Annotated in this window: 88 protein-coding genes, 4 pseudogenes and 2 riboswitches (2 of these 94 only partly in view); of the genes and pseudogenes, 74 read left to right on the forward strand and 18 right to left on the reverse strand. The window is 46.8% G+C overall.

Going from position 1 to position 115343, the window contains the following annotated elements; all coding sequences use genetic code 11:
- The 3 genes from queA to yajC form a co-directional block, all read left to right on the forward strand.
- Positions 1–595, forward strand: the 3' portion of a protein-coding gene (gene queA / locus QF041_RS27350; protein ID WP_091027605.1) for a tRNA preQ1(34) S-adenosylmethionine ribosyltransferase-isomerase QueA. 434 nt of this gene lie to the left of the window's left edge; 595 of the gene's 1029 nt are visible here — the last part of the coding sequence; its start codon lies off the left edge, out of view; the stop codon is at positions 593–595.
- A gap of 43 nt (positions 596–638) precedes the next feature.
- Positions 639–1775, forward strand: coding sequence for a tRNA guanosine(34) transglycosylase Tgt (tgt, locus tag QF041_RS27355; RefSeq protein WP_036616872.1), 1137 nt, complete (start codon positions 639–641; stop codon positions 1773–1775).
- 67 nt (positions 1776–1842) lie between these two features.
- The gene (gene yajC, locus QF041_RS27360) at positions 1843–2154 is read left to right on the forward strand and encodes a preprotein translocase subunit YajC (protein WP_036616875.1); all 312 of its coding nucleotides are present in this window, start codon (positions 1843–1845) and stop codon (positions 2152–2154) included.
- 125 nt (positions 2155–2279) lie between these two features.
- Here the strand turns inward: yajC and QF041_RS27365 are convergent, their stop codons facing one another.
- Entirely contained in the window at positions 2280–2672 is a 393-nt protein-coding gene (locus QF041_RS27365; protein WP_105407174.1) for a TIGR04086 family membrane protein, read from the reverse strand.
- Between the two features lie 228 nt (positions 2673–2900).
- Here QF041_RS27365 and QF041_RS27370 point away from each other — a divergent pair, with 228 nt between their 5' ends.
- Complete coding sequence (locus QF041_RS27370; RefSeq protein WP_483874700.1) at positions 2901–3629, forward strand: YetF domain-containing protein; 729 nt, start codon at positions 2901–2903, stop codon at positions 3627–3629.
- 3 nt (positions 3630–3632) lie between these two features.
- Here QF041_RS27370 and spoVB read toward each other — a convergent pair whose 3' ends face one another.
- Entirely contained in the window at positions 3633–5267 is a 1635-nt protein-coding gene (gene spoVB / locus QF041_RS27375; protein WP_091027613.1) for a stage V sporulation protein B, read from the reverse strand.
- Between the two features lie 227 nt (positions 5268–5494).
- Between spoVB and QF041_RS27380 the strand changes: the two genes are divergently transcribed.
- The 6 genes from QF041_RS27380 to QF041_RS27405 all read left to right on the forward strand — a co-directional run bounded on the left by QF041_RS27380 (position 5495) and on the right by QF041_RS27405 (position 12009).
- Positions 5495–5734: a post-transcriptional regulator gene (locus tag QF041_RS27380; RefSeq protein WP_036617497.1), complete on the forward strand. Its 240-nt coding sequence runs from the start codon at positions 5495–5497 to the stop codon at positions 5732–5734.
- 91 nt (positions 5735–5825) lie between these two features.
- The gene (secD, locus tag QF041_RS27385) at positions 5826–7076 is read left to right on the forward strand and encodes a protein translocase subunit SecD (protein ID WP_307416353.1); all 1251 of its coding nucleotides are present in this window, start codon (positions 5826–5828) and stop codon (positions 7074–7076) included.
- The gene (gene secF, locus QF041_RS27390; RefSeq protein ID WP_074096230.1) at positions 7066–7974 is read left to right on the forward strand and encodes a protein translocase subunit SecF; all 909 of its coding nucleotides are present in this window, start codon (positions 7066–7068) and stop codon (positions 7972–7974) included. Before secD ends, secF begins: the two co-directional genes overlap by 11 nt.
- A 73-nt stretch (positions 7975–8047) precedes the next feature.
- A complete protein-coding gene (locus tag QF041_RS27395; protein WP_307416354.1) occupies positions 8048–9007 on the forward strand; it encodes a cation diffusion facilitator family transporter in 960 nt (319 codons plus the stop codon).
- A gap of 40 nt (positions 9008–9047) precedes the next feature.
- The gene (gene recJ, locus QF041_RS27400; RefSeq protein ID WP_307416355.1) at positions 9048–11456 is read left to right on the forward strand and encodes a single-stranded-DNA-specific exonuclease RecJ; all 2409 of its coding nucleotides are present in this window, start codon (positions 9048–9050) and stop codon (positions 11454–11456) included.
- Positions 11457–11493: 37 nt separating this feature from the next.
- The gene (locus tag QF041_RS27405; protein ID WP_091020472.1) at positions 11494–12009 is read left to right on the forward strand and encodes an adenine phosphoribosyltransferase; all 516 of its coding nucleotides are present in this window, start codon (positions 11494–11496) and stop codon (positions 12007–12009) included.
- A gap of 158 nt (positions 12010–12167) precedes the next feature.
- Here QF041_RS27405 and uraA read toward each other — a convergent pair whose 3' ends face one another.
- On the reverse strand, positions 12168–13484 hold the full coding sequence (gene uraA / locus QF041_RS27410; protein WP_307416356.1) for a uracil permease: 1317 nt from the start codon (positions 13482–13484) through the stop codon (positions 12168–12170).
- 374 nt (positions 13485–13858) lie between these two features.
- On the opposite strand from uraA, the gene QF041_RS27415 reads away from it, so the two are divergent.
- The 12 genes and pseudogenes from QF041_RS27415 (at position 13859) to QF041_RS27470 (ending at position 30816) form a co-directional block, all read left to right on the forward strand.
- Positions 13859–16036: a RelA/SpoT family protein gene (locus tag QF041_RS27415; RefSeq protein WP_036616894.1), complete on the forward strand. Its 2178-nt coding sequence runs from the start codon at positions 13859–13861 to the stop codon at positions 16034–16036.
- A 12-nt stretch (positions 16037–16048) separates the two neighbouring features.
- Entirely contained in the window at positions 16049–16510 is a 462-nt protein-coding gene (dtd, locus tag QF041_RS27420; protein ID WP_307416357.1) for a D-aminoacyl-tRNA deacylase, read from the forward strand.
- A gap of 76 nt (positions 16511–16586) precedes the next feature.
- Positions 16587–16754, forward strand: a complete 168-nt coding sequence (locus tag QF041_RS27425) for a hypothetical protein (RefSeq protein ID WP_017686784.1) — start codon at positions 16587–16589, stop codon at positions 16752–16754.
- 267 nt (positions 16755–17021) lie between these two features.
- Positions 17022–17528, forward strand: a complete 507-nt coding sequence (locus QF041_RS27430) for a type 1 glutamine amidotransferase domain-containing protein (protein WP_105601829.1) — start codon at positions 17022–17024, stop codon at positions 17526–17528.
- Positions 17529–17632: 104 nt separating this feature from the next.
- Entirely contained in the window at positions 17633–18079 is a 447-nt protein-coding gene (locus tag QF041_RS27435) for a hypothetical protein (protein WP_307416358.1), read from the forward strand.
- A gap of 631 nt (positions 18080–18710) precedes the next feature.
- Positions 18711–19979: a tetratricopeptide repeat protein gene (locus tag QF041_RS27440; RefSeq protein ID WP_307416359.1), complete on the forward strand. Its 1269-nt coding sequence runs from the start codon at positions 18711–18713 to the stop codon at positions 19977–19979.
- Between the two features lie 820 nt (positions 19980–20799).
- Positions 20800–22053: a histidine--tRNA ligase gene (gene hisS, locus QF041_RS27445; protein WP_017686789.1), complete on the forward strand. Its 1254-nt coding sequence runs from the start codon at positions 20800–20802 to the stop codon at positions 22051–22053.
- A 211-nt stretch (positions 22054–22264) separates the two neighbouring features.
- A pseudogene (gene aspS / locus QF041_RS27450) lies at positions 22265–24044 on the forward strand (aspartate--tRNA ligase).
- Between the two features lie 18 nt (positions 24045–24062).
- On the forward strand, positions 24063–24821 hold the full coding sequence (locus tag QF041_RS27455; protein WP_091020457.1) for a tRNA threonylcarbamoyladenosine dehydratase: 759 nt from the start codon (positions 24063–24065) through the stop codon (positions 24819–24821).
- Positions 24822–25259: 438 nt separating this feature from the next.
- Positions 25260–26558 (forward strand): NCS2 family permease, encoded by a 1299-nt coding sequence (locus tag QF041_RS27460; protein ID WP_036616916.1) that lies wholly within the window; start codon positions 25260–25262, stop codon positions 26556–26558.
- 73 nt (positions 26559–26631) lie between these two features.
- Entirely contained in the window at positions 26632–28410 is a 1779-nt protein-coding gene (locus tag QF041_RS27465) for an ABC transporter ATP-binding protein (RefSeq protein WP_307416361.1), read from the forward strand.
- A 225-nt stretch (positions 28411–28635) separates the two neighbouring features.
- A complete protein-coding gene (locus QF041_RS27470; RefSeq protein ID WP_307416362.1) occupies positions 28636–30816 on the forward strand; it encodes a HelD family protein in 2181 nt (726 codons plus the stop codon).
- 124 nt (positions 30817–30940) lie between these two features.
- On the opposite strand, the gene QF041_RS27475 is transcribed toward QF041_RS27470, so the two are convergent.
- The gene (locus QF041_RS27475) at positions 30941–31843 is read right to left on the reverse strand and encodes a DMT family transporter (protein WP_307416363.1); all 903 of its coding nucleotides are present in this window, start codon (positions 31841–31843) and stop codon (positions 30941–30943) included.
- Entirely contained in the window at positions 31840–32583 is a 744-nt protein-coding gene (locus QF041_RS27480) for an SDR family NAD(P)-dependent oxidoreductase (protein WP_307416364.1), read from the reverse strand. Before QF041_RS27480 ends, QF041_RS27475 begins: the two co-directional genes overlap by 4 nt.
- A gap of 136 nt (positions 32584–32719) precedes the next feature.
- On the opposite strand from QF041_RS27480, the gene QF041_RS27485 reads away from it, so the two are divergent.
- Genes QF041_RS27485 through crcB (QF041_RS27500) form a run of 4 tightly spaced genes read left to right on the forward strand, consistent with a single transcriptional unit; the run spans position 32720 to position 35751 of the window.
- Entirely contained in the window at positions 32720–33610 is an 891-nt protein-coding gene (locus tag QF041_RS27485) for a LysR family transcriptional regulator (protein ID WP_307416365.1), read from the forward strand.
- A 42-nt stretch (positions 33611–33652) separates the two neighbouring features.
- Positions 33653–34960, forward strand: coding sequence for a replication-associated recombination protein A (locus QF041_RS27490; protein ID WP_307416366.1), 1308 nt, complete (start codon positions 33653–33655; stop codon positions 34958–34960).
- A 33-nt stretch (positions 34961–34993) separates the two neighbouring features.
- Positions 34994–35395, forward strand: a complete 402-nt coding sequence (gene crcB, locus QF041_RS27495; RefSeq protein WP_307416367.1) for a fluoride efflux transporter CrcB — start codon at positions 34994–34996, stop codon at positions 35393–35395.
- Positions 35392–35751, forward strand: coding sequence for a fluoride efflux transporter CrcB (gene crcB, locus QF041_RS27500; protein WP_307416368.1), 360 nt, complete (start codon positions 35392–35394; stop codon positions 35749–35751). Before crcB (QF041_RS27495) ends, crcB (QF041_RS27500) begins: the two co-directional genes overlap by 4 nt.
- Before the next feature lie 131 nt (positions 35752–35882).
- On the opposite strand, the gene mnmA is transcribed toward crcB (QF041_RS27500), so the two are convergent.
- On the reverse strand, positions 35883–37007 hold the full coding sequence (gene mnmA / locus QF041_RS27505) for a tRNA 2-thiouridine(34) synthase MnmA (RefSeq protein WP_036616942.1): 1125 nt from the start codon (positions 37005–37007) through the stop codon (positions 35883–35885).
- 321 nt (positions 37008–37328) lie between these two features.
- Between mnmA and cymR the strand changes: the two genes are divergently transcribed.
- On the forward strand, positions 37329–37748 hold the full coding sequence (gene cymR / locus QF041_RS27510; protein WP_307416369.1) for a cysteine metabolism transcriptional regulator CymR: 420 nt from the start codon (positions 37329–37331) through the stop codon (positions 37746–37748).
- Positions 37749–37930: 182 nt separating this feature from the next.
- Here the strand turns inward: cymR and QF041_RS27515 are convergent, their stop codons facing one another.
- Entirely contained in the window at positions 37931–38305 is a 375-nt protein-coding gene (locus QF041_RS27515) for a hypothetical protein (RefSeq protein WP_307416370.1), read from the reverse strand.
- 132 nt (positions 38306–38437) lie between these two features.
- Between QF041_RS27515 and QF041_RS27520 the strand changes: the two genes are divergently transcribed.
- From QF041_RS27520 to QF041_RS27585, 14 genes are all read left to right on the forward strand, one after another.
- Positions 38438–39589: a cysteine desulfurase family protein gene (locus QF041_RS27520; protein ID WP_307416371.1), complete on the forward strand. Its 1152-nt coding sequence runs from the start codon at positions 38438–38440 to the stop codon at positions 39587–39589.
- Positions 39590–39753: 164 nt separating this feature from the next.
- Complete coding sequence (locus QF041_RS27525; RefSeq protein WP_017686814.1) at positions 39754–40275, forward strand: PRC-barrel domain-containing protein; 522 nt, start codon at positions 39754–39756, stop codon at positions 40273–40275.
- Positions 40276–40285: 10 nt separating this feature from the next.
- Complete coding sequence (locus tag QF041_RS27530) at positions 40286–40495, forward strand: hypothetical protein (RefSeq protein ID WP_017686815.1); 210 nt, start codon at positions 40286–40288, stop codon at positions 40493–40495.
- A 295-nt stretch (positions 40496–40790) separates the two neighbouring features.
- Positions 40791–41858, forward strand: a complete 1068-nt coding sequence (locus QF041_RS27535; RefSeq protein ID WP_307416372.1) for an AI-2E family transporter — start codon at positions 40791–40793, stop codon at positions 41856–41858.
- Positions 41859–42293: 435 nt separating this feature from the next.
- Positions 42294–44924, forward strand: coding sequence for an alanine--tRNA ligase (gene alaS, locus QF041_RS27540; RefSeq protein ID WP_307416373.1), 2631 nt, complete (start codon positions 42294–42296; stop codon positions 44922–44924).
- A gap of 242 nt (positions 44925–45166) precedes the next feature.
- Positions 45167–45427 carry an IreB family regulatory phosphoprotein gene (locus tag QF041_RS27545; protein ID WP_036616950.1) on the forward strand — a complete coding sequence of 87 codons (261 nt, stop codon included), beginning with the start codon at positions 45167–45169 and terminating at the stop codon, positions 45425–45427.
- Positions 45428–45555: 128 nt separating this feature from the next.
- Positions 45556–45972 (forward strand): Holliday junction resolvase RuvX, encoded by a 417-nt coding sequence (ruvX, locus tag QF041_RS27550; protein WP_062835871.1) that lies wholly within the window; start codon positions 45556–45558, stop codon positions 45970–45972.
- Positions 45973–45984: 12 nt separating this feature from the next.
- On the forward strand, positions 45985–46284 hold the full coding sequence (locus QF041_RS27555; protein WP_017686820.1) for a DUF1292 domain-containing protein: 300 nt from the start codon (positions 45985–45987) through the stop codon (positions 46282–46284).
- Complete coding sequence (locus QF041_RS27560) at positions 46285–46599, forward strand: DUF1292 domain-containing protein (protein WP_307416374.1); 315 nt, start codon at positions 46285–46287, stop codon at positions 46597–46599.
- Positions 46600–46675: 76 nt separating this feature from the next.
- The gene (gene mltG / locus QF041_RS27565) at positions 46676–47716 is read left to right on the forward strand and encodes an endolytic transglycosylase MltG (RefSeq protein WP_307416375.1); all 1041 of its coding nucleotides are present in this window, start codon (positions 46676–46678) and stop codon (positions 47714–47716) included.
- 14 nt (positions 47717–47730) lie between these two features.
- Complete coding sequence (locus QF041_RS27570; protein ID WP_307416376.1) at positions 47731–48660, forward strand: peptidase U32 family protein; 930 nt, start codon at positions 47731–47733, stop codon at positions 48658–48660.
- Positions 48661–48677: 17 nt separating this feature from the next.
- Positions 48678–50006 carry a peptidase U32 family protein gene (locus QF041_RS27575; RefSeq protein WP_307416377.1) on the forward strand — a complete coding sequence of 443 codons (1329 nt, stop codon included), beginning with the start codon at positions 48678–48680 and terminating at the stop codon, positions 50004–50006.
- A 234-nt stretch (positions 50007–50240) separates the two neighbouring features.
- A complete protein-coding gene (locus QF041_RS27580; protein WP_307416378.1) occupies positions 50241–52529 on the forward strand; it encodes a methyl-accepting chemotaxis protein in 2289 nt (762 codons plus the stop codon).
- A 195-nt stretch (positions 52530–52724) separates the two neighbouring features.
- Positions 52725–54464, forward strand: a complete 1740-nt coding sequence (locus tag QF041_RS27585; RefSeq protein WP_307416379.1) for a peptidoglycan D,D-transpeptidase FtsI family protein — start codon at positions 52725–52727, stop codon at positions 54462–54464.
- Here QF041_RS27585 and QF041_RS27590 read toward each other — a convergent pair.
- Positions 54443–55639 carry an AI-2E family transporter gene (locus QF041_RS27590; protein ID WP_307416380.1) on the reverse strand — a complete coding sequence of 399 codons (1197 nt, stop codon included), beginning with the start codon at positions 55637–55639 and terminating at the stop codon, positions 54443–54445. The genes QF041_RS27585 and QF041_RS27590 overlap by 22 nt on opposite strands.
- Positions 55640–55813: 174 nt before the next feature.
- On the opposite strand from QF041_RS27590, the gene QF041_RS27595 reads away from it, so the two are divergent.
- Positions 55814–57217 (forward strand): polysaccharide deacetylase family protein, encoded by a 1404-nt coding sequence (locus QF041_RS27595; RefSeq protein WP_307416381.1) that lies wholly within the window; start codon positions 55814–55816, stop codon positions 57215–57217.
- A gap of 85 nt (positions 57218–57302) precedes the next feature.
- Here the strand turns inward: QF041_RS27595 and ilvD are convergent, their stop codons facing one another.
- The 3 genes and pseudogenes from ilvD to QF041_RS27610 all read right to left on the reverse strand — a co-directional run bounded on the left by ilvD (position 57303) and on the right by QF041_RS27610 (position 60713).
- Entirely contained in the window at positions 57303–58988 is a 1686-nt protein-coding gene (ilvD, locus tag QF041_RS27600; RefSeq protein WP_074096200.1) for a dihydroxy-acid dehydratase, read from the reverse strand.
- A gap of 318 nt (positions 58989–59306) precedes the next feature.
- A pseudogene (locus tag QF041_RS27605) lies at positions 59307–59549 on the reverse strand (KGG domain-containing protein); the annotation flags it as partial.
- A gap of 123 nt (positions 59550–59672) precedes the next feature.
- A complete protein-coding gene (locus tag QF041_RS27610; RefSeq protein ID WP_307416384.1) occupies positions 59673–60713 on the reverse strand; it encodes an acyltransferase family protein in 1041 nt (346 codons plus the stop codon).
- 222 nt (positions 60714–60935) lie between these two features.
- Here QF041_RS27610 and QF041_RS27615 point away from each other — a divergent pair, with 222 nt between their 5' ends.
- From QF041_RS27615 to mgrA, 6 genes are all read left to right on the forward strand, one after another.
- On the forward strand, positions 60936–61901 hold the full coding sequence (locus QF041_RS27615) for a sugar kinase (protein ID WP_307416385.1): 966 nt from the start codon (positions 60936–60938) through the stop codon (positions 61899–61901).
- An 88-nt stretch (positions 61902–61989) separates the two neighbouring features.
- Positions 61990–62655, forward strand: coding sequence for a bifunctional 2-keto-4-hydroxyglutarate aldolase/2-keto-3-deoxy-6-phosphogluconate aldolase (locus QF041_RS27620; RefSeq protein ID WP_017686833.1), 666 nt, complete (start codon positions 61990–61992; stop codon positions 62653–62655).
- A 94-nt stretch (positions 62656–62749) separates the two neighbouring features.
- Complete coding sequence (locus QF041_RS27625; protein ID WP_307416386.1) at positions 62750–63514, forward strand: alpha/beta fold hydrolase; 765 nt, start codon at positions 62750–62752, stop codon at positions 63512–63514.
- Positions 63515–63578: 64 nt separating this feature from the next.
- Entirely contained in the window at positions 63579–64346 is a 768-nt protein-coding gene (locus tag QF041_RS27630) for an HAD family hydrolase (protein ID WP_307416387.1), read from the forward strand.
- Between the two features lie 236 nt (positions 64347–64582).
- Positions 64583–65323, forward strand: coding sequence for an NAD-dependent protein deacylase (locus QF041_RS27635; protein ID WP_249911901.1), 741 nt, complete (start codon positions 64583–64585; stop codon positions 65321–65323).
- Between the two features lie 78 nt (positions 65324–65401).
- Positions 65402–66409: an L-glyceraldehyde 3-phosphate reductase gene (mgrA, locus tag QF041_RS27640; protein ID WP_307416388.1), complete on the forward strand. Its 1008-nt coding sequence runs from the start codon at positions 65402–65404 to the stop codon at positions 66407–66409.
- Between the two features lie 84 nt (positions 66410–66493).
- Here mgrA and QF041_RS27645 read toward each other — a convergent pair whose 3' ends face one another.
- Entirely contained in the window at positions 66494–67468 is a 975-nt protein-coding gene (locus tag QF041_RS27645) for an AraC family transcriptional regulator (protein ID WP_307416389.1), read from the reverse strand.
- A 153-nt stretch (positions 67469–67621) separates the two neighbouring features.
- On the opposite strand from QF041_RS27645, the gene QF041_RS27650 reads away from it, so the two are divergent.
- From QF041_RS27650 to QF041_RS27660, 3 genes are read left to right on the forward strand one after another with little or no spacing between them, the layout of a single operon-like run.
- A complete protein-coding gene (locus QF041_RS27650) occupies positions 67622–68803 on the forward strand; it encodes a galactokinase (RefSeq protein WP_307416390.1) in 1182 nt (393 codons plus the stop codon).
- Between the two features lies 1 nt (position 68804).
- Positions 68805–69794 carry a UDP-glucose 4-epimerase GalE gene (gene galE / locus QF041_RS27655; RefSeq protein WP_017686840.1) on the forward strand — a complete coding sequence of 330 codons (990 nt, stop codon included), beginning with the start codon at positions 68805–68807 and terminating at the stop codon, positions 69792–69794.
- A 14-nt stretch (positions 69795–69808) separates the two neighbouring features.
- Positions 69809–71407, forward strand: a complete 1599-nt coding sequence (locus QF041_RS27660) for a UDP-glucose--hexose-1-phosphate uridylyltransferase (RefSeq protein ID WP_307416392.1) — start codon at positions 69809–69811, stop codon at positions 71405–71407.
- 83 nt (positions 71408–71490) lie between these two features.
- Here the strand turns inward: QF041_RS27660 and QF041_RS27665 are convergent, their stop codons facing one another.
- A complete protein-coding gene (locus tag QF041_RS27665) occupies positions 71491–73491 on the reverse strand; it encodes a leucine-rich repeat protein (RefSeq protein ID WP_307416393.1) in 2001 nt (666 codons plus the stop codon).
- A 236-nt stretch (positions 73492–73727) separates the two neighbouring features.
- Here QF041_RS27665 and QF041_RS27670 point away from each other — a divergent pair, with 236 nt between their 5' ends.
- From QF041_RS27670 to ptsP, 8 genes and pseudogenes are all read left to right on the forward strand, one after another.
- A complete protein-coding gene (locus QF041_RS27670) occupies positions 73728–74315 on the forward strand; it encodes an MSMEG_1061 family FMN-dependent PPOX-type flavoprotein (RefSeq protein WP_307416394.1) in 588 nt (195 codons plus the stop codon).
- Between the two features lie 93 nt (positions 74316–74408).
- The gene (locus QF041_RS27675) at positions 74409–75572 is read left to right on the forward strand and encodes an iron-containing alcohol dehydrogenase (RefSeq protein WP_047844049.1); all 1164 of its coding nucleotides are present in this window, start codon (positions 74409–74411) and stop codon (positions 75570–75572) included.
- 277 nt (positions 75573–75849) lie between these two features.
- Positions 75850–76386: an NfeD family membrane protein gene (locus QF041_RS27680; protein ID WP_307416395.1), complete on the forward strand. Its 537-nt coding sequence runs from the start codon at positions 75850–75852 to the stop codon at positions 76384–76386.
- Positions 76387–76445: 59 nt separating this feature from the next.
- Positions 76446–77998: pseudogene (locus QF041_RS27685) on the forward strand (flotillin family protein).
- Between the two features lie 165 nt (positions 77999–78163).
- The gene (gene glcT, locus QF041_RS27690) at positions 78164–79018 is read left to right on the forward strand and encodes a glucose PTS transporter transcription antiterminator GlcT (protein ID WP_047844046.1); all 855 of its coding nucleotides are present in this window, start codon (positions 78164–78166) and stop codon (positions 79016–79018) included.
- Between the two features lie 286 nt (positions 79019–79304).
- Positions 79305–81356, forward strand: coding sequence for a glucose-specific PTS transporter subunit IIBC (gene ptsG / locus QF041_RS27695; RefSeq protein ID WP_036617007.1), 2052 nt, complete (start codon positions 79305–79307; stop codon positions 81354–81356).
- A 77-nt stretch (positions 81357–81433) separates the two neighbouring features.
- Positions 81434–81709, forward strand: coding sequence for an HPr family phosphocarrier protein (locus tag QF041_RS27700; RefSeq protein ID WP_036617010.1), 276 nt, complete (start codon positions 81434–81436; stop codon positions 81707–81709).
- Positions 81702–83414, forward strand: a complete 1713-nt coding sequence (gene ptsP, locus QF041_RS27705) for a phosphoenolpyruvate--protein phosphotransferase (RefSeq protein WP_047844045.1) — start codon at positions 81702–81704, stop codon at positions 83412–83414. The genes QF041_RS27700 and ptsP overlap by 8 nt, the downstream gene beginning before the upstream one ends.
- Positions 83415–83660: 246 nt before the next feature.
- On the opposite strand, the gene gcvPB is transcribed toward ptsP, so the two are convergent.
- The 3 genes from gcvPB to gcvT form a co-directional block, all read right to left on the reverse strand.
- Complete coding sequence (gene gcvPB / locus QF041_RS27710; protein ID WP_076252999.1) at positions 83661–85151, reverse strand: aminomethyl-transferring glycine dehydrogenase subunit GcvPB; 1491 nt, start codon at positions 85149–85151, stop codon at positions 83661–83663.
- A gap of 86 nt (positions 85152–85237) precedes the next feature.
- On the reverse strand, positions 85238–86593 hold the full coding sequence (gcvPA, locus tag QF041_RS27715) for an aminomethyl-transferring glycine dehydrogenase subunit GcvPA (RefSeq protein ID WP_307416396.1): 1356 nt from the start codon (positions 86591–86593) through the stop codon (positions 85238–85240).
- Positions 86590–87726 carry a glycine cleavage system aminomethyltransferase GcvT gene (gcvT, locus tag QF041_RS27720; RefSeq protein WP_307416397.1) on the reverse strand — a complete coding sequence of 379 codons (1137 nt, stop codon included), beginning with the start codon at positions 87724–87726 and terminating at the stop codon, positions 86590–86592. Before gcvT ends, gcvPA begins: the two co-directional genes overlap by 4 nt.
- 216 nt (positions 87727–87942) lie before the next feature.
- Positions 87943–88043, reverse strand: a riboswitch (glycine riboswitch).
- A gap of 3 nt (positions 88044–88046) precedes the next feature.
- Positions 88047–88169: riboswitch (glycine riboswitch) on the reverse strand.
- Positions 88170–88512: 343 nt separating this feature from the next.
- Between gcvT and gcvH the strand changes: the two genes are divergently transcribed.
- The 5 genes from gcvH to QF041_RS27745 all read left to right on the forward strand — a co-directional run bounded on the left by gcvH (position 88513) and on the right by QF041_RS27745 (position 94493).
- Positions 88513–88905 carry a glycine cleavage system protein GcvH gene (gene gcvH / locus QF041_RS27725; protein WP_145323932.1) on the forward strand — a complete coding sequence of 131 codons (393 nt, stop codon included), beginning with the start codon at positions 88513–88515 and terminating at the stop codon, positions 88903–88905.
- 419 nt (positions 88906–89324) lie between these two features.
- Entirely contained in the window at positions 89325–90779 is a 1455-nt protein-coding gene (locus QF041_RS27730) for a PTS mannitol transporter subunit IIBC (protein ID WP_307416399.1), read from the forward strand.
- Between the two features lie 38 nt (positions 90780–90817).
- Positions 90818–92917, forward strand: coding sequence for a BglG family transcription antiterminator (locus tag QF041_RS27735; protein ID WP_307416400.1), 2100 nt, complete (start codon positions 90818–90820; stop codon positions 92915–92917).
- Entirely contained in the window at positions 92917–93351 is a 435-nt protein-coding gene (locus tag QF041_RS27740; RefSeq protein WP_145323925.1) for a PTS mannitol transporter subunit IIA, read from the forward strand. The genes QF041_RS27735 and QF041_RS27740 overlap by 1 nt, the downstream gene beginning before the upstream one ends.
- Positions 93348–94493 carry a mannitol-1-phosphate 5-dehydrogenase gene (locus tag QF041_RS27745; RefSeq protein ID WP_307416401.1) on the forward strand — a complete coding sequence of 382 codons (1146 nt, stop codon included), beginning with the start codon at positions 93348–93350 and terminating at the stop codon, positions 94491–94493. Before QF041_RS27740 ends, QF041_RS27745 begins: the two co-directional genes overlap by 4 nt.
- A 62-nt stretch (positions 94494–94555) precedes the next feature.
- Here the strand turns inward: QF041_RS27745 and QF041_RS27750 are convergent, their stop codons facing one another.
- A complete protein-coding gene (locus tag QF041_RS27750; protein ID WP_307416402.1) occupies positions 94556–94807 on the reverse strand; it encodes a cysteine-rich CWC family protein in 252 nt (83 codons plus the stop codon).
- Positions 94808–94954: 147 nt separating this feature from the next.
- Complete coding sequence (locus tag QF041_RS27755) at positions 94955–96958, reverse strand: endonuclease MutS2 (protein ID WP_307416403.1); 2004 nt, start codon at positions 96956–96958, stop codon at positions 94955–94957.
- A gap of 511 nt (positions 96959–97469) precedes the next feature.
- On the opposite strand from QF041_RS27755, the gene QF041_RS27760 reads away from it, so the two are divergent.
- The 10 genes and pseudogenes from QF041_RS27760 to pulA (QF041_RS27805) form a co-directional block, all read left to right on the forward strand.
- Entirely contained in the window at positions 97470–99806 is a 2337-nt protein-coding gene (locus tag QF041_RS27760; RefSeq protein ID WP_307416404.1) for an AraC family transcriptional regulator, read from the forward strand.
- Positions 99807–100088: 282 nt separating this feature from the next.
- Entirely contained in the window at positions 100089–101042 is a 954-nt protein-coding gene (locus tag QF041_RS27765; RefSeq protein ID WP_076212382.1) for an ABC transporter permease, read from the forward strand.
- A 45-nt stretch (positions 101043–101087) separates the two neighbouring features.
- Entirely contained in the window at positions 101088–101960 is an 873-nt protein-coding gene (locus tag QF041_RS27770; RefSeq protein WP_074096177.1) for a carbohydrate ABC transporter permease, read from the forward strand.
- A 62-nt stretch (positions 101961–102022) separates the two neighbouring features.
- Positions 102023–103522 carry an extracellular solute-binding protein gene (locus tag QF041_RS27775; protein ID WP_307416406.1) on the forward strand — a complete coding sequence of 500 codons (1500 nt, stop codon included), beginning with the start codon at positions 102023–102025 and terminating at the stop codon, positions 103520–103522.
- 25 nt (positions 103523–103547) lie between these two features.
- Entirely contained in the window at positions 103548–104660 is a 1113-nt protein-coding gene (locus tag QF041_RS27780) for a glycoside hydrolase family 88/105 protein (protein ID WP_307416407.1), read from the forward strand.
- Between the two features lie 180 nt (positions 104661–104840).
- Positions 104841–106352 (forward strand): extracellular solute-binding protein, encoded by a 1512-nt coding sequence (locus QF041_RS27785; RefSeq protein ID WP_307416408.1) that lies wholly within the window; start codon positions 104841–104843, stop codon positions 106350–106352.
- A gap of 347 nt (positions 106353–106699) precedes the next feature.
- Positions 106700–107959: an S-layer homology domain-containing protein gene (locus QF041_RS27790; RefSeq protein WP_307416409.1), complete on the forward strand. Its 1260-nt coding sequence runs from the start codon at positions 106700–106702 to the stop codon at positions 107957–107959.
- A gap of 27 nt (positions 107960–107986) precedes the next feature.
- Positions 107987–111658, forward strand: coding sequence for a DUF5704 domain-containing protein (locus QF041_RS27795; protein WP_483874695.1), 3672 nt, complete (start codon positions 107987–107989; stop codon positions 111656–111658).
- Positions 111659–111831: 173 nt separating this feature from the next.
- Entirely contained in the window at positions 111832–113880 is a 2049-nt protein-coding gene (gene pulA / locus QF041_RS27800) for a type I pullulanase (RefSeq protein WP_307416411.1), read from the forward strand.
- Positions 113881–114362: 482 nt separating this feature from the next.
- Positions 114363–115343: pseudogene (gene pulA / locus QF041_RS27805) on the forward strand (type I pullulanase); it runs 1897 nt beyond the window's last position.

Here is a 115343-nt window from a genome sequence, read left to right on the forward strand (position 1 = left end):
TGAGATGCCGTTGCCACCTTATATTAAGGAGACATTGGATGACCGCGAACGGTATCAGACCGTGTATGCCAAGCATGAAGGATCGGCGGCTGCACCTACAGCAGGATTACATTTTACAGATGAGTTGCTGGACCAGATTCGTGCCAAGGGCGTTAATGTCGCCTTCATTACGCTTCACGTAGGACTGGGAACATTCAGACCGATGTCGGTGGACGTTGTTGAAGATCATGTTATGCATGAGGAGTATTACTCCTTGTCACAAGAAACGGCAGATCTGATTAACCAGACCAAAGAAAATGGACACCGTGTTTTTGCGGTTGGGACTACGAGCTGCCGGACTTTGGAAACGGTAGGTAGCAAATTTGAAAATGGAATACTGCAAGCAAGCAGCGGATGGACCAGCATTTTCATCTATCCGGGCTATTCCTTCAAAGTGATCGATGGGATGCTTACAAATTTTCATCTCCCGAAATCCACGTTGGTTATGTTGGTCAGTGCACTAGCAGGCAGGGAACATATTATGCAGGCATATGAGGAAGCCATCCAAGAGAAATACCGGTTCTTCAGCTTCGGCGATGCCATGTTGATATATTAGTATAACGGTATAACGATTAACTTTTAGAGGATGATTAAAACCAATGGCAGCAATTACGTATGAACATATCAAAACTTGCAAACAATCTGGTGCACGTCTGGGACGTGTACATACACCTCACGGTATTATTGAGACACCAACCTTTATGCCTGTAGGTACACAGGCGACTGTCAAAACAATGAGCCCTGAAGAGTTGAAAGAAATGGATGCTCAGATTATTTTGAGTAATACCTATCACCTGTTTCTGAGACCAGGACATGAAATCATCCGTGAAGCTGGCGGATTGCACAAATTCATGAACTGGGATCGTCCAATCCTGACGGACAGCGGCGGATTCCAAGTGTTTTCTCTCAGCGAGATGCGCAAAATAACGGAAGAAGGCGTTAACTTCCGTTCTCATCTGAATGGAGACAAGAAGTTCCTTTCTCCTGAAGTGGCGATGGAAATCCAGAATGCACTTGGCTCCGATATTATGATGGCGTTTGATGAATGCCCACCGTATCCGGCTGAATATGAATATGTAAAAAAATCACTCGAAAGAACGAGCCGCTGGGCAGAACGTTGTCTCGAAAGTCACGCTCGTCCGCATGATCAAGGCCTGTTTGCCATCGTACAGGGAGGCATGCATGAAGATCTTCGCCGTCAGAGCGCCGCAGATTTGACTTCCATGGATTTCCCGGGGTATGCTATTGGTGGACTGAGTGTTGGAGAACCGAAACATTTGATGTATGGTGTATTGGATTATACGTTACCTTTGTTGCCGTCCAATAAACCACGTTATTTGATGGGGGTAGGTTCGCCCGATGCGTTGATTGAGGGATCAATTCGTGGAGTGGACATGTTCGACTGTGTTCTGCCAACTCGGATTGCCCGTAACGGAACAACAATGACCAGTCAAGGACGTCTGGTAGTTCGCAATGCCAAGTTTGCAACTGATTTTGGACCATTAGATCCTGAATGTGATTGCTACACTTGTCGCAACTATTCCAGAGCTTATCTGCGTCATTTGATCAAAGCAGATGAAACATTTGGCCTGCGTTTGACAACGATCCATAATCTTCATTTCTTGCAGAATTTGATGCGTAATGTACGTAAAGCCATTATGGAAGATCGTTTGCTTGATTTCCGGGATGAATTTTTCGATCAATATGGTCTTCATGACAATGACAAAGGTTTCTGATTGAGTTTTTGAGGAAACCGGCGTAACAAGCAATATCTGTATGTATAGTCGATAAGGGGGAGTTTGAATGTTTCAAGGAATGCCTTTAGCAGGAGCGCAAGGCGGTGGGATCGTATCTTTGATTGTACCTTTAGTACTTATGGTTGCGATTTTCTACTTCTTAATGATTCGTCCACAGAACAAAAAGCAAAAGCAACGGAATTCCATGCTGAGCCAATTGAAAAAAGGCGATAAAATTGTAACGATTGGTGGCCTTCACGGTACGATCGCTGAGATTACGGACGATGTGGTTGTATTGCGTGTAAACGATGTAACTAAGCTTACATTTGACCGTAATGCAATCAGCACGGCTGTAGCTCGTGATACGGCTGTTGAATAGTTACTGTAACATAGAATAACGAGGGTGCGTTTGTGGCGTATTCCCTAGTAGAGAACCGAATCTCCTTGGAGACCCGGTTCTCTTTTTTGATTTATAAGGGAAGGTCGATGTTCTTTACCAGTCAGCTAGGAGCGATGCGTATTAACACCGAAAATGCCACCGAGAGCTGAAATGAAGAACGCGCTAAGCAGTTGTAAACTATCTTTCCAATTAAACGAAGCATCCAGCGCGAGAAATCCGATCAACAGTACAAGGAGTCCATATACAATTCCGGTAATTCCCCCGTAGTACCATCCTTTTTCACCAGATCGTTTGCCTGCCACAAAACCACCAACCAATAATGACAAGCCATGAACAACGTAGGTATACAACGAGAGGTCCTGTTCCCGCATTCCGCTCATCCAGAGAAACAAGGAGAGAATTAATGCCCCGATAAACATCCATACAAAAGCCTGACAGAGGCCTGACAGAATCGGATTGGACACTCGAAACGAAACCAAGCGGCGGATCAATTGCATGAAGCAACCCCCTTGTACAAGTTATAAGTTAATACAGTGTATGGTCAAGCCTTCGGACTTATGAACTGTTTTCCATTAAATGAACGGATTATTTCTGCATGAGCATGTAAGGATCAGGTCAAAATAGGGATTGCACTACCCAGCAAACTGTTAAAAACTCAGTTTCGAAGGAGGACCCCTGTTGTGAACTTCCCAGATGTCGGATCACATATCTTTCGAACCATTCTCATGTACTTTCTGGTGTACTGTGCAATGAGGGTTATGGGTAAACGTGAGATTGGTAAGCTATCCATGTTTGATCTTGTCGTGTCCATTATGCTTGCTGAAATGGCTGCTTTTGTCATTGAAGATATTGATAAACCACTCTCTTATGGGATTGCCCCCATGCTTACCTTGATCATTGTACAGATCGGAATGGCCTTTATAGGTCTTAAAAGTCGACGTCTTCGCCTGATAATTGATGGCAAACCTACTGTTTTGATCTCCAAAGGCGTTCTTCACCGGGATGAGATGCGGAAGCAACGATATAATCTGGATGATCTATTGCAACAACTCCGTGAACAGAATGTAGACAGTATCGGTGAGGTTGATTTCGCTATTTTGGAGACCACAGGCAAGCTGACCGTTTTTCCCAAGGATGAGAATACTTCTAACGATAGTAATTCTTCCGGTTCTGACTCAGAGGATTCTTCTTCCAATAAATCCAAAACGGGAAAAAACCAGATTGACGGATCTCCAAATATCAAATTTCCAAATATCAAATATGAAGGTCTGCCACTCCCCTTAATTATGGATGGAAAGGTCCAGGATCAGAATCTGGAGATCATCCAGAAAACGAGATTTTGGCTGAAAAATCAAATTCAACATAATGGAATTCTGGATTTCAAGGATGTATTTATATGTTCCATTGACCACAATGGGAAGATATATGTCAGTCCAAAAGATGATATAAAATGAAAATCATTTGCCTGACCGGCGCTTGAACCATGAACCAATCAAAGGAGCACGGGACAGATCATGAAAGTCAATCATTTTGGTCCAGCCCATGACGATGAAATACACGATAAGCCCGACAAAAGGAGCGAGAAGCATCCTCACCCAAAAAGGCAATATCATGGCAGTCTCTTCGTATACGAGTAGGGTCGCTGCTCCCATGATAAACATTCCTGCACCCGTCTTGACCCAATCCATCATTTTGAAGCGGAACTGTAGCAGGCTACGTACGCTTTGGGCATGTAACAGGGTAACTACCGTAGAATTCACACAGATGGCGATGACTGCACCGAAGATGCCATATTCAGGCCGGGAAGCAAGCGTTAAAATCAACGTGATTTTGATAACAGCACCGATAAACGTATTCAGCAATGCTTTACCCGGACGGTCAAGAGCTTGTAATGCAGCTTGAAGAGGAGCTTGAATATAAATGAACAAAGCAAAAGGAGCCATTAGCTTCAGCATGCTTCCGATCGATGCATCATTATACAGAACAAGACACATCGGTTCGGCAAGCACATACATAAACACGGAAAACGGAGCACCTGTCACAAGTGCCAAACGTAAGGCCTGATGCATTCTTTTGTGAATCAGTGCGCGATCTCCCTGAGCAGAAGCTTCGGACAGTGAAGGCACAAGTGATGTCGCGAGCGATGAGGTTAGTGCCCCCGGCAGCAGCAGCAGAGGAATAATCATACCTTGTAATGCACCATATTGTGCTGTAGCGAGCCCTTTGGATATGCCTGCCAGAGCCAAACTCTGGGCAGTAACAATAGTTTCGGCAAGATAGGATAAGGAGCCAACCAATCGGCCTGCTGTAACAGGAATAGAGATTGCAAGCAAACGCCTGATTAATCCGGGCTGTGGAGTACCCGTTTCTTTCAGAACTGAAGGTATTGGGTTTAAAGGTTTGGCTGAAGGTTTGGTTGTGAGATTGGACATGTTCTGTTGCTTAGCGAGCGGTAACTCTTTCTTCTGCCTGTTATACTTCCACAAGAGTACAAGCATACCGCCGAATTCTCCAACGAGCGCTCCCAGCATGGCACCAGCAGCAGCTTGGGCAATACCGTGGGGAAGGAGAAGCCAGGCAAACCAAATGACACAGACGATACGAATGATGGTTTCAACAATGGATGAAATGGCAGTAGGCATCATGTTTTGCTTACCTTGGAAATAACCTCTGTAGACAGCAGATACAGCGATAATGGCAATCATGGGGCTCATACTAACGAACGTATGGTACACCCGCTCATCTGTGAGCACGTATTTGGTTACCCAGGGTGCAAACAGGATGCACAAAAACATGAATACAACACCCAGGGTCAACGTAAAGCTTAAGCTTACTTGCAGGATTCGCTGGGGGGAATAACGATTGGCACCGGTATCAGCTTCGGCTACGAGCTTGGCTACGGCGAGCGGAATACCACCCGTAATTAATGTCACCAGTACGATAAAAAAGGGATAGCTCAATTGGTAGATGCCAACACCTTCTGCACCAATGACTCGTGGCAGCGCAATGCGCGGAATGAAACCAAGTATTCGATTAATTATGCCTGCCGCGAGCAGGATCATGGCCCCCTGGATAAATGTCTGTTTCTTCAAGACTACCCCTCTTTCCCGGTTGAAAGTACAGGCTATCAACATAAACGGGACAAAGCCGTTGTTCTTCATCCTATGCCAGTCCTTTATCTTCTCATGACAACTTGGACACGATTAACAAAAAGAACCATAATCAACAAGAAGGAATATGATCAGGCGAAGTCGAATCATGTAATATTGATGCCGCATAAAGGCTTGGATGTACGAAGGGAGGCTCCCCGTTGGAAGAAATGAATGATGTGGAGTTGGAACAGTCAATAGAGATGCTCTGCCGTAGCAAAGCGGAGGAATTAAGGCTTGTCGGTTACGAATATGTCACCAGCAAAGATGTCTGGAATTGCGTCAGTCATAAATATGAAAAACAGGGCATTCCACCGCTTCACCAGCTGGTGAACGACATTTTGTCACTGAAAGCAACAAGCTTTATGAACTTTATGACCGTGTCTGCATACCGGGGGTCCTCTTTCTAGACGAAAGGGATCTTTTTTGTTGAAAATTGACTGCTTTTTACGGCATCGCTATAATAGGAATATTGAGAACGAAAGGGGATCTAGGAACGGCATGAAAAGAATTATCAGTTTCATTCTGGTCGTGCTTGTCACCACAGGGGTAATGGTGGGAACAAGCCCGGAACTGCTCAAAAATATACGCTTGGGCCTTGATTTAAAGGGAGGCTACGAGATCTTATATGAAGCAGAGCCGCTCGAAGCAGGTCAACAAGTCACCAAAGCATCTTTGGTGCAAACGGCCAAAAGTCTTGAAAGCCGCGCCAACGCGCTCGGAACAAGCGAACCGGAGGTAACCACTGAAGGAAGCAACCGGATTCGATTGAAGTTGGCAGGGGTTACGGATGAGGCTGAAGTTAGGGCCAAAATGAAAGAACCGGCTGTTTTGACCTTCCGTAGTAAAGCTGAGAACGACAAGGAAGGCGAATACACCAAAATTGAGCTTCGCGGAAATGAATTTGTTGAGAATGCAGCCAAAGTTGTGTTCACTCAATTGAATGAGCCTATGATTGACATTCAAGTGAAAGACAAAGCTAAATTTTCCGAGATTACCAAACGTTTGATCGGACAACCTCTCGCCATTTATTTGGACGATGAGTTGCTCTCTGCTCCAACCGTTAGACAACAGTTGACAGATGGTTCCGCTCAGATTTCGGGTGCTTACACACGTGACGAAGCAAACCAGCTTCGTGACACCATTAACCTGGGTGCATTGCCACTGAAACTTACAGAGAAGTATTCACAAAGTGTTGGTGCAACACTTGGTAAACTTTCTCTGGATCAGACCATTAAAGCGGGATTGATTGGTTCCATTATTATTCTAGTGTTCATGATTGGGCTTTATCGCATTCCTGGTATTATCGCGAGTTTTGCCTTGATTACACATACGTGGCTGGTACTAGCAATCTTCTATTTAGGAGAATTCGTGCTTACCCTCCCAGGTATTGCGGCGTTTATCCTGGGTATAGGGATGGCGGTGGATGCCAATATCATCACGTACGAACGGATTAAAGAAGAGATGCGCAGTGGTAAGTCGATCTTGTCTTCGGTTAAAGCGGGTGGTAAACATTCCTTCCGAACAATCATTGACTCCAACATCACAACCATTATTGCTGCGGCTGTTATGTTCTTCTTGGGAACAGGTGCGGTTAAAGGTTTTGCACTCGTGCTGATTTTTGATATTGTCACCAGTATTATCACGAATATTTTCTTCTCCCGCTTCCTGTTGACCCTGCTTGTACGGGGTAACGTGTTGAAGAAGCCTAAGTACTTCGGAGTGAAGGAGAGTGAAATTCGTGCGCTTTAATTGGAATTTTGATTATGTTAAAGGTAGTAAGATTGCCTATATCTTCTCGATTATTCTGACGATTACGGGGATTATCAGCATTCTGGCTTTAGGTTTGAATTATGCGGTTGATTTCCGTGCTGGATCGAATGTGGATATCTCGGTATCCAAAGCAATCACAGCGGAGCAGATTAAACCTATCGTTAAGGACATCGGTGTTGATGAGGGTGATGTTACCATTACACCGGGGGCTGACCGTGTAAATGTTCGTTTCTCCAATGAACTGGATGAGACCCAAGAGAGCAAATTTAAACAGGAATTTACCAAACTGGATGCATCGGCTTCCTATGAAGTAAATACCGTTGATCCAGAGATGGCCAAAGAATTGGAGCGCAACGCGATCTACGCGGTACTCATTGCGAGTATCGGGATCATGATCTATGTTGCGATCCGATTCGAGTGGCGCTTTGGTTTGGCTGCGGTTATCGCACTCTTCCATGACGCATTTGTTGTAATAAGTGTGTTCTCCATCTTCCGTTTGGAAGTCGATCTGACCTTTATTACTGCAGTATTGACCATTGTCGGGTTCTCGATCAACGATACGATCGTTATCTTTGACCGGATTCGTGAGAATCTGCGTTTTGCCAAAAAGACAACCAAAGCCGACCTACGCGAGGTAGTCAATCGCAGTTTGGCTCAAACGATGACACGTTCCCTGAATACAACATTCACCGTGTTTGCAGCTTCAATCTGTTTGTTCATATTTGGTGGAGAATCCATTCGCATGTTCTCGCTTGCGATGGTTATCGGAACACTGTTCGGTGCATATTCTTCAATCTATATCGCCGCTCCACTATGGCTGATGCTCAAAGGTAAACAAGTGGATAAGCCAAAAACAGTAGCTAAAGAATCTAACTAAACATCTTATTGTGAAGCCGCGTCTGCCAGGCGCGGTTTTGCAACTTTATGTACAGAATTAAGGGGGAATATTCATGACCAGAGAACATATCCCATCTGCTCAGGCTGCCACATGGAGCGGTATTGCCGGTAATATGGGACTTGCGGTGATCAAAGCGGGAGTCGGTTATATGGCAAACAGCAAATCATTGCTCGCTGACGGCTTGTATTCTGCTTCTGAAGCTGGTTCTGCCCTGGCTGGTCTCTTTCCCTCCAAGTCTGTACGCGATAAGAGCAAGGCTCGCAGGGGACGGTATAAAGAACATTCACGTGTTGCTAGACCCGGAATCTCAGTATTGTTATCTGTGCTGATTCTCATGGGTGGATTGCAGCTTGCCATCTCCGCATTAGGCAGTCTCTCCGGAAGTGAACCGGAAGCACCCGGCAAGTCGGTACTTTTGGTGGCTGTTGCAGCTTTGGCTGTGAAAGAAGCAATTTTTCAATTTCAGTACAGATATTTCCGTAAACGAAACCAGTCTCAGGCGCTGGCCTATGCACAGCAACATCGCCGTGCACTCTATTGTTCGCTCACCGTGTTAATCGGCATTATAGGATCGATGGCTGGTGAAGAGATGGGTATGAGCATGCTGCTCTACCTGGACCCCACGGCTGCGTTGATTGCTTCCTGTTTTGTGCTTCACAAGGGTTACCGAATGATTGTGGACACAGTCTATGGCTCACTCGTTCAGGAACTGGAGCAGGAAGAAGCGTCAGATTTCAAAGAGACCGTACAGCGGGTATATGGCATCATTACCATTGAGCATTTGGTTGCACGTGAACAGGAACATGACGTTACGATTGAGCTGGTCATTAGTGTGAATCCAAGAATCTCAATACTGGAAGCACAGGAGATTGCTAATCGGGCCAAGACACTACTGCTAACCCGTTTCAGTCATGTGAAAGAAGTACAGATTCAAGCGATACCTTATGATCCAGGCTATCCTTATAAATCCAATCATGAACTGCCCGATCACGAAGCGACATTAATTCAGTAGTGAAGCGCGGGTCCAGTAGATCAGGAAAGGAGCGTTATCATTGCTTTATTCGCAATACCGGTGGAATACACCGAATATCGATCTGGAGGCGGCTGCGGGACTCTCGCAGGCGCTTTCCGTTTCACCCCTTGTTGGACGTTTGCTTGTGAGTCGAGGAGTGCACAATGAGAAGGAGGCCGAACGTTTTTTGCATCCTGATCTGAATCAGATGCATGATCCTTATCTGTTACTCGGCATGAATGAAGCTGTGCCACGAATCAAGCTGGCATTGGAGCGGGAAGAACATATTTTGATCTACGGGGATTATGACGCTGATGGCGTATCCAGCACATCGCTCATGATCCATTTGATGCGTCATCTTGGGGCTTCGTACGATATATATATCCCTCATCGCTCGAATGAAGGGTATGGATTGCACAACCATGCGTTGGATTGGGCCCATCAACAGGGCGTTTCATTGATAATTACCGTGGACACCGGAATCAGTGCTGTTGAACAGATTGCCTATGCGGCAACGCTGGGCATCGAAGTCATTGTGACAGATCACCATGAGCCGCCTGAAATTTTGCCCGAAGCCTTTACACTTATTAATCCAAAACTTCCAGGATGCCCGTATCCTTTTAAAGGTTTGGCAGGAGCAGGAGTAGCCTTGAAGCTCGCTCAGGCATTAATCGGGGAAGTGCCCGGTGAATGGATGGAGATTGCCGCCATCGGTACCGTTGCCGATCTGATGCCTTTGGAAGGGGAGAACCGGGTTATCGTCAGTTATGGAATAGAATCGATGCGTGGTTCACGTCTTCCTGGTGTAAGTGCATTGCTGGAAATCAGTGGTGTGGATCAGAGTCAAGTGACCTCGATTAATATTGCCTTCGCCATGGCACCACGTATTAATGCCAGTGGACGTTTGGACCATGCAGGACGAGCGGTGTCGCTGCTCACAACTGAGAATCTGGATGAAGCTCATACGCTAGCCGGTCAGCTTGATCTATTGAATCGGGAACGGCAGCAAGTTGTAGAGGGCATATTACAAGAAGCAACGGCACAGTTGGAACAAAAGATACAGCTTCGTTCTGGATCCGTTCCAGATGTAATCGTATTGGCTGGGGAGGGCTGGAACGTCGGAGTGGTTGGTATCGTGGCTTCCAAATTGCTGGAGCGTTATTACCGACCTACACTTATCCTTGGCATCGATCCAGAGAGCGGTGTCTGCAAGGGCTCTGCGCGCTCCATTGAGGGCTTGGATATCTATGAGGCACTCACAGTCAATAAACACACTATGGACCATTACGGGGGACACCCTGCTGCAGCAGGTATGACCTTGCATCGGGATCAGCTGGAAGAACTTGAGGCTGGTTTGAATAAGTTTGCTGCATCTGTATTAACTGAAGAGGACTTTGTACCTCAACGTCTTGCGGATGATGAATGCAGAATCAGTGATGTTCCACTGAAAGTGATCCAGGAGATCGACAGGTTGCAGCCTTTTGGAATGAGCAATCCTTCGCCACGGTTTGTATTGAGAAGTGTGACTGTGAAGGAAACCAGAACAATGGGACGAGAGAAACGACATCTTAAACTGGTTCTGGAACAGGATGGTCAGCAACTGGAAACCGTTGCTTTTGGCAAGGGAGCGTTAGCAGAGTTTCTTCTCCCAGGTTCCGTTATTGATGTGATGGGAGAACTGTCCATCAATGAATGGAATGGGATGAGAAAACCTCAACTGATGCTTCAGGACATTCATGTTCCTCAGGTCCAAGTATTTGATTTGCGCGGTAATGCCGAGCCATTAAATGCGATGAAACATTTCTTGAGCTCACTTGAGGTGCATCTGCGATATAAATCTGGTTCTGTTGGTGCTATTGTTCGGAAAGAAACAGATGTTTCCGAGGGAAATTCATTGTATGAACCTTGCCTTTGGGTATATGATAGAAGGGTCGGGTTATTTCCGTGTAATGCTGCTGCACAGCATTATGGACAGGAACAAGTCCGGACGTTATTTGTGTTTGATACGCCGGAAACCCCGGAACAACTTGATGCCATGCTGGCTTTGTTCAGTGGAGCTGAGAATATCATCCTTCTGCACGGATCAGGCAACCGCCGAGATCGCCTTCAGATGCCTTCCAGAGAACTCTTTAAGCGTATTTATATGCAGGTGTTGAAATGGAAAGCTGAACCCGTGGAGGAACAAGAGATTACTCCTGTGCTCAGTCGTCAGTGTGGTTGTTCGCCGCGCATGATTACGATGATGTTGGATGTATTCGAAGAGTTATCCTTCATTACCCGTGATAACGGCAAAATTGCGTTTGTGGATAACCCGCCTAAGCGTGAACTAACCGCTTCACGTCACTATCAGGCGCTCGAAAATATGGCCGAGATAGAACAGGTGATGCTGGATGCAGCCACACCGCAACTGACACAATGGATGATATCCCGGATGAAGGGCGTATCTTAGATGGAAGTTTGTGTATTTATTTTAGGAGGAGATTATTTTGGATTTTAAAGATTATATTCGTGTCATTCCTGACTTTCCACAACCGGGAATCAGCTTTAAGGACATTACAACATTGTTGAAGGATGGAGAAATGTACCGCAATGCGATCAATGAACTGAAAGTGATGGTTTCTGATCTCAAGATTGACGTTATTGCTGGACCTGAAGCACGTGGTTTCGTTGTGGGCGCCCCTCTGGCATATGCTCTTGGTGTCGGTTTTGCTCCGATTCGCAAAAGTGGAAAACTGCCTGGAGAGACGATCGAAGTTGGTTATGATCTCGAGTATGGCAAGGATACACTCGCGATGCACACAGATGCGATTGAAAAAGGTCAAAATGTCCTGATCGCAGATGATCTGCTCGCAACGGGTGGAACGATTGCAACTTCCATCAACTTGATTGAACAATTGGGTGGGAACGTTGTCGGAGCTGCCTTCCTGATCGAACTGTCTGATCTGAATGGTCGTGCTAAATTGCCAGAGAAAATCGATGTATTCACATTGATGAACTACTAAGTTTAAAATCTCCACTTGGAGTGTTGTGATTAAAACCTGAATTGCTTTTCCCTTTTCCCGGGAAATAATATACAGCATTAATGATTGCGAAAAAAGCCTGTTCTTTCCATCCGTTAGGGTTGGAAAGAACAGGCTTTTTGATGTCTATACGATGTGAATTAATCGGGCGTTTTTTCAGTGATAGGCTGTTTTTGCGAATCGTCATTTAACCAACCCAGTACTTCAAACAGTTTGAACAACAAGCTCATCAGGATTCCGACGATGGTTGCCAGTGCCATCCCTTTCAGATGAATACCGTAGAAGGTAACTTCTGTACCACTTAGTCCGATGACCAGTACAAGTGTAGTAAGCAGCAGATTGGTCGGTTTGGCAAAATCAACTTTCTGTTCAACCAGAATACGCAGACCGGATGCTGCAATAACTCCGAACAGAAGCAGGGATACCCCACCCATAACAGGCACAGGAATGTTGGCTACAAGCGCCGAGAATGTTCCTGAGAAGGAGAGTACGATTGCAATAACCGCTGCACCACCAATGACATATGTGGAGTATACGCGAGTCAGTGCCATAACACCGATGTTCTCACCATAGGTTGTATTGGGAGTAGATCCTACAAACCCGGAAAGAATGGTGGATACGCCGTTACCAAGCAGGGAACGATGAAGCCCAGGGTCTTTCGAGAGATCCTTGCCTACAATGCTGCTCGTTACAAGCAAATGTCCAATATGTTCTACAATAACCACGAGTGCTACAGGTAGAATGGTGAAGACAACAGACCAGTCAAATGTAGGAGTGGTTACGGTTGGCAGTGAGAGAAAATCAGCGTTTCCAATAGCCTGTTTATCAACCAGACCCATAGAATAGCCAAGGATATAACCAACTACGATACCGATTAGAATATGAATGATTTTGGGGAATCCACGGAACGTTACGGCTCCAATGACAGTGATACCGAGTGTGGCCATGGATAAAATAATGGGTTTGGCCTGCGGCACCCAGTTGGGATTAGCAACAGGATCAGAATTAATCAATCCGGCCATTTGCGCTGCAACAGGTACAAGCTCCAGACCGATCAGAGCAACGATGGCACCCATAACTGCTGGTGGGAATACAACGTTGATCCATCCTGTCCCGGCATATTTAATAATTAAAGCCACCAGGCAGAAAACAAGTCCAGTTATAATAAAAGCTCCAAGTGCCATGGAATAACCGTTCTCTGGATGTGTTTTCAATACTGAAGTGACAGGAGCAATAAAGGCAAAACTGGACCCAAGGTATGCGGGGATCTTTCCTTTACACATCAGTATGTACAACAGTGTTCCAATCCCGTTCATCAGCAGGATCATACTTGGATCAACACCGAACAGGTTTGGTACAAGCACCGTACTGCCAAACATGGCGAACAAATGCTGAAGGCTAAGCAGTGAACCTGAGCCAAGTGGCATCTTTTGATTAACCTGAATTTCGCGTTGCAATGAATTCCATCTCCTTTTCCGAAACACAAACTTTCAATAGATTACAGAGTTTCTCTTAATTAATCAATAACATTTTTGATGTAGCAGAGCGATGGAATTAATATTTTCATGAATTTTCCTTCTATTTCAGCAAATAACGGCAATAATACATAAGAAAATAAGAAATACATCCAATCCCCTGTGGGTCATAGGGAAACGGGTTAGAAGTAATTCAAATCACCAATATAAAAATTGGATAAGCGCTCTTATTCGTCAGCAGTTGACGGGAAACGGGCGAAGCGTCATAATTATAGGAAATTACTTTTACGGGGAACCTGTGTTGCAGCACTGTCACGGGTTCCATTTGGTATAGAAAGGACACGGAACAGATCAGAATGGGCATAGAGCAATTACTCGAGAAGGCCGGGGCATATATCAAAGAACCCGATCTGGTGCGCATACGAGAAGCTTACGAATTTGCTGATCAGGCCCACCATGGACAGACGCGAAAATCGGGAGAACCGTATATTCTGCATCCGCTTGCGGTTGCCGACATTGTTGTGAATATGCAGATGGACACCATCTCCATAATAGCAGCGCTTCTTCATGATGTAGTAGAGGATACTACGGTCTCACTTGAAGAGATCCGCAATCATTTCGGCAATACGTGTGCCATGCTTGTTGACGGCTTGACGAAGCTGGAACGTATTCAGTTTCGCTCCAAGGAAGAACAGCAGAACGAGAACTACCGCAAAATGTTCATCGCCATGGCGCAGGACATCCGTGTCATCGTGATTAAATTGGCTGACCGTCTGCATAATATGCGGACACTCAAATTTCAGTCGGAAGAAAGCCAGCGCCGGATTTCATATGAGACGCTGGAAATTTTCTGTCCGATTGCAAACCGTTTGGGTATCTCTGCAATCAAATGGGAAATGGAGGACATCGCCCTCCGTTATTTGAATCCGCAGCAGTATTACCGAATTGCAAACCTGATGCACAAAAAACGTGCGGAACGTGAGCAATATATTGATACGGTTATGGATGGAATTACGAACAAGCTCGATGAGATGGGAATTCAGGCAGACCTTTCGGGCCGCCCGAAACATATCTACAGCGTGTTCAAGAAAATGACCACCAAAAACAAGCAGTTTAACGAAATTTATGATCTGCTTGCCATCCGTATTATTGTGGATAATATCAAGGATTGTTATGCTACCCTGGGAATTATACACACGCTATGGAAACCGATGCCTGGACGCTTTAAAGACTACATTGCGATGCCGAAGGCGAATATGTATCAATCGCTGCATACAACGGTAGTTGGTCCCAATGGCGAACCAACGGAAGTACAGATTCGTACATGGGATATGCACCGGACTGCTGAATTTGGTATTGCTGCCCACTGGGCCTACAAAGAAGGCGCTGCGAACGGAAATCATTTTGAAGATAAGATTACGTTCTTCCGTGAAATTCTTGAACTTCAAAACGAAGCACAGGATGCATCAGAATTCGTAGAGTCACTCAAAATGGATTTCTTCTCGGATCTGGTATTTGTATTTACGCCAAAAGGAGAAGTCATCGAATTGCCGATTGGCTCTGTTCCTTTGGATTTTGCTTATCGAATCCATACGGAGGTTGGTAATCGGACCATTGGTGCCAAAGTAAACGGTCGGATTGTTCCGCTCGATTATCATCTGAAGACAGGTGATATCATCGAAATTTTGACGTCCAAACATTCTTACGGACCGAGCCAGGACTGGATGAAAATTGCGAAATCTTCTCATGCACGAGCGAAGATCAAGCAATGGTTCAAGAAGGAACGCCGTGAAGAAAACGTTGAAAAAGGTCGGGAGAGCTGTGAGCGTGAACTGAAACGCATGGGGCTTGATCCTTCTGCGTGGATGACAGATGACAAGTTGATGGAAGCTGCCAAAAAATATGCGTTTAACGATATTGATGACATGCTTGCGGCTGTTGGATTCGGTGGGATTACTGCTGCACAGATTGTAACCAAAGCAACCGAAAAACTGCGTAAAGAGCAGGAAGAGTCCAGTTTGCTGGAATTAAATTCCGAGATGCGCGAGCTGAAACCTGCGCCTGAGCGCAGAAATCGACCAACCAACGGTATTCGTGTCAAAGGCATCGATAATCTGCTTGTTCGATTCGCACGATGCTGTAATCCTGTACCTGGGGATGACATTATCGGATACGTTACACGCGGACGCGGCGTTTCCGTACACCGTAGTGACTGTCCAAATATCCCGACAAGTGCAGACGGAGAAGAAGCAGCACGTGTTATTGAGGTCGAGTGGGAAGAGAATATCGAAGCGAGTTACAGTGTGGATATAGAGATTACAGGCCATGATCGAAATGGCTTGCTCAACGAGGTACTTCAGGCTGTATCCGAAAGTAAAACCAATATATCTGCCGTTACAGGACGGACAGATAAAAATAAATTAGCATTGGTGCACGTCACAATTCTGATTCGTAATACGGATCATCTGCAATCCGTTGTTGAACGGATCAAACGTGTGAAAGATGTCTATTCGGTGCATCGGATTATGCAGTAAGGAGCCTGTAAGATGAGGGTGCTTGTACAACGCTGTAAAGAGGCTCAGGTGACCGTGGGAGACGAGCTTACCGGTAAGATCGAATCCGGATTAATGCTGCTCGTAGGCATTACCCATGAGGACACCGAGAAGGATGCCCAGTATCTGGCTGACAAAGTTAGTGGGTTGCGGATATTTGAGGATGATCAGGAGAAGATGAATCTCAGCCTGCTTGATGTAGGCGGTGCTGTATTGTCTGTTTCCCAGTTCACCCTGTACGGAGATTGTCGCAAAGGAAAGCGTCCGAGCTTTGCGGCTGCGGCCCGACCTGAAGCGGCGGAACTGTTATATGAAACGTTTAATCAACTACTACGCGATAAAGGTATTCAGGTTGAAACCGGGCGTTTCGGAGCGATGATGGATGTAACATTTACCAACTGGGGACCCGTGACTTTGATGCTTGAAAGTTCGGTTCGTCAGGAACCACGTGCATAATTTCATTGGGTTCAGGCCATAATAAGGGATAATTCGTTGATGACTATTTGATGATCAAAGGAGTATCCATCCAATTATGCGCCAATCTGCGAAAGAAACACGTACCCGTTCAGAACCTTTGTTACTCCCTGGCAACCTGTATGAATCATTGCACCTTGCCCGTTCGGCTGCTGAATATGTTGCAACGATCTGGGCCCTTCAGGATTCGGACAAAGGGAAGCAGAGTCATCTTCCGCGATCTTGAATGTTTACACAGGTATATAATTATCCGATATTTGGATTATACAGATTCTGAAAAAGTCCTGATTCCTTACCGAATCAGGACTTTTTGTCGTGAGTAGATCTTTTTTAATTATTCGTTTGACGACTGCTTTATAAAATGAAATTATATTGAATTGTTATAAATTGCTCTGGTGAGGGTAATAACAAAACGAGGCACAACGAAGTGCCAATGTACTGCAAGACCCGATTTTATAAAGAAAGTTCGAACACGGAAAGGAGAACATACGTTATGAGTAAAGTTGCTTTTTTATTGGCGAATGACTTTGAAGATTCGGAGATGCAGGTCCCGTATGACGAAGTAAAGAAAGCTGGACATGAAGTGGAGATTATCGGATTAAAAGCCGGTGAGACCCTTAAAGGTAAAGGAGGAAAGGCCTCCTATACCACAGATAAGGCGATTGGTGATGCATCCGCTTCAGATTATGATGCAGTCGTGATTCCTGGTGGATCATCCCCTGAGAATTTGCGAACTGATGCGCACATCTTGAAGTTTGTCACCGAGATCAACAGTGCGAAGAAACCAATTGCTGCGATCTGTCATGGTCCGCAAATTTTGGCTAGTGCCGGTCTGTTGAAAGGCCGCACCATTACATCCTATCCACCACTTAAGGATGACATGGTAAACGCAGGAGCAGAGTTCAAGGATCATGAGGCCGTTGTGGATGGAAACTATATTACATCCCGTACGCCTGAAGATGAGCCAGCGTTTGTACGTGAACTGCTAAAAGTTATATAACTTCAGCTAGTGCAACTGACATATATTGATGTATCTTAACTATGTTACATCGTGGGGTTACGAAACTTCACGTTGCATTTCATTCCGAAAAAGGAGGGTTTGACATGACAAAACATATTCAGGCGTATTTTCGAACCGAAGACGAGGCAGAGGGAGCAAGAACTTCACTTCAGACGTTCCGTACAGAGCATTTGGAAGTAGGTCAGCTTGATAGTGCGATAGGTAGAGACACGCGTGTTATGGTGCCACTGGTGCCTTATAATACAGCAGGTGGCGTAGGTACCAACGGAGCAATGGGTGTAGGTGCAGCCCCGGGTGTTCCAGCCAGCGAAAATGTGATCCCTGTGGTAGCCAATGTGGACCGTGATGCAGAACGGGATACTCGTGACAGAGTGAATGAGGATGGAGACATGCTGAGTGCTGCGGATGTGTCTTCGGCCGATTATGATGATCTGCATTATGTTCTGTCTGCCAAAGTAAGGGATGAGGATTATGACGAGATTGTTCATAAGCTTCGTTCCAACCATGCCTATGTGGAAGAGTTGAACTAACGTGTAGATACTTCTTGGCCCTTGCACTGCTTGACTATAGAGTCGAGTAATGTGCAAGGGTTTTTTAATCAGGAGGATATTAAAAAACTAATTTATAAAGCGCTATCATTTTTGTAATATTACTGTAATATTAGATACATAAGCCTTTAACATAGTGGGCTTATAATAACACACATGACCCCCTTTTTTTATATATCCTTTGAGCCTGCACACCGTGTGCAGGCTATTTTTTTTGAGCTGAGAATGTGTATGTTTTGGGCAGAGCTTACCCCTTTATTCAATTTTTGCTAAAATAGAGAGATGGGTTTATATATTACTACAGCGAATTGTTTTCATAGTTGGGCTACATAGGACGGTAAATCGAGCTCCAGCGATTGGGTTCAGGCGAATCCAATCCTATGACAGAGAGTATGAGGAACTCATCGCCAGAGTGATCCGTCATATTCCAGATGAACATATACTCGCTGAAACGGCCCCGCCTTTTTATATAAGTACGGGACAGCCGTTTCTGCTTGATCGATGGAATTTGAAAGTTATATAGAATGCCTCGTTTGAGAAATGACACCTACAATGCTAAAGCAACAGAGTTCTCATGCGAATGGCTAGAGACAGATTTAAGGGGGAATTAGTTTTGAGTAAGGTTGGAAGAAATGATTTATGCCCATGCGGTAGTGGGAAAAAATATAAGAAATGTTGTCTGAACAAGGAGTCCTCTGCAGTAGAATCCATACTGGGGATAATATCAACGGAGCAACCGGTTCGGGAAGCCTCCATTCAGCCTGAGAGCAAACTGACCTTGACCAAGCTGAAAAAGATGGTGGCAAGTGATTTGAAATGGGAGCATCCGGCTCACGAACAGCTGGCCCTGCAGACTATTGAGAACATGAGGAACCAATACGAGCCAGAGGTAATTTTGGAAGCTCTGGTGCTATGGAACGGCTACTCCCGTCAGACCCGCCCTACTGTGAAGAAGACAGGCTCGTTCTCTGCTGCAATTGAGTATTTGCTGTCCGAGGAATACGGCTTCAATGTCTCAAAGGCTGAGTTGGCTGATAAATATGAGGTAACGACAGGCACGATCTCCCGGAAGGTTAAGGAGATGAATAGTTACATCGAAGAATACGGCATGGGCGGTGAAACGGACGAGCTATTGATGCTGAACGGTCCAGGCACATCGAAAGACAAAGCACAGGCTCTGCTGTCTAAGGCGATGGAAGCGAGCTCTTCCAAACGGAGAGTACATCTGGCGGAAACAGCGCTGGAGATGTATCCTGACAGTTCTGATGCGTATCTCATTTTGGCTGAGGAATCGGACAATGAGCATGATGCACGATCTTACCTCAAGGAAGGAATCGCTGCTGGCAAACGTGAACTGGGCGAACTGTTCTTTGAGGAGAACAAAGGGGACTTCTGGGGGCTTCATGAGACTCGTCCCTATATCCGGATATGCAAAAGCTATGCCGAATCCTGCTGGTTTGGCGGAGATACCAAAGAAGCAGCACAGATCCTGGAGCATATGCTAGAGCTTAATACGGAAGACAATACCGGAGCACGTTACCTGCTCGCTGCTGTGTATTTGAACAGTAACCAATTGGATCAGGCAGAGCAATTGCTGGAGGAGTATGGAAGAGGTGACACCGCAACTGCCTTTGCCTATGACAAGATCATTCTGGAGTATAAGAAAAACGGAATCACCTCCCAGCTCAAAATGCTGTACCGTGTGGCCCGGGGTGTGAACAAACATGTGCCTGATTACCTGTTGGGTTTGAAGCGGCTGCCGCATAACCTCCCTGACTTTGTCGGAATGGGCGACTCCGACGAAGCGATTGAATATGTCATTATGCATTCCCGTTTATGGGCGAGCACGCCGGATCTGTTGAAGTGGATGCTGCAACAATAGAGGAATAAGAAGCGAATAGAAGTTGGAATTCATATGATGAATCCAGCTTCTATTATCCGTGATTTCTGTGACTCCCCATCCGGTGCAGCGTGTGAGCAAAATTTTTAGAGCTATCTTTTCGTGTTAACCCTTGACTTTAGCACTGCGGTTCATTACAATCAGAAAATAATACGTTGACTACAGTCAATACAAGTCGATTTTTGAACTATATTACTGATTTGATGACGGGACCAAGTACTCCGTGCCCACATGACCAGAGAGGAATCCCAAGGCTGTAAGGATTCTCTTGATGAGCGGACGAATGACTTCCCCGAGAACAGACGGCGAACACAGCAGATATGATCTGTTGACCAGTAGCTGGCCTGCGCAGGACGTGCGTTACACGTAGAGCGGAATATCTGCTTGATCAGGGTGCTGTATGCAATCCTGAATCATCAGAGATCACCTGAACGGCTAAAGTGTCAGGTTTCCGGAATGTGGGTGGTACCACGGGTGAATGTATATTACACAATCTCTCGTCCCTTTGTTTGCTGTATACACAGCGACAGGGCGAGGGGTTTTTTTGTTATATAAGTTGATTTAAAAGAAATACACGAAAACGGAGAGGGCAGAAAAAACCTGTAAAAGCGAAGCGTTCGCCTAAAAGCTTTCTGAAAGAAAGCTGCATCGGAAGCATATGCTATCACCGGATTTCCACATTATAAAATTAATTCAATAAATCTGGGGATAACAGCGATTGTAAGGTTGTTCTGCCCGCGCAGTGATCACGTGTAGAATTTTTTAACTTTTAGAGAAAAAAATCAATGCTGGAGGGATCAAGATGGCTTTTCAAAAACCGACTGGAACGCAGGACTTACTGCCTGGAGTTGTCGAGAAATGGCAGTACGTAGAAGAAAAAGCACGAGATCTGTGTCGACGGTTTAATTACCGTGAGATTCGCACACCGATCTTCGAACAGACTTCTTTATTTGTACGCGGTGTAGGAGAGACTACCGATATCGTTGAGAAAGAAATGTATACCTTTGATGACAAAGGCAATCGCAGCATGACTCTTCGTCCAGAGGGAACAGCGGGTGTTGTCCGTGCGTATGTAGAGAATAAAATCTACGGCGAACCGGATGTGAGCAAGCTCTATTACATCGGTCCGATGTTCCGGTACGAGCGTCCGCAGGCAGGCCGTCAACGTCAGTTCCACCAGTTTGGTGTAGAAGCCATCGGTGCACTGGACCCGGCGATTGATGCCGAAGTGATCGCACTTGGCTACCAATTGTGCGTGGAACTCGGCTTGAAGGATGTCAAAGTAGAGATCAACTCCGTTGGTAACTCGACCAGCCGTGCAGAATATCGCGAGACGTTACTTGGGTTCCTTAGACCGATGAAAGACAGCCTGTGCAAGGACTGCCAGTCCCGCATGGAGCGTAATCCGCTGCGTGTGCTCGATTGCAAAGTTGATCAGGACAAATTCGTTGGGGCACCTTCCATACTGGATAGCCTGGATGAAGAGTCTTTGAATCACTTTGCCAAGCTGCAGGCTTACCTGGATGATTTCGGAGTGGATTATGCTGTGAACAATCGTCTTGTACGGGGCTTGGATTATTACACACTGACTGCGTTTGAATTAAAAGCCCAAGGTATTGGAGCAATAGATACGGTTGGCGGCGGTGGTCGGTACAATGGTCTCGTTGGAGATATCGGCGGACCTGATCAGCCGGGCATCGGCTTCGGTATTGGTCTGGAGCGTATTCAACTGATTCTGGAGCACCAAAACATTGAGGTTACTACACTGGCTCCACTGGATGTGTACTTTGTTGCTCTGGGAGAGGCAGCTGATCGTGAAGTGAACCGTCTGTTGTTCAAACTTCGTCAGTCGGGACTGTCTGGGGAACGTGATTATCTGGGCCGTAAAATGAAAGCACAGATGAAATCAGCTGACCGTTTCAAATCCCGCTATACTGCCATCCTTGGTGATGACGAGCTGGAGCGTGGTGAGATCGCCCTCAAGTCGATGGATACGGGTGAACAACAAACCGTGAAGCTGGATGATCTGGTAGCGGCAATTCGCGAAGGTAAATAAGCATGAAGTGTTACATTAAGTCTTAAACATTCAAGTAAAACAATTGATCCGGCAAAATTACTGAGGTTCATCGACGTTTCCTTAAGCGGAAGTTGGCGAGCCAGAGGTAACATGCCTTTTCGAATACAGGGTCTACACGTAACCGGACTGTTGAAGAGCAGGTACTATCTGCCCATACAGAACGGAAATTCACATAATGAGGAGTTTGGTTATGAAAAGAAGTCATCATTGCGGCGCATTAACACCCGCACACATCGGTGAAACAGTAACATTGAACGGTTGGGTTCAGACCCGTCGTGACTTGGGGGGTGTACTCTTCATCGACCTGCGTGATCGCAGCGGGGATTGTACAAGTTGTCTTTAACCCGGCTTATTCCGGTGAAGCTCTGCAAATCGCAGATCGCGTACGTAGCGAGTATGTTATCGCTGTAACAGGTAAAGTCGTTAAACGTGATGCAGAAACAGTTAACAAAAACCTGCCTACTGGCGAAATTGAAGTTCAAATTACAGAAATCGAAGTGCTGAACGCAGCAAAAACACCTCCATTCTTCATTGAAGATGGTGTTGAAGTTGATGAATCCCTTCGTTTGAAATATCGTTACCTGGACCTGCGTCGTCCGGAAATGTTCGAAACACTGAAACTGCGTTCCAAAGCATCCAAAGTGTTCCGTGACTACCTGGATGGAGAAGAGTTCGTTGAAGTGGAAACACCGATTTTGACTAAGAGCTCCCCGGAAGGTGCGCGTGATTATCTCGTACCGAGCCGTGTGCATGAAGGTGAATTCTTCGCCTTGCCACAATCCCCACAAATCTACAAACAGTTGCTGATGGTGGGCGGCGTTGAGCGTTACTATCAAATCGCTCGTTGTTTCCGGGATGAGGATCTGCGTGCAGACCGTCAACCAGAATTCACTCAAGTCGACATCGAGACTTCTTTCTTGCAACAGGATGACCTGCTGCCAATGATGGAAGAACTGATGGCCAAATTGCTGCGTGAAACCAAAGGCATTGAGCTGGAACTGCCTTTCCAACGGATTACGTATGCAGATGCAATGGGTAAATATGGTTCAGACAAACCAGATCTGCGCTTTGGTATGGAACTGGTTGAAATGAACGATATTGTAGTAAACAGTGGTGTGAAAGTATTTGCTTCTGTCATCGAAAAAGGTGGAGAAGTGAAAGTGCTGAACGCTAAAGGCTGTGGCACATGGAGCCGTAAAGAGATCGATGATCTCGGACCATTTGCTGCACGTTACGGTGCGAAAGGTCTGGCTTGGATTCAAGTGAAAGACGGCGAGTTCAAAGGGCCAATCGTGAAGTTCTTCACGCCTGAAGAAATCGTAGCTGTCAAAGAACGTACGGGTGCTGAAGATGGCGACTTGTTGCTCTTCTCCGCAGACACGAAAAAAGTGGTTGCTGACGTTCTTGGCGCACTGCGTCTGAAAATCGGCCGTCAACTTGGATTGATCGATGATAGCAAATTCAAATTTGCTTGGGTTGTGGACTTCCCACTCCTCGGATATGATGAAGATGCGAAACGTTATGTGGCAGAACACCATCCGTTCACACGTCCAAAAGACGAAGATGTACATCTCTTCGACACTGATCCGGGTGCAATCCGCGCTCAAGCCTATGACCTTGTTCTCAATGGTTATGAAGTAGGTGGCGGTTCAATGCGTATCTACAAACGTGATGTTCAGGAGAAAATGTTTGCTGCCCTTGGACTCTCACCAGAAGTAGCGAATGAGAAATTCGGCTATCTGTTGGAAGCATTCGAATATGGAACTCCACCGCATGGTGGTATTGCCTTTGGTCTGGACCGTCTTGTGATGTTGCTGGCGGGTCGCACGAACTTGCGTGAAACGATTGCCTTCCCGAAAACGGCAAGTGCAACGGATCTGCTCATGAATGCACCTTCTGAAGTGGATGACTCGCAATTGGAACAACTTCATATCCGCGTAGCCCGTAAACCGGTAGCGGAAAAGAAATAAAGGAGGCATCGATTCTCAATGCTCCATCAATTTTCAAGAACAGAACTTGCGATCGGACCTGAAGGTCTGGACGCATTGAAGAATAGTACAGTCGCTGTGCTCGGTATTGGCGGCGTAGGTGGAATTGCTGTAGAAGCTCTTGCCCGTAGCGGCGTTGGGCGCATCATCCTGATTGATAAAGACGTAGTGGACATCACCAATATTAACCGCCAGATTCATGCTCTGACCACGACAGTAGGGCAGAAAAAAGCGGATCTGATGGTGGAACGTGTGAAACTGATCAATCCGGAATGTGATGCGATTGCATTGAATATGTTTTACACGGAAGAAACGTATGAGGAATTGTTCAAATATGAACTGGATTATGTGCTGGATGCATCCGACACGATTATCTACAAAATCCATCTCATTAAAGAGTGCCTCAAACGTAAAATTCCGATGATTTCCAGCATGGGTGCGGCGAATAAAATGGATCCAACGAAATTCCAGGTTGCAGATATTTCGAAAACAACCATGGACCCGATTGCCCGTGTTGTGCGGACTACACTTCGCAAAGACGGCATTAAAAAAGGTGTGAAGGTGGTCTTCTCGACTGAAAAGCCGATGAAACCGCGCGAGGACGTAACACAGAAAATCGTTCCCGAGAATGCTCCGGAAATTCGCAAGGCCAAACAGCCACCTGCGAGTAACTCATTCGTGCCTCCGGTAGCTGGACTGATTATGGTCAGTGTTGCGATTAAGGATTTGTTAGAAATTGCAGAGAACAAGCAGCAGTAACTTGCTGCCAACTGAAGAAGCGTGGATGCCGATAAGGCATCTGCGCTTTTTTGTGTGATCATACTTCGGAAGACCGGAGCGGATGGGACGTCAATCGTCTATGATAGCCGAACTGTATTCATAGATAAATGTCAGAGTTACGTCATGTACTTCAAAGTCAAAACCGTGTATGATATTCACTGCTGCGCGAAATGATGATACATACATAATGAATTTACGGCCATATAGGTTCAACTTAACTTTTTACACGAGAACGGAGAGGACAGAAAAAAGCTGGAGAAGCGAAGCGTTCGCCTTTATCACCGGATTTTCCCCTTGGAGAAGGAGATGCAAAAAATCTGGGGATAACAGCGATCGAAAGGTTATTCTGTCATCGGAGTGGCAAGTGTAAACATTCTTTAGTTGAATTTATAATTAGAGAGAGGGGAATAGAACGAAATGAAACACGGATGGATGACCAGACGTCTTGGCATGGAGCCAGGAGACCAGTGGAAGAAGGAAGTTGTGGCGGGAGCCATTTCCTATTTTGCTGTGGTCTATATCGTTATGGTCAATGCTACAATTCTTTCCGATGCCGGGATGCCCTTGCAGGCGGCCATGGTTGGAACCCTGCTGACATCCATTGCAGGCTGTTTGCTCATGGCATTTGGCGGAAAATCACCGATTATCGTGGTACCCGGAATGGGGATCAATGCATTTTTTACGTATACACTTGTACATTCCATGAAATTAAGCTGGCAAGAAGCGCTGGCCGTTGTAACCGTTACAGGTATACTGTTTGCCATTGTTGCGTTTACGTCACTATACAAAATGATCAGCGAAGCGATTCCAAAAAATCTGCAGCATGGGATTACGGTGGGAATTGGTTTGTTTCTGACATTTATCGGTTTACAAAAAAGTGGAATTGTCATCGCACATCAGACCACGTTTGTTGCGATTGGGCATTTCAATGATCCGAATGTCATTACAGCCTGCGTTACGCTGGTGCTTGCCTTGATTTTATTTATACGGAACGTACAGGGTGGGCTTCTGATCAGTATTCTGGTCGGGACAGGCCTTGCCTATGTACTTGGAGCAGTGAACCCGGGTGAATCCGTATCAGCGATGGATGCGCTGCGTCAATACGGTGGGTTGTTTGGCGAATTGTCTTTGATGAAGCTGGCTGATGTTGCCTTCTGGATCGCGGTATTTTTGCTACTACTAATTGTGGTGTTCGAAAATATCGGATTAATTACCGCTCAGACACAGATGATTGGTCGTCCAGAGCGATTCAAAGGAAGTCTACGCGCCCTATCCATTAGTACCGTACTGGCAGGTGTATTCGGAAGCAGTCCTCCTGTTGCTGCAGCCGAGACTACAGCCGGAATTGCCGCAGGCGGTCGCACAGGTTTGACTCCACTCGTTACAGCCGTGTTATTCGGGGCTACTTTTTTCTTCATTCCGCTGCTCGGTTATATTCCAGACAGTGCAATTGCGCCCATTTTGATCATTATTGGTGGCCTGATGGTCCAAGGTGTGAAAGATATGGATTTTGGTGACTTCACAGAGGCATTCCCGGCATTCCTGATCATGGTCATGATTCCATTTACATATAGCATCGTGGACGGTATGGCGTTTGGATTTATTGCCTATCCATTAGCGAAGCTGGCAGCAGGTCAGGGTAAACAGGTACCTGTGGTCATGTATGGCATTTCCATCCTCTTTTTAGCCAATTTTGTGTTGCATGGCGTTTTGTAATAAGAAAAGGCAACGTCATGTAAATTCATACGTATGATCTCTGGTGAGCAGATGGAGAACGGGAGGAACGGGAATGGAAGAGCAGCAACAAGCAGGGCAGAATGAACCGAAGGTAGGAAAAAAGGGATTTAAGGATTTCGTCAAGCTTATCGCTTCCACGAACCCGCCAAAACTGATCTTGATTCTAGCCCTCATCTTAACCCTGATTCAAACTACAGCCGGACTGATCGTGCCATTGATGACCAAAGGTCTGATTGATGGATTAACCACTTCGGCATTGAACAAATCTGTTATTTTGTTATTGCTTGGGGCATTTGTAATTCAGGCAATTGCCTCGGGTATTAGCATTTATATGTTAAATTACGCCGGACAACGCGTCGTCGCAACACTTCGCACCAAGCTGTGGAACAAGGTATTGTCGCTGCGAATGCCGTATTTCGACCGCAATCGTACAGGCGATACGATGAGCCGGATTACGAATGATACAAGCCAGATCATGACGTTGATCGCGGATTATCTAGTTTCCTTTGTATCCAACATCGTCGCTGTTGTGGGTGGCGTGGCATTACTATTTTACTTGGATTGGGTGATGTCGCTCATTATTCTGAGTCTGGTGCCACTTACGTTGTTGATTCTGTTGCCGGTCGGGAAGAAAATGTACAAGATCTCCAAGAAGCAGCAGGATGAGATGGCAGGTCTTACGTCCGTGCTCAGTCAGGTTATTGGTGAGATCCGCTTGGTCAAAGCCTACGGCACGGAGAAACAGGAAGTGGAAGCAGGGGATTCCCGGATTCGTAAAATGTTTGCTTTTGGCTTGCAGGAAGCACGCATCCTCGCTCTGATCGGTCCCTTGTTTACATTTGTCATGACTGCCGTGTTGGTCGTTATTCTGGGTGTGGGGGGAATGCGTGTAGCGTCTGGCATGCTGTCACCGGGTGAACTGGTTGCGTTCATTTTGCTGTTGTTCCAGGTCATTATGCCAATGGGACAATTCACGACGCTGTACTCCCGTTTACAGAAAGTAGTTGGTGCTACGGAGCGCATACAAGCTATTCTTGCCGATGAGGAAGAGCCGCATGACAGCACCAAGGTAGCTCCAAAAGGAAATGAGACGATTGCATTCCATAATGTACACTTTTCCTATGTTACAGGTGAGGAAGTGTTGCACGGAATCAATCTGACGGTACCTACACAAAAAGTGACAGCGATTGTCGGTCCAAGCGGTAGCGGCAAATCAACGCTGTTCTCTTTGATGGAGCAGTTCTATATGCCAGATTCAGGCTACATTTCATATGGAGGACAAGCGATAACGGATTATTCTTTGGCCTCCTGGCGCAGCAAGATCGGGTATGTATCTCAGGAAAGTCCACTTATGGCGGGTACGATCAAAGACAACATCACGTACGGATTAGGTCGTGAGGCCACGATGGATGAGATCCGACGAGCTGCTGAGATGGCCTATTCTGCCGACTTTATCGACAAGTTGCCACAGGGATATGACACGGAAGTGGGCGAGAGAGGAATTAAGTTATCCGGGGGCCAACGTCAGCGGATTGCTATTGCTCGTGCCTTACTGCGCAGTCCGGATATTCTGATGTTGGATGAAGCAACATCCAGTCTGGACAGTACCTCGGAGTATGAAGTACAACAGGCTTTGTCCAACCTGATGGAAGGCAGAACCACGATTGTGATAGCACATCGGTTGTCCACAGTAGTGGACTCCGATCAGATTGTTGTATTGGAGCATGGACATGTTACCGGAACAGGAACTCATACGGAATTAATTAGCAACCATCCGGTATACCGTGAATTAGCTCAAAAACAGTTTGTGGCACAGGAAGGGCAAGATTGAAATCAGAACTAGATCGATAACTGTTTTTCAAAGATAAGGTTCAAAAATAGTTCAACTTAAGACTGTTGTTCATACGTTCAGTACGAGCGTGAGCAACGGTTTTCTTTTATCAGGTCACCAGGTGCTGTAGCTTTTTCCACATCAATATGATATAGTGGGTATCCTTTTGCGTCGTCAGTGATTGGCGATGCAGAGCAAAACATATTCTTAGGAGGTAACTGAAACATGTCAGACAGCTTTCAAAGTGCCTATCAAGAAGAAGAGTACAGGTTAGAGCGAACGATGGAGGAAGTGGACAGTCAGCTGGAAAGACTGCAGAACATTCCGGTGTATACCGGCCACGACTTCACAGAACAAGTGCTGGAAGCTGGACGCGAAGAGCGCCGCACCGCCTTGTCCAAGAGCGCGCAGCAACCCTATTTCGGACGCTTGGATTTCGAAGAACAGGGCAGTGGTGCACGGAAACCGCTGTATATTGGCAAAATCGGCGTAGACCGCGAAGAGGTGGGAGAGCATCCGCTCGTCATCGACTGGCGTGCTCCTGTCGCAAGCCTGTTTTACTCATTTACGGGAGGCGAAGCCTCCGCTACCTATGAAGCCCCCGAAGGGCTTATCGAAGGTCTCGTATATCTGAAACGAAACGTTGTCATTCGGCAGCGGATATTGGAACGTGTGGCGGATACATATAACCGTGACAGCGACCAGCCAGCGGTATCAGATGAATTCCTCGTTTATCGTCTGGGAGAGAACAAGGATAACAAACTCCGTGACATCGTATCTACGATTCAGGCGGAGCAGGATCTGATTATTCGTGCAGCGAGAAACACTGCATTGATCATTCAGGGTGTAGCTGGATCTGGGAAAACAACGGTTGCCCTGCATCGGCTTGCCTTTTTGCTATATCAGTACAAGGAGCAGGTATCTGCAGAGAAAATGGTTATTTTTGCACCCAACCACATGTTCCTGGATTACATCTCGGATGTGCTCCCGGAACTTGGAGTAGGGGACATTCAGCAGCGGACGTTCCCGGATTGGGCGATGAATCTGCTGGGGCTGGAGATGCCTTTGGCGAATACGTCGGATACATTGAACACCTGGTTCGAAACACCTGATGCTCGGCCTGAATTGAATGATGATGTACCTGGACGTTACAAAGGATCGATCCGTTTCATGGAGCTTATTCGAGAGTGGCTCTCGGGCATGGAAGCGGATTCCGTACCGGATATGGACTTCAGTCCATGGGATGGTAAGGTGCTCAGCAAGACGGAGATCGAGAACTGGTTCGGTGAGGAATACAAGCATTATCCACTGGCCAAACGCAAAGAGCGGGTCATGGCGAGAGTTCACCGCTGGATTGAGATGGAACTCAAGAAACCGATGCCAGAAGCTGTGCGCAAAGAACGCAAGAAAAAAGCAGCGACTCGTGAGAAGGCCTATGCCAAAAAATGGCCTCAATATGAGCCGCTTACGCTATACAAACAGTTGTTCAAAGCTGCAAAGGGTGGCTCTGTGCCAGCCTCGCTCAGCGGGCTTATTCCAAAACTGGTCATGAAACAAACTGCAGCAGATCTGAAACAGGATATCGTCCGTGAAGAGGACCTGCCTGCATTGGTATACATTCATACATTGGTCCATGATATTGAGGGTTCGGAGCGATTTGACCATATTGTAATCGATGAAGCGCAGGACTTTTCCCCTTTTCATGTGGCGTTATTGGATCAGTTCGTCAAAGGGCATTCCTTCACCATACTGGGTGACTTGTCTCAAGGCATTCATGAGTACCGTGGTGTTCATGCGTGGGAAGAGATGAGTTCTTTATTTCCTGAGGAACAGAATGCATATTTTGCATTAACCCGAAGTTATCGTTCAACGATGGAAATTATCGACTATGCAAACACGATTCTGGAACGTGGCGTCAAGAGCGGGATTACGGCGATTCCTGTTTTCCGTAGTGGTGATCCGGTTCGGACGTTGGCTTATGGAGGCGAAGGGCGGACGGCGAGCCTTGAAGAGGCTTTGAAGGTGTTAACCGTCAAAGACTACCGAACGGTCTCCATTCTGACCCGTACACTGCATGAAGCAGAGGTGCTTCACCGTGACCTTCAGGTCGCAGGCTGGGATCTAAATCTGATCGATGGTGGCAAAAAGCAGTACACGGGTGGACACTCCGTTTTACCTGTCTATCTGTCCAAAGGGTTGGAGTTTGATGCCGTTATTGTGGCAGACGTAGACCAGAAGCATTATTTGCCAAATGCGGGTGATGCAAAGCTGTTGTACGTTGGTTGTACACGGGCCTTGCACGAATTGTGGCTCTTCCATGATGGTGAACTGCCGATCTATGCGGCTGCAACACATAATCCCGATGGCGAGCCGGTAACCGTTCAAGGTTGGCCAGAGCTTGGGTGAATAAAGTTTGTTATACAACAAAAGGCATGACGTTCATGGGAAAGTCCCATAAGCGCATGCCTTTTTCTGCTTTTGTGCGAGAATTGCTTAATCTTCCGACGAAGAACGACGGGGGAGTTCAAGTTTATGTTACGCTATTTCTCATTCTGGATGAGCGACGGTTCACCAGGAATATGCCAACACCAATGAGTAGACCGCCTGCCAATGCAAACCACTGAACGTGTTCTCTTAGTAAAATCCAACTCGATAATACACCAAAGAATGGTGCCAGAAACAGATACGAACTGGTTTGGGCTGGGTCACTATTCTGAAGCAGATAAAACCAGAGTGAGAACTGAATGATGGAGCAAACAAGCGTTAACCAGAGCAGCGCCATAACCGAAGTGGTATTGACCATAAAGTGAGGCTGTTCAGTCCATACGCTCAGCAGAAGCAACGCAGCACCTCCAGCAAGCATCTGATAGGCTGTTAAGACAAAAGTATCGTAGCCATTGCCCCAGCGTTTGATGAGCAATGTGGACACGGCAAAGGAGATCGCACCACCAAATCCAATCCAGGTTCCGGGGCTAAAGCTCATCTGCCATCCAAAAGTTAACATAATCCCGATGAAACCGAGTATAACACCGATCCACTGACTGAAACGGTAGGTCACTCTATATAAAAGAGCACTGAGGATAATGACCAGTAGCGGATTGGTAAACGTAATAATGGCGGATTCACCGGATGTAATCCAGTTCATGCTGTAGTAGGCGCAGCCCATCACTCCTGCGGATTGGAACAGACCAATGAGGATTATTTTCAACCAAGCCTGCCATCCAGTAGGCAAAGGACGTTTACGAAGGAACAACGCCATCAAGCCACCTGCCAGTATATAACGTATGCCCATGAGCAGGAAAGGTGGGGCATATAACATGCCGATCTTGCCAACTGGAAAAGAAGTACCCATGATTAGCGTTGTCAAAATGATCAATAGTGTATATTTCAATGGTTGTATGATCCGGGTATCTTTATCATGACTGGAGCTCATAACGTCTGTCCGCTATCTATAGTAATTAGTTGCCCGGTCATGGATTGCTGTTCCAGCGCAGCACAGATCATGTGTGCGATATCTTCAGGTGAGGCAATATGCTGTAATAACACTTCTCCACCAAGACGATACATTCGCTCCTCGTTTCCAGCCCACCACCTTGTAGCAACTGCGCCAGGGACGATAGCATTCACCCGAATGTGTGGTGAGAGTGCGTGCGCAAGTGATAAGGTCAGCCCATGAACTGCCGCTTTGGAGACGGCGTAAGGGAGGGAGGAGCCCGAGCCCGTACTGCCTGCGATACTGCCCAGATTTACGATAGAACCACCGCCAGCCTGTCTCATGCCTTCCGTCACTGCACGAGCGCAATGAAACATGCCTTTCACATTCACATCAACCAGCTCATTCCAGACGTCATCTGTAACAGACTCCAGATCGTGCATGGGGATATGGTGCGTGATGCCGGCGTTATTTACAAGTGCAGTGATCGGGCCATAGGTTTCAGTTATTGTAGTGACCATCCGCCGGACATCAAGATCATTGGCAACATTGGCTTGAACGGCGAATGCATGGCCTCCCGTATCCAAAATGTGTTGAACAGTCTCTCTTGCTGCATCTTGTGAGCGGGAATAGTTAACAGCGACTAAGGCTCCGCGTTCAGCGAGCAACTCACTTACAGCACGTCCTATACCTGTTCCACCACCTGTGATCAGAGCAACTCTATTTTTCCAGTATGTCATGCTGAACACTCCTTATCATCATCCAGTCAGATGACTGGTTTGGGATCTACATGAATTGTAGTCCGGTTTACACATGAAGTATAATGATTGGTAATGAAGCGGATATCATTTTGAATGATGTCAGAGTGGGGGGACCATGGAGAGCGGGGATCTTAGAATATTTCAGTGTGTTGCACAGGAAGGGAATCTGACCAAAGCGGCTTCTAAACTGGGGTATGTTCAATCAAACGTAACGGCACGAATCCGGCATCTGGAAGCAGAAGTAGGGACAACGTTGTTCATTCGTCATAACCGAGGCATGACGTTATCTCCAGCCGGAGAAATGTTGCTGACCTATGCAGATAAAATTATTGGTTTGCTGAATGATGCTTCCAAGGCGCTTCGGGCGACGAGCACACCATCGGGTCCAATGCGAATAGGGTCTACACAAACCGCGGCGGCCGTGCGACTACCTGAACTTTTCGTCAGATATTATAAACAGTATCCAGATGTCTCCTTGTCACTGGTTACTGGCAATTCGCAGATGCTTATGGATCAAGTGATTGGGTATGAATTGGAAGGGGCTTTCATTGGTTGTCCCTGTGATCACCCCGACATCATTTCTATTCCCGTATTTGATGAGGAACTATTTGTTGTCTATTCTGGTATGGGTCCTACGGATGAAGATCTTAAGAGTAAACCCATTCTTGTCTACAGCATGGGGTGTTCCTATCGTCAGGTTTTGGAGGAATGGTTAGAGGTGGGTGGTGTTACCCGCCCAGTAATTATGGAATTCGGAACCCTTGAAGCGATTATTAGTGGAGTTACGTCCGGTATGGGAATTTCCTTATTACCAGAGATTGTGATTAGGCATCAGATCGAAAATGGATTATTGCGCACGCATACACTCCCCGTAGGTATGAATCGCATGATGACTCATTTTATTACTCGCAAGGATGCCTTTGTCAGCAGTGCACTTCATGCATTTATGGCTATGTTACCGCGAGAGTATGATATGATAGAGAGTGGAGAACCATCAGAAGTGTAATTGTATTCAAGGCAAGGCAATCCGTTAAGGAAGTGATGAGCAATGGATTTATTTTCGTTTCAACAGGACTCAAAACCACAAGCTAGACTGCTCGCGGACCGCTTGCGGCCAGAGCATCTGGATGAATATATTGGACAGGAACATATTATTGGACCGGGGAAATTACTGCGGCGGGCCATCGAGGCTGATCAAATTTCGTCCATCTTGTTATACGGCCCTCCGGGATGTGGCAAGACAACCTTGGCACATATTATTTCTCAGCAAACGCAAGGACAGTTCGTACGTCTGAATGCAGTGGAAGCTTCCGTCAAGGATGTGCGTGAAGTCATCGAACAGGCGCAAACGAACAAACAGCTGTATGGAACCAAAACCATTCTGTTCCTCGACGAGGTACATCGGTTTAACAGTTCACGTCAGGATGCGCTATTGCCAGCGGTAGAGAAGGGCACGATTATTTTTATCGGCGCGACAACAGAGAATCCCTTTCATTATGTCAATGGGGCCTTGATGAGCCGTTCCACCCTGTTCCAGCTGGAATCGCTGAACAAGGAGCATTCGCTTATTGCAATGCGCAGAGCATTGAGTGATGCGGACAAAGGTCTGGGGTTCATGGAACTGCATGCGGACGACGAGGCGCTAGAGCATATTGCCACGATGGCCAACGGGGATATTCGGCGTGCGCTTAACGCACTTGAACTGGCTGCGTTGACCACGCCACCGGAGAAGGATGGGTCCATTCATATTACGCTTGGTGTAGCTGAAGAGTCTATTCGGCGCCCTATTGTGAAGGCAGATGAATCCACACAGTATGATGTGTTGTCTGCATTTCACAAGAGTATTCGGGGTTCCAGTGATGCGGCGCTGTTCTGGTTTCTATACGCTGTGGAGAAGCTCGGCATGGACCCGATGACCTTCATTCGGCGCCTGATTGCAGCAAGCAGTGAAGACATTGGACTTGCGAACCCCCAAGCCATGACCCAGGCAATTGGAGCACTTGATGCGTACCGGAATAACGGCTGGCCCGAAGCCAAGCTGAACATCGCACAAGCGATTTTGTTCGCGGTCGAAAGTCCGAAATCCAATGCGGTGTATACCGCCATTTCCAAAGCCATGAACGCAATTGATGAGGTAAAATCGGCAGAAGTTCCGCTTCACTTGCGAGATACGCATTACTCGGGTGCTGTAAAACTTGGACATGAGGGCTATCAATATCCGCACAATTACCCTGGGCATTATGTGAAACAAGAATATTTGCCAAAGCAGCTCTCACGGAGAGTATTCTATGAGGCCACGGAGCAGGGTAACGAATCGAAAATCAGGCTGAACCAACAGCGGCGCAGGGAATTTTAAGAACAGACAGATCATTCGGGAGATGCACACAACATGAAAGAGCTTTTGTATATAGGGGTGGGTGGATTTCTCGGTACAGTGACCCGATATGCCATACAGTTAGCGATACCAACTGTCCATGAGGGTTTCCCTTGGGCAGTGTTGCTAATCAATGCGGTGGGCAGTCTTTTTTTAGGTTGGTTCTTTACCATAGCTGTTCCAGGCAAAATAACACCACAACTTCGACTGGCGATTGGCACAGGTTTTACTGGCGCATTTACGACATTCTCCACGTTTACACTTGATATTGTTCGTTTATCGGAGGGTGGAGAGTGGGTCCATGCCGCTATTTATATGATCGTAAGTCTGTTGGCAGGGTTGTTGCTTTGTGCGCTGGGTATGAGCCTTGGACAGCGTATGTTGGGAGCACAAAGACAAGAGGGTGATGCCTCATGATCCTGTGGATTGGTTTTGCAGGTGTGCTGGGTGCGGTACTGCGTTACAGTCTGGGAAAATGGGTCTCTGGCTTGCTGGGAACGGCTTTTCCATGGGGAACATGGATCATCAACATCAGTGGTTCATTGTTGCTTGGGTTGTTATATGGGTGGCATCAATCTGCAATGATTTCAGATGGAATCTGGGTGGTGTGGGGAACCGGATTTTGTGGTGCGTACACCACGTTCTCTACCTTTGGTTATGAGACGTTAGGACTTATGGGTCGACTACGATACGCAAGCGCGGCGCTCTACGTTGTCAGTTCGGTTCTAGTTGGGGTATTGGCCGCCTGGGCAGGAGTCTGGTTGACTGCATAACGAACTATTTTTAATTTTTTTGCAAAAATAAGCAGGAAAAAAGCCATCCTTCATGGTATACATGAAAGACGGCTTTTTTAATAGGGATACACGGTATTGTGTATAATCCGCATTTTAATGGACAAGCTCTATTATTGCATTGCGGGTACAGGTACTTTTTGCACCTGATCGATCGTACCCCCACCCAGGCAGACCTCTCCGTCGTAGAAAACAACGGCTTGTCCTGGCGTAATGGCTTTTTGCTGCTGGTCAAATTGTACATCCACACTTCCATCTTCCTGCCAGGTCAATGTAACACCTTGATCCGGCTGACGATAGCGGAATTTGGCAGTACAACGGTATGGTACATTAGGCATGTGCTCTGCACCAGCAATCCAGTTCACACCCGTTGCGGTTAGACCTGTGGAGTACAGGCTTGCATGGGCATCGCCCTGAACAACAAGCAGTTGATTCTTCTCCAGGTTCTTGTCTGCAACGAACCAGGGTTCACCATTGCCGGAACCACCAATGCCAAGACCTTGGCGCTGTCCAAGGGTGTAGTACATCAGACCGTCGTGGCGACCTTTGACTTCACCGGTTGCGATATCAACCATGTCTCCGCCTTTGGCAGGCAGATAGTTACTCAGGAACTCTTTGAAATTACGCTCACCGATGAAGCAGACACCTGTGCTGTCTTTTTTCTTGGCAGTATACAAACCAGCCGCTTCTGCGATTTTGCGTACTTCCGGTTTGGGCAGATGACCAATCGGGAACATGGCTTTGGACAGCTGGTTCTGATTGAGTGCGTTAAGGAAATACGTTTGGTCCTTATTGTTGTCCACACCACGAAGCAACTTGAGTGTGCCATCTTCTTCAATCAGGCGAGCATAGTGTCCTGTAGCTACATAATCTGCGCCGAGATCCAGAGCTTTGTTCAGGAATTCACCAAATTTGATCTCACGATTACACATGACATCCGGATTTGGCGTGCGGCCCGACTTATATTCATCAAGGAAATAGGTAAATACTTTATCAAAATACTCTTTCTCGAAGTTGACAGTGTAGTAAGGAATGCCGATCTGTTCACATACGCGGCGTACATCCTCTGAATCTTCTTCAGCGGTACAGTGGCCGAACTCGTCGGTGTCATCCCAGTTTTTCATGAAAATGCCGATGACATCGTAACCTTGCTCTTTCAGGAGCAGTGCGGTAACGGAAGAATCGACACCTCCGGACATGCCAACGACGACCCGTGTATTTTCAATTGTTTTGGACATCGTTATCACCATTTCTATATATAAATGTGTTTCGTTTCTTATTCTAGCATAACCGGACTCAAGATACGATACACCCGGCCAATTTTGGATAGTGTCCACCACAGACGCACATTTTGGAATATCGTCAATCTTTCTTTTCCATAAAGCATGCAGATATGTTAACATTAGCTGAGGGTTATGATCGGAATACGGAGAATTAGAAGGTTAAAGATTAGTTCTATGAATCTCTGCTGTGGACAGATCGTGAAACAAAAGGTCGTGGACCACAGGATAAAATATAAAGTTTCCAATCGTTTCTGAAAATTGAAAGAGGTGACTCCTTTGAAAATATCGACAAAAGGCCGTTACGGCCTCACAATCATGATGGAGCTTGCTGCCAGAACAGGCGAAGGCCCTACATCACTTAAAAGCATTGCCGAGCGCAACCAGCTCTCGGAGCATTACCTGGAGCAACTGATTGCTCCACTACGTAATGCAGGACTGGTGAAAAGCATTAGAGGTGCATACGGCGGTTACATTCTCGCAGGAGATCCTGCAACGATGACTGCAGGCGATGTGATCCGTGTACTGGAAGGGCCAATCTCTCCAGTAGACTTCACAGAGGAAGATGATCCGGCGAAACGTGATCTGTGGTTGCGTATTCGTGACGGGATTGCGGAAGTGTTGGATTCCACAACACTGAAAGACCTGATTACCTTCCAGGATCAGGACAAAAAAGACAGCTACATGTTCTACATTTAAGATCATTAATTCGCATCACAGAAGATACAATAAAGCCCCCAACTTGGGGGCTTTAGACATGCCAATGGGTACTTTGTTCTGTTCTTCAATTTCTACGGATTATTTTAAATGAGCATGGCTATGTATTCAGCCGCGGGATTTACAAGATGGTCAAGTGTTAACTTAACTGGATAACTTGTAACTCAGCGACTTTTTAAGGTTTCTATATCAGCTTCCATGCGTAACTGACGGCGATTCAAAATATCAATGCTGTGCTGATGGGTATTCAATTCGGTAGTTACTTTGCGTTCAGAGGCAGAGTGGGAAGCGTCAAGACGTTTCGTAACGGTCAATGTTTCCAGAACAGCTTGTTGAAGAAGCGGAATGTTTTTAGTTTGTTCCTCAATGGCATTAAGTCTGTCATCGAAAGTGTCTAGTCTGCTCTCTACGGCACCGAGCCTCTCTTCCATAGCATCAAGCCGGTGGTCTATTTTTCCAAGATGTCCATCAATGCTGTCGAATCGTTTGTCCATTTGTTGAAGCTGATTCAGAATCTGCCCGAGAATGGGATCACTCATGTCTCTCTCTCCTTTTTGAAATGGATATAGAACATTATACACGAAGATGTGACAATAGAGCATCCGTTTCAGTTTCCAATTTTGACAGTTTGCCATGAGATAGAAATTTAACATATAACGGGGTGAAGATAAATGAAACGAATTTATTTGGATCACGCCGCATCGACACCTATGCATCCACAAGTCGCAGAAGCGATGATGAACGTCATGACAGGACAATTTGGCAATGCATCAAGTATCCATGCCTTTGGGCGTGAGGCCAAACGGACTGTCAGCGGAGCAAGGGATGTCATTGCGGCGTCTTTGGGCTGTTTCCCGGACGAACTGGTATTCACCGGAGGTGGCACGGAGAGCGACAATCTGGCAATCTTTGGAGCAGTCTCATCCAGGCAGGATAAGGGGAAACACGTCATTACGACCGCAATTGAGCACCATGCTGTCTTGCATACATGTCAGGAATTGGAGCGGCAAGGTTATGAAGTAACCTATCTATCTGTTGATCATTATGGACGAATAAATCTGGATGAGTTGCGAGAGGCCATTCGACCGGATACGGTGTTAATCACCATGATGTATGCCAACAATGAAGTAGGCACGATTCAGCCGATCCGCGAGGTGGGTGAGCTTGCCCGTCAGCATAATATCCTTTTCCATACCGATGCAGTTCAGGCTCTGGGCAGTCAGAATATTTCCTGTAAGGATCTGCCTGTGGATCTGATCAGCTTCTCTGCGCATAAAATCAACGGACCTCAGGGCGTGGGTGCACTCTATGTACGGCGAGGAATTGTGCTGGAAGCAAGAGCTCACGGTGGGTTGCAAGAGCGTCAGCGTCGCGCTGGTACGGAAAATATCGCAGGTATTACCGGATTTGCAGAGGCTCTCAAGATTGCATCAGCACAGACGGAGGCGCATCGCCAGCATGATTTGGAATTGCGTAAACTTTTGTTGGAACAGCTTGAAATTCATGTGGGTACGGAGCACTTTCACGTGAATGGACACCTGGAGCATACGCTGCCAAACATCCTGAATATCAGCTTTCCGGAAGTGTCCACAGAGACGATGTTAATGAATCTGGATATGGAAGGAATTGCTGTTGCAAGCGGTTCTGCCTGCACTTCCGGTTCACTTGAAGTCTCTCATGTGCTCAAAGCGATGAAATTGCCTGAAACATTTTTACACTCTGCGATTCGATTTAGCTGGGGATTGGGTAATACTACGGAAGAAATCATGATAACCGCCGAAAAAATTGGAACCATTCTTGGACGACTGCGTAATAGACCCTAAGGGGAACTTTACACATGGAACAGAAGGAGGGAAGAAGTTCCATTTCATCGGTTGGATAGAAGCGGTTTTGATGATCGGCGTCTGATTGCCACTCATCAACTTTGGGCATACCTAGCAATAGCGCCGCGCCTATTTAATGATAAGAAGATGAGGGGGACCCAGCGATGAAGCTTCAGGAAATGATCGGACTTGCCGTTTTTGATGTTGAGGACGGGAAGCAGGTCGGTAAAATCCAGGATTTCATTGTGAATGATGATTGGGAGATCGAAGGCATTGAGCTTGAGAACAAAGGTCTGTTTACCAATCATGTCAAAATCGTGCAGTGGCAAGATATCGTTGCCTACGGCGAAGATGCCGTCATGATCCGTAATCAACAGGCTGTCCGCAAGACGGGAGCCGACGACATAAAATACACGTACCTCCTCGGTCGGTCTAAATTGAAGGAGATGTCCGTGCTCACCGAAGAAGGTTTGCTGCTTGGGCGTGTCTCCGATGTTTATTTTGACCAAGAGTTGGGAAATACAATAATAGGGATTGAAATTACGGACGGTTTTGTGTCCGATCTGATCGAGGGCCGCAAATGGCTGCCATGTACAAGCGATATGTCCATCGGGGAAAGTGCCATTATGGTGCCGTCTCTGAGTGAACAACGCTTGGAAAATGCCATTCATTCTGTTAATGGATAGGTGAATGAATATGAAATGTCCAAACTGTAGTTCCAAAGATATCGGGAAAATTGGTTCCCACCAGTTTTATTGCTGGGGATGCTTTATCGAATTAACGGTGAACGGTGAGAAAATGTCTGTATATCAGGTGGAAGAAGACGGTACGCTGAGCTCTTTGGATGATTTGTTTTTCGGGGACGAGCTGCCACAAGACTTCCCTCATCTTCACGCTTCTTCTTAATAGGCAGGATAACTTCCTCTATATGCGGTTTCATGACAATGTCTGCCATGAGAGGCTGTCGATAATTGTTGGCAGATGTATATAGATGCGGTTACATAGTGGTTCGGCTGGTGTATGTATGATTATATGCTAACCCGTACTGCAAAATGCGCTTCCTTCTCTGATGAAGGAGGCGTTTTTTTTGGTTTAAGAAAAAATGTTCGGATTGCTCCTTTCCACTTCTGCGCTGTGTTAATAAATATTACCTTTCCTACATATACTGACTCTCAGAGCCAGTCCAAAAGGAGAGATGCAAGTGGAGCAATTAACCAAAAACAAGCTGTTCCGTTACGCGATCTGGCTGCTGCTCGGATTGATCATTTTATATTTTATATGGCTGCTGCGGCCTTTACTGCTTCACACATATGCGTTCCTGAAAACAGTGCTGGCACCCTTTATCGTAGCCCTTATCATATCCTATGTACTTAATCCGATTGTCAGCATGCTGGGAGGGCGCAAGGTGCCGCGTACAATTGCGGTTCTACTCATATATGCCTTTTTCCTGACCTGCCTCGGTGTCATTCTGATGAATGTCATTCCGGTATTGATTGAACAGCTGGGGGAACTCAACGAGCATATGCCGGAACTGTCCATGCGTGCACAGAGCCTGATGAACAATATGGATCACAAATTAATGCCGCCAAGTGTGCGAACAGGCATGAACAGTTGGTTTTTTCAGATGGAGGATCGACTAACTCAGGGAATTACCGTGTTAATGGACAATATCGGGGCGACCATTAATGTGTTATTCAATGTGTTTATCGTGCCATTTCTGATCTTTTATATGTTAAAAGACTTTGAGGTATTCGAGCGCACCATTGTGGCGTATCTTCCGCGTTCACGTCGAAAAGCGATTGTCTCGGTGATGAAAGAGATCGATACTGCACTGGGGAACTACATTCGGGGACAGTTTATTGTCTGTGTCATTGTTGGTATCTTTGCCTACATTGGTTATATCGTCATTGATATGCCGTATGCCCTGCTGCTTGCAAGCATTGTAGCTGTGTTTAACATTGTGCCCTACTTGGGGCCGTTCCTTGGAGCTGCTCCTGCTGTGGTCATGGCATCAACCGTATCGTTTAAAATGGTACTACTTGTTGTCATTGTGAACACACTGTGCCAGGTGTTGGAGAGTAACGTTATTTCTCCTCAGGTGGTGGGACGTACGTTGCATCTGCATCCACTGTCGATTATATTTGCGCTGCTCGTCGGAGGTGAATTGGCAGGCATTGTAGGTTTAATTCTGGCAGTACCTGTTTTTGCCGTACTGAAGGTGATTGTGCAGCACTTTTTCGCCTATTACATCAAACGAAGGACCGACTAAATAACAGGGTTAAAACATCAACGCGGCCGCGTTGACACCCGCTTGTGCTACCGATATAATGAGTGTGTATGTTGAGAACATGAAATCGATGATGAAATAAAGTACGCCGAGGGTTCCTTTCCTCAGAGAATAGACTTCTTCGGATCAGGGTGAGCCTGAACTGATGGCTGGAAGAGTCTTGAAAGATGAAGCGGCGGAAAGCTAATTTCGGAGTGCAGGACAACCCTGCCGGGAGCGACCGTTATTTCGCATGAACGAGGAGATTGTTTGTTTGTCCGGGCAGCAAGGGATAAACAGCAATAACCAGGGTGGTACCGCGATAACATCGTCCCTGATTATTCAGGGGCGTTTTTTGTGTTTATTTTTAAAAAATCAATGTTGACCAACCGGAGCGAATACGCAACGGACTATTATAATTTAATGGGGGCATCCAGTATGAAAGCCAGTGAAATCCGGTCCAAATGGATAGAATTTTTTGCAAGTAAAGGTCACAAAATCGAGCCGAGCGCATCGCTCGTGCCTCACAACGATCCTTCCCTTCTGTGGATCAATGCGGGTATGGCACCGCTCAAACCTTATTTTGACGGACGTGAGAAGCCAGAGAACCCGCGCCTTGCGAACTCCCAAAAATGTATCCGTACCAATGATATCGAGAATGTTGGTAAAACCCGTCGTCACCATACGTTCTTCGAAATGCTTGGCAACTTCTCTATTGGAGATTACTTCAAGGAAGAGACCGTAACATGGGCGTGGGAATTCTTGACCAGCAAAGAGTGGATCGGATTCGATCCGGAACGTCTTTCCGTAACGGTATATCCAGAAGATGAAGAAGCTTTCAAACTGTGGAACGAAAAAGTAGGACTGCCTGCTGAGCGTATCATTAAATTGGATGAAAACTTCTGGGATATCGGCGAAGGCCCATGTGGACCTTGTACCGAGATCTTCTATGATCGCGGCGAAGCTTACGGAAACGACATGAGTGATCCTGAAATGTATCCAGGTGGGGAAAACGAACGTTATCTGGAAGTATGGAACCTGGTATTCTCCCAGTTCAACCATAACAAAGATGGTAGCTACACACCGCTTCCTAACAAAAACATTGATACAGGTGCTGGTTTGGAGCGTTTTGCTTCCATTCTGCAAAATGTGGATTCCAACTTCGACACAGACCTGTTCCAACCGATGATTCAAAGAACAGCCGCTCTTGCGGGTGTGAAATATAACGACAGCGTCGAGATTGATGTTGCATTGAAAGTCATTGCCGATCATATCCGTACGGTTGCTTTTGCAGTAGGGGATGGCGTTCTGCCAAGTAATGAAGGACGCGGATATGTCATCCGTCGCTTGCTTCGCCGTGCAGTTCGCTATGGAAAAGTACTTGGACTTGACCGTCCATTCCTGTATGAATTGACAACAACCGTTGGTGAAGTGATGGGCATGTACTACCCTGAGGTAGTAGACAAACAGGAGTTCATCGCCAAAGTAATCAAAACCGAGGAAGAGCGTTTCCACGAAACACTCACAGATGGTCTGGCTATTCTGGCTGATATCAGCGGCACAGCCAAATCCGAAGGACGCACCGTTATTAGCGGACCTGAAGCTTTCAAACTGTATGATACGTACGGTTTCCCGTTTGACCTGACAGAAGATTATGCAGCAGAGCATGGTCTGACTGTGGACCGTGAAGGTTTTGATGCTTCCATGCAGAAACAACGTGAGCTTGGACGTGCTGGGCGCCAAGAGAACGAGAGCATGAAAGTTCAAGGCGGACCACTTGCTGACCTGGAGGTTAAAAGCGAGTTTGTTGGTTATACTGACCTGTTGACGGAAGCAAAAGTGGTAGCCATCGTAGCTGGTGACGCCCTTGTTGAATCTGTAGGCGAAGGACAGACGTGTCAGGTTGTTCTGGACAAGACTCCGTTCTACGCGGAAAGTGGCGGTCAAGTGAGTGATCAGGGCTTACTGCGAGGTGCTGGTGTAACAGCGAAAGTACAAGGTTTGTTCAAAGCTCCACTTGGACAACATGTACATCTGGTGAATGTGGAGTCTGGTGAACTGCGTGTAGGTGATGTGATCAACGCCGAAGTGGATTCAGCAAAACGTGGCGACATTATCAAAAACCATACGGCTACCCACTTGCTGCACAAGGCACTCAAAGATGTGCTCGGAACACACGTAAACCAGGCAGGATCGCTCGTAGAGCCACAACGTCTGCGGTTTGACTTCTCTCACTTCGGTAGTATTACGCCGGAAGAGTTGACAGAGATTGAACGTCAGGTGAATGAACAGATCTGGAATCGTCTGAACGTGAACATCGAACTGAAAGGTATTGATGAAGCCAAAGAAATGGGTGCCATGGCCCTGTTTGGCGAAAAATATGGAGATATTGTACGTGTTGTTCAAGTCGGAGACTACAGTTTGGAACTTTGTGGCGGCTGTCACGTAAATAATACTTCAGAGATCGGAATCTTCAAACTGGTGAGCGAGAGCGGAATTGGCTCCGGCGTACGCCGGATCGAAGCTGTAACTGGCCGCGGCGCATATCTGTATGTGGAAAGCCAGTTGGAACTGCTTAAACAATCAGCAGCACTGCTCAAAGCAAATGTGGCTGATGTACCTAAACGGATTGAAGGTCTGAATCAACAACTGAAAGAAGCAGCCAGAGAGACTGAATCCCTGCAAAGCAAGCTGAGTGCCATGGAAGCGGGTCAATTGACAGATCAAGTGGTACAAGCAGGAAATACACAGTTGCTGGCAACACGCGTAGATGCTCCGAACATGGATGCGCTGCGTACAGTGGCAGATGAGTTGAAAGTAAAATTGCCTAACGCGGTACTCGTATTGGGTGCTCCAGCGGACGGCAAAGTGAATTTTGTTGTAGCAGTACCTGCTGAACAAGTAAAACAAGGATTACACGCAGGCAAAATCGTCAAAGAAGTCGCAGCAGTATGCGGCGGCGGTGGCGGTGGACGTCCAGATATGGCGCAAGCCGGAGGTAAGGATGCGACCAAGCTGGATGAAGCGCTGAAACTGGCGGTTTCGCTGGTTAGCGGGCATAATGTATAAATCCATTGAGTGGCTTTCAATCGTCAAAAAATAAATCGAAATGGTTCTGTTCGTTTATTTTTTGTACCCGAGAGCGTGTGGAATCGAATGATGCAATATGCTGAAGCCAGTAAAGGACAAGCAAAAAACACAATTGCCTTATCCTTTGTTTACTTGTGGCAGTCAGAATATGTTATTATATAAACAGAAATCAATTCGGCAGGACATGGTCCCCATGTTCATGCAGGAGCGAGGTGTCATCAATGGACTCCATGGATAAGACGGTTAAATTTAATGTGAAAGGTGACGAACAGGAAGCATCATCCAAAGAGATTCTTCTCACGGTATATGATGCATTGGTCGATAAGGAGTATAATCCGATCAACCAGATTGTTGGGTATCTGATTTCTGGAGACCCGGCATACATTCCTCGTCACAACAACGCACGTAGTCTGGTCCGTAAAAAGGAGCGCGATGAGCTGATTGAAGAGCTTGTACGTTCCTATCTGGCCAATCACCGGTAATGTACGCCGCTTCCGCTGTGTTGCAGCCTTGCAGGCAGCGGGAAATGAACCGACAGAAGACAGCCTGAAGCTTGAGAAGGCGATTATTTGTAATCGACCTGAGCAGGCCCCAGGATGGGAGAGCATGGATGAAAATATTAGGTTTGGACTATGGGGACCGAAGAATCGGAGTTGCCGCGAGTGACGCCTTCGGTTGGACTGCCCAGGGATTGGAAGTGCTAGAACGCCGCCGTGATGAAGGCGAGTTCGCTCGGATTGCCGAACTTGTGCGTGAGCATGAGATAAGTGAGATCGTAGTCGGACTCCCCAAAAACATGAACGGCACCGTAGGACCGCGCGGTGAGATCTGCATTGCTTTTGCCGAACGCCTGCGGGATGAACTGAATTTACCTGTTCACCTTTGGGATGAACGGCTGACAACCATGGCAGCAGAACGTACGCTGATCGAAGCGGATGTCAGTCGGAAAAAACGCAAGCAGGTTGTGGACAAAATGGCCGCAAGCTTGATTTTGCAAAATTATTTGGATGCCAATAGTAGAAGGTGAGGGGGATCAACAATGGCTGAAGATCAACTGGGTATGGAAGAAGAAGCGGAAATTATTTACATTGCGGATGACGAGGGTAATGAAGAGGAATTTGAAGTCATCATGAAGTTTGAAGTAGATGGTTCGGAGGCCAAGTACATGATGGTTGCTCCGGTTGAACCTGAAGATGGCGAAACGGATGTATATGCATTCCGTTATGAAGAAGAGGGCGACGATATTAAACTTTTCGTCATCCAAGATGATGCCGAATGGGATATCGTCGAGGAGACGTTTAATACATTTCTTGCTGAAGATGAAGAGGAAGCGAACTAAATGACGGAATATAGCCGCAAAGACCTGAAATGGACAGATTCACTGCGTCTGGCATTCGGTGCTCATGTTGAGCTCGAGGAAGAGAACGGTAAATCACAACCGTATGACTTGTTGGCTGAGTTCGAAGTGAACGGTCAGCAGTACGCGGTGCTCCGCAGTTCGTTGCGACCTTATGACGAGGTTGAACTTTTGCGGGTATCACTTGGAAGTGAAGACCAGATCATGCCAGAGTTAGTTACGATCGACGATGATGATGAGTGGGAGAACATCTCGGAACTGTATGATGAGTGTACACTCCCCATTGACGAAGATTAAATCAGCTTCAAATTGAAGAAACCGGGAGGGCGGAGAAGTCCGCTCTTTTTGGTTGTGTAAAGGAGTTGTTTCTTATTTGAAAGGGAAAGCAATAGTAGTCATACTGCTTATCATTGTAGTTCTTGCCGGAGGCGCAGGCGGTTACGTATGGAGTATGATGCGTCCTGTAGAAGCATCTACAGAACCGGTCGTATTCGAGATTAAGAGCGGATCGGGAACTTCGAAAATCGCGGATCTGCTTCAAGAAGAAGGCCTCATTCGAAGCGGGTTAACCTTCAAAGGGTATTTAAAGTGGAAGAAACTAGGTTCTAATTTCATGGCGGGTACATATTCTATGAATCCTGGCGTGACATATGATGAGATTGTTAGCAAGCTGAGTAGTGGTGAAGTTGTACCGGAGGAAATGGTGAAATTTACGATTCCGGAGGGTTATAACGTTCTGCAAATGGCGGGTAAGCTTTCTTATGAGCATGTTGTAGATCGGGATGAATTCATCAAGCTGGCCAATGATCCTTCGGCCTTTGATGTAGATATCATCAAAGATATTCCAGTGGATGAAGAACTTCGCTACGTATTGGAAGGGTATCTATTCCCGGAGACGTATGAGCTGAAAAAGGGAAGTTCCACGCATGATGTGATGCAACGGATGCTGGAAGAATTCCAGACCAAGATTAATTCCATTCCTGATTTGGAAGCCAAGCTCCAGGAAAAGAACCTTTCCCTGCATGAACTGCTGACGATTGCGTCACTCGTGGAGAAAGAAGTTGTAGTGGACGAGGAACGTGCTCTGGTTGCAGGTGTAATCTACAATCGGATCAATCAGGATATGAAGCTGGAGATTGATGCTACCGTGCAATATCTGCTCGACAGACCGAAGGAACGATTGTTTTTCAAGGATCTAAAGGTGAAAAGTCCCTATAATACGTACCTGAACAAAGGCTTGCCACCCGGTCCAATTGCCAGTCCAAGTCTTCCGTCCATTGAGGCAGCGCTAAATCCGGAAGCTTCGGAGTATCTGTTCTATGTGACAAAAAAGGATGGCTCGTCTGGACATCTATTTGCCAAAACGTATAAGGAACACCAGCAAAATATAGCCAAAAGTAAGGCTGCGCAATAAGCGGAGGGGATTATATGAGTAAGAAACATGAACTGCTCGTTACAGCAGCGAATGTGAAAGAGGCAGAAGTGCTGCTTCAGGCGGGAGCAGATGCTTTGGTCATTGGAGATGATCGATTCGGCATGCGTCTTCCAGGAAGCTTTAGCGTGGAAGAGACAGCAGAGGTGGTTGCCATTGCAGCCAAACATCAGGCGCGTGTGTATGTATCCATGACTAATCTGATGTCCAACGAACTGTTGAAAGAATTGCCTGAATATGTTCAAGCACTTGGCAGAATCGGTATTGATGGTGTGGAGTTTAATGATCCATCCGTGCTGGCCACCATGAAGGAATACGCGCCACATGTGAAGCTGCACTGGAATGCGGAGATGACTTCAACGAACTATGCGACGGCCAACTATTGGGGAACCAAGGGAGCTAGTCGCGTTGTACTTGCCCGAGAGTTGAATATGGACGAGTTGACGGAAATGGTTCCTTTTTTGAAGGTGGAGGCTCAGGTTCAGGTGCATGGCATGACGAATATTTATCATTCCAAGCGCAGTCTGGTGCAAAGTTATATGGCTCATCAAGGGCGGCCGGTTGAGGGACATCTGGGTAAAGAACGGGGATTGTTCCTGATCGAGGCTGAACGCCGGGATGAGAAATTCCCGATCTACGAGGATATTAACGGTACACACATTATGAGCTCAGAGGATATATGTATCCTCGAAGATCTTCATCTGTTGATGGAGGCGGGTGTGCACAGTTTCAAAATCGAAGGTATCTTAAAATCACTTACCTACAATGAAGCTGTTGTACGTGCATATCGGACAGCGATTGACAGTTATATAGCCGATTCTGATGCATATGAGTTCTCTGAAGAGTGGCTCGCTGAGGTACGGAAGTTACAGGACCCTGAACGTGAATTATCGTTTGGATTTTTCTATAAAGAACAAGTGTATTAATAGACGAGGTGAACAGAATGGAAACAGTGGCGGTACAGCGGAAGTTCTCGGGTAAACGTAACCGTCTGGACAAACCGGAGCTGCTAGCTCCGGCGGGTAATCTGGAAAAACTGAAATTTGCGATCCATTACGGCGCAGATGCCGTATATATCGGTGGACAGGCCTATGGACTCCGTTCCAACGCGGATAACTTCAGCTTTGAAGAGATGCGTGAAGGTGTGGAGTTTGCCAAAAAGTATGGAGCCAAAGTGTTCGTAGCGACAAACATCTATGCACATAATGAGGATGTTGAGGGTATCGAAACATACCTGCAAAACCTCTATAAAGCGGGAATCTCTGCGATCATCGTAGCTGATCCGGCTATTATTGAAGTAGCCCTTCGTGCTGTGCCAGGCCTTGAGGTACATCTAAGTACTCAACAATCCACACTCAACTGGCAAGCCGTGAAGTTCTGGAAAGATGAAGGACTCCCGCGTGTTGTTCTCGGACGTGAGACCAGCTTCGAAGAGATTGAAGAGATCAAGGCAAATGTGGATATCGAAATTGAAGCCTTTATTCACGGGGCGATGTGTTCCTCGTATTCCGGACGTTGCGTGCTCTCCAATCACTTTACGGATCGGGACTCCAACCGGGGCGGCTGTTGCCAGTCTTGTCGCTGGAAGTATGATCTGTTCGAGGATGCGAGAGAAGATACGGTGTGGGTTAGCGAAGAGGACATGCAGATGAAGGCACCTGCGCCATTCAAACTGGGTGAGAATCAGCTTCCCCTGTTCCAGGAACAGGATAATTCATTCTCCATGGGATCTAAGGATCTGTGCATGATTGGCCATATTCCCGAGTTGATTGATGTGGGTGTGGACAGTTTCAAGATCGAAGGACGTATGAAATCGATCCACTACGTGGCAACTGTGGTTAATGTATACCGTCAAGCCATTGATGCCTATATGGCAGACCCGGAAAATTATGTTCTGAAACCTGAATGGGTTGAAGAATTGAACAAAGCGGCAAATCGTCCGTTGAATACCGGATTTTTCTATGACACACCAGACCATGAAGATCATATCTATGAACCGGAAGAAAAGGCTGTACCTTTTGACTTCGCTGGCTTGGTCATGGGGTATGATGCTGAAACAGGAATGGCAACCATTCAACAGCGCAATCACTTCAAACCAGGGCAGGAAATCGAATTTTTCGGTCCGGGAGGTCACTTTTTCAAACAGGTCGTCGGTGAAATACAGGATGAAGAAGGCAATGTTCTCGATGCAGCCCGTCACCCGTTGCAACTGATTAAAATGAAGGTAGATCAACCGGTTTCGTACTTCGATATGATGAGAAAAAAGAAGTAGGCTCAAATACCTATAATGTGTCAATATTGTATTATGATTTAACAAAATAGTGTTATGAATTTTAAATGGGGACCTCCGTTTATCGGCAGATGGGGGTCTTTTTTTTATAGAAAAATAGGAATAAAGTTGTAAAATATTTCTGGGAAGTGAAAGGGGAACGAAGAAAGCTGTCGAATACTACATATTTATAGGGGAGAGAAAGAAAAATCTAACAAGTAAATTACTGGCAGGTGAATGGGATTGGTTCAAAAGAAGCAGAAAGACAGTGGGGAGCAAGTGACAAAAGCCGAGCAGGTTAATCCTGAGAAGGTTCAGAAAGTGAAGAAAGAAAAAGTAGTCAAAAGCAAAACCTCAGGCAGTGGCAAAAGATTGTTTAAGATTGACCGCAGCAAGCTCAAGCTGGGCTGGATCAAGACTGATTGGGTGAAGAAACAATTTAGAAACCGGGATTGGAAAAACCTTGGAGGTTCTTCTTTCCAACAGATTAAGAAGGCAAATCCGGTTAAATCCGTAGGGGTTAAACTGTTCTTGATCTTTTTTGCGGGAATTATGATTTTTGTAGTAAGTTTAGGTCTATTATCCTATTCAAAAGCCAAGGGTACGATAGAGAAAAATGCCTCACGTGCCAATCAGGAGACCATTGATCAGACCAAACAAAAAATGGACATTATTTTGGAGAGATTTGTGGATACATCCACACAGATTTTCTTTGATCCAGAAATGCAGTCCTTGCTACAAAAAATGTCAGATCAAAATCTGACTGCGTACGATACATTCATAAACTCAAGTTCTATCAACAAGCAACTGTCCAATGTTGCATTTACAAATAAATCTATGGAAGCGATTTATTTGGTACCTACGGACGATACGAAGTCCGTTATGGGTACAGGTAGCAACAGTTCATCCATGGGCAACATTCGCCAGGAAACATGGTACAGTGAGTTGATTGAGGCGGGCGGTTATCGCTGGCTTCCAACAGAGGTCAAGGAAGATGGCTCAACCCCAACGTTTAAAATTGCACGTTCCATGAAAAACCTGCAGGGAACGACCCAGTCTTATGTTCTGGTTATTGAACTGAAACTGGAAGTTTTGGAGGAACAATTGAAATCGCTTGATCTGGGGCCAGGAGCTATTCTTCAACTGATTGCTCCGGATAATAAAGTGGTTGCATCCTCCATCTCGGATCGTACAGGACAAGATACAGAGCTTGCATTTGTCAAAGAGTTGACCGAACCAGCAGGTAGCACGAATACGGAGTATACGGTAGATGGCAAATCTACGGAAATGCTGGCTGTATACAGTACGATGGATACAGCCAATTGGAAACTGGTTGGTATGATACCTACCTCTGTTTTGGTTCAGGACGCAAAAGGCATTCTGACTCTGACCCTGTGGATGGCGCTGATTGATGCGGGGATTGCAGTATTGATCGGGATCTGGATGGTGCGTATGATCGCTCGTCCACTTGGCAGATTGAAAGACCTGATGCAGGAAGGTGCGAAAGGTAATCTTAAAGTTCGTACACCATATAGCTCCAAAGATGAAATTGGTCAGCTCTCATCTGCCTTCAATCTGATGATGGAGCAGATTACTAAGCTGGTTGAACAAACCAATCGTTCTGCGCAGGAAGTATTGGATACAGCCTCTGAGCTGAGCAGTGCATCCAAGAAAACGGCTGTATCTGCTTCGGAGATCGCTGTAGCTACAGAGGAGATCGCAGGCGGTGCAGGCAGTTTGGCAACCGAAGCGGAACGTGGTAATGAATTAACTGACAATATCTCTCGTCAGATGCAGAGTGTAATCGCTGCTAATGAACAGATGGGTGATTCTGCTCGTCATGTAGAGAAGTCCAGTCAGACAGGAACACAACATCTGAATCAGTTGATGACCAAAACCCAGAAGACAGAAGAAATGATTGGTGCACTGGTGAATAAGGTTGATTCGCTGAAAGAGAGCACATCCTCTGTTCTGAAAGTGCTTGAAGTGCTGCAAAACATAACGAAACAGACAAATATCCTTTCCCTGAATGCGACCATTGAAGCAGCACGTGCCGGTGCAGCCGGACGCGGATTCATGGTGGTGGCAGATGAGGTTCGTCAGCTTGCGGCTCAATCCAGACAATCCATTGAGATGGTTGGAGAGATCACAGACAAAATCATGACTGAAATGAATGAGACCGTGGATGCTTTGTCTGCAGCTTATCCATTATTCAAGGAACAGATGGATGCGGTTAAAGATACCAACGTCATCTTTGCTTCCGTACAGGAACAGATGGGTGCATTTGTGGAACGTCTGGGCATGGTGACAGGTTCTATTGGAGAATTAAGCCAATCCCAAGGTACGTTGTCTGAAGCCATGAGCAATGTCAGCGCTGTAGCTGAAGAATCTTCTGCAACGTCCCAAGAAGTAGCTTCCTTGAGCAGTGAACAGCAAAATATCAGTAACCAGCTGGTCAATCTATCTGGCAAACTGGAGAATGTGTCCACTGAACTGAAAGAAACCTTGTCACGCTTTACGGTGTAACAAGCCAAGGTTGAAATGAGGAGAACCTGCCCCGCACATGGGACAGGTTTTCTTTTTGTTTACCGGATAATCCCAAGTCATATCAGCAATAATATGGTCAAAACGACAAAAGGTGAGATTGGGATGCATCTCCTTGCGAAACGGCGAATCTATATAACTTGTATTCTTCTAACTCTTGTCTTTGGATTGCTTATATTGCGATTGGGATGGGTCCAGATCGTTCAGGTGAATCAGACGATGCCTGGATTACACCGAACGGTACGTGAAATGTCTGTATTGCAGCGTGAACGCGGGGTGATGCTTGACCCGGGGCGTGGACAATTTACGGATTACAAGGGTGAGGCGTTGACCGGTAAGCTGCAATGGGGGCTGGTTCTTTTTCCACAGGCAAGTCCATTAGAGAAATTACGCAAGCAAGGGGCATTAGAAGGCTCCGAGATGACACAGTTGGCAGCTATATTACATACCGATCTGGATCAATTGAAGAAGGAATGGAATCAGGAAAGTATACTTCATTTCTGGACAGCAGGTACACATCAACCTGTTCATTTGACCGCTGCCCAGGTGGAGCGTCTACGTAGTTTGCACCTGCAAGGAGCTGGCATTTATCCAATGATGACAAGGTATCTTCAGGGGCATACAGGAATGCAATGGATGGGTTATCTGGCTGAACAGCCTGAGTCCTCCAAAGTTCTAACTGGGCATCAGGATGAAGTGAAACAGCCATTTGCCATGAAATCAGGGGCAGCTGGACTGGAGAGGACACTTGAACCCCTATTAAGGGGAATTGGCCCTACGCTTGTATCACGCATGGTCTCGGGTGGTGGAGAGATTATCCCTGATATTCAGCCGCATGTCATTGCACCGACCAATAGCCATTATCCTTTACGTGTAGAAACCACAGTGGATGCTGAGTTACAGCGTGGGTTGGAGGAGTTGACGCAAGAATCTGGATTACAGGAAGGGGCCATTGTTGTGTTAGATGCCGCTAATGCAGATGTTCGCGCCATGATCTCCCGCCCTTTCTATCAGCCACAACATGTGAACCCTAAAGAATCGTCCTGGGGGAATCGTGCAGTACAGGGAGCCGTACCAGGTTCCATTTTCAAAATTGTCACTGCCGCTGCTGCTTTGGAGTATCATGCGGTTTCTAACGGAGAAGAATTCCATTGCGGTGGTGAGTACGGAAGATATGGGCTGTCTTGCTGGAAGGAGCATGGACATGGAGACCTGAATCTGGAGCAAGGATTCGCTGAGTCTTGCAACATCGTATTCGCGGAAACGGCGCGCAGGCTTAGTATGGAACAACTGGAGAACACGGCTGATCGTCTGGGACTCGCGCGTCCGATTGGATGGGAGGGGAAGCAGATGGCAGGAATGCCCGTGTTACGACACTTTGATCATGAGGATCAAGGGCGTGTGAGAACAGAGGCTGTTACTGATGCTGATGAAGGTGCGAAAATACAGACAGCAATCGGTCAGCGCGATGTCTTGGTCACACCGCTGCAAGCTGCCAATCTGATCGTTACATTGTTACATGATGGAAAGGTTAGTGCCCCACGTCTCGTTAAGCGCATCCGATATGCGGATGGTGGCACCATGCTGGAGATGCCCTTGCATGATTCACCTTCAGCATCAGGACAGATTGCTCCCGCAACAGCGCATAAACTGTTATCCTGGATGAATAAGGTAGTTCGTGAGGGAACAGGAAAATCCCTGCAGCGTGCACGGTGGCATGTTGCAGGGAAATCAGGTACAGCTCAGGTACAGAAACATGGAGAGAAGCGCAACAATCAATGGTTCATTGGTTATGGACCGGTAGAACAACCCAAATATGCTGTAGCTGTTCTTGTTCAAAATGTCTCTCCTGGCAGCCAACATCAGGCGACGGCTCTCTTCAGGAAGGTGATGGACTACTTGGCTGAGTCCTCATGATTCTTCGCAGAAACGGGACGTTGTACAGTAGATTCGGCAGAATTCGATGAGGCCTTATTCACAGGTGGGTCCATCACTAATGGAGAGGACTCAAATTCATCTTTTGGCAGGTGAATCCACTTTTGCAGGTACCCTTGTTGTAACAGTTCTTTCAGAAGGATCAGGAGCACTGGAGATAACACTACACCAGCCAGGCCAAAGATCGAAAGCGAGATCAGCATAAACGAAAGCATCAAGTACGCCGAAGATACACCAATCGAGTTACCCGATATTTTCGGTTCCAGCAACTGCCGTGTCAGCATCGTCACTGCCAGAATCACAATCAGGCCAATCGCCAGGCTGCTATTGCCAATAATGAATAAGTAGACGATCCATGGAATAAACACAACAGGAACGCCAAGCAATGGTACCAGATCAAAAACCGCACAGACTGCTGCAATGGTAAAGGCATTAGAGGTTCCCAAAATCAACAAACCTGCATAAATCAATACAAATGTAATGAGCATCATGATCATCTGTGCCTTCAGATACGAGCGGATTGTCTTGAACACGTGATTACGCATGAATTCAATAGCTAACTTTAATGTTTTGGGCGTTTTCGCACGGGCGAACTTGCGCCAGGATTCAATCTCGATACTGAGGAAAAATGCCAGAATAATCGCAATTCCGAAGTTCGTAATAAACGAAGAGAATGAACTGAGGAAACCTACGACGAATTGCGCGCCGCTAGTTACCCATTTGGACAGGAACCCGGTCAGTGTTGCAAAATAATCATTCGCTTTTTCCATAACTCCATCAGGGAGAGCGTCTGACTTGTCCTGAATGAATAACACCAGATTGGTGAATTCACGTTGTATCATTTCAATGTATACAGGGAAATTATCTTGAAGATTGGAAATTTGTGAAATGATAATCAAGCCTACCCCAAAAAAGGCAGCGACAATTAATGCAAGAAACAACAAGACGGAGATGGCGGCTCCAAGTGTCTTGGGCAATCCTTTGCGATGTAAAAATTTGGCCAGCGGTTCAATCATCCAATACACAATGAATGATAGAAAGACCGGTGCAGCCACATGGTATAATTGACTGAAACCGTACATGATCACATACACGGTTAATACGAGCAACGCGATGTCAAAGACGGTTCGCCCGTATTTTTTGTAAAGCGGTAGCATGGACATGGCTCCTTTGATGGCAATAATTAGATTGTATTTATTGTACACGATAGCTATCTTTTTGGGAAAACAGGATTCAAGAAAAGTCTGAACTATGATAAAATTAAAGGCGGTTTATTTTAGATAGTGCCATAGTGCACCGTAATTCAGCAGGAGAAGTGGGGAGCTTGCAACATGACAACGATACTTCATAGTATTTTACTGTGGTTATTGTATCTTTCATCTTTTTACGCCTTTATTCCAAGTTTGATCAGCAGGCTTTTTGGTTTTCGTGTATTTCGACGGGGAAGAAGTGATACACAATTTGCATTAACATTTGACGATGGGCCAGATCCACATTATACGCCGAGATTGCTCGATCTGCTTCGTCAGCATCAAGCAAAAGCCACATTTTTTGTCGTTGGAGAACATGCAGCGAGTCATCCTGAACTCATACAGCGCATACATGAGGAAGGTCATCTTATTGGCATTCATAATTATATTCACAAGACGAACTGGCTCATGCGGCCACGTACCGTTCGAGATCAGATTCAGCGAACAGGTCAGATTATTCATGAAGTAACCGGCGTGAAGACTTGTTATTATCGTCCACCGTGGGGGATTATGAATTTGTTTGATTTTTTCAGCAAGAAAGAACGAAAGATTGTACTGTGGTCTTCTATGTTTGAAGACTGGAGAAGCCGAGTAGGTGCCCAGAGATTGACCGAACGGATGCTGAAGGAACTGAGAGGCGGAGAGGTCATGTTGCTGCATGATCGAGGAACGACCCTTGGTGCTGATGCACACGCGCCGGAGCAGATGCTTCAGGCGCTGGAAGTCGTCTTGCAGGAAGCTGAACGGCTAGGCCTGCAAAGCGTACGCGTTGATACGTTGATGGGAGGTATCACAGTGAGCGAATCTCAGAACAAAACGCAATTACAGACACCATTGAAGCTATGGAAACGAATCGTTGTTGCCTTATGGCTGGGCTGGGAGAAGTTGTTCCACTGGGTATATCATCTACGGACGGCTTCGCCAGAGGACCCCATGCTGCACTTCAGATCACGTGTATATCACGGAGCACGGGTGGAGATGAATGACGGCCATGTCATTCAAAATGGAGATCCGGTGATAGAACTGCATTTTGACAATCAAAAGTTGTTTGAACTTGGAGTGACATCACGTTCCAGTATGCATTTGGCTATTCGCATGATTCGGACCATGGAACAGCAATTGCCGGATCTGGCACGCATGGTGGCACTCGAACCTGAGTTACAATCTGCCAAGGCCATATACGGTGTGAGTATGATTAACAGAGGTCCGGAAAAATTCGGATTTACCATACAAGAATTGCCTCCTGGACCGTTCAGTGCTGCATCTAAAGTATACCTGAAACTGCTCTTAAGTGTGATCCATCCTGCCGGAACCAAACGCCTGAAACAGCGTGCAGAACAATTGGTACCCAAGATGATTGCCATGCCGCTGGATCTACTGTTGGAACGTTACGGTCAACATATGATGCAGGTGGCAGCAACGGTAGAAGAATCCAGAGATGAATCGTTGTTAATTGAACAAGAGATACTGCCAGAGCGGAACTAAAAGGACTGATCACACCAACCAGCAAAAGAAAAGGGTTGCCCTTCGCCATATTTGGCAGAAGAGCAACCCTTTATTTATTAGTGAATTAGATACTCAGGACGCCACCGTTGCTTGCATTGGTAACCAGTTTGGAATAACGAGCCAGGTAACCGGTTTTTACTTTCGGTTCAAAGCCTTTCCAACCTGCGCGACGACGTTCAAACTCTTCGTCACTGATGTGCAATTCGATGATACGGTTGTTCAGATCCAGCTCGATGATGTCCCCTTCTTCAACAAAGGCGATTGGACCACCTTCAGCTGCTTCTGGTGAGATATGTCCGATACTGATTCCGCGGGATGCGCCAGAGAAGCGTCCATCGGTGATCAGACCAACTTTGGCACCCAATCCCATACCTACGATCTGGGAAGTAGGAGCCAGCATCTCAGGCATACCTGGTCCGCCTTTTGGTCCTTCATAACGGATAACAACAACATGTCCTTCTTTTACTTTGCCGTTAGCAATACCTTCGAGCGCTTGCTCCTGGGAGTCAAAGCAGATGGCAGGACCTTTGTGGTATCCGCCAACCGAAGCATCAACTGCACCAACTTTGATGATAGCGCCTTGTGGTGCAAGGTTACCAAACAATACAGCCAGGCCGCCTTTTTCGGAATGCGGGTTATCCAGATGGTGGATGACATTTGTATCCTGGATTTCTTTTCCTTCAACGTTCTCACGGATCGTTTTACCCGTTACAGTAATGCAGTCACCATGAATTGCGCCTGGTTTCTTGAGCAATTCGTTCAGCACTGCGCTTACGCCGCCTGCATTGTGAACGTCTTCGATGTGAAGATCGGAAGCAGGTGCCAGTTTCGCCAGATGCGGAACGCGGTTAGCTACTTCATTGATGCGCTCAATTGGATACTCGATGCCTGCTTCATGAGCCAGTGCCAGCGTGTGCAGTACTGTATTCGTAGATCCACCCATCGCCATATCCAGTGCAAACGCGTTATCGATCGCTTCTACAGTAACGATATCACGTGGTTTCAGATCCATTTTAATAAGTTCCATCAGTTGTTTAGCAGATTGTTTAACAAACTCACGACGCTCAGGAGCAACAGCCAGGATGGTTCCGTTACCTGGCATAGCCAGTCCCATCGCTTCAGCCAGACAGTTCATGGAGTTTGCAGTAAACATACCGGAACATGATCCACATGTTGGACAGCCAAACTGTTCAAGTTCAAGCAAGCTCTTATCATCGATTTTACCTGCTTGGTAAGCACCTACGCCTTCAAATACAGAGGTCAAGGACAGAGCTTTACCATTGCTGTCACGACCGGCTTTCATCGGTCCACCGCTGACAAACACGGTAGGGATATTACAGCGAAGTGCCCCCATCATCATGCCGGGTGTAATTTTATCGCAGTTCGGGATACATACCATGCCGTCGAACCAGTGAGCAGATACAACCGTTTCCACGGAATCCGCGATAATGTCACGGCTTGGCAGCGAGTAACGCATACCAATGTGTCCCATGGCAATACCATCATCTACTCCGATGGTGTTGAATTCGAATGGAACGCCACCGGCTTCACGAATAGCATCCTTTACAATTTTACCGAATTCCTGAAGGTGGACGTGGCCGGGCACGATATCGATGTATGAGTTACATACGGCAATAAACGGCTTGCCGAAATCCTCTTCTTTAACGCCCGCTGCGCGGAGCAAACTCCGGTGTGGTGCACGGTCAAAACCTTTTTTGATCATATCGGAACGCATCTTCTTGGCTGACATGGTGTATTCCCCCCAAATATATAATATTGAGCAACATGAATGGAAAAGTAAATGGCAGTGCATCTGTCGTTTAATTTCATCCGTACTCTAAAAAAAAAGGACCGGCATGCCGGTGTCGAGCTGCCCGTAGTTTGTGAAATTCTTTGCTGCTTTAAACCCGTGAACACCCGGTTTTTCTATTGAGTCTATCACAACCGTCGTCATATTTCTACAATCAATAGAAAGAAGCCTCAAACCATTTTCATGGAATTAGACTTCTTGATTTACGGGAAAGCTATGATCATGTTTCGATGTGGCGAGCTGAATTCATTAGTTGCTTCCACCTTTACGTCCAATCTCACGATAGAATTCCTTATTATGAGTTTCGGAGGTTGCTTCGCCGCCCTTGCGACCAATCTGCTTGTAAAAGTCAGTGTCATGGGCATCTGAAGTCGCTTCTCCACCTTTTTTTCCAATCATCTGGTAGAAGCTTCGATCATGGTTCTTGGAAGTCGCTTTGCCACCTAATCTGCCAGCTTCCTCACGGCTCATCTTGCGTTCTGACGTCGGTTGACGTGCCATTACAAATCACTCCTTACAACGATAAGTTGTTTTTTGTAGCGCGTATCCCTAATTTACCACCTTATTTCCAGCCTGAAACAACACACCAGGATAGAACGGATGGTGAAGAGACACGTCAGAGCATTAGGCCGATCGTTTAAACACCTCATGTTGATTGAAAGAAAATCGGGATATATCCGGTTCAATTAAGGGTTTGAACGTGTGACGTACAGCCGGCAGAGCCAGTGTGACTGCGAAGAGTACGGCAATGACCAGTATAACTGGAATATACGCCGAGCTTCCCATATAACTGTAGACTCCGGACCAGATGGCGAGGCGAACGAGAAAACCATGCAGCAGGAATACATAGAGTGTGCGTCGTCCAAGGTCCGTCAGTCTGGAAGTGAAGGAAGGTACCCAGGCCAAGAACAGTGCTGCCGATGCGATCTCCAATAGGTAGACTCCAAGTCGGAAGATGCCGGCATACCATTCGTGGTGACCCAGTTCGGCGTACGTCATGCTGCCGAGTAACCATCCGGATGAAATGTTCAAACCACCATACCCGATCCATACCAACAGTGCAGCAGAGAGGATGGCTGCGGTTTTTCGCCCCCAACCGGATAATAAATGTGAACGGATGGTTGCTCCATAGTCATAACCGATGACAAAAAACGGCAGAAATACAAACGTACGGCTGAAGCTGAGCCAGAACCCGTCGATGGGCAAATACCCGGCAATTACACCAAGCGCAATCGATCCAATCAGCCGATATATCGGTTTCCAGGAAATCGTCAGACGAAGCAACAGTCGCCAACAGAAATGACTTGCGAGAAACCATAACAGCAAGTAAGGTGCAAAGAAGGATAGCCGCATATGGGGTGTGTGGAATACGGTAAAGTCCATCAATGCGTATAAGGACTGAAACAGTACATACTGTAGTGCAATCTGCTTCAGGACGTTTCGCCCAGATGCACCTTGGAGTGAGTGTGTCGCAAAATACCCGGTTACCCATACAAAGAGCGGCATGTGAAACGTATATATCCACAGGAACAGAGCTTCCGCTCCTGCAAAACGTGTGATGAGTGGTTCAAGTGCATTACCAGCAAGGACACAGACGATAAGCATAAAGCGCAGATTGTAAAAGAAAGATTCCTGATCGTCCCGGATCAGTGTCTGATTTTTCATGGTGTAGCCCCCTTATAGACCCTGGTTGCCAGGTCATTTGCATCTGTAATAAGGGTAGTATGGATGTGCATTATCTATTGTGATTTAATTCACATTAGTAAGCGTTATCTTTTCTCAAAGCTGTGACAACAAAATGAACGCAACGGGATTGACAACGGTTGCATAGAGGATGACAATAGAAAAAGAAGATGAGGGAATGTAACTATAAGGAGGGAAGAAATCATGTCAACGAGTCCCTATCCAAGCCCGGAAATTATTACGTTTGGGGAGAGTATGGGTTTGCTGACTGCCAAGGATACAAGAGGGCTGGAATATGCAGCCACACTGGACAAGTCTTTCGGGGGTGCTGAGAGCAATCTGGCTATTGGCGTATCCCGCCTGGGGCATACCAGTGGTTGGTTTGGACGCTTGGGCAATGATCCGATTGGCAGTATGATTCTGAAAGCCATTCGCGGTGAAGGCGTAGATGTATCCCGGGTAAGGTTAAGTGATCACGAGCCCACTGGTTTGATGATTCGTGAGAACGCTTCCGGGAAAGCCTCGGTCCATTATTATAGGAAGCTATCTGCTGCAAGTGCGATCACACCTGATGATCTGGATCCCGACTATATTGCCGGGGCGAAGATATTGCACGTTACGGGTATAACGGCAGCGATAAGCCCGTCGGGACTTGCTACGGTAGAGGCTGCCATACATATTGCCAAACAGGCAGGGGTGAAAGTAAGCTTTGATCCGAATCTGCGTCTCAAACTATGGTCTGCGGATGAGGCCCGTCCGGTTATACTGCGTATAGCTGAACTGGCGGACTACTTTTTACCGGGGCTGGACGAGATGAAACTTCTATATAACGAAGAAAATGATCAAAAAGTACTTGAGCGTTTATCTGCCCTGAATGCTGTGTGCATTGTGAAGGGTGGCCCTGATTTGACCTACGTATTGGCGAATGGTACCCTAACTGAAGTTCCGTACTTTAAGGCGGATAATGTTCTGGATACGGTAGGAGCAGGAGATGGATTCTGCGCGGGATTTTTATCGGGTATATTAAAAGGATACTCCCCGCAGGAAGCAACCCGTCTCGGCAATTTGACCGGTTCCATGGTTATACAGGCTGTTGGCGATTGGGAGGCGCTCCCGACGTGGGGGCAGGTCGAGGCCAAGCTGAACAACGTTGCCCATGTTGAGCGTTAGTCGCTGCTGAAATCATATATGGCTCATCTTCGTTCTTAAATGTAAGGCTTGTATACACAACCACCACATTGACAAGGGAGAGAATGAAATGAAGAAACTTCAGCTGTTGCAAAAGATTACGGACAATGGGGTTGTGGCAGTTCTGCGTGCAGATTCTGCTGATCAAGTCATTGCCATGGCCGAGCAAGCGATTGCGGGTGGCATTAAAGTTATCGAGATTACGATGACAGTACCCAGTGCACTCAAAGCCATTGAAAAATTAAGCCGTGTATACCATTGGAACACACAAGATCCAGAGAAATTCGCGATTATTGGTGCGGGAACGGTGCTTGAACCGCAAACGGCAAGAGCGGCTATCATGTCTGGTGCCGAGTTTGTAGTCGGACCTTCCCTGAACCCGGATACGGTTCAGATCTGCAACCTGTATCGAATTCCGATTCTGCCGGGTGTGATGACGATTGCTGATGTTCAACGCGCATTGGAACTCGGCGTGGACATTGTGAAGTTGTTCCCGGGTAATCTGTATGATCCTTCGATTATCAAAACGATGAAGGGCCCTATGCCGCAGGCGAATTTTATGCCAACTGGCGGGGTATCCTTGTCTAATCTGGGGGATTGGATCAAGGGTGGAGCAGTCGCTGTAGGGATCGGCTCCGACTTGACATCGGAAGCTGTGAAGACGGGTGACCTGAGTCATGTCCGTCGCAAAGCGGAACAATATATGGATGCTTACCGCAAGGCCAAGGCTGAATAATATTTTTTCAATTCGGAGAAAGGGAGCCTGATGAACGAAGGCTCCCAATTCTGTGAGCCGCGGCACCTGCGGAAGTGAAGAAAGGTGATTAACGTTGAGAAATCGGTATAATACAGGGCGCAAGAAGAGGGGCATCGGGAAATTCCTGCTCGTACTTCTGGCGCTCATTGTCATTGGATGTGGATTTGTTGCGTGGAAATTATTCACACCATACGGTCCACAGCAAACAGCCCAAGCGGCCATGGAAACAGCCAATAAGGTGACCGTGAACGAACAAGAGAACTGGATTGATTTTGTGCCAGATAAACCGACTGGTAAGAGCGTTCTGTTCTACCCTGGTGGACTGGTAAAACCGGAAAGTTATGCACCACTTGCCCATGAGCTGGCTGCTGCCGGTCATCACACCATTATTGCCAAGATGCCAGTTAACCTGGCAGTGCTTAAGCCAAACTTGGCAGATGAGATTCTGGCCGCATATCCAGACGAACAATTTGTTATGGGTGGACACTCTCTCGGCGGGTCCATGGCTGCACGTTATGTAGCCGCACATCCTGATGCACTTCACGGGATCTTCTTCTTGGCATCTTACCCGGATGAAAAAGGGAGTGTAATGACACTGGGAATACCTGCATTATCCATTTTGGGTACTAAAGATGAGGTTGTGAATATGACCAAGTATCAGAGTGGACGTATGTATTTGCCCGTGGAGACGGTATACTACACCATTGAAGGTGGAAACCACGCCCAGTTCGGTGATTATGGTCATCAAAAAGGAGATGGCGAGCCGGAAGTGAATGGAGAAGAACAGCTGAATCAGACGGTCAAGACAGTACTGGCTTGGTTAAGTACGATTAAGTAGATTTTGATTATTCTGCATTAAGGGCTGTATGCATTTATAGCATAACTTGATGGAGGTGATACGGATGACCATGCTTCAAGTGTATGGAGTGCAGATCCCATGTAAAGCTATCCTGTTCGATAAAGATGGAACATTACTGGAATTCCTCCAGCTATGGGGGCCGTGGGCAGAGACGTTGCTGAGTCAGTTACAATCACGTATGAATGAGCTTGGAGCTTCATTTACGGTTGAACGGGAGCACGTCCTGGGCACCATTCATAATGCAGAAGGTCACATTGTCGGCTATGATCCGCAAGGTCCACTTGCCATTGCGACTGTGGATGAGTGCACGGGATTACTTGCCGGGCAGTTATATGCGGCAGGCATACCATGGAATGAAGCGATCACAACGATACGCCAATTTTCAAGCGAGGCCATGAAATCGGTAAGAGAGCGCAAATCGGCTGAACCGATGCCAGGATTACTTGCTTTCTTACAGAGTTGCAGGGCAGCAGACATACCTCTGGCAGTTGTTACTTCAGACAGTACAGCGGCAGCAGAAACACATCTGGATTGGATGGGGATACGTTCCTTTTTCACCTCCATTGTGGGCTGTGATCGGGTGACCCAGGGCAAACCGGATAGAGAAGCAGCACTCTTGGCTTGCCGTGAATTACATATCGATCCTGCGGAGGCCGTTGTAATTGGAGACAGCAATGGGGATATGCAGATGGGGCGGCACGCAGAGGTATCCTATACCCTAGGTTACTGCCCGCAGTTAGATCAAGGATCTCACCTGGTTGATGCCCATGCCATTGTTCGTCATTATAATGAGATAAGCGTTATTATATAAGTCACCCTGGCTTGGTTGAACGATATAAATTGAACTCAACATTTACACAAAACGGAGAGGACAGAAATAACCTGAAGAAACAGAGTGTTCGCCTTTATCCTCGGATTTTTTCCTTTAGAAAGGAATCAAAAAAATCTGTGGATAACAGCGATCGGAAGGTTGTTCTGTCATCGTAGTGGCCAGTGTAAATATTCTTTAGTTCAATTTATATAGTAAACAAAAGGAGGAGAGAGAGGATGAACGCAACAGAACAACTGGCTGCCTGGATTCAGGAGAGCTCCCGGATTGTTTTTTTCGGAGGAGCCGGGACTTCAACGGAAAGCGGGATTCCCGACTTCCGCTCGGCTGCGGGTCTGTATCAGACGGAGCAGCATTCGCCTTATCCACCGGAAGAGTTATTAAGCCGACATTTTTTTGATCAACATGCCGATATTTTTTATGATTTTTATCGTGGCAAAATGCTTCATCCAGATGCGGAACCGAATGGGTGTCATCGACTATTGGCCCGTCTGGAGCAGGAAGGAAAACTTCAGGCAGTGATCACGCAAAATATCGACGGACTGCATCAGAAGGCAGGTAGCAGCAATGTCTTTGAGCTTCACGGCTCAATTCATCGTAACGGCTGCATGGATTGCAAGCAGTTTTATACGCTGAATGATATTATACAGTCCCAAGATACAGTGCCTCGCTGTACCACATGTGGTGGTGTGATCAAACCGGATGTGGTGCTGTACGAAGAGGAGCTGGATCAGACGACATTGTATCGTTCCATTGATGCACTGTCTTCTGCAGATCTGTTACTCGTGGGAGGCACGTCACTGACGGTATATCCGGCGGCCCAGTTAATTACGTATTTTCAGGGAAAACATACCGTTCTGCTTAACGCTACACCTACCGCTTACGACCGCAGGGCTGATTTGCTGATTACAGAGCCGATTGGTGAGGTAATGAATATTGTGGACCAGCTTCTTGGTTGAACGTATGGACTGAATAACCGCATTCTCCGGCATAGACCGGATACAAGAGGCGGAACCTGGGGAAAGAAGGGATTCATAATGGTCTACGTAGCAAGCGATACTCGCTATGAAACGATGAAATATAACCGCGTTGGACGTTCAGGTTTGAAACTGCCAGCGATTTCACTGGGGCTGTGGCATAATTTTGGCGGTATCAATAACGCTGAGAATGGCCGTAATATGATTACCCGATCATTTGATCTGGGTATTACACATTTTGATCTTGCCAACAATTATGGCCCACCGGCAGGTTCGGCAGAGCAGTTATTTGGACAGGTACTGGCCCAGGATCTGAAACCTTATCGTGATGAACTGGTGATCTCCACTAAAGCGGGTTATTATATGTGGCCCGGGCCGTATGGAGAGTGGGGTTCACGCAAAAATCTGGTATCCAGTCTGAATCAGAGCTTGAAGCGTATGGGCCTGGATTATGTGGATATTTTCTACTCACATCGTTATGATCCCGAAACGCCTTTGGAAGAAACGATGATGGCACTGGATCATATTGTTCGCTCGGGCAAAGCCCTGTATGTAGGGATCTCCAACTATCCCGCAGAGCAGACGAGACAGGCTGCCGAAATTCTGAAAAGTCTGGGTACGACACTGTTAATTCATCAACCGAAATACTCGCTGCTGGACCGCTGGATTGAAGATGGTTTGCAGGACGTGCTGGATGAGTATGGAACAGGCAGTATTGCATTCTGTCCATTGGCACAAGGTGTGCTCACGAACAAATACTTGAATGGTATCCCGGAAGACTCACGTGCCAAAGGACCGTCGGTATTCCTGAATGAGAACAACATCTCTCCAGAGACGCTCCGCAAAGTGCGTGCGCTAAACCAGATTGCAGCAGCCCGTGGTCAGAGTTTGGCTCAATTTTCACTATCATGGGTGCTGCGTAATGGCAGGGTAACTTCTGCGCTGATTGGCGCAAGTCGTCCTTCCCAGATTGAAGAGAATGTGGCTGCGCTCAGTCAATTGGATTTCTCTACAGAGGAATTGGAACGGATTGAATCTATCCTGTCTCCGGAGCCTGATGACAAATAAATAAAGTGCAAAAGGTGCATCTTAGCCATAATGGCGGAATGCACCTTTTTTTGTCGTACGTGGTTCCTCCGTCCGTTATGTTGCTCATCGTTTGTTTTGTTGAGCATTCTTCTGTAACCCCTGATGTAGTGGACGGGACAGTATTTTCTCTCGATACAAGCTAGGCGCTTCACCGTGAAATCGTTTGAACTGTTTGGAGAAATACAGCGCGTCTGGCAGTCCCACTGATGCAGATACCTGTTCGATGGACAGATCCGGGCGTTCTCTCAGGAGTTGGCGCGACTTGTCGATCCGCAATTTTAGTAGATAAGTGACTGGCGAAAGTCCGGTTTCCTGTTTGAAAATACGGGATAGATAAGCACGGTTGTACCCAAGACTCGCAGACATTTGTTCAATGGAGACAGGGTAGGCATATTGGGTAGACATATATTGAATCATCTGTTTCACCGTACGTCGGATGGAGGATTCACCTGGAATTAAGGTTTGGCCCTGCGAAAGGTGATTTTGTGCTTCGGCTAGAATCATATATAACGTGCCCAGTGATGTGAAATGAGAGCTTTCTTTGCGCTCGGCAAAAGCATCCTGCATCACGGATAACCAATCGGAAATTCCACAAGAGGGTCCGGCATGAAAAACGGACTTTTCCGGGCGGAATCCGGCTTCTTCGGTATATTGGCCAGCCTGGCTGCCTGTGAAGGCAATCCAGCGGTATTGCCATGGGTTGCGGGCATGTGACTGGTAGCTTACCAGTTGCCCGGGATGAATGAGGAAACAATCACCTGCAGATAACTCGTAGGTGTGCAGCTCGGTGCGGAACGTACCCGCCCCTTTTTCTACATAATGCAGCAGATAATAATCAAACAGTTTGGGTCCGAGGGCGTGACCGGGAAGTGTCTGGCTTGCCCCGGCAAACAGGACATGCAGTGCTCCTTGTTCATAATAGACGGGATTGGAGGCAACCGAATAACTGAGTGCTCCGCTTTTACCGGAAGGTGGTTCCTGAATTTTCTCTATAGAAGGTGCAAGGGAGTCTTTCTTCGAGTTTGAGTGATCTGCCATGGTCATTTCCTTCTTTCTGGGATGCTCCGATCATTATACGCCTTAAGGTCACATTTATCCATATGAAACACACATGGTTGCATTACATGAGGCACCGCTTTCTTATATAATAACATTAAGAAAACCACAACAACGAGGCGAGGTGCACCAGCAGTGAACGTAACTGAATTGAAACAAAAGTTTATTGAGAAGTACGGAGAGAGTGGAGCGGACATCCGTGTGTTTCATGCCCCGGGGCGTGTGAATCTGATCGGTGAGCACATTGACTATAACGGTGGATACGTGCTTCCGGCAGCACTTGAATTCGGAACAACATTGATCATTCGTGTGCGTCAGGACAACAAGTTGCAACTGGCTTCCACGAACATGTCTTACGAAGGGGTACTAAACACTTCCTCCATCGGTAAGGAAAAAACCGGAGAATGGACCGACTATCCTGTTGGTGTCATGGTTGAATTGCAAGGCAAAGGCGTAAATGTAACAAAAGGCTACGACTTCCTCTACCACGGGGAGATTCCGAACGGGGCAGGACTTTCATCATCTGCATCTCTGGAGGTACTCACCGGATTTGCGATTCAGTCTCTGGAGGGTGTATCGGATATTGATACGGTTCAACTGGCGCTTCTGTCCCAGAAAGCGGAAAATGAGTTCGTAGGCGTCAACTGTGGAATCATGGATCAGTTCGCTGTCGCAAACGGTGCTCAGGATCACGCGATCCTGCTGATGTGTGACACACTGGAGTACCAAAAGGTTCCTTTCCGTACAGGCTCCTACAAATTGGTCATCGGTAACACAAACAAACGCCGCGGTCTGGTGGATTCGGCTTACAATGAACGTCGCTCTCAATGCGAGCAGGCACTTGCCATCTTGAAGGAACAGCTGCCTGCACTGAATTACCTGGCTCAATTGACGCCAGAGCAGTTCGTAACACTACAGGATCAGATCAAGGATGAGAAAGTAAGACAGCGTGCGCAGCATGTCGTGGAAGAGAACGCACGTGTTCTCGCATCGGTGGAGGCATTGCGGATCAATGATCTGGAATCCTTCGGCAAGCTGATGAACGCTTCTCATGAATCGCTTCGCGATTTGTACGAAGTAAGCTGTGATGAGTTGGATGTTATGGTTGAGGAAGCTCAGCGGATTCCAGGCACACTTGGTGCTCGAATGACTGGCGCAGGATTTGGCGGTTGTACCGTATCACTTGTGCATGAAGATGATGTCGAGCGTTTTGTAAGTGAAGTGGGCGCTGCATATGAAGCGCGTACCCATCTCAAAGGTGATTTTTATGTATGCGGCGTAGGCGACGGTGTTAAAGAATTGAAGGAGGCGAAGTAAAATGGCAATTTTGGTGACAGGTGGAGCAGGGTATATTGGGTCTCATACGGTAGCAGCATTGTTGGAACGTGGAGAAGAGGTTGTTGTACTGGATAACTTGCAGACAGGGCATCGTGAAGCGTTGCTCGGCGGTAAGTTGTATGAAGGGGATCTGCGTGACAAAGAAATTCTGGCGAAGCTGTTCGCTGAGAATTCAATCGATGCAGTCATTCACTTTGCAGCCAACTCACTCGTAGGCGAGAGCATGAAAGACCCGGTTAAATATTATGACAACAACGTGTTTGGTACACTCTGTCTGTTGGAAGCGATGAATGCAGCGAATGTACGCCGCATCGTCTTCTCCTCTACGGCAGCTACGTACGGTGAGCCTGAGAAAGTGCCAATCGAAGAGAGTGATCGTACAGAACCAACCAACGTATACGGCGAAACAAAGCTGATGATGGAACGCATGATGTCATGGTTCGATAAAGTTCAGGATATCAAATACGTTTCCCTGCGTTACTTCAATGCAGCCGGTGCACATGACAGTGGCAAAATTGGTGAAGATCACCAACCAGAGAGTCACCTGATTCCACTCGTACTGCAAACAGCATTGAAACAACGCCCGCACATCGCCGTGTTTGGTGACGACTATGCAACAGAAGATGGAACATGTATCCGTGACTATATCCATGTGAGCGACTTGGCTGATGCACATCTGCGTGCAGTAGATTATCTTCGCAAAGGTGAGAACAGTAATGTATTCAACCTAGGTAATGGTACAGGATTCTCGGTAAAACAAGTGATCGAAACAGCTAAAAAAGTGACTGGCCTCGATATTCCGGTTGTACAGGAACCACGTCGTGCAGGTGACCCGGCTGTGCTGGTAGCTTCATCTGCAAAAGCGAGATCTGTCCTGGGCTGGAATCCGAAATGGACCAATCTGGAAGATGTCATTCAAAGCGCTTGGAGCTGGCACCAATCACGTCCTGACGGCTACGGAAAAAACTAGGAGGCGAACACCTTATGTCACAGACTCATATTGCAGCAGGTGCCACAGAGCGGACACCGGAGCAGCAGGAAGCACTGCATGCCATTGAACGTCTGGTTGCATTTGCCTTGCAGAAACAATTAATCGAGGAAGCGGATTGGGATTATAGCCGCAACCTCTTGCTGGAACAATTCGGATTCTCAGAGCCTTATGCCGGTGAGTTGGACACGACTGTGCCCGATGGCCCACAGGCGATGCTGGATACGTTGATTGATTATGGATTTTCCATTGGACTCATTCCTGAAAATAGTGATACATTCCGTGATTTGCTGGATGCCAAAATCATGGGTCATTTGATGGCACGCCCATCCGAAGTGGTACGCGCATTCCGCCACACGGAGCAGACGGAAGGCATTGAGGCGGCCACATCTCAATTCTATGACTTGTCGATTAACTCCAACTATATCCGGATGGATCGGATCTCGAAGAACGTCTACTGGACACAGGACACGGCCTATGGAGACATGGAGATTACCATTAACTTGTCAAAACCGGAGAAAAGTCCAAAGGAAATTGCCATGGCGAAATTGCTTCCGCCACCTGTATATCCAAAATGCCAGCTGTGTCGTGAAAATGTAGGTTACGCTGGTCGGGTGAATCACCCGGCCCGCCAGAATCTGAGAGTCATTCCGCTGGAACTTAACAGCGAACCTTGGTTGTTCCAATACTCGCCGTATGTGTACTACAACGAGCACTGCATCATTTTCCATCATGATCATGTGCCGATGAAGCTGACCAAAGATACACTGCGCAGACTGCTTGCCTTTGTCGGGGAGTACCCGCATTACTTTATCGGATCTAACGCAGATCTGCCGATCGTGGGCGGTTCTATCCTGACACATGACCATTTCCAAGGTGGTCGTCATACATTCGCCATTCAAAATGCACAGCCAGAGGCGGTCTTCCGCCATGCGGATGCACCTGGACTTACATTGAGTCTTGTGAAATGGCCAATGTCCGTAATGCGTCTGGCTTCACACGATCCTGCAGAGCTGCTTGAAGCGGGTAACGCCGTATATGAAGCGTGGAAGGTCTACAGTGATTCTGCTGTGGATATCGAAGCATTCAGTGAAGTGGACGGGGAACAAGTACCACACAATACGGTAACACCAATCGTTCGTCGTAGTGCAGATGGTGGTTATGAGATGGATCTTGTATTGCGTAACAACCGTACGAATGATGTGCATCCTGAAGGGATCTTCCATCCGCACCGTGAAATGCACCATCTGAAGAAAGAAAACATTGGTCTGATCGAAGTGATGGGGCTTGCCATCCTGCCAGGTCGTTTGAAAGAAGAACTGGACAGTATCGCGGATATCCTCGCTGGAGATGCCAAACTTGCTGAAGCCGCCAAAGCTTCTGATCATGTGTTGAACAAACATCTGGGCTGGGCGGAAGAATTGATTGAACGGTTTGGTTCTAACCTGGACAAAGAACAAGCTGTTGCCATTGTACAGCAGGAAGTCGGTTTGAAATTTGCCGAGATTCTGGAGCATGCAGGTGTCTACAAATATGATGAAGCAGGACGCCAGGCTTTCCATCGTTTTGTAAGCAGCATGGGATACACTGAATAGACATGTATAACGATGAACACCAGCCCATACAAGGGCTGGTGTTTTTTTGAATATGATTAGTAACGGAGTTGTGAGCCAGTCGTTTATTCTGTTGGAATTGAACGATAGATCAGGGCAGCCAGCTCGGCTCGGGTTAGGGAGTCATCCGGCCTGAACAGTCCGTGATATCCCACAACCATTCGAGTCTTGGCCAGTGTGGCTATGTAGTCGTGAGCCCAGTGGGAGGAGGGAACATCCTCAAAAGAACTCGTTTGGATCAGCGGCATGTCCAGCGCGAGCACCAGAATTTTTGCTGCCTCAGCCCGTGTAAGTACAGCATCCGGATGGAAGAAATCATTTAAGCCGTTCGAAATATGGAATCCATCAATAAGGCCAACCTCCTGTAGTCGAGATATAGCTTCAAAGTAGGGATGTGTGGGCTCTACATCTTCAAAGGGAGCAGCCTTTCGGACTATGGGTAGCTCAAACGCTCCGTTGATTATACGAGCCATGTGTTTACGCAAGATTGGCTGATTAGGCCTGAATGTGGCATCGGGATAGCCCGTTATCAGACCACGTGCAGCGATACTTTCAATCATCAAGCGTGCCCAGTGGGTTGAAATATCACTAAACACAACTGGGCTCAAAGGTGTTGTTGATTCTTTAGGTTCAGGTTCAACTTTAGGTGTAGGTTCGGCTTTAGCTTTCGTTCCTGTATCAGGTTCCTGGGGTGATGTGGCAGTAGGAGAACTGCTGGTCCAAAAAGAAGAACTGCCACCATGGTTTTCAGAGCTATCAGTCTTTACCCATCTGGCATATAGCGTTATGTCCCGACTTACGGTATCTCGGTCAAAATTCCAGAGAAGAGATAATGCCGAGTCTATGTACCATCCATCAAATGAAAACCCGCTCTTGCTGGGCTGAGTGGGAGGCGCAATTGCTTGATTGTTACTGGTAATAGTAGAGGAAATGGGGCTACCGCCTTGAGAGTCAAAAGAGACGGTCAAGGCGGAAATGGGATCTTCCTTAATCGTATCTTTGGACGCAGTTGTCACTGAACTCGTCCACTTGGCATATAGCGTTATGTCCCCATTCACGGTATCTCTGGCAAAATCCCAGGGAAGGGAGTATACCGAATCTATGTACCAGCCTTCAAACGAAAACCCGTCCTTGGTAGGTTGAGTGGGAGGTACAATGGTTTGCCCATAAGTGGCTTGAGTGTCCGAAACCGGGTTTCCACCATCGGAGTCAAAGGAGACGACCATATTCAATTTTTGAAAGGGAATGTCATCCCAGTAAGCGAAGTCTTGAGCCTCTGAAGGATCAAAACCAGTAATAATAAGGGATGAGTTGCCATGAAACGCTGAGAAACCAATAGACGACACGCTAGCTGGAATGAAGACAGTCGCCAGCCGATTGTCCGCAAATGCCATCGCCCCGATAGAGGAGACACTATCCGGAATGACGACAGAAGTCAGTTGATTGTCTGTAAATGTAGCATGTCCAATGGAAGAGACACGATTTGGAATAACAATAGAAGTCAGCTGGTTAGATGCAAAAGCCCAGTTCCCAATCGTGGAGACATTCTCTGGAATAATGACAGTAGTCAGTTTATTGTTTGTAAATGCGCTATCTCCGATCGACATAACAGTCTCGGGAATAACGACAGAGGCCAGTTGGTTGTTAGTGAATGTGGAGTTCCCAATTGTGGATACACTATCCGGAATGACGACAGAGGTCAGTCGGTTGTATGCAAATGCCAAGTCTCCAATAGTCGTGACAGTCTCTGGAATAATGACAGAGGTCAATTGATTGATTTCAAATGCCCTTTCTCCAATAGTGGAGACGGTATGCGGAATAACTACAGAAGTCAAATGATCGCTGTAAAATGCTTTGTCACCAATAATAGTTACTTTTTGTCCGTGAATAGTGTCGGGAATAATGACATCTTTCGAAGTGCCCACATAGTCGTTTATTGTGATTCCATGAGCGTTGGTGCTTGTTATGAAATCCTCTTCTTTATTCGGCTCAGCATACATAACCATCTGTCCCCAGGGTACGAGGAACATTAGCAGAGCAAAGACGAAGATGCTTGCTTTTTTCAATCCACTAACCTCCTTATTTATTTTAAGAATTTTGAAGTCCTTTTGGTTACAGTACAACTGTTAGATGAGATTAACAATACTGAATCTTCAATAGGTGAGCCGAGGGCACATGGAGTCGCGGTATTTTCAATGACGGCACTCATATTCGTTTTCAGAAATGGAAGATGTCAGTTCCCGCATGTATAATGGTGGAAAGCCATTGAAGACATTATCAATGAAGAAACGGGGACGAATAATTGGAAAAGAAGGCATTGAATATTCCATTGATTACAGATGCAGAGGAACTGCAAGGCATGGTGGGGGAACCGCATGAACATGTGCGTAACAAGGCAATCTCATTTGTGGATTCACATGTTCAGAATTTTCTATCCATGTCACCATTATTTTTCCTCTCCACCTCAGATCGTGATGGGAAAAGTGATGTGTCACCTCGGGGTGATGGAGCGGGATTCGTAAAAGTGTACGATACATACCGACTCGTCTATCCCGAACGCCCAGGCAATCGGCGCATAGACTCGTTGTTAAACATGTTGTCGAACCCTGGTATTGGTATGCTCTTTTTGATTCCGGGTATGAACGAAGTGCTGCGTATTAATGGCACAGCATCCATTACCAAGGATGAGGAATTCATCGCGAGTATGGGCTGGAGTGGTAAAACCATAGGTGCGGCTGTCATTGTAGATGTAGAAGAGTGTTTTATCCATTGTCCGCGGGCATTCAAACAGGCTGGATTATGGGCCTCAGAAACATGGGTGGATGCTGAGAATTTGCCTTCAACGAGCGAGATGTTTCGAGCCCATTTGGAGATTAACGGGTTGTTATAAAGTGAGTGACTATCGATTTGTTTTTCTATAAACAGGGTACTATAATTGGAGTTGCACTAAAAATTCTAAACTCCATTGGAGGCGACAATAGATATGAGATCTTTCCAATTCTATAATCCAACCCGGCTGATTTTCGGTAAAGGACAACTGGAAGCATTAAAGACAGAAGTACCGAAATACGGTAAACGGGTTCTGCTTGTATATGGTGGCGGCAGTATCAAACGCAGTGGTCTGTACGATCAAGTGATCGGTTTGCTTAAGGAAGCCGGAGCAGAAGTGACTGAACTGGCTGGTGTGGAACCTAACCCGCGTCTTTCTACGGTGCATAAAGGGGTAGACCTCTGTAAAACAAATAACATCGACCTGATCCTCGCTGTAGGTGGCGGTAGTGTATTGGACTGCTCCAAAGCTATTGCTGTAGGTGCCAAGTATGATGGCGATATGTGGGATTTTGCTCAGCGCAAAGCCGTTGCACAGGACGCTCTTCCACTCGGTACCGTATTGACCATGGCGGCAACTGGTTCCGAAATGAACTCCGGTTCGGTTATTACGAATCAGGATACACAAGAAAAATTGGGCTGGGGTAGCGCATATTCATTCCCTGCTTTCTCCATTCTGGATCCGGTGAATACATACACTGTTCCACTGGACCAAACGGTATACGGTATGGTGGATATGATGTCCCACGTATTGGAGCATTACTTCCATCTGGATGCCAACACACCGGTTCAACTCGGTTTCTGTGAGACGATTCTGCGTACCGTCATGGAAGCAGCACCTCGTCTGGTTGAAGACCTGGAGAACTATGAACTGCGCGAAACGATTCTGTATTGCGGAACAATGGCACTGAATGGCGTGCTGAATATGGGTCTCGCAGGAGACTGGGCAACACATAATATTGAACACGCGGTATCCGCAGTGTATGATATCCCACACGGCGGTGGACTTGCAATCTTGTTCCCACACTGGATGAAACATAACCTGGATGTGAATGTGGATCGATTCAAACGTCTGGCAATTAATGTATTCGAAGTGAACCCTGAAGGCAAGTCGGACAGACAGATTGCTGAAGAAGGTATCGATGCGCTCAGCAAATTCTGGACATCCATTGGTGCACCTAACCGTTTGGCAGATTACGATATCGATGACAGCCAGATCGACGTAATGGCTGACAAAGCGATGCTGTTTGGTCCATTCGGTAACTTCAAGAAACTGCAACGGGAAGATGTTGTATCCATCTACAAGGCTTCTCTGTAATTCTATAATCACTGCAAAGTGAAAGGACACATTCTGTTGTCCAATAACCGCAAGTCTCCTTCATGGGGGCTTGCGGTTTTTTCGTGTATTCGACTGTACACGTGAATAATGGAGGAACTTGAAGCAAGGCGAACAGAATGTCGTGATAATACCCATTATCGGGTTCAGAATACAATTGAGGAAAGATTTTGAAACATTTTACCCCTTGCTACGTATTTATTTACATGTGGAATGCTCAGTTAGGATGAATTTGCGGCAGAGAGAGGAGGAACAGGGGATGGAAACAATTTATTGGGGGTGTCTAATCGGAGGGGCGATATTTGCGGTTGTCAGCCTTGTGCTGGGTGACTTGATTGATGGCTTGCTGGACGGAGCTTTTGAAATGCCAGGTCTTGATTTTTTCAAACCCGTTGTGTTAGCTGGTTCCATTACAACCTTTGGTGGGGCAGGTATTTTGCTGATACGTTATAGTTCATTAAGTGCAATGTCCGGTCTAATACTATCCCTGCTTATAGGTATTGCTGCAGCCATGCTGGTATTCTTCGCATATATCAAACCGATGCGTAACAGCGATGTCTCCATTGCATTTTCAATGAAAGAGTTATCAGGAAAAATTGGGGAAATCACCATTCCGGTGCCGGAAAAAGGTTTTGGCGAAGTAATGATCCGCTTTGCATCCGGTAGTACGATTCAAACGGCATCCAGTTTTGAACACCTCCCCATTGCGGCGGGAGCCCGTGTTGTCGTGGTGGATGTTGTAGATGGTGTACTGCGTGTGTCGGAATGGGATGAAAATGTACTTAAAGATTTATAAAGTATTCTTATCACCTAAGTAATTTAAGCACTCATCATGAATAAGGGGAGAGATGTGGAATGGAAAATTTGAATTGGGATGTTTTATTGATTCCCATAGTTGTAGTCGGAGTCATTCTAATTTTGGGTCTGGCTTTCTGGGCGAGATACAAAACGGTTGGACCGGATGAGGCAATGATCGTTACGGGATCATTCCTGGGTAGCAAAAATATCTCCGATGATGATTCTGGACGGAAAATTAAGATTGTTCGTGGTGGCGGTGCATTTATCCTGCCGGTATTCCAGCAATCCGAGTTTATCTCCTTGTTATCCCACAAGCTGGATGTCTCCACACCTGAAGTGTACACGGAGCAAGGGGTTCCGGTTATTGCTGACGGTGTGGCTATTATCAAGGTTGGAGGCGCTGTAGAAGACGTTGCTACGGCAGCTGAGCAATTCATCGGTAAACCTGTAGAAGCGCTGAGAAGCGAAGCACAGGAGGTACTGGAGGGGCATTTGCGGGCCATCCTCGGTACAATGACGGTGGAAGAAGTATACCGGAACCGGGATCGGTTTGCGCAAGAGGTTCAAGGCGTAGCAGCTAGAGATTTGAAAAAAATGGGTCTGCAAATTGTCTCATTTACCATCAAGGATGTTCGTGACAAACAGGGCTACCTGGACGCTCTCGGTAAACCGAGAATTGCGGCAGTGAAGCGTGATGCCGAGATTGCTGAAGCGGAAGCAATGCGTGATGCGCGTATTCAGAAGGCTAATGCGGAAGAACAGGGCCAAAAAGCAGAGTTGCTGCGGGATACCAATATCGCCGAGGCAGCCAAAGAGAAGGAACTGAAAGTAGCCACGTTTAAGCGGGATCAGGATACAGCAAAAGCGGAAGCCGATCAGGCATACCATATCCATGAAGCGCGTGCGAGACAGACCGTGGTGGAAGAAGAAATGAAGGTTGAACTCGTTCGTAAAGAACGTGAGATTGATCTCCAGGAAAAAGAAATCGTCGTACGTGAGAAGCAATATATGATGCTGAAGTGAAGAAAAAGGCAGAAGCGGATCGTTATGCGGTAGAGCAAGCTGCCGAAGCGGATAAAGCCAAAAGAATGCGTGAAGCCGATGCTGTACAGTACTCCATCGAAACACATGCCAAAGCAACAGCTGAGCAGAAACGACTTGAAGGTCAGGCCATGGCGGATGCGGAACTTGCCAAAGGTACAGCAGATGCAGAAGTTATTCGTTTGCGTGGTCTTGCAGAAGCAGAAGCAAAAGAAAAACTGGCCGAAGCGTTCCAGAAGTTTGGCGAAGCAGCTGTACTCGATATCATTGTCAAAATGCTGCCTGAACTGGCTGGTAAAATTGCAGAGCCAATTGCATCCATTGATAAACTGACGGTGGTAGATACAGGTAAAGGTGAAGGTGCAGCACGAGTGAGTAACTATGTTACTGAACTTATGGCGACCGCTCCAGAGATGCTCAAAAGTGTATCCGGCATCGATGTAGAGCAGCTGATTAAAGGCCTTACGAAGTCTAAAACACCTGCGCCAGTTGCCATTCAACAGAGCGAGACTGTTACAACTCCTTCTATAATCGACAAGATTGTGGAAAGAGCTGGAGTTGACGAGTAAGAAGCACTTCGAATCTTGCATGGTTGCTCTATTGACCTTAAGGCGAATTTTTGTTACTTTTTAAGCGAGACGTCCGGCGCGGTTTGCCCGCTTCGGGTGTCTTTTCGTTCGTAACAGGGTGTGACTTAATCACACCTAAGATGGTGTGAAAAAGAGGTGCAAACAATGAGCAGCTTGCATGTAGATAAAGCGCTAAATAATAATGTAATCATTGCACAGCATCCAGAACACGGGGAAGTCGTTGTTATTGGTAAAGGCATTGGCTTTAACCGAAAACCGAGTGATCACATTCCATTGATGGCTGTGGAGAAAATGTTTATTTTGAAAAACCAGCAGGAGCAAGAGCAGTACAAACAGCTTCTTCCACAGGTGGATGAAGCACTGATCGAGATTATTAACGAAGTTATTACGTATATTGCAGAGCGTACGGACGTTCCTCTGAATGAACATATCCATATTGCATTAACCGATCACATTTCTTTCGCGTTAAAACGCAAGGAGCAGGGCATTATCATACAAAATCCATTTTTATATGAAACCCGCGAGATTTATCCTGAAGAATATCGAATGGGAGAATACGCTGTTCGTCTGATCAAAGAGAAAATGGGTGTAGATCTGGGGATGGATGAGATTGGTTTTGTTGCCCTCCATATCTATAGCGCAATGACCAATCAAAATATATCCCAGGTACGTGAACATTCACAATTGATCACTGATTTGGTGAACCTGGTGTCTGATCAACTCGATTATTCGTTTGAAACGGAATCGCTTGATTACTCTCGTTTGCTGACTCATCTTCGTTTCGCCCTTGAGCGTGTTCGGCGTGGAGACAAAGTGGAGGAGCTTCATAAGTTGGATTCCCTGCTTAAGTTGGAGTATCCCGAAATGTACTCGCTTGCATGGAAACTGACCAAAGTGATGGAGAAAAGACTGAAACTGCCGGTTTATCCTGCGGAGGTAGGTTATCTGACCATTCATCTGCAAAGACTGAATCAGCGGAAGGAAGAAGAGAATAAGTGAGGTCATTCCAGTGATGGAATGTGGAATTTATTTTTTTGGTGTAAAGGCTTGCAATAGGTTAGAACTGGTGCTACAATGGTTTCCGTAATCAAGCAACTGAATAAACATAAGCGACGTGTTACTGACTCGATCAGGCATGAGTTAATTAAAGTGTGATTGTTCTTTCCTTGTACAGGGTATGCTATACCCCAAGGTTGGCACAGTTTACTTTGTTAATTCATGCCTTTTTTGTGTTCCCTTGCTTGCATCACAACATATAAATTAGACGAAAGGGAGAAACGACGCGATGTTCAAAAAGCTTTTTGGTGTATTGCAAAGAGTAGGTAAAGCTCTCATGCTGCCTGTAGCCATTCTACCTGCGGCAGGTTTGCTGCTCGGAATTGGTAACATGCTGGTTAATCCAGATTTCTTGCAATATGTAACGGCGCTCGACACCCCTTGGGTGAACTCGATCGCAACAATTATGATGAACGCAGGTCAGATCGTATTTGATAATCTGGCATTGCTGTTCGCCGTCGGCGTAGCTGTCGGATTGGCTGGTGGCGAAGGCGTTGCAGGTCTTGCAGCGATCATCGGTTACCTGGTCATGAATGTTACATTAGGATCTGCAGTAGGTGTTACTCCGGCAATGATCGGTGAAGTACCGGGTTATGCCAGCATCTTGGGTATCCCAACATTAAGTACAGGCGTGTTCGGAGGTATTATCATAGGTATTGCCGCCGCGCTGTGTTACAATCGATTTTTCAAAATCGAACTGCCGTCTTACCTCGGTTTCTTTGCAGGTAAACGATTTGTACCGATTATCACATCGGTAGTATCCCTTGTAATCGGGTTGCTTCTTGTGATTATCTGGCCTCCGATTCAAAATGGACTGAATGCTGTATCTCACTTCATGGTAGATACAAGTCCGACCTTGTCGGCATTCATCTTCGGAGTTGTGGAACGGTCATTGATTCCGTTCGGTTTGCATCACATTTTCTACTCCCCATTCTGGTTTGAGTTTGGTGAGTATGTGAATAAAGCCGGAGATGTTATTCGTGGGGATCAGAAGATTTTCTTCAGCCAGTTACGTGATGGCGTTGCTCTCACAGCAGGAACATTCCAAGTTGGTAAATTCCCGTTCATGATGTTCGGTTTGCCAGCAGCGGCACTTGCGATGTACCATGAAGCAAGACCGGAGCACAAAAAATATGTTGCAGGGATCATGGGTTCAGCTGCGCTAACCTCGTTCCTGACAGGGATTACAGAGCCACTTGAGTTCTCGTTCCTGTTTGTGGCACCAATCCTGTTTGCAGTACACTGTATCTTTGCAGGTTTGTCTTTCATGACCATGCAAATTCTGGGTGTAAAGATCGGTATGACCTTCTCCGGTGGGTTCATTGACTTCCTGATCTTCGGGATTATTCCGAACCGTACACCTTGGTGGGACGTTATTATTGTCGGATTGGTTCTTGCGGTGATCTATTACTTCGGTTTCCGGTTTATCATTCGCAAATTCAATCTCAAAACACCAGGACGAGAGGATGCAACGCCTGAAACCGAATCTGGCGGAGGCTCTGGTTCAACGGATGACCTGCCACATAACATTCTCGAAGCTTTCGGTGGCAAGGAAAATATCAAACATCTGGACGCTTGTATTACTCGTTTGCGGATTGAAGTTAATGAGAAATCCAATGTGAAAAAAGATCGTTTGAAACAATTGGGTGCATCTGGTGTACTTGAAGTGGGTAATAATGTTCAAGCCATCTTCGGAACACGTTCCGACACGATCAAATCTCAGATGCAGGATATTATTGCAGGACGAACTCCAGCACCAACGCCAGCAGCTGCCAAACCAACTCCTGAAGAGGAGAAGGCACAAGGTGAGCAGGGAGAGCGCATCGTTGCTGAGGATATCGTCATGCCAGTCAATGGTGAATTGCTGGACATTACAAACGTACCTGATCCGGTCTTTGCTGAGAAAATGACAGGTGATGGATTCGCAATTTTGCCACATGATGGTACGATAACTTCTCCTGTCTATGGTAAAGTGTTTAATGTATTTCCAAGCAAACATGCCGTGGGCATCATGTCCGATGGTGGCAAGGAAGTGCTTGTTCATATAGGTGTTAATACGGTGAAGCTGAAAGGTCAAGGCTTTAACGTACTGGTACAGGAAGGTGATCTGGTATCGGCAGGTCAGCCGATTATGGAAGTGGATCTGGAGTATGTCAAAGCAAACGCTCCTTCGATCATTTCACCAGTTATTTTCACTAACCTGCCAGAGGGCTCCACAGTAACTCTGAAGAAGAGTGGAGTGCTGAAAGTTGGCGAACAGCCAATCATTGAGATAAAATAAGAAGTGTTACGACGATGGCAAGCAAGTGTAAATATATGCAATGCCTAAACCAAACTACTGAAAGTGAGATGATTGTAATGCAACAAACATTCAGAATTACAGACGAAGATGGTATCCACGCACGTCCGGCGACAGCCCTGGTTAATACAGCAAACAAATTCAAAGGTGCAGAATCCTTTGCAGAAGCTAACGGTAAAAAAGTAACTTTGAAATCCATTCTGGGTGTTCTTTCCCTGGGATTGGAACAAGGCGACACTATCAGCATCATCGTTGAAGGCGAAGGCGAAGCTGAAGCTCTTCAAGCTTTGACTGACGTTATGGTTAACGAAGGGTTGGGCGAAATTAATGCTTAATGTCTCCGGGATCGCGGCTTCGGCGGGTATTGCTATCGCCAAGGCGTTTATCTTGGAGCATCCTGATTACTCTGTAGAAAAACGCCAAATCAACGACGTTGACGCAGAGATCGCGAAACTCGACTCAGCTCTGGGTAAATCCCAGGCTGAGCTTGAGGCGATCAAAGAGCGTACTTTACAAGAGCTTGGCGAGAAAAAAGCTGAGATTTTTGCTTCGCATTTGCTCATTCTGAATGACCCGGAACTGATTGATCCGGTTAAAGCTAGAATTGCGGATGACATGATCAATGCAGAATTTGCTTTGAACGAAACGGCATCACAATTTATCTCCATGTTCGAGAACATGAAGAGTGCATACCTGCAGGAACGTGCAGCAGATATGCGTGACGTTACCAAACGTGTGCTAAATCACTTGCTTGGTATCGACTTCATGAGTCCAGCTGAGATCAATGAAGAAGTGATCGTGCTTGCGGAGGATCTAACACCTTCCGACACGGCTCAATTGAACCGCCAATTTGTTAAAGGTTTTGCAACTAACATTGGTGGACGTACTTCTCACTCGGCGATTATGGCTCGCTCTCTTGAAATTCCGGCTGTTGTTGGAACCAAGGACATCTTGGCTCAAGCGAAACAAGGCGATATGATTATTGTTGACGGTCTGGATGGTCACGTATTGGTTAACCCTACTGATGAAGTTATTGCTGAATACCGTGCCAAACAGGAACAGTATGATGCACAACGTGCAGAGTGGAGAAAACTTCGTGATGAGCCAACGGTAACGGTGGATAACGTTCATGTTGAACTTGCAGCCAACATCGGTACACCAAATGATGTAACGGGTGTTCTGGAAAATGGCGGCGAGGCTGTAGGCCTGTACCGTACCGAGTTCTTGTACATGGGCAGAGACAAGCTCCCTTCCGAAGACATTCAGTATAATGCTTACAAAGCGGTACTGGAAAAAATGGAAGGTAAACCTGTCGTTGTTCGTACACTCGACATCGGTGGAGACAAAGAGCTTCCATACCTGGACTTGCCAAAAGAAATGAATCCATTCCTCGGCTTCCGCGCAGTTCGTCTGTGTCTGGACCGTCTGGATATCTTCCGTACACAATTGCGTGCATTGCTGCGTGCAAGCGTACATGGAAACTTGCGTGTCATGTTCCCAATGATCGCAACACTCGGTGAATTCCGTGAAGCAAAAGCTGTCTTGCTCGAAGAGAAAGAGAAGCTGGTTGCTGAAGGTATTGCTGTTTCTGACAGCATTCAACTCGGAATCATGGTCGAAATTCCTTCGACTGCAGTTCTGGCGGATCAGTTTGCCAAAGAAGTGGATTTCTTCAGTATCGGAACGAACGATCTGATTCAATACACGATGGCTGCTGACCGTATGAACGAACGAGTGGCTTATCTGTACCAGCCTTACAACCCAGCCATTTTGCGTTTGGTTAAAATGGTTATCGATGCAGCGCATCGTGAAGGCAAATGGGTTGGCATGTGTGGTGAGATGGCAGGAGACGAAACAGCAATTCCATTGTTGCTTGGTCTTGGATTGGATGAGTTCAGCATGAGCGCAACCTCCATCCTGCCAGCTCGTAGTCAGATCACTAAGCTGTCCCGTGCGGATATGCAGGAACTGGCTGCTAAAGCTCTGGATATGCAAACGGCTGAACAAGTCGTTGAATTGGTTCAAAGCATTCAAGCGTAATTTTGCCGGGGTTTCCTCCGGATTTGAGGTTTTTTCTTTTTCCGATAATGAGCTGCATTGATGCAGCGATTTTGCCGGTATCCGCGAATCATTGTGGATATCGGCTTTTTTTGTTATAAATGTTGAGAAATACTCTAACAGGATGATGGCGAGCTGTAAGAGTGGCATCTTTAAAGGGGAAGGCAACACAAAAAGCTCTTGCTGATTGGAACATCAGCAAGAGCCTTCGTTATAACAATGATTTGATTAACTGCACGCGCAGTTCAGTACAGGTTTGCGGGCGGCGGTAGTCTCATCGAGTCGAGTAACCGGTGTGCCATAAGGTGCGTTCAGGACTAATTCTGGTGTCTCTTCCGCTTCTTTGGCAATCCGTATCATCGTATCAATGAACCCATCCAGCGTTTCTTTACTTTCGGTTTCTGTCGGCTCGATCATGATGCATTCTTCGACGTTGAGCGGGAAGTACACCGTTGGTGGATGATATCCAAAATCAAGCAATCGTTTGGCAACGTCAAGTGTACGCACACCATATTGCTTCAAACCCCGACCAGACATGACAAATTCATGTTTACATACGCCTGGATATGGAATCTCGTAGTAAGGGGCGAGACGGGCCATCATATAGTTGGCATTCAGTACCGCACATTCAGAGACACGGCGCAAACCTTCCGGTCCATAAGTGCGAATGTAGGCATAGGCACGTACCAAAATACCGAAGTTGCCGTAGTAGGCTTTCACCCGACCAATGGATTGATCTCCTTCACAATCGAATGCATACATACCGTCATCATTTTTAATTACCATTGGCTTAGGCAGGAACGGAATCAGGCGATTCTTCACACCAACTGGTCCGGCGCCAGGTCCACCACCGCCATGAGGTGTACTCATCGTTTTGTGCAGGTTCAGATGCACCACGTCAAAGCCCATATCACCCGGACGGGTAATGCCCATAATGGCATTCGAGTTGGCTCCATCGTAATACAACAAGCCACCAGCCTGGTGTACGATGGATGCAATCTCCTGAATGTCTTTCTCGAACAAACCAAGTGTATTCGGGTTTGTCAGCATCAATGCTGCCGTATCCGAACCAACAGCTGCACGGAGCGCGTCCAGATCGACCAGTCCATCTGCGCGGGATGGAATCGTCACAGTTTGAAATCCTGCAACGGTAGCACTTGCCGGGTTGGTCCCGTGAGAAGAATCGGGCACGATGACTTTGGTACGTTGTTCGCCACGAGCTTCGTGGTAGGCACGAATCATCATAAGTCCAGTCCATTCTCCATGGGCACCAGCGGCGGGTTGCAAGGTCACAGCGTCCATACCTGTCAGACCTGCAAGGTCGTTTTGCAACGTATATAACAGTTCAAGAGCACCTTGAATGCTGGATTCATGCTGGTACGGATGGATTTTGGCAAAACCGTTATAACGGGCAACATCCTCATTGATCTTCGGATTATATTTCATTGTACAAGAGCCCAGTGGGTAGAATCCGTTATCTACACCGAAGTTGCGACGGGATAGCGCAGTATAGTGTCGAATAACATCTACCTCGAACACTTCCGGCAGTGCCGCTGCTTCCGAACGGAGCATTTCCCGGGGAATCAACGTATCCGCAGCCTGACGAGGAACGTCACATTCTGGCAAGGAATAAGCGACACGTCCCGGGCTGCTGAGTTCAAAGATCAATGCTTGCTCCGGTGCAGGGGATAAGGTCTGTGCGTTGAATTTTTCTGTCACAGATTGAGCCGAAGTGGAGACAGAGGTACCTGTTTCCGATTGTCCTTGTACCGATGTTGTCGTTGTCGTCGTTGTCGTTTCCTGAGTCACAGCGATCCCTCCAATGCTCGTGCGAATTCGTCAATCTCTTCCTTACTGCGTCGTTCGGTAACAGCAATCAGCATATGTCCGGCAAGCTCCGGGTAATCACGTCCGAGTTCGTAACCACCAATAAAGCCCGCATCCAGCAATTTCAACTGAAGGGCATCCACGTCGGTTCCTTCAGGAAGCTTAATAACAAACTCATTAAATGTTGGTGCATTAAAAGTAAGGCTAACTCCAGGAATCGCAGTTAATGTATTGAGGGTGTAATGACTCTTTTGCAAATTCAGATCCGCGACATCGATCATGCCCTGTTTACCCATGATGGACATATACACAGATGCGCTGAGTGCAAGCAAAGCCTGGTTGGAACAGATATTGGATGTCGCCTTTTCGCGGCGGATGTGCTGTTCACGTGCTTGCAGTGTCAGTACAAAACCACGCTTGCCGTTGCGATCCGTTGTTTGGCCTACAATTCGGCCAGGAATTCGGCGCATATGAGGCTGGGATACGGCGAAATATCCGCATGTTGGGCCGCCGAGTGAAGCGGCGATGCCGAGGGGCTGCGCATCACCTACAACGATGTCGGCACCCAGCTTGCCTGGGGCTTCCAGCAGACCCAGCGATAGCGGGTTAGCACTTACAACGAGCAGGCCCTTGTGCGCATGCACGAGGTCAGCGGCTTGCTTCACATTTTCCACTGCACCAAAGAAGTTCGGGCTCTGGATCATGACAGCAGCGGTATCGTCCGATATGGCGGCTTGCAGGGCATCCCAATCAGTGACGCCATCCTTATAACCAATCTCGACAATCTCCAAACTCAATCCGTGCGCATACGCCTGCAATACCTGACGGGCTTCCGGATGAACGGTACGGGATACGATGAGCTGTTTGCGACGAGTTGCCGCTGCGGCCAGGTTTCCTGCTTCGGCAAAGGCAGTTGCACCGTCATACATACTGGCATTGGCCACAGCCATACCGGTTAATTCACAGATGTAGGATTGAAATTCGAAAATGGCCTGTAGTTCACCTTGGCTGATCTCAGGCTGATAAGGTGTGTAGGCAGTGTAGAACTCGGAACGGGATATGACATGATTGATGACGGAAGGAACATGATGATCATATATACCTGCGCCGAGGAAGCTGGCGTGTGTTTCGAAATTGGCGTTGGCGCCAGCTTGTTTGGACATATGACGTGTCAGCGCATATTCATCGAGTTTGGAGGATACGGGCAGCTCGCCCTGATAACGAATCTCCTGCGGAATGTCCTGAAACAGATCCTCCAGCGTATCCACACCGATGGTTGCGAGCATGGCGCTCTGATCTTGCTCAGTCATGGGAATGTAACGGTGCTTGCTCATGCTTGATCAGCTCCTTGAGTAGGTGTCTTCGACGTACGTGTCCGTTTATGAAAAGGGGTCTTCACGACCTCGGCTTTTAGTTTCTTGCCGCGGATCTCAATCTCAAGCGGGGTTCCCAGCGCAGCGTATTTGCTGTCGATGAGGGCAAGCCCCAGATTACGCTTCAATGTAGGTGATTGCGTGCCTGTTGTCACTTCACCAATCTGTACGCCTTCGGCGTAAATCGGATAGTGGGGGCGAGGAATACCACGCTCCAGCACTTCGATGCCGACCAGTTTGCGGGCGAGCCCGTCAGTTTTTTGCTGTAACAAGGCTTCGTGTCCGATAAAAGGTCCGGCGTTCAGCTTCACAAACATGCCAACGCCAGCCTCAAGCGGAGAGATGGTTGCCGACAGTTCCTGTCCATACAGGGGGAGCCTTGCTTCAAAGCGCAGTGTATCCCGGGCACCAAGTCCGGTTGGTACGAGTCCGTGACCTTCACCGGCTTTCATTAATCCATTCCAGACCACAGCAGCCTGGTCCGCAGGAACATATAGTTCAAAGCCATCTTCACCGGTATAACCGGTACGGGACAACAGTAATTTTACTCCGCATACTTCAGCATCCTGCACAAAACGAAACGGTTCAATCGAGCTTACATCCGTATCTGTAACTTTCCCGATAATGTCTACAGCCAGTGGACCTTGCAAGGCGAGCAGCGCCGTCTGCTCCGAATCGTTGGTCATGCTTACGCCAGGGATCAAGTGCTCTTGCAGCCACGCCCAATCCTTGTTGATGTTGGAGGCGTTAACAACGAGCATATAATGCTGATCTTCCAGCTTATACACAAGCAGATCATCCACCACACCGCCATCTGGATAACACATCAGGGTGTACTGGGCTTGACCGGGAACCAGCGTGGTCACATCATTGGTCGTCATTTGTTGCAAAAAAACTTCAGCCTGCTCACCCTGTACTGTGAATTCGCCCATATGGGATACATCAAACAGTCCCGCGCGCTCGCGTACGGCTTCATGTTCTTTCTGGATTCCGCTAAATTGTACCGGAAGCTCCCAGCCTCCAAAATCAATGCACCGTACGCCTTCGTATTGCTGATACAGTGGGAAGAGTGGTGTTCTAAGCAAATCGGACATCAAATCACCTCGTCATGGGCCGTCAGCCGGCCGGATATACAATCGTGGATCAATGAACCAGGGTATTTTTAAATTTTCAGCTAGATACTTTCATCACATAAGTATGGTAAGGCAGCTATGACAGCGCCGATCTGAATCCTGTTTTTCGTTTTTTGGGAAAAAGGAAAAGGACAGGCCAAAGAATCGGCATGCCAAGTAGCACGCTGTATTCTAAGGCTCTGTCCCTTGTACCTGAGAGTTACCCCGCTACGTTGTGCAGCAGGTTTCCCCTTGGGTGATCATAACGCCCGCACAGGGCGAATAGATGCTCTCCAGAGTTGCGTCCCGTAAAAGTCCTTTTGCCTGAGAGATTCACCCCCGCTTATCGGTGGTTTACTCCTTCGGCGTTACCTCATGTGCATCCCGAATCGGGTGTCACGGGTAATCTCTCCCTTTACATTCATCCGCGGGTATAACATAGTCCAATAAACACATTTACTCCTCTCATTAAAACGTGAATCCACTACTGATGTCAAGAACGATATCATAGATAATGATTAAAAACCGAATATTTAATATTATTTTAATAATATTGTTCGTGTATTTATAAAGAGTGCGCTTACTATTCTAATATTCACCAGTATATGAAGAAAGAGTGTAATCCGGTTACAGGATTTAGAGGTGTTCAGCAAATAAATTGTGAGGTATCTTGACATTTGATTCAAAAATATCATACGCTATGTTCTGGGAAAAAGGTTAAGGTCAAAGAACGCATGTACTCATTAATGAAAAGCGAGGCGGATATCGATGAGCGAATTGAAAAGTGATTTCCTGTACAGTGAAGAGCACGAATGGGTGCAAACCGTAGGGGAGGATACTGTACGTATTGGCATTACCGAGTTCGCGCAGCATCAGCTGGGTGACATTGTGTTTGTGGAATTGCCTGACCTTGAAACTAATGTAAAAGCAGAAGACAGCATTGGAACGATCGAATCGGTCAAAACGGTTTCGGACTTGTTTTCTCCAGTCACTGGTTCAATCATTGCGGTGAATGATTCGTTGCAGGACTCACCTGAACTGGTAAACAGCTCTCCTTACGAGGAAGGCTGGATGATCGAGATTCGTGTTGAGGGAGATCTGTCTGCAGCATTGTCCACATTGATGAATGCAGATGCGTATCGCAAACATACCGAAGAATAGAATCAATGAACTTGTACTTATTAACATATGATTTTATAGAAAAATGAGATGTGCTTCATGTTATTGCGACCTGTGTGAGCTTGATGCTTGCACAGGTTTTTTTGTGCTTTCCAAGGAACGTTGTGAATACTGATTCAGGCAGATTGTGATGCAAATTGTCTGATTAGACCAAGCTATAGGTTAGAAAATGATTTTGGAAATGATAAAAGTCATAGGCGAGAAAAGCCTTATGTACCAATGAGTTCAGCCATTATGCATAGATAAAAACGATTACATAACCTAATGTTGTCATCATTGTTCATGACGAAAGTACGCTTTCATTTCATTGAACAGGAGAGCATTCTCGCTTAGGATTACAGCAGGGGAGAAATGATACCCCTTTCATAATCATAATCACTTGATCCAAGGAGGATAATACAATGAGTAATTTGGACCAATCGTCCAATTCCAAAGGTGGGCTACGGGTTGGTGTTCAGCGTTTTGGCCGATTCCTGAGTGGTATGGTCATGCCGAATATGGGAGCGTTCATCGCCTGGGGATTAATTACGGCTCTGTTCATTCCAACAGGCTGGTTCCCTAACGAGACGCTTGCCCAGCTAGTCGATCCGATGATCAAATATTTGCTGCCACTGTTAATCGGTTACACCGGGGGTACGATGGTGCATGGCCAGCGTGGTGGTGTCGTGGGTGCCATTATGACCATTGGGGTCATCGTGGGTAGCGATATTCCGATGTTCCTCGGGGCCATGATCGCTGGACCTCTGGCAGCATGGATCATCAAAAAATTCGATAAATCGATCGAAGGTAAAATTAGAGCCGGATTTGAAATGCTGGTTAACAACTTCTCAGCCGGTATTATTGGCGGAATCTTGGGCATATTTGCGCTACTGGGCATTGGGCCTGCTGTAGAAGCCATTAGCAAAGTATTGTCTGCCGGGGTGCAAGGCTTAATGAATCTGGGCTTGCTGCCGCTGGTCAACCTGATTATCGAACCGGGTAAAGTATTGTTCCTAAACAATGCAATTAACCACGGTATTCTTACGCCTATTGCAACAGATCAAGCAAGAGAATTAGGGCAATCCGTATTATACATGCTTGAATCCAACCCGGGTCCGGGACTTGGTATCTTGCTTGCTTACTGCTTCTTCGGACGCGGAATGGCCAAATCTTCTGCACCAGGTGCCGTTATCATTCATTTCTTCGGGGGAATTCATGAGATCTACTTCCCTTACATTCTGATGAGACCGATTCTGATTCTTGCCGCAATTGCGGGTGGCGTCGCAGGTACATTAACATTTATGCTCACCGGAGCAGGACTTGTTTCAGCACCATCACCGGGTAGTATTATCGCGTATTTCCTCTTAACACCAAAAGGTGGATACCTGCCGATGCTCGCAGGGGTGCTTGTAGCAGCCGTCGTTTCTTTCCTTGTGGCAGCATTGTTGCTGAAAACGGGTAAACAAAAGGACGAAGATCTGGAGTCCGCATCCAGTCGCATGAAAGATATGAAGAGTCAAGGAACCGTGCCAAACGCTGGCATTACGGCTAACCAACGTGAAGCAGACAGAGCTGCGGATATGGCCTTTTCTACTGTGAAAACAGATGTGAAAAAGATCGTCTTCTCCTGTGATGCAGGTATGGGATCGAGTGCCATGGGCGCTTCCATTCTACGCAAGAAGATGAAGGCCGAGGGGATTGACGTTACGGTGACCAATACGGCCATCAGTGATATCCCGCCGGATGCAGATGTGGTGATCACACAACAAGTATTAACCGATCGTGCCCGCTCTGTGGCGCCGAATGCAGAACATATATCCATCGACAACTTCCTAAAAAGCCCGGAATATGATGCGCTCGTTGAACGTCTGAAGTAATTGCACGCATTCGTTTTCCCTGAGCCGGAGGCTGAGATATGAGTATTACCAAAAGACAACGCGAAATCGTGGAGTTTCTGTTGGAGCACCCACATGAAGTCACTGCCGGCGAAATCGCCGTTGAAGTAAAAGTCAGTACCCGAACGGTTCATCGCGAGCTTCAAATGATTGAACAATGGCTTGAACCTTTGGGGATGAGACTGGAAAAAAAATCAGGAACCGGTATTCGAATTGATTCCGGTTCGGATGATCTGACTGCATTGCGACAGCAACTGGAGGGTAAAGAATATGTAGAGTTTACGCCAGAAGAGCGTAAGCTCTTCATGCTTTGCATCCTGCTTGATGAGTCAGAGCCTGTGAAGTTGCTTGCTCTTGCTTCGGATCTGAAGGTGACTGTGTCCACGGTAACCACTGATCTGGACGATCTGGAGTTACGGATTCTTCAGGCTGGACTGAAGCTGGTCCGCAGGCGTGGATATGGTGTCAAAATTAACGGAAGTGAGACGTTTCATCGCACAGCCATTGCTGCACTTGCCCTCGAATTTCTGGATGAGTCTGATCTGTTCGGAAGACAGCCAGAACAAGGAGGCTCCATCGTAAACCAAAAACTGCTGGATATGATTGGACATGGTGATGTGCTAACGGTCGAAAATGCGTTATGGCAGCCGGATATCGAATGGCTGGAGAACATCCCGGAACGGCAATACATGAAGCTGCTGATTCAATTATCCGTAGCAGTTGTACGTATCCGTAAAGGCTTTGGCATTGGGCGTATATCTCCCCGGGAGAAGAAGGGAGATGAAATTGCAGAGCAGGGTGAGATAAAGGTTCCGCCTTATCTGGCTTCCCGCTTGTGCAGTGTTCTATCCACCCAGCTGGGGCTGACATTCTCCCAAGATGAGCAGGCTTATTTTCACAGACTATTAATTGAGACAGAACAACGGATTCACTCTTCACGGCTGTTGCCGATAGACGACTTGATTTTACTGGACAGGGTACATTCACTGATTGATCAGATGCAGGCTAGAACTCATTATGCCTTTCATGAGGATCGTTTGCTTCGTGAGGGTCTGATTGGTCATATGCAACCTGTAATGGAGCGAATTGAAGAACAGCAGATCATTCGTAATCCGTTGCTGCAGCAGATTCGAAAGGATTATGATTCACTCTTCGAAGATGTCAAAAAATCCGTGCATCAAGCTTGGCCGGGTGTGAAAGTTCCGGATGAGGAAATTGGTTTCTTGGTCATGCATTTTGGAGCTTCCATTGAGAGGTTGCGTGCATTGAAACGGGAAATCAGGGCGATCATTGTGTGTACAAGCGGAATCGGATCATCACGTATGCTTTCCAGTCGACTGACGAAGGAGATTCCCGAGATTCGGATCATGGACAGTGTGTCCTGGTATGAAGCTACGCGAATCCCTACAGATGAATATGACCTGGTGTTATCCACTGTCGATCTGCCGATGGATGAGCATCAATATTACAAAGTGAGCCCACTGCTCACGGCAGAAGAGAGTGAGCAGCTGCGTCATTTTATCAGGACAACAACGTTACAACGACAGCATCACAAGCCGCAGGAAACAGAGGTTCAGACGACAAGTCGTTACTCGAACCCTGACGGAATGGAAGCTATTCTGGTTGAAATCGTCCGGATTATCGGGAAGTTTCAGGTGTACTCGCTGGATAACCAGGATATTGGTTTCTATAAAACCGTATATGCGATGTGCAACGTCCTCCATGAATCTGGTGTGTTGAAGGAACCGGAGGAGATTGCGAAACGGTTGGAGGCACGTGAAGCAGTGGGGAGTCAAAAGATTCCCGGCACAAGACTTGCGCTGTTCCATACACGCAGTGAGGGCATCTACAGGCCGTCTATCAGCCTATTTCAGCTCACTGAGCCACTCCTTCGTACGCCGGATGATCCGGCAGGAGTTACCCATATCCTCTTGATGCTCGGTCCCAGAGAATTATCCAAGGAAAGCCTGGAGGTTCTCAGTGAGATTAGCGCACTGTTATTGCAGGAAGAAATGATTGCATTGCTGGAGAAGGGAATCAGGGATGAACTCATTCATTACCTTTCCCAGGAACTGGTTGGATTTTACCGCAGTAAAACCGAAATTGGAGGTCAAAAATGATGAGTATGTTAACAACAGATAAAGTCATCTTGAATGCGACGGCTCAGGACAAATATGAAGCGATTCGTATGGCAGGACAGATTCTGAAGGATGCAGGACATATTACTGCTGATTACATTGAGAAGATGATTGAACGCGAAGAGATTGTCTCGACCTATGTAGGGAACGGACTTGCGATCCCGCACGGTACGAAGGAATCCAAATCTTTCATTTTATCCACAGGTATCTCTGTCATTCAGTATCCACAGGGTGTTGATTTTGGCGAAGAAAAAGCCTATATGGTGATTGGTATCGCGGCTCAAGGCGGGGAGCATATGGAGATCTTGACTAGCATCGCGGTGATCTGTGCTGAAGATGAGAATATGGAGGCCCTGCGACTGGCGAAAACAGCCGAAGAAGTTATTGCTATTCTGGAAAGTGAAATGGAGCTATGAAGGCCCTACACTTTGGCGCAGGTAACATTGGACGCGGGTTCATTGGATTGATTCTCTCCCGTGCAGGGTATGAGGTGATTTTCTCCGACGTGAATCAGGACTTGGTAACGGCTCTCCAGCAACGGGGACAGTACACGGTGGAACTGGCTAACGAGAGCAAGGATCAGGAGACCGTCACGGGTGTAAACGCAATCGATGGGACTCAGTTAGAAACGGTTGCCCAAACTGTGGTGGAAGCAGATATGATTACAACCGCAGTGGGTGTAGGAGTACTAAAGCATATTGCACCAGGCATTGCGAAAGGACTTGAGAAGAGACTGAATTCAGGTCCTGCTCAAAACCCTCTCCACATTATTGCTTGTGAGAACGCCATTGGAGCCAGTACGCAATTGAAAGAACATGTATATGCTCTGCTCAATGAAGACGTACGTTCCCTTGCGGATCAGTACATTTATTTCCCCGATTCAGCAGTAGACCGGATTGTGCCTATTCAGCATCATGAAGATCCTCTGCATGTACAGGTAGAGCCTTTTTACGAGTGGGTGGTGGATCGCTCCCAGATGGCTCCTGCATTCAAACCAGTTGAGGGCATTGTATATGTCGATGATCTGGAGCCGTATATTGAACGGAAGCTGTTCACTGTAAATACAGGGCATTGTGTTGCAGCGTATATCGGTAATGTGCATGGGTATGACACGATTCAGAAGGCTATTGCCGACGAAAAGGTAAAATCCATTGTATACGGCGCTTTGCAGGAAACCGGAGCTGTTCTGGTGAAACGTTTTGGATTTAATCCTGACGAGCATGAGCAGTATATTGTCAAAATATTGGGACGGTTCGTCAACCCGTATCTCACCGATGAGGTCACTCGTGTTGGTCGTTCCCCGCTGCGCAAGCTGTCTCCGAATGATCGTCTGGTTCGTCCGGCTCTTCAGGCCTATACGGATGGAACTGAAACGACCTATCTGGCTATGGGCATGGCAGCTGCCTGCAAATTCGATGTCTCCGATGATCCGGAAGCAGTCGAACTGCAGGACATGATCCGCCAGAAGGGGGTTTCGGCTGCACTGCATCATTATACGTCCATGGATGAGCATCATCCGGTGCTTCAACAGGCTGTTGCTCAGTATAACCAAATGTAAGAGCAGTGGTAGCGAAGCTAACAGTCTAGATAATGCATAATAGAAGAAGAGCCATACAGTTGTTAACTGTGTGGCTCTTCTTTTGGTTGGAGTTTATCGGCATAGTCATCCAAACAGCGTTGACATATACACGATTTTCGGCGCTGCTCTGGCGGAATGCGGTCAAATACACCCTCGGGGAAAGTAGCCCGGTTACACCAGCATTCCGAATGAGGATGTCCTGCGGCATAGGAACAGCGATTAGCTTCCCCGCATAAAGGGCAGACAAGAACATCGATATGGATGCGCTCTTGATCGTCTTGTTCTACAGACATTCGGTTCTTCCCTCCCTGTGAAATAGCTGTGAGTTGAAGACGAACACACTGATCTAGTATAACAGAACTGTGCTGGTGATTATGGAATTCACTGTGCTTAAATGTACATATGAATTCCATTTCACTATATCTGTTTTTTTCACTTGGCTATTCTTCAGGCGGTAATTCGATCTGTAGACCTTCCACATGCTTGCGTCCCATTAGTTTACGCTTCTTGCGGTTTTCTTTTGTCTCAAATACGATGTCCAGATCGTAGTCGTCACCCGGATAAAGTTCATCAGCAGATATATGCAGGGTCAGGCGTTTTTTATGGATTTTGACCTTGCGCCCTCTCAGCATGACTCCGATATTTCCCCGGCTATCCTCCACATCACAGACGATGCCCGATTGATTGAGATAGGCCGCATACACCCGATCCCCTTTGCGAAAAGGTTTGGCAGGGGCAGGAGAATCTGACGCTCTGGTTGTTGTCTTTTTGTGCAAACTGGCGGTATTCTTTGATTGGTTAGACGTATTCCGCTTGGACAACTCTGCTGGGTCGCTTGCTTCTGTAACGGGACGATCAGGCTTTAGGACCGGAGTTTCCAAAGGAGGCGATGTGAACACGAATGTACGATCTCTCGAGTTACTTTGATCCGATAGGGACTTGGAACGCTCAATAATTCGCTGTGGCATGCCCAGCTTCAATGCGATGGAATAAGCATAGCTCTCACCAGCTTCCCCGATACGCAATCGATAAAGTGGCTGGAGTGAGATCGTATCAAATTCCATACGGGCATTTTCAAATCCTGGGGTGGCAGCTGCAAAATGTTTGATTTCACCAAAATGCGTGGTCGCCACAACGGTTGCTCCGCGGCTGTGAAGTTCCTCCAGCATGGCGATAGAAAGTCCAACACCTTCACCGGGATCTGTGCCGGAGGCCATCTCATCAATGAGCACCAGAGTCGAAGTATTGGCCTGTTCCAGTATGCCGATCATATTGCGAATGTGTGCAGAGAATGTACTGAGTGCTTGTTCCATACTCTGTCCGTCACCAATATCGACCGCTACCTCGTTATAAACAGCCATCTCGCCACCTTCCTCCACCGGAATAAGCAAACCGGATTGCATCATCAGGGTGAGCAAACCTAGCGTTTTGAGTGCGACCGTTTTACCACCGGTATTCGGGCCGGTAATAATGAGCGACGAGTACGTTTTGCCGATGGCAAAATCAAGTGGAACCATGGAAGAACCCATGAAGGGATGACGTGCACGTTGAAGGCTGATGTGGCCCTGTGTATTGACTTGAACGGTACGTCCGTCCATGGTGGCCGCATATTTTGCTTTGGCAAACAGGAAGTCCAGCACGCCTACCGTTTCGGTATTCAGAGCAATTTCACGGCTGTACGATTCGGCCAGGGAGGTTAAATCACCGAGAATTCTCATCTCCTCTCGGGACTCCTCCGCTTGCAGAGCGGCCAATTCCATCTGCAGACTTACTAACTCAACAGGTTCAATATATACGGTTTGCCCGCTCCCGGATTCATCCAGCACACTGCCTTTCACCTGTTTGCGGAACTCTTTCTTAATGGGCAGAACCGTTCTTCCTCCGCGTTGACTGATGACATGTTCCTGCATAATGGAGCGATGTTTGCTTACCAGAGAATCAAGCTTTCGTTTCATGCGCTCCTCATTTACGGTCATTTTTTTACGAATTCGAATCAGTTCCTTGCTTGCCTGATCCTGAATGCGTCCACTATGGATGCAACGCTCGATCTCACTCAGCAAAGGTTCGATCATAATCATGGATGCTGCATAACGACTGACGGTGGGAGCGGCCCCAGATTTACCCTCCATGTATTTCATAAGTTGGGCACAGCTCCGAAGGAACTGTGCGAGATGACTGAAGTCACGTTCACTGAATAGATAACCTGTACCGAGCAGATCCATAATCGTTTCCATTCCATCCAGTGAAGGGAGGGGGATACTGGCGCCAAAACGAATCAATGCAGCCGCTTCTGCAGTTTCCTCCAGGCGAATCTGAATCAGGTGAGCGTCAACCATTGGTTTCAGTTCTCTGGCATAACGCTTGCCCAGATAAGAAAGGGCGCAGTCTGCAACGTTTTTTTGAATTTGTGGATAGCCCAAACTGTGTAATGTGTTTTCATTCATGCGTAATCTCTCCTTGGATTTCAAATGGAATTTCAGTTAAAGCGGTAAAACGTATTCCTGAAAACGCAAAAAGGGCGGAGAATGAACAAACGTCATTCTCCGCCCTAAACGTATGGGAAAGCAGAGTCCACTACAGGTCTATATTAAAAAATCCGCGCTGAACACAGCGCGGAAATAGACCCGGACAACTACAATCCCGGAGGCGATTTATGATATCCGCTGTTCTTAACTAAGTACAGGGATCTGGCGCATCATGAAATACACGTATGCCATAAGGGCACAAGCGCAATGAAAGGCCAAACTCCTGAATATGAAACTTGGTTAGTTAAGAACATTCACCGACATTAAAAATCTCTCCTTTGATTGAGGAATATGCAACCAATATAAACTGGAAATTGGTTTGAAGTCAACCTTTAGAATAAATGAGTGGACTTGAATAAGAATGGGTTTTAAAATAACAATAGTAAAATAATCCAATGAAAGCGATTTTATGAGAAGGAGGATGCTCTTCTTGCCTAAATATTTATTGCGTTTGCTTTGCTTTACCCTGATCCTCGGAGCCCTTCCGGTTATTGTTATTGGTTCCGTATCGTATACGATTGCTTCGCGTGACATTGAACAGAAAGTGCGTGAAAGTAATCTTCAGATATTGCATCAGACCCAAATGCGGGTAGAGCAAGTACTACGCAGTCTGCAATTGTCATCCATCCAGTATGTGAATTCGCCTTTGGTATTACAAGCGATGAAGAAACCACTGGACAGCAGCGAGTTTCAGGAGATTCGTGATCTGACTTCCGGTTTTAACAACTTGCAAGCGGTTACGAACATTGACCAAGCCTATCTGGTTAATCTGGATGAAGATTGGGTGGTTTCGATGCGTTCTTTTGGCAAATTGGATGATTTCAGCATTCGAGACCGAATTGGCTCCTACCTAAGTTATACCAACAGTCTGTTCTGGGTCACTCAAAATGCCAGTTCAGCGAAAGAAAGTGTACCTGTATCAGCAGGTATGGGTGAACTAACACCGGAACAGGCACCTACTCTTATATCATCGGATAATGTGGTCAGTATGGTATTCAAAATCCCGATGATACCAACCAATGTGAAACCAAAGGGATTTCTTGTGATTGATATCGCCGATACGGAACTGAGTACCTACTTGAGCCGAAATACGAATTCTGGAGATATGTACGTTCTGGATCGGGAGCAAAAGTATTTTCTGAACGATATGCAGCAAGGCGGGAAATATGACGCGCTGAATAAGGAAATTCAGGAAATGGTACAAACGACGGCCCAGCCAGAAGGTTTCTTCAGTGCGGAGGTGGAAGGTAATCAAGTGGCAGTTAGTTATAGGCAATCTCCGCTCAATGGCTGGTTATACGTGTCCGTTGTATCTCTTGGACAGATTACGGCCCAGTCACAGAAAATTGCATTGGTTACCGGTATCGCTACACTGGTCATGTTATGTGTAACGGGATTGTTCGCCATATACGGCAGTCGGCGGATGTACTCACCGATCTCCAGACTGCTGCAATTTACGAAGGGTTTGGATTCCCCAGTTGCTCCGTCAGGACGCCGACAGGATGAATTTATCTATATTGAGGAGCAATTGTCAACCTTGTTCAGCTCGGAGAAAACGATGCGTGAGCAGATGAAGGGGCAGCATGTGCACCTTCAGGAGTTTTTTATGACCAAACTGCTGACAGGCAAAATCTCGGAAGAAGATTTCAGATATCAGGGAGAATTGTACGATTTCCCGACAGGGTGGGCGAGTCTTGGCGTACTCATGCTCCAGATCGATACCTTGGAAGGGACACGATATGAGGAACAGGATCGCGATCTACTGCTGTTTGCTGTCAACAATATGGTAGGTGAGCTCCTTCCTTCGGCAGTTCGGTTCACCCCGGTCATGCTGGATGATGCTCAGGTCACCGTACTTGCCTCCGAACTCACGGATGAGGTGAAGCTGAAGGAATGGATGCATACCCAGGCAGACTGGATTCGCGAACGTGTCGTGACCTACCTGAATTTGCCCGTAAGTATTGGCATCAGTCGTTCTTACGCTTGTATCGGAGATACGCCAAGAGCGGTTCAAGAGAGCCGAGAGGCTCTGCAGGGCCGGGTCAGTCTGGGCAGCCGTATTATTTTGCATTACGAGGATATTCAGCCACGTGGTCAGATGGAGGCCGCGTTGTATACCCAGTTACGTATGATCGAGGATCAGCTCGCGTCTGCGCTCAAGCAAGGAGATGAAGAGAAGACGGACGCCTACTTTAAGCAATATTTGGGACTGCTTGCAGACAAAAAGCTTCATTTCAGTGAATACCCCGTCATTATGGTTCAGTTATTGTCTCGTGTATATCAGCTTGTGCAGGAGCAAGGTGGAGATGTAGCCGAAGTACTGGGTGAAAAAGCATCCATGTCACATTTGCTGAAGTTGTCCACATTGGACGAAATGACCAATTGGTTCCGCAAGCGGCTGTTCCTGCCCGTCATCCGTTTCTGGCGAGAGCAGGAAGAATCCCAATACATGAATATTGCAAGGCGCATGATTCGTTTGATCGAGGAACGTTATGATCGTGAATTGTCGCTTGAAGCCTGTGCAGCAGAGCTTAATTTCCATCCTGTCTACCTAAGTCGGGTATTCAAGAAGGAAGCTGGAGTCAATTTTACGGAATATCTCGCAGAGTATCGTATGGAAAAAGCAAAGACCTGGCTGCAAACAACAAATCTTAAAATATCGGAGATTGCCGAGAAATTAAACTATACCAATCCAACCGCATTTATCCGTACGTTTCGCAAAATCACAGGAACGACCCCCGGCAAGTACCGGGAGCAGCAGCGATAAAACAAACCTGCTCTGCCCGCCAAGGCAGGCAGGCTTTTTTATGTTTGGATGAAGGAAGAAGACCACTTTTCTCCATGAAGTTAAGACAGGAATATAGAGGTTGAAAGCAGTTCATTGCGCCGTTGAACTCTGTGATGGAAATGAGCTAAACCCTTGCTACATAAGGAAAAACAAAAGGCTAAAACGAGACGATAGCCAGTCATTCGTTTATCCTCCACAATGAAGACATGAATTCAGGAAGTGATATTTTGTAATCGTTTCCAATGTGGGGAGGAAGACAATATGAAAGCCGAAACGGCGGCTCGAACACGGCCCGCTACCCGCAGTGACAAAAACCTGCTGTGGAGGGACATTATCAAAAACCGGTGGCTGTATATCATGTTAATACCGGGTGTGCTTTACTTTGTTATTTTCAAATACATACCCATGTATGGCATCACGATGGCTTTTCAGGATTACACGCCTTACAAGGGCATTTTGGGAAGTGACTGGGTAGGGTTCAAACATTTCCAGCGTTTCTTCGGAGAACCGCAGTTCTGGACATTATTTCGAAATACGTTTTTGCTTGCCATTTATAACATTGTGTTCTTTTTCCCACTGCCGATTGTACTGGCGCTCATGATGAATGAAGTTCGCCGTGAACGGTTCAAACGATTTGTACAAACTCTTGTTTATGTTCCACACTTTGTATCCTGGGTTGTTGTTGTCGGTGTGTTCTACATGCTGTTCACAACTGAGGGTGGTGCGATTAATGAATTGCTCTATAACCTGACGGGACAAAAAGTGGCGTTCCTGCTTGAACCCGGTTGGTTCCGAACGATGATTGTCGGACAATCCATCTGGAAAGAAGTCGGTTGGGGCACAATTATCTTCCTGGCGGCGCTTTCCGGTGTGGATACACAGCTCTATGAAGCTGCACGGATTGATGGTGCCAATCGTTGGCGCCAAACCTGGCACATTACGTTGCCGGCCATTCGCAGTACAATCGTCATTTTGCTCATTCTGCGTCTGGGCAATTTCCTGGATACAGGCTTTGAACAGATCTTCCTGATGCTAACTCCGACAAACCGGGATGTGGGCGAGGTATTTGATACCTACGTGTACACGAAGGGTCTTACACAGGCACAGTACAGTTATAGTGCTGCTGTCGGGTTGTTCAAATCGGTTGTCGGGCTGGCGCTTGTCCTTGGTGCCAATACGATGGCCAAAAAATTCGGGGAGGAAGGCGTCTACTAACCTTTGGGTGCAGACGTTCTTCACCAGACAGGAGTGAACATTAAGATGCAACAGGATAAAACGTGGGGCAACCGGATCTTTGATATTCTCAATCATGGCTTGCTGCTGTTGATTGGAATCGTGACGGTCATCCCGTTCATTTATATTTTGGCCGTCTCGTTTACCAGTCCGCATGAAGTGGCTAAGGGAGGATTCATTCTTTTTCCAAAAGAGTTCTCTCTGGCTGCGTACCGTTACATTTTCTCTACAGATACCTTGATTCGCAGTCTGGGTGTATCGGTCTATATTACCGTGATCGGTACCTTCATTAACCTGCTGTTTACGTCACTTATGGCGTATCCGCTCTCCAGAAGATATTTGCGTGGACGCCAGCCCATTTTGCTGGGTGTATTGTTCACGATGCTCTTCAGTGGCGGGATGATTCCAACCTACTTTGTCGTGAAATCCTTGCACCTGACGGATACGTTGTGGTCACTGATGTTACCTACTGCTATTAGTGCATTTAACTTGATTGTACTGAAAAACTTCTTCCAAGCCATTCCCGATGAACTGGAGGATGCAGCCAAAATTGATGGATGTAACGATGTCAGCGTATTGTTCCGGATTGTACTGCCGTTGTCCATGCCAGCCATGGCGACATTTTCACTCTTTTACGCGGTGGCCCACTGGAACAGTTTCTTCAGCGCTGTTATCTATATCAATGATAGTGAGAAGTGGCCTGTCCAAGTCTGGCTGCGTGAGATTGTCATTCTGGCACAGAGCCGAATCGGAGACACAAGTATCGAAGAGACCGAGATCCAGCCGCTTACCATTCGCATGGCGGTTATCGTATTCTCCACAATCCCGATTATGCTGGTATATCCATTCCTGCAAAAGCACTTTGCAAAAGGCGTGATGCTGGGGTCGGTGAAAGGTTGAGTCGTCACATGGTTCAAAGTCAGTTCAGTATGACTGCATAAAAAAAGGGAGGTTTTCATGTTATGAAAGCAACAAAAAAGAAAGCCGTAGCTGTCTTAAGCACACTGGCACTGGTGACAGGTTTGCTGGCAGGATGCGGATCAGACGAGGGTCAGGCTGCCGAGGGCGGCGTACAAAATGTGTCCATAGCCATTGCACAGGTGGGTGATGTGCCAAGCAAAGGCAATGAAGTTCAGCAAAAGATTGAAGCGTATACCAATACCAAACTGGATATCCAGTGGATTCCGGCTTCGGCATACAATGACAAAATCAACGTGATGATCGCTTCAAGCGATATGCCAAAAATTGTGAAAGTGCAATATAATCCAACGGTGACCAGCGCGATGCGTAATGACGTGTTCTGGGAAGTTGGCCCATTGCTGAAAGATTACAAAAATCTGTCGGCACAGAACGAGCGTTTTTTTGACAACATCAAGGTAGAGGGCAAAATCTACGGGGTTCCTGTATTCTCCGATATTGCGCGGGCTACGGTAATCTATCGCAAGGATTGGTTCGAGAAGCTGAATCTCAAGGTGCCAGCCACACCGGATGAATGGTATGAAACGATCAAGACACTGGCAACCTCCGATCCGGATGGAGATGGTCAGGATAATACGTTTGGACTGATGCTTTTCAAAAAATATAATGAGGATCAATATTCCTTCACGACGCGCCTTGGCGTAAGTTTTGGTGCACCTAACAAGTGGAAGGTCGAAGATGATGGCAGCTTCACGCCGGAATTCATGACACCGGAATATATGCAGGTGCTGGATCTGCTGAAACGTTTGTACGATGAGAAACTGCTAAATCAAGATTTTGCCGTATTCGACTCTACGGAAGCGGAGAAAAAGTATGATTCCGGTGTTGTTGGTATCCGTGTTGGTGTTGCGCAGAACGGAAAAAGTCAGCAAGAGCGTCTGTCCAAAAACAATCCGGATGGTGTGGTAGATATCGCTGGTTTGCTTGGAGCGAACGGAGACCGTGTTGCAGGACAGACGGGTAATTCGGGAATTCTGGCATTCCCTAAATCAACGGTGAAATCGGAAGAAGAACTCAAGAACCTGCTCTCCTTCCTGGATAAACTGATGGACCCTGAGATGGCGACCCTGTTGATGCGTGGTATGGAAGACAAACATTACACCAAAGTGGGCGAAGATCAGGTGGAGATGAGTGACTTCGATGCATTCCAGCGTGAAGTGAAGCCTTACCGTGACAACCTTCCTTATGTCGAAGGCTATAACGTACCGAAATTGAAGGATACCGAACTGGGTGAAAAAGGTACGGCACTTGCCAAGGAACTGGCGGAGCACGCTGTGCCAAACCCTGCGCTGACGTTATATTCTCCAACGTATGGTGACCGTGGGGCGGATCTGGATCAGGTGATTGCCGATGCACAAACCAAATACATTATGGGCAAGATCGATCGAAGTGGCTGGGAAAAGGAAATCGAGAATTGGGGAAATGCGGGTGGAAACAAGATTCGTGAGGAATATGCCGAAGATTATAAAAAACAGGCTCAATAAAAGAGCCGGAAGCGGAGGCTTGATCATGAAGGAAACACTGCAATTCACATCGGTGCGCATGGCACAGCAATTCATGGAAAGTTATCGCAACCATGAGCTGTACTCCACTTGGCATTATGAGAACGGCTGTCTGTTGAAAGCGCTGGAGGAGCTGTATACACACACGGGGGAGCAAAAGTATTTTGACTACATCCGTGAGTTGATGGATCATTTCGTTCAGGAAGATGGCTCCATTCGCTCTTATACGGTTGAGGAATATAACCTGGATCAGATCAATCAGGGAAAATCACTGTTCCTGCTACATGAGAAAACGGGTGAAGAAAAGTACCGCAAAGCTGCTGAGTTGCTTATGACTCAGCTTAAGGGACAGCCACATACGAGTGAAGGCGGATTCTGGCACAAAAAGATTTACCCATTCCAGATGTGGCTGGATGGATTGTACATGGCTACTCCGTATCTGACCCAGTATGGCGCAGTGACGGGAGAAGAGAAGTGGTTTGACAAGGCGGCTCTGCAGCTCTTGCTGGTGGAGCAACGTACACGTGATCCGCGTAGCGGTCTCTTGTACCATGCCTGGGATGAGAGCAAAGAGCAGCGCTGGAGTTCGGGTGAGACGGGATGTTCACCACATGTCTGGAGTCGGGCGATGGGCTGGTATGTGATGGCGGTTGTGGATACCTTGGATTATCTGCCGGTAGATCATCCGCAGCGCGGACAGATTGTGGGTATCTTCGAACGAGTAGCGAATGCACTTGTGCATGTACAGGATCAGCAAACTGGACTATGGCCACATTTGTTGGATCAACCGGGACGTGAACGGAACTATCTTGAGGCTTCCGGGACCTCGATGTTTGTCTATGCATTGGCCAAAGGTGTACGTAAAGGATATCTGAGTGGCAAGTTCAAAGCAGTTGCGGAAAAAGGGTATCAGGGTCTGCTACAGCATCTGCTGCAAACGGACCGTGAAGGCGTGCTGTCCTTGACGCAGTGTAACGGCGGAGCCGGTCTTGGAGGAAGCCCGTATCGTGACGGGTCCTACGAGTATTATGTGACCGAGTCCATTCGAATCAATGATCCGAAGTCGGTCGCTCCGTTCATTTTGGCGGGAGTGGAGATTGAACTTTACAAGTCCAACTAACATGTACATGAGAACGGAGAGGGCAGAAATAATCTGAGGAAGCGAAGCGTTCGCCTTTATCCCCGGATTTTCCACTTTATAAAAGGGAATCAAAAAATCTGGGGATAACAGCGATCTGAAGGTTGTTCTGTCATCGGAGTGGTCTGTGTACATAACCTTATCCAAAAGGAGAGATGGTTCATGAGTCCAAAAGGTCCAATGTCCCGTTTAGGCGGAATCGTTGTAATTGGTGCAATGTCCGCTGGATTGCTTGCAGGTTGCGGGGGAGAAAAAGCACCTGCTGCAGGGGAAGGAAAACTTCCCATTTCCATCTCTTTAATGCAGGTAGGAGATATACCGGCCAAGGAGAACGGGATTGAAAAGAAGATTGAGGAATATACAAATACGGATGTCAATGTACAGTGGATTCCGCAGTCTGCTTTTGATGATAAGGTGAATGTTATGGTTGCTTCAGGCGAGATGCCGACCATTATGAGAGTGAATTATGTACCGACCACATTTAATGCCGCCAAAACGGGACTGTTCTGGGAACTGGGGCCTTACTTGAAGGATTATAAAAACCTGTCTGCCCAATCCGAGGCTTATTTTAACAATATCAAAATTGAAGGCAAGGTCTACGGTATTCCGAACTTCCGGGATATTGGACGGACTGCGATCGTATATCGCAAGGACTGGTTTGATACATTAAAGCTGGATATACCCAAAACGCTGGATGACTGGTATGAAGTGATGCGCTCCATTCGCAAGGATGACCCTGACGGGAATGGTAAAGAAGATACGTACGGTGCACTGCTCTTCAAAAAGTATAATGAGGGCGTCTCTTCCCCACTGACGCGGATTGCTGTAAGTATTGGCGGTGTCAACAAATGGGGGGTGGATGATGCTGGGAAACTGACCCCGGAGTTCTTGACCCCGGAATATGTGGATACGATGAAACTTTTCAAGCGATTGTTCAGCGAGGGACTGATTAATAGTGATTTCCCTGCCCTGGACCCTTCCGATGCGGACAAAAAAATGGATTCCGGCCTGGTTGGCATGAAGCTTAACGGTGTGGCCCAGAACGGAAAGTCCTCTCAGCAGCGCCTTACACCTAACGCTCCGGATGGAGAGATTGATGTGGCTCCGTTCCAGGGAACCGATGGTATTCGAATCGCCGGGGAGCCGGGAAACTACGGAATGCTGGTCATCCCGAAGGCATCCGTTACGGATGAGGAGCAATTGAAGAAGGTTCTTACGTTCTTGGATCAGTTGATGGATGAGGAATTGAGTATGTTACAGCTCCGTGGATTGCTCGATGTGCACTACACCAAAACTGCGGATGGGAAAACCGAACTCAAAGATTTTGACGCTTATCAGCGTGAAGTGAAGCCATACCGGGATAATCTGTTAAGTATTGAAGGTTATAACGTACCTGAACTGGTTGATGTTCCCATTGGTATGAAAGGTACAAAGATGGCGCGTGAAAATGAGCAGTATGCCATTGCTAATCCGGCACTCACATTGTCTTCAGCGATCTATACCGAGCGTGGTCAGGAGCTGGATCAGATGATCTGGGATGCACAGACCAAGTACATTATGGGCAAAATCGATGATGCAGGTTGGGAGCAGGAAATCGCAAGCTGGAGAAAAGCCGGTGGTGATCAATTGATCACAGAACTCGAAGCATCCTACAAGGAATTGAACGGGAAATAAAGCTGGGGGAAATAAAAAAAGGTTGATCAAATGGAATGATATGGTTTATTCTATGAGGGAGTTCATTTTTCCAATATCATAAGAAAGACCACACCCTTAAAGCATAAGGCTATGAATCTGCGGATTCATGGCCTTTTTTTGTGTTTTAGGCGAATGAAGTGGGTCTATGGAAGGAGGGGCGCACGCCTTGAAGTGATGGGGATGGACGAAAAATAATACCAATAGCCTAGTACAACATGGTAGAATATTGATTATTATGGCAAATTTAGGTTTTGGTTATGAAGAGAAGTGACTAGGTTGACCAAGCAAAGCATCCCCATACTAAGGTACATAGGAGCGTGAGTAGGTTGAAGAAGCAGATTAAAGGACACGAGAAGAAGAAAAAACGGAACGGTTGGATCGTCGGGTTGTTAACGACAGCTGTATTGGTAGGAACACTATTGCCCGTTGGCCCCGTACATTTGACGTCAAAAGCGAATGCCGCATCGGGAACAAGTGACACTGCCCTTAGCAAGTTCAAGGATATCAAGGGCCACTGGGCTCAAGCAACAATTGCCAAAGCGTATGAAAAAAACTTGATCTCTGGTTACCAGGATGGAACGTTTCGTCCCAATGGCAAAATCACGCGTGGGGAATATGCGACCATACTTGCCCGTGCGACTGGACTGGAGAAGGTAGAGGGGCAGAATCCCTTTGCTGATCTCAAGGGACATTGGTCTGAAGCGGCGGTTAGCCAACTTGTTGGACAAGGATTCATTAATGCTGGCGATTACGCCAAAGGGTTCAATCCAAATGCTGAGCTAACGCGTTACGAGATGATGAAATGGATTGCAAATGGACTGATAAAGTCCGGGAGCAGCTTTCAGGATGCTTTTAACGATACAAAAAATACGCTGCTCCCCACACCGGAAGTGAACCGCGGCACCATTCGTGCCGAACAGATTCCGTATCTTGCCCTTGTCCGTGGGACAGGGATTGTAGGTGGATTCCAGGATGGCACATTAAAACCAGCGGATTCCACCACTCGTGCAGAAGTATCGGCCATTTTACTGCGTTATATGGACGTGGAGGGCACGGATGCAGGGAAGTATAGTGACTTGAATGAGATGAGAGAGGTCGGCACGACGGGTACGAATTTAACGACCATTAGTAATTATGAATATAGTTCAGGTTCGGTCATGATATCTGATTTATCGAAAGGAAATATCAATTTAAGCAATAAATCGGGTGTATTAAAAATTCATCGTTTTATCGTTGTAGACGCTACTCAAAATAAGCCGAAGGGTATTTACGCGAAGCTCTTTCTTCCGGATAAGTACGCAAGTGGCTCCTATAGGACTTTTGCAGATGTGTCATTTACATCTAACTTAGAAACCTCGAATTTAATTACATTTAACCAAGGTCTTTCGGATTCGTTAATACAATTTAATCGTCTTGATTTAGATTTGGCTAAGAAACAGAGTAATGTGACAATTCCTATGGACTCAGGAGAACTTATAAAAAAAGGATTACAGAAAAGATTTTGGACTACATCGACTTTAAGGAATAAATCTTGGTCTTATTTTTTGAAATCAGATACAGAAGGAGAATTTAAAATTCAAAGGTAGCCTTATCAGGATGGTGAGCAAGTTGTAATGAAAAAGCTTAATTATTTTTCTGCTATTATTTTAGTGAGTATATTTATTTCACAAATATTATTATTGTTAGTATTGTACTTACCTATGAACGTTGTTCATGCTGCTACAGATGAGTATGGACCTAAATCTATGAAAAACCCTCGGAAGGTTTCAATATTAGCCACTCCTACTGTAGGGAGGCCAGGGGTATATTGGTACCAAGTGGATAGCGGACAATTTAGAGCTGACCATGCTGGGGGACCAACTTATGCGAATAATGCAGGGAGTTGCTCCAGTCCATTTCCTGCTGCTACAGAAGTTCCAGATAGTGTAGATTTCAGTAGATGGCCTGCAGAAAACTGGCCTGATTATAATTCCAGACGAGTAGAAGTCTCAAGTATCTTTAATGTCCGAATCCATGATGTTAATTATCAGGGGAGAGCAGATCAAGATTCATATACTGGTGTGGGAGACCCTACCCCACCTTTTCCTTCAACAATTGTTGCAATAAGAACAATTACTGGAGGGTACCATATACCAACCGAGAAGAGCCCTTTCGCAAATGGTGGGCAAACAACGGCGGGCTGTCCTAAATACAATGCTTCTTATTTTACACCCATGGATATCATCTGGGAAGGTGATTTGGAAGAAGAAAAAGAGATAACTGTAGAAGAGGATTCTACCCTTAACATAGGGAAAACACAACAGATGGAAGCCAAGGTGAAGACGAAAGGTTATGGTGCGACAGCTTTTGGTGAGGGCATCGACGTATCCCGCAGGGAAACGGAAATCAAATGGTTTTCCTCTGACGAGACGATCGCGAGCATTGAACTGAAAACAGGAATGTTAAAGGCCGAAAGTCCAGGCACGGTCACTGTGCGTGCAATCTGGAACAATGGTACATATCTGATCTCGGATACCGCCACCATAACAGTCACGTCTCAGCCAGGACTCGTTGTGAATCTGCCGAATGCTTGTAAAGCCAATACGACACCTCTACAGGCAGAAGCAGTTCTAACCAAACCGGATCGCTCTGTTCATAAACTGACGGCTCATCCCAAATTGACGTGGCAAAGCTCGAATCCGGCTGTGGCAACGATCGGCGCTGATGGCAAAATCACGACCAAAGGGATCGTGGGTAGCACTACCATAAAAGCTCATTTTCTTGATTCTGCTCAGCAACTGGATGAACAAGGGACTCAGGTGCTTGAAGTGAAGGACTGCACGGATAATGGAGGAGGTGGTAATGATGGCGATCCGGGGGGCGACCCTGCGAACGCTTGCCCTGTGACCATCAGCCCACCTAGTAGAGGCACGGTTATTGAAGCATCGGTTATGGACCCATCTGTCCGAGGTGTGTTGAAGGCAGACGAGCGTGGATCTGAGAAGTTCGATGTTACCCATGGTATTCCAACTTCGGAAGATCTCTATGCCAATGTCTTGGCCAAGGAATATCTGTTTCAGCACCGCTGGGTTAACATGACGGGAACGGTGACTTACACCGTTAAAGTGAAAAGGGTTTATCATAAAACCTGGACGATCCCGGGAAGAGCCTCTAGTGGTGAGGGTGATCCAGGAACACCTCCTGAGCCAAAAGAACTTGATGTACCTGGAGATAAGAATATGCAAGTAACACGGACATATAGCTATTGGCAGATCGATAACCTGGAGGTTTATCAGTTAAATGAAGCCAAGGTATCTAACTATGCGCTAGGTGGTTATGGTGACACCGTGACCTTGACGCCCAATGCATATACACCACCGACTTTGCAATCGGCTATGGATCCTGCGGTTACCACTCATGTAAAACCTGCGCCATGTCGAGAGATTGATCTTGGCACCGAAGGGGTTCCGGGTGGTTCGGTTGAACCGCCTACGCCAGATGAAACATCATTGTTTCAATCCAAAGCTGAAGCGGAGGTTAGAGAGAATACCGTCAATAATGATAAAGTAACCTTTAATGGAGCGACGATTATGGATCCTGCTCCCGTGGAGAAAACCGCTCCAAGACCTGGGACGATCCCGCAGTCTGGCATGATCGGAGACGATGTTCTGTACCAGAACCGGCTTACGATTAAGAACACATTGATGAACAAAGCTAACCAGCCAACCACGGGTGAGATTACGTATGGACTTCTCCCTGGCAATGTTAACGGAGGGCAGGATCAGAAGTTCCCCATTCTGGGCATTAACTCGGTTACAGTACATACTCCAGTTGTGAACTATGCCTGGGTGTCAGATGATCAGCCGCATAACCAGAAGACTACGCCTGATCCGACCAGAGCTGCACTTATTTTAGAGCGCCCATTCATTGTACGAATCCCAACCTCAGGTCAACATTTGGATGTAGCAAGTTATCCTGGGTATGGAAACCATGATTATGCGAAATATTTCCGGATCAAACAGGTTCGTTTTCCATTCGATGTCTATAACGGTGCCAGAAGTCAGTTTATTCCGGCCAAGACATGGGTGGATATTCCGGTAAATCAGTTGGACACCCCTTTTTATCTTCCTGTATGGGTAGATGAAGGGAATTACCAGGTTGAGTTTCGAAATATCGCCGAAAATGCACCTGCAAACTTCACAGAACAACAGGATGCGAACACCAATCTGACCCATCATGTCGCAGCAGATACCGTTGCTGTAGAGGTTATCGGACGATTGTATGATTTTCACATCACCGATATTTCAGACTACAACTGGGAGAACGTGTTCCGTAAGCGGATGGGCAGCCCCGAACCAACGGGTGTGAGCTACTGGACCGGAGGAAACAGTATAGACGGAGAGCCCCGGGGTAATTTGGCTCCCTATGTCCTGCCTATTCGTCCCGGCAGTCATCCGATACAAGGTTTCCGGAATGCTGCAGTGAAGACAGGTTACCATTTCAAGTTTGATCTGAAAACCAAGGGCAACATGTTTGGGAAACAGGATGGTATCCGAATCACGCCGACGTTCTCTTTTGTGAGTAAAGATGGCACCACCCAGCAAAAAGTGGATTTATACTACCATCGAGGACAGGAACGACTCATTCGTATCGGATCGGCACAAGATTTAGAAAAACGTTTTGTTGTCTTGAACTCACGGTTGCGGAATGTCCCCGGTACGGAGTTAGGTGATACAGCGCGCTATCAGTATACCTATGAACTGTCGGAGGAGGAACGCAATCAGGGTACAATGGCGGAACATATGGTTCGTTTCGTGGATCAGACCTCTCATCATAAAACGTGGGTAGGTCGTTATGACTGGATGATTCTTCCTTCACAGATCCGCACACTCATTGGCCCAAAAGCAGATATTCCCTCCAGTGTTAATGTGGATCGGGCGAATGCAGCGATTCAGCGCTGGTATGGGGAATATAGCTTGCCCGCAGATGTATATGCAGTGCCCAAAGGAACCGATCTCGAGTCACTTGCCAGACAAAACCAGTTGGATGAGAAGGCAATGGTATTTCTGAGGGAGGGTTACATTGTGGTTAACTTCAATATGGAAACATTGCGCAGTGGTAATACGAGTGCACCACATCTGCAATATATTCACGCACCGTTGATGAATCAATGGCAAATGGAAGGTTTTGATAACAACCCGGTAGATAATCAGGGGAGAAGCTGGCCGATGCAAGATGGGGACGTGGTTTTGTACCACGCCGATCAATCCAGCCGGAATGATTTCCAATCCCAGGTACCACATTAGAGAGATATCGTTTTACCCATAAAGAAGGCAAGCGTAATGTGAATCTACATGACGTTTGTCTTCTTTTTTGTGTAATTCGGATTATGGTTGGGCAGCAGAACGGGTATAAAGGGTAAGGAGCACTCGTACCATCCATATTCATCAATTTTCTCAACGAGAGGGGAACAACACACATGATTGAAGAGGATAAGCAGGAAATAATGATTTCAGAAGATACATACAAAGGAAGAGATTTAGGTGTCACATTAGAAGCACAAACCTGTCACTTCAAAGTCTGGTCACCGTTAGCTGTTCAGATGGAACTACTTCTGTACCCACCTTTGACAGGGGGGAGCCCGGAAGAAGAGCCCAATCAACAGAAACAGCAGGCGTTACCTATGCAAAAGAAAGAACAAGGCATCTGGGTTCTGGAACTGGAGGGTGATTTAAGTAGCTACCGTTACATGTATAAGCCTACTTTCGAAGATGGACATTCAACCCATGCTGTAGACCCCTACGCACGAGCAGTGACCATGAATGGAGAAATGGGTGTAATTGTCAGACTGGAGCAGACACATCCGAAGGGATGGAGTGAGGACATTCGCCCAGAATTGACCAGTCCTGTAGATGCAGTCCTGTACGAACTGCATGTACGTGATTTTTCCATTCACCCATCATCGGGTATAACGAATAAAGGCAAATACATGGCTTTTACCGAGACGGGTCTGCGTGATTCGGAGGGCAACACACTGGGGATCGATCATTTGGTTGAACTCGGGATCACCCATGTGCATCTGCTGCCTGTATTTGATTTTGCGACGGTGGATGAATCCAGAGTAGATGGTGATACGTCTGATGGCTCCAACTATAACTGGGGATATGATCCGCTCCATTACAATGTCCCGGAAGGTTCCTATGCATCACGTGCAGATGATCCGGAGACACGAATTCGTGAGTTCAAATCCATGGTGCTGGCCCTTCATAACAAGGGAATAGGTGTCATTATGGATGTGGTATATAATCATACGTTTGATACGGCAGGCAGCTCTTTTGAAAAACTTGTACCAGGGTACTACTATCGTCAAAACGCCGATGGGACCTATAGCAATGGTTCAGGTACGGGCAATGAGGTGGCTACTGAACGCACCATGGTTCGCAAATTTATCATCGACTCGGTCCGTTACTTGGCAGAGGAGTACCATGTGGACGGTTTTCGATTTGATCTGATGGGCCTGATCGACACAACTACGATGAAACAACTTGCAGCGGAATTGCACACCGAAGTGTCACCTTCCATATTGTTATATGGTGAACCATGGGGCGCACTGGATTCGCCGCTTGGTGATGATATGACCCTAAAAGGAACGCAACGCGGGGCGGGTTTTGCTGTGTTTAACGATAATTTCCGCGGAGTGATCAAGGGAGACAGCGATGGCATGGGTACGGGATTTGCGACGGGCGCGGACGGGAAAGAAGACGAATTGTGGACTGGCGTCCGGGGAGCCGTTCAGGATTTTACGGATGGTCCATCCGAGACGATTAACTATGTAACGGTGCACGATAATCTCAACCTGTGGGACAAAGTCGCACGTACACAAGGACTCCACGATACCTTGAATTTCCTCACCTATGACGAGGATGGAAGTATTCGTGGATGCCAGAGTGTGGAAGAGGCAGTAGAGAAGGCTAAGCCTTACCTGCAGATCGATTCGGAACACATTCTGGAGAATGAGACCGTTAGGCGTTGTCTGCTTGCCAATGGTATCGTTTTAACCTCCCAGGGTATCCCCCTGATCGCGGCTGGAGATGAGCTGCTTCGCAGCAAATATGGGGACGCCAACAGCCATCAGAGTGGAGACGTGGTCAATGCCATACATTGGGAGCAGAAGAAGCTGTTCAAGCCGGTATTTGATTATTATCGTGGGCTGATCCGTCTTCGGCGAGAACATCCAGCCTTTCGGCTACGTACACGGGAAGATATCGAGAAGCATGTTCGTCTGATCGAAAAAGGTAACGGGCTGTTAGCGTATGAACTGAACGGTACAGCAGCCAGCGATTCATGGGAACGTATTGTTGTCATCTATAACGCGGCAAAAGAAAACCGTGATATCGCTATTCCCACAGGGACATGGAATGTGATTGTAGAGAAAGGACAAGCAGGCGTTGATACGATACGCACCATACAGGACGGACAGGTACATGTGAATGCGATATCCCTTACGGTGATGTATTCCAATTCCTAATGAACGCAAAGCTTGCCAAGAATTGAAGGGTCCAACAAACCATTAGTAAAATCGCTAACAAGGACACGTTCAAGATATCCAATCAAATCTAATCAAATAAATTGAGATAAAACAAATCCCCCTTTCCCGTAAGAAAGGGGGATTTGTTGATGCGTCAGAAACCAATGCCTCGGTCGCAGGGCTATACATCGTCATGTCTGGAGCATTTTTATGCTGTGCACCTGTTGGTGCATTTTAATCTCAACCAAATGACATCCTGCAATTTATTCTCGTATATTCCAAACTTTTTTTGTCAGGACAGGTACAAATGCTGTCAATCTATGGCGCTTGTTTTCATATCCTATATTTTGAAAGCGATTGCTAATTGAATACGCAAATTGGACCGATATGATGAGTACAGACAACCCCGGGTTGACAAACAACGTCCCACTCCGTAACATCGGGACAACACGAAATCAATGGATATAAAGGCGGTGGGAACGATGCCGGAATGGACTTCTTTTCGTTACGATGGCAACGATCTTGGCTTAACATATACTCGTGCAGCAAGTACTTTTAAATTGTGGGCACCTACGGCACAACAGGTTTATATATTGGTTTTTGACGATGAAGGGCATTACAACGATATTGGTAAAGTACAAGATCATGAAAATGGGCAGGAACATTTCTTGACACGTGATGTGGACGGAATTTGGACTTTGGAGCTTACAGGCGATTGGGCAGGACATTATTATATGTACCGAATTATCCATGATAATCAGCGGATTGAAGTAGTTGTTGATCCTTATGCCAGAGCGGTAACGGCTAATGGGCAACGAACGGCTATTATTGATCTGGAGACCACCAATCCAGTCGATTGGGACCTGGATGTCAAACCTGCTTTTCTGCGTCCTGTTGATGCCGTGTTATATGAGTTGCATGTTCGTGATTTCTCCTCGGATCCACATGCAGATATTCCGTACAAGGGAAAATATCTGGCATTCACGGCATCCGGTCTGACGGATAGAGCAGGCAATAGTATTGGCGTAGACCATCTTGCCGAACTGGGAGTCACTCATGTACATCTTCTGCCTGTGGCGGATTATCAGACGGTGAATGAACTCGCTACAGCAGATGTGGGTTCAAATGTCAGAGCACCATACAACTGGGGTTATGATCCCCAGCATTATAACGTTCCCGAAGGTTCGTATGCGACAGATCCTCGCGATCCTGCAGTTCGAATTCGGGAGCTCAAATCACTCGTTCAATCGCTTCACAGACAAGGCATTCGCGTTGTACTTGATGTTGTCTATAATCACACGTATAGCGTGGAAGAGGGACCTTTTGAACGGATTGTACCAGGCTATTATTACCGTTATCGGGAGGATGGTACCCTCAGTAATGGTTCTGGTGTAGGCAATGAATTGGCGACAGAACGTCCAATGGTGCGAAAATATATTTTGGATTCTCTCCGATATTGGGCA

Origin of the sequence: Paenibacillus sp. W2I17 (genome assembly GCF_030815985.1) — a bacterium.
Lineage (GTDB): Bacteria > Bacillota > Bacilli > Paenibacillales > Paenibacillaceae > Paenibacillus.

Bases quoted from the DNA above. Each gene is read 5' to 3' on its own strand.
- tgt (WP_036616872.1), top strand. From the start codon at position 639: ATGGCAGCAATTACGTATGAACATATCAAAACTTGCAAACAATCTGGT.
- yajC (WP_036616875.1), top strand. From the start codon at position 1,843: ATGTTTCAAGGAATGCCTTTAGCAGGAGCGCAAGGCGGTGGGATCGTA.
- QF041_RS27365 (WP_105407174.1), bottom strand. From the start codon at position 2,672: ATGCAATTGATCCGCCGCTTGGTTTCGTTTCGAGTGTCCAATCCGATT.
- QF041_RS27370 (WP_483874700.1), top strand. From the start codon at position 2,901: ATGTACTTTCTGGTGTACTGTGCAATGAGGGTTATGGGTAAACGTGAG.
- QF041_RS27380 (WP_036617497.1), top strand. From the start codon at position 5,495: ATGAATGATGTGGAGTTGGAACAGTCAATAGAGATGCTCTGCCGTAGC.
- secD (WP_307416353.1), top strand. From the start codon at position 5,826: ATGAAAAGAATTATCAGTTTCATTCTGGTCGTGCTTGTCACCACAGGG.
- QF041_RS27395 (WP_307416354.1), top strand. From the start codon at position 8,048: ATGACCAGAGAACATATCCCATCTGCTCAGGCTGCCACATGGAGCGGT.
- QF041_RS27415 (WP_036616894.1), top strand. From the start codon at position 13,859: ATGGGCATAGAGCAATTACTCGAGAAGGCCGGGGCATATATCAAAGAA.
- dtd (WP_307416357.1), top strand. From the start codon at position 16,049: ATGAGGGTGCTTGTACAACGCTGTAAAGAGGCTCAGGTGACCGTGGGA.
- QF041_RS27425 (WP_017686784.1), top strand. From the start codon at position 16,587: ATGCGCCAATCTGCGAAAGAAACACGTACCCGTTCAGAACCTTTGTTA.
- QF041_RS27430 (WP_105601829.1), top strand. From the start codon at position 17,022: ATGAGTAAAGTTGCTTTTTTATTGGCGAATGACTTTGAAGATTCGGAG.
- QF041_RS27435 (WP_307416358.1), top strand. From the start codon at position 17,633: ATGACAAAACATATTCAGGCGTATTTTCGAACCGAAGACGAGGCAGAG.
- hisS (WP_017686789.1), top strand. From the start codon at position 20,800: ATGGCTTTTCAAAAACCGACTGGAACGCAGGACTTACTGCCTGGAGTT.
- QF041_RS27455 (WP_091020457.1), top strand. From the start codon at position 24,063: ATGCTCCATCAATTTTCAAGAACAGAACTTGCGATCGGACCTGAAGGT.
- QF041_RS27460 (WP_036616916.1), top strand. From the start codon at position 25,260: ATGAAACACGGATGGATGACCAGACGTCTTGGCATGGAGCCAGGAGAC.
- QF041_RS27465 (WP_307416361.1), top strand. From the start codon at position 26,632: ATGGAAGAGCAGCAACAAGCAGGGCAGAATGAACCGAAGGTAGGAAAA.
- QF041_RS27470 (WP_307416362.1), top strand. From the start codon at position 28,636: ATGTCAGACAGCTTTCAAAGTGCCTATCAAGAAGAAGAGTACAGGTTA.
- QF041_RS27475 (WP_307416363.1), bottom strand. From the start codon at position 31,843: ATGAGCTCCAGTCATGATAAAGATACCCGGATCATACAACCATTGAAA.
- QF041_RS27480 (WP_307416364.1), bottom strand. From the start codon at position 32,583: ATGACATACTGGAAAAATAGAGTTGCTCTGATCACAGGTGGTGGAACA.
- QF041_RS27485 (WP_307416365.1), top strand. From the start codon at position 32,720: ATGGAGAGCGGGGATCTTAGAATATTTCAGTGTGTTGCACAGGAAGGG.
- QF041_RS27490 (WP_307416366.1), top strand. From the start codon at position 33,653: ATGGATTTATTTTCGTTTCAACAGGACTCAAAACCACAAGCTAGACTG.
- crcB (WP_307416367.1), top strand. From the start codon at position 34,994: ATGAAAGAGCTTTTGTATATAGGGGTGGGTGGATTTCTCGGTACAGTG.
- crcB (WP_307416368.1), top strand. From the start codon at position 35,392: ATGATCCTGTGGATTGGTTTTGCAGGTGTGCTGGGTGCGGTACTGCGT.
- mnmA (WP_036616942.1), bottom strand. From the start codon at position 37,007: ATGTCCAAAACAATTGAAAATACACGGGTCGTCGTTGGCATGTCCGGA.
- QF041_RS27515 (WP_307416370.1), bottom strand. From the start codon at position 38,305: ATGAGTGATCCCATTCTCGGGCAGATTCTGAATCAGCTTCAACAAATG.
- QF041_RS27520 (WP_307416371.1), top strand. From the start codon at position 38,438: ATGAAACGAATTTATTTGGATCACGCCGCATCGACACCTATGCATCCA.
- QF041_RS27525 (WP_017686814.1), top strand. From the start codon at position 39,754: ATGAAGCTTCAGGAAATGATCGGACTTGCCGTTTTTGATGTTGAGGAC.
- QF041_RS27530 (WP_017686815.1), top strand. From the start codon at position 40,286: ATGAAATGTCCAAACTGTAGTTCCAAAGATATCGGGAAAATTGGTTCC.
- alaS (WP_307416373.1), top strand. From the start codon at position 42,294: ATGAAAGCCAGTGAAATCCGGTCCAAATGGATAGAATTTTTTGCAAGT.
- QF041_RS27545 (WP_036616950.1), top strand. From the start codon at position 45,167: ATGGACTCCATGGATAAGACGGTTAAATTTAATGTGAAAGGTGACGAA.
- ruvX (WP_062835871.1), top strand. From the start codon at position 45,556: ATGAAAATATTAGGTTTGGACTATGGGGACCGAAGAATCGGAGTTGCC.
- QF041_RS27555 (WP_017686820.1), top strand. From the start codon at position 45,985: ATGGCTGAAGATCAACTGGGTATGGAAGAAGAAGCGGAAATTATTTAC.
- QF041_RS27560 (WP_307416374.1), top strand. From the start codon at position 46,285: ATGACGGAATATAGCCGCAAAGACCTGAAATGGACAGATTCACTGCGT.
- QF041_RS27570 (WP_307416376.1), top strand. From the start codon at position 47,731: ATGAGTAAGAAACATGAACTGCTCGTTACAGCAGCGAATGTGAAAGAG.
- QF041_RS27575 (WP_307416377.1), top strand. From the start codon at position 48,678: ATGGAAACAGTGGCGGTACAGCGGAAGTTCTCGGGTAAACGTAACCGT.
- QF041_RS27580 (WP_307416378.1), top strand. From the start codon at position 50,241: ATGGGATTGGTTCAAAAGAAGCAGAAAGACAGTGGGGAGCAAGTGACA.
- QF041_RS27590 (WP_307416380.1), bottom strand. From the start codon at position 55,639: ATGCTACCGCTTTACAAAAAATACGGGCGAACCGTCTTTGACATCGCG.
- QF041_RS27595 (WP_307416381.1), top strand. From the start codon at position 55,814: ATGACAACGATACTTCATAGTATTTTACTGTGGTTATTGTATCTTTCA.
- ilvD (WP_074096200.1), bottom strand. From the start codon at position 58,988: ATGTCAGCCAAGAAGATGCGTTCCGATATGATCAAAAAAGGTTTTGAC.
- QF041_RS27610 (WP_307416384.1), bottom strand. From the start codon at position 60,713: ATGAAAAATCAGACACTGATCCGGGACGATCAGGAATCTTTCTTTTAC.
- QF041_RS27615 (WP_307416385.1), top strand. From the start codon at position 60,936: ATGTCAACGAGTCCCTATCCAAGCCCGGAAATTATTACGTTTGGGGAG.
- QF041_RS27620 (WP_017686833.1), top strand. From the start codon at position 61,990: ATGAAGAAACTTCAGCTGTTGCAAAAGATTACGGACAATGGGGTTGTG.
- QF041_RS27630 (WP_307416387.1), top strand. From the start codon at position 63,579: ATGACCATGCTTCAAGTGTATGGAGTGCAGATCCCATGTAAAGCTATC.
- QF041_RS27635 (WP_249911901.1), top strand. From the start codon at position 64,583: ATGAACGCAACAGAACAACTGGCTGCCTGGATTCAGGAGAGCTCCCGG.
- mgrA (WP_307416388.1), top strand. From the start codon at position 65,402: ATGGTCTACGTAGCAAGCGATACTCGCTATGAAACGATGAAATATAAC.
- QF041_RS27645 (WP_307416389.1), bottom strand. From the start codon at position 67,468: ATGGCAGATCACTCAAACTCGAAGAAAGACTCCCTTGCACCTTCTATA.
- galE (WP_017686840.1), top strand. From the start codon at position 68,805: ATGGCAATTTTGGTGACAGGTGGAGCAGGGTATATTGGGTCTCATACG.
- QF041_RS27660 (WP_307416392.1), top strand. From the start codon at position 69,809: ATGTCACAGACTCATATTGCAGCAGGTGCCACAGAGCGGACACCGGAG.
- QF041_RS27675 (WP_047844049.1), top strand. From the start codon at position 74,409: ATGAGATCTTTCCAATTCTATAATCCAACCCGGCTGATTTTCGGTAAA.
- QF041_RS27680 (WP_307416395.1), top strand. From the start codon at position 75,850: ATGGAAACAATTTATTGGGGGTGTCTAATCGGAGGGGCGATATTTGCG.
- glcT (WP_047844046.1), top strand. From the start codon at position 78,164: ATGAGCAGCTTGCATGTAGATAAAGCGCTAAATAATAATGTAATCATT.
- ptsG (WP_036617007.1), top strand. From the start codon at position 79,305: ATGTTCAAAAAGCTTTTTGGTGTATTGCAAAGAGTAGGTAAAGCTCTC.
- QF041_RS27700 (WP_036617010.1), top strand. From the start codon at position 81,434: ATGCAACAAACATTCAGAATTACAGACGAAGATGGTATCCACGCACGT.
- ptsP (WP_047844045.1), top strand. From the start codon at position 81,702: ATGCTTAATGTCTCCGGGATCGCGGCTTCGGCGGGTATTGCTATCGCC.
- gcvPA (WP_307416396.1), bottom strand. From the start codon at position 86,593: ATGAGCAAGCACCGTTACATTCCCATGACTGAGCAAGATCAGAGCGCC.
- gcvT (WP_307416397.1), bottom strand. From the start codon at position 87,726: ATGTCCGATTTGCTTAGAACACCACTCTTCCCACTGTATCAGCAATAC.
- gcvH (WP_145323932.1), top strand. From the start codon at position 88,513: ATGAGCGAATTGAAAAGTGATTTCCTGTACAGTGAAGAGCACGAATGG.
- QF041_RS27730 (WP_307416399.1), top strand. From the start codon at position 89,325: ATGAGTAATTTGGACCAATCGTCCAATTCCAAAGGTGGGCTACGGGTT.
- QF041_RS27735 (WP_307416400.1), top strand. From the start codon at position 90,818: ATGAGTATTACCAAAAGACAACGCGAAATCGTGGAGTTTCTGTTGGAG.
- QF041_RS27740 (WP_145323925.1), top strand. From the start codon at position 92,917: ATGAGTATGTTAACAACAGATAAAGTCATCTTGAATGCGACGGCTCAG.
- QF041_RS27745 (WP_307416401.1), top strand. From the start codon at position 93,348: ATGAAGGCCCTACACTTTGGCGCAGGTAACATTGGACGCGGGTTCATT.
- QF041_RS27750 (WP_307416402.1), bottom strand. From the start codon at position 94,807: ATGTCTGTAGAACAAGACGATCAAGAGCGCATCCATATCGATGTTCTT.
- QF041_RS27755 (WP_307416403.1), bottom strand. From the start codon at position 96,958: ATGAATGAAAACACATTACACAGTTTGGGCTATCCACAAATTCAAAAA.
- QF041_RS27765 (WP_076212382.1), top strand. From the start codon at position 100,089: ATGAAAGCCGAAACGGCGGCTCGAACACGGCCCGCTACCCGCAGTGAC.
- QF041_RS27770 (WP_074096177.1), top strand. From the start codon at position 101,088: ATGCAACAGGATAAAACGTGGGGCAACCGGATCTTTGATATTCTCAAT.
- QF041_RS27775 (WP_307416406.1), top strand. From the start codon at position 102,023: ATGAAAGCAACAAAAAAGAAAGCCGTAGCTGTCTTAAGCACACTGGCA.
- QF041_RS27780 (WP_307416407.1), top strand. From the start codon at position 103,548: ATGAAGGAAACACTGCAATTCACATCGGTGCGCATGGCACAGCAATTC.
- QF041_RS27785 (WP_307416408.1), top strand. From the start codon at position 104,841: ATGAGTCCAAAAGGTCCAATGTCCCGTTTAGGCGGAATCGTTGTAATT.
- QF041_RS27795 (WP_483874695.1), top strand. From the start codon at position 107,987: ATGAAAAAGCTTAATTATTTTTCTGCTATTATTTTAGTGAGTATATTT.
- pulA (WP_307416411.1), top strand. From the start codon at position 111,832: ATGATTGAAGAGGATAAGCAGGAAATAATGATTTCAGAAGATACATAC.